Genomic DNA, 115343 nt, shown 5'->3' with positions numbered 1-115343 from the left:
CTACGCCAGCTATAAATTCTTCCTCTACACATTGTTCGGATCGGTCCTGATGCTGATCGCGATGATGTGGATGGTGCATGAGGCCGGGACGACCGAAATCCCCGTGCTGATGGCCTATAATTTCGATCCGCATGTCCAGACTTGGCTGTTCCTGGCCTTCTTCGCCAGCTTCGCGGTGAAGATGCCAATGTGGCCGGTCCACACCTGGCTGCCCGACGCGCACGTTCAGGCACCAACCGCGGGGTCTGTCATATTGGCAGGCGTGCTGCTGAAGATGGGCGGCTATGGCTTCATCCGCTTCTCCCTGCCGATGTTCCCCGAAGCCTCGGCGCAGTTGGCGCCTCTGGTCTGGGGCCTGTCGATGGTCGCGGTGGTCTATACATCGCTGGTCGCGCTGGTGCAGTCGGACATGAAGAAGCTGATCGCCTATTCGTCGGTCGCGCATATGGCGATCGTGACGGTCGGCCTGTTCGCCTTCAACCAGGCGGGCATCGAAGGCGCGATGATGGTGATGCTGGGCCATGGTCTGGTCGCAGGCGCGCTGTTTTTGTGCGTCGGCGTGATCTACGACCGGCTGCATACTCGCGAGATTGCGCGCTATGGTGGCCTGTCGATCAACATGCCGCGCTATGCCGTCCTGTTCCTGTTCTTCACCATGGCGTCCGTCGGCCTGCCCGGCACGTCCAACTTTGTCGGTGAATTTCTGGCGCTGATGGGCATCTATCAGGCATCGACCTGGGTTGCGCTGGTCTGCACCACGGGCATCATCCTGGGTGCGGCCTATATGCTCTACCTCTATCGCCGCATCTGCTATGGCGAGCAGGTCAACGCCGATGCTGCAGCGATGCCCGACCTGTCTGGCCGCGAAATCTGGCTGCTGGCACCTATCGCTGCGGTCGTGCTGTGGATGGGGGTCTATCCCGAAAGCTTCCTTAAGCCGATGCGCCCTGACATTCGGGCGCTGGAAGCCCGCCTCGCGCCTGCCGCTCCGGCCGGCGATTCCAAGATCAAGATGGGTGCGCCCAAGCCTGCGGGCGAAGCGCATGAAGAAGTCCATCACGAAGAAGCCCCTGCGCACGGGGAGGCGCACTGATGATCGACTCCGCTTCCCTTCTGGCCGTTCTGCCGGAACTCATACTGACGGCCGGTGGCCTGATCCTGATGCTGGTCGCTGCCTTTGGTGGTGATGGCACCGCACGGCTGGTCAACGCCCTGTCGGTGCTGACGCTGATCGTCGCGGGCGTGGCCTTGTCCTGCTCGCTGGCGCACGGCCCTGATGCGTTCGACGGACTTGTCCGCGCCGATGCCTTCTCCGTCTATGCCAAGGCGTTAATCTACGCGGCGGCAGCAGCAGCGATCCTGCTCGCACCGCGCTTCTTTTCGACCGACAGCGCGCTGCGGCCCGAATATCCGATCCTGATCCTGTTCACCGCGATTGGCATGGGCATGATGGTGTCGGCGGGCGACATGCTGACGCTCTATGTCGGCCTCGAAATGAACAGCCTCGCCTCCTATGTCCTTGCTAGCTTCATGCGGCAGGACGGGCGTTCGTCCGAAGCGGGCCTTAAATATTTCGTGCTGGGTTCGCTGGCCAGCGGCATCCTGCTTTACGGCATCTCGCTGCTTTATGGCTTCACCGGTAGCACCGCCTTCGACGGTATCGCCGTTGCGCTGGGTGATGGCGTGGGCAAGGGCGAATTGTTCGGGCTGGTGTTCGTGCTGGCGGGCCTTGCCTTCAAGATCAGCGCCGTGCCGTTCCATATGTGGACGCCCGACGTCTATGAAGGCGCGCCGACGCCGGTCACGACCTTCTTCGCCAGCGCGCCCAAGGTCGCGGCGATGGGCCTGACCGTGCGCGTCGCGATCGAGGCGCTGGGTCCGGCGGGCCTCGACTGGCAGCAGATCGTGATCTTCGTCGCGCTTGCCTCCATCCTGTTTGGTGCGGTCGCGGCGATCGGCCAGACCAATATCAAGCGGCTGATGGCCTATTCGTCGATCAACAATGTCGGCTTCGCGCTGATCGGTCTCGCCGCAGGTACGCCTGCCGGTGTCGCCGCGACGATGAGCTATATGGCAATCTATGTCGTCATGACGATTGGCGCCTTCGCCTGCATCCTCCAGATGCGCGATGCCGACGGTAGGCCGGTCGAGACGATCGCCAGCCTCGCTGGCCTGTCGCAATCGCGCAAAGGTCTGGCCGCTGGTTTCGCGATCTTCATGTTCTCGATGGCTGGCATCCCGCCGCTGTTCGGTTTCTGGGCCAAGTTCCTGGTGTTCGATGCGGCGGTGGCGTCCGGCCTGACCGCGCTGGCGGCGTTCGGCATCGCGGCATCGGTGATCGGTGCTTTCTATTATCTCAAGATCATCAAGACGATCTATTTTGACGAGCCGACTGGTGCCTATGAAGCGAAGGGCGGGGCGGTGGAGAATGTCATCCTGACCGCCTGCGCCGTCGTCATCGTGCTGGGCTATCTGCTCAATCCCGTGCTGGATCAGGCAAGCGCCGCCGCTGCGGCGTCCCTGTTCTGACCATCCGCTTCGTTGCCGAAACCGGGTCCACCAATGCCGACATGCTGGCATTGGCGGAGCAGGGCGCGCCCGATGGCAGTTGGCTGCGCGCCGGGCGGCAGACGGGCGGCAAGGGGCGGATGGGCCGCAGTTGGGAAAGTCCGCTCGGCAATCTCTATTGCTCCACGCTGATCCGGCTGCGGGCCGGTGATCCCCTGCCGCACACTCTGGCTCTGGTCGCGGCCAATGCGGTTCATGCGCTGGTCGCGCCGCTTTGTACGGGGCAGGCGCAGATCAAATGGCCCAATGACGTTCTGGTCGATGGCGCGAAGATTGCTGGCATCCTGCTTGAGCGGGCTGGCGACGCTGTCGTCGTCGGCATCGGCATTAACGTGATCGACTATCCCCGCAATCTCGACCGTCCGGTAACCAGCCTTTTAGCGCAGGGCGCGACCGACGCGGAGGCGGGCGCGTTGCTGGACCGGTTGGCGCAACTTTTCGCGCACTGGCTGTCCATCTGGCGGGCGCAGGGGCTGGACCCGGTGCGCACCCACTGGCTGCTCAATGCGCATCCTACCGGCACGCCGATGCGGGTCGTGCAACCCGATGGCGAGACGGTTGAGGGGGCATTTGATATGCTCGACCGCCAGGGTATGTTGATCCTGCGCTTGGCGAACGGGCAGAGCCGTGCCATTCACGCCGGTGACATATTTCTCACCTGAACCAAGGACCAGCCATGCTTCTCGCGATCGACGCGGGCAACACCAATGTGGTTTTCGCGCTGCTCGAAGGGCGGGACATCCGCGCGCGTTGGCGGATTGCGACCGATCCGCGCCGCACGGCGGATGAATATGCGGTATGGCTCAACCAGTTGCTGATGCTCGAAGGCTACAAGATCGCCGACGTCGATGCGGTCATCATCGCGACGGTCGTGCCGCGCGCGCTGCATAATTTGCAGGTGCTGTCGGAAAAATATTTCAGGACGACAGCCTTGGTCGCCGGGCAAGCGCCGGTCGACTGGGGCATAGAATTGGACGTGGCCGAGCCGGGATCGGTGGGGGCCGACCGGGTTGTAAACGCCATCGCCGCGCACCATCTTTATGCAGGCGATCTGATCGTGATCGATTTCGGCACCGCGACCACTTTCGATGTGGTCGATTATAATGGCACCTATAAAGGCGGGATCATCGCGCCGGGCATCAACCTGTCGCTCGATGCGCTGGTCGCGGCGGCGGCGAAGCTGCCCAAGATCGCCATCGCCCCGCCGGAAAATCGATCGGTCATTGGCCGGACAACCGAAGCGCAGATGCACATCGGCGTCTTTTGGGGCTATGTAGCCATGATGGAGGGGCTGGTCGCCCGGATGAGGGCCGAAATTGGCCGCCCGACCAGAGTGATTTCGACGGGGGGCCTTGCGGTTCTCTTCAATGATAACAGCGATATTTTCGATGCGATCGCGCCGGACTTGACGGTTCAGGGCCTCGCGCTGATGCACGAACGGAGTTTACAAGCGTAATGAAACCCAAGGATGAGCTGCTCTTCCTGGCCCTAGGCGGGTCGGGCGAGATTGGCATGAACGTCAATTTATACGGTTGCCAGGGCAAATGGGTGATGGTCGATCTCGGCATGACCTTTGGCGATCCCAATTATCCGGGCATCGAACTCGTGCTGCCCGACCTCAGCTTCATCGAGGAGCGGCGCAAGGATCTGCTCGGCATTGTGCTGACGCACGGGCATGAGGATCATATCGGCGCGATCCCCTATCTGGCCGCCGATCTGGGCGTGCCGCTTTATGCCACGCCCTTTACCGCTGGCCTCATCCGCCTGAAGCTGGAGGAAGAGGGGTTGACCAAGGAGGTCAAGCTCCACGTCATCCCGAACGAAGGCAGCTTTGAGCTTGGCCCGTTCGGTTTCCGCTACATGCCGCTGGCGCACTCGATCCCTGAGGGCAATGCGCTGGTGATCGACACGCCGCATGGCCGGATTTTCCACACCGGCGACTGGAAGCTGGACGATCAGCCGCTGCTCGGTGTGCCATCGACCCCGGCGGAACTGACCGCAGTGGGTGATCAGGGCGTGCTGGCGCTGGTGTGCGACAGCACCAATGTGTTCAACGACAAGGCCAGTGGGTCCGAAGGCGACGTCCGCGAAGGGCTGATGCAGACGATCGAGGGGGCCAAGGGCCGGGTGCTGGTCACCACCTTTGCGTCCAACGCCGCGCGAGTCCAGACGCTGGGCGAAGTGGCGGTGGCGATGGGACGCAAGGTTTGCGTCGCGGGCCGTTCGCTCGACCGGATCATCGGCATGGCCAAGGCGAGTGGTTACCTCAAGGGGTTCCCGCCGACGGTCGACTGGGATGAGGCGATGAAGCTGCCCCGTGACGAGGTGATGATCATCGCCACCGGTGGTCAGGGTGAGGCGCGCGCCGCGCTGGCACGCATTGCGTTCGACAGCCATCCGATCAAGCTGACCGATGGCGATCTGGTCGTCTTTTCGTCCAAGCAGATTCCCGGCAATGAAATCGCCATTGGCCGCATCCAGAATGCGCTGGCGGCGAAGAATGTCGTGATGGTCACGGACCGCCAGGCCGAGGTGCATGTGTCCGGCCATCCGGGGCGTCCTGAACTGGAAGCCATGTATCGCTGGATACGGCCTGAAATCCTGCTGCCCGTTCATGGCGAACGGCGGCACATGGCCGAACAGGCGCGGCTGGGGCTGGCGACTGGCATCCCGAACGCTGTGGTGCAGTCCAATGGCGACCTGCTGCGACTGGCACCGGGCAAGCCGACGATCATCGGGCGTCAGGACGTCGGTCGGCTGGTGCTGGATGGCGACGTCATCCTGCCTGCTGAGGGCGCGACGATGAACGAGCGGCGCAAGCTGGGCCTGCATGGCCAGATCAGCGTTGCCGTGGCGCTCGATGCCAAGGGACGGCTGCTTGGCCGACCGACGCTGCGGACGCAGGGCGTTCCGGTGGAAGAGGATAAGGCGGACTTCCTGGCCGAAGCGGCCGACGATGCGGCCGATGTGATCCCTAAGGGATCGCATGAGGAAGAGGCGGTGCGCGAGCGTATCCGCCTGGCCGTGCGTCGCACCGCGACCCGCTGGACCGGCAAGAAACCGATTGTGGACGTTCTGCTCATTCGGGCGTAAATCCCCGCCATGAACCTTTATGCCATCTTCGCCATCTATGTGCTGTTCTGGGTGATCAGCGCGTTCATCATGCTGCCTTTTGGCATCCGCACGCCCGACGAAACGGGCGAGCGGATGGTGAAGGGACAGGCGGATAGCGCGCCCAGCAATTTCCGGCCCGGCGTCGTGGCGCTTCGGGCGACGCTGCTGTCAGCTTTGCTGTTCGGCCTCTATTACGCCAATTATGTGCAGGGCTGGATCACGCTGGACATGCTGCCGGGCTATTCGCGCTAATTCACCCTTCCCCGTTCGTTTCGAGCGAAGTCGAGAAACTGTGTTCGTGGTTTCTCGACTTCGCTCGAAACGAACGGAAGTGGGGGCGTCACGCCATTACGCGCTCCGCTTACTGCCGCAGCCGCTCGATCGCCTGCGCCAGCGCGACATAGAGCTTGCCCATATCCGATGAGAGGATGGCGACGCCCAGCGCGTTGCCGTCACGCGCGGACAGGATGATCCGCAGCATCCCTTCAAAATCATGGATATAGCGGTTCACATGATCGCGGAATTCCGGGTCATTGTCATAATGGAGCGCGATTTCCCGCGATTCCCCGGCATCCAACAATCTGACAGCGCGGCGGGTGAATACGCCGCGATCGCCCTTCAGATAGGCCGACCAGCTTGAATCGGTGACGTCGTTGGACAGGATCTTGGCGACGTCGATCGCGGTGCTGTTGAGCGATTCGATCAGCAGCGCGGAACGGCGGGCAAAATGGTCGCGGTCGCGATTTTCCGACGCGCGCTCGGCTTCCTCGATCCGCTGTTCGACGCTGGCGCTGGTGTCGGCGATGGTCAGCAACTGACGGGTCAGCCGCTCTGACGCCTGATGCGCAGCCTTGACCGCTTCTTCGGCGACGCGCGCGACCTGTTCGATCTGCGCCGTTACCTTGTCGCCGATAGCGGTCTGCATCGCCTGTTCACTGGCGTCGGCCAGAGCCTGCGCGGCTTCGGGAATGGCGCGGCCCAGCGCCTGGCGCGCGCGCTCGGCGGCCTGATCGGCCGTGTCCTTGACGCGCAGCAGGGCGGTGACGAGCAATGGCCCGGCACCCTCGGTGATGCGGGTCGCGTCCTGATGCGCGCCGTCGAGCGCCACGCGCAACCGTTCGACCAGATTGCGATTGGCCTCCAGCCCGCCCTGCGTGCTTTCCAGCCATTCCGTCAGGCGACTGCCCTGACCGCGCAGCATCGATTCGGCTTCTTCGGTGCGACCGACCAGCGCCTGCGAAATCGCCTCCAGCCGCTCCATTTCGGGCGTGGTGCTGCCCAGCAGGGCACGGCTCTGTTCCAGTCGGGCGTCGAACCGCTCCAGCGCGGCGGGATAGGTTTCGTCCAGTTCACGCACGCTCGAATCGAGCGCCACCAGCAGGGTTTCCGCGCAACCGATCAGCTTTTCGGCGGTCATCCCCCCGGTCGCCAGCGCGCCGTCAATCCGCTGGGTTTCAGCGGTCAGACGCGCAAGCGCTTCAGTCAGCCGTTCGCTGCGGGCGAGAGCGACCTCTTCCAGCGTGGCGAACCGCGCCTGGGTCGTGGCGATCGTATCGTCCAGCCCGGCCTGGATACCAGCCATCAGGCTGTGCTGCCCCGCCATGACGTCATTTATCTGGTGCAGCCGGTTTTCTACGTCACCGATTGTGTTGGCCAGACCCGTGACCGTTTCGCTGCCAATGGCGTCCAGGCTGTCGCGCGACCGGGCGACCAGCGATTCGAGCGCGGCGGACTGGGACGACAGATTGCCGTCGGTCAGCGCCAACGCTTCCTGCGCCCGTGCCAGCGCAGCATCGAGCCGTTCGCGCAGGTCGGTTTCGATGGCATCCATGTCTCGCGTCAGCATCGACAGGGTGGTCTCACTGACATTGCCGATCCCGGCCTGTGCGGCAGCGACGAGCGCTTCGAGATGTTCGGCGCGGCGCGACAAGCCTTCGTCGGTCGTCGCCATGGTGGCGCGCACGTTGCGCAGGGCGGCGTCGAGCCGCGCGGTCAGGTCCGCCTGCGCCGTGTCGAGATCATGGATCAACGTCGTGCGCACGCTTTCGCTGGTACTGGTGATGCCGGTTTCAGCGGTTTCAACCAGCGTTGCCAGAGCTGCTGCCTGGGTTTCTATATCCTGACGGGTGCGATCCATCGCCTGCCGTGCGCTCTGGGCGGTGGCGTCGATCCGTCCGGCGGCGATCTCCGCCATGCCGGTCACTTCTTCGTTGGTGGTGCGGGTCGCTTCCTGAAGCTGGGTGAGCTGGCTCGACAGGCTCTTGGTTGCGGACAAAGTCCGGGCGCGGGCATCGTCAGACAATTCGGCCAGCGCGTGAAGCCGCGCTTCGAGCGTGTCGATCCGTTCGGCCAGCGCATGCCCATTATCCATGATCTGCGCAGCCATACGGCCCGTGCGATCCTCCAGTTCGGGGATCGTCGCGATCAGCGAGTCCATCTTCGCCAACAGCGCGACACTGGCACGTTCGGCAGATTCGGCGCGGTCGGCGGTCGCCTTCGACCGGCTGGCGATCAGTTCGGCAGACGCTTCCATATTGCTGCTGGCCGCTGCGCCATAGCTGTCGAGCAACTCGGCCTGGTCCTGCATCGACTGGCGGGCGGCTTCCAGCTGGGTCGCGATCCGGCCCAGGCGCAGTTCGAGCAGGTCGGCCTCGGTCCGCAAGGCGCGCGCGGTGTCGAGATAGCGGCGCGATTCGGTGCGGCTGTTGCGGACGAGCAGCAGATAGGCGAGGCCGATCAAAATGAGTGGCACGACGAGCGTGGCGACGGCGCTGGCCCAGATTGAGGGGCCACCGGCCAGATCGCCCGATGCGATCATCGCCCAGCCGGCAAAGCCGACCCAGCTCACCGCCAGAACGGTCAATCCTATGCGCACGCGCCTGACCCAGGCATCGCCCGCGCCATCGTCCGAATCATCTTCGTCAATGTCGAGAACTGCCTGTTTCAAAAGCAAAATATCATCGGCCTGCGACGCATCGCCGGTCGTGCGTGGTTCGTCGCGCCAAAACTCGACGATTGTGCTGCCCCCTGTCATGGCGCGCATCCTAGCAGCTTTTCCGCCTGCGCAAATGCCCTGTTACCAAAACTTAACGCAAGCCAGATAGCGTCTGCCTCTATGTCCTATGATCCCGGCGCCCTCCATGCAGCTTTATCCGCAGCCGTCGGCGACGACAGCGCCCTGATCGCGGACCTGCGCGTCGCCTTCATGGAAAGCGCGGCGCGGCAGATCGACCTGCTGGGGCGGGCGCGGTGCGACGCCAATTGGGAACTGGCAGCCTGGCGGCTGAAAGGGCTGGCGGCGAGTTTCGGGCTGACCGCGCTAATGGCCCTGGCGGACGAGGCGGCTGAGGCGGCACCGGGTGATCCCCGGGTGCTGCGCCGATTGCAGGCGGCGCTGGCGGGGTTGCAACAGGGCTGAATCGCGGCATTGGTACGGCTACGCTTGCGCGAAGCCGTCAGCCTTGCGACAAGACCCGCTGCACAACAATCGGGTCGATACCATAACGATATGAGTTTCGCGGCTATTCTCAGCGCCAGCCGGGCTTCGGGCGATTCGTCCGGTGGCCAATCGACCGGGGGTCAGCGCGCGAGTCTGTATTTTGCCGGACAGACCCTGGTGGAATATCAGGCGCGGCAGGCGGCGCAGGCGGGCGCGGATCGCATCATGATCCTGGTGAGTGTCATTACGCCCGCTTTGTCGCAGGCCGTTGATCGGCTGAGCGCTGACGGGATCGCCGTCGCGCTGGTGCGGGACATGGTATCGATGGTGCGGGATGCGCCGCGCGACGCCGACGTGCTGCTGGTCGCCGACGGGGCGATCGTGTCGCAGGCGCATTTCGAGGCGATGGGCAGCGCAGAGGGCAATGCCCTGCTGGTCACGGACGACAGCCGCGCCAGCACGCCGTTCGAGCGGATCGATGCGGGACAGCGCTGGGCCGGGCTGGCGCGGATCAGCCCGACGCTGTTATTTGGCACGCTCGACATGATCGGCGACTGGGACTTGTCCCTCACTCTGGTGCGCGCGGCGGTACAGAAAGGCGCGCGCCGCGTCACCGTGTCGCAGGATGACCTGCTGGAAGGACGGGTCGCGCTTGTCGAGACGCAACAGCAGGCCGATCTGGTGGCGCAGGCGGTGACGGCGGCAGGCGCTTCGTCGGCGCGGGCGCGCGGGGGCGTTGAACATTATCTTCTTTCGCCCCTTGCCCGGATGATCAGTCCGGCACTGATGCGGATGCAGGTGCCCGCGATGCAGGTGCGGATCGCTGCCATCGCGCTGGGGGCCATCGCGCTGGTGCCGGTCGAGCTGCTGTGGACGTTGACCGGATTTGCCCTGTTGCTGGGGGCGTTGTTGCTGGCGGAAATTGCCGACCGGCTGGACGAACTGGCGCTGCGGCCACCGCCCATGGGCTTGTTGGCGTTCGTGACGCCGTTGCTGGCGCTGATTGGCATTGTGCTGGCGGGCAGTAGCACGCTGGCTGCCGATCTGGCGCTGTTGCTGGGGATCATGCTGGTTGCCGACCGCTGGCGACGGACCGGCAATGCCCGGCCATGGATGATCGTTACGCCCGGAACCGTCCTGCTGCTGCTGATCGTGGCGGGGCTGGTCGGGATGCTGGCGCAGGGCATCAGGGTCGCCATGCTGGCGCTGATCGCGTCGGCTGGGGCGATCATTTTGCGTCCGCGCGACTGAGCATATTTCGCCGCCAGGGTTTAGTGCATTTTAAGGACGTCGGGCTATGGTCCCGGTATGAACGCCTATTCGTCCCTTACCGGTGCGGCCATGGCGGACAGCTGGCCGATGGCGCAAGTCATGGCGGGCATGTCCGCCGTGCCGGTTGGCCATGCCATCGATCTGGCCTTCTTCTTCCCGGTCGAGGACCGGGCGCCCCATGATGCGTTGATCGCAGAAACGCGGCGACATCTGGCGGGATGCCTCAATGCAATCGAGATGGCGCTGCGGCTGTCGCTGGATCATGCGCCCGATGTTGCGCACATATTGTCGCGTTCGCCCGAACCGCTGTGCTGGCCGACCGTGCGGGCGCAACCGACGCTGCTGGGTCCGGCGCTGCTGGCGCATATGCAGATGCGTGCCGGGGTCAGCCTGATGCTGCGGCAATTTGGTCAGCCTGACATTGAGCATTTGGACGATGGTGATGGCGACGTTTTGGCGCTGGGTGATGATCCGCTGATCGGCGAGGCGCTGTCTGCGCTGGCGCTGGCGGAAGGACGCTGGATCGCTACGGGCGGCGAAGATCGACCGATGCGACCGGACCTGCCCGCTGAATATTTTGCCGAACTGGTGTGGACGGCGGCGGCCTGTCTGGCTGCTATGGTGCAGCGGAGCACGCCTGATCTGGGCGACGCTGTGCTGGTGGCGTTCGAACGGTCGGGCTGGGCCTTGCTCGCCGACCATGAAGAAAGCGCCAGTCCGATTGCGGAGGCCGATCGGCTGGTGCGGCGGATGGGCGACCTGGCTGATTCGCCTGAACTGATGGGTGTCGCGCTGGGGCAGCGGCGCTTTTTGCTATTTGCCGCATTGGCGGCAAGGCGGTTGCGCATGGCGACGGGGCAAGCGACCGACATATTGGTGATGGGGCCGCTTAGGCAGGTGGCGATGCTATGCCGGGCGCTGGGCGGATCGGACGCTGATTATCGCCATTTGCTGCTGGCGTTGCGGCCGGTACGCCCGTCGCTGTCCGACGCTGCGATCGTGGCAGAGGCAGAGCGCTATCAGGGGCTGACCGAGGCACACGCCGATTCGGCCGTCAGCGCGTTGCGCACGCCGCCCGCTTTCCGATCCAGGCTCGACCATCTGCGCCGGGTGACGGGCGCGTGAATATGCCGTCGCACCCCGCGATCATCCGGGCCTCCGTCTCTGCCGATGGTCTGTTGCTAAGCGCGGACCTGCGCCTGCTGACGCTTCAGCGCGAGGCAGGCGGTGACCTTGGTACGCCGGTCGCGGTGCCGCAATTGGCCGCGATCGCGCGGCTGTCGGCGCGGTTGGCCATTACTGTATCGCGGCCGATCATCGCCGCGACCGAGCGCGGTGACATCGATATGTGGGTCCGGGCGAGGCCCGATGGCGATGGCGTGACCCTCTCGATCATCGACTGGCATGAACGGCCGGCGACCGTGCTGCCAGCGGACGCAGCACGCCGCGAGGCGGATATTGCCGCGCTGGCCGATGGCTGGAACTGGCAGATCGACATGCAGTTGCGGTTTCAGATGGTGCTGGCAGGCAGCGACGCGCATGGCGCGCTGCCGCCCGATCCGCCGGTGCCAGGCAGCCGTTTTTCCGGTTATTTCCAGCTTCAGCCTGACGAGGATGGCGACATGGCGATGCTGCGCGCCTTTGCTCAAAGGCGTGCCTTCCGCGATCAGATGGCAGTTCTGGTCAGCGATCCGGCGCGGTCGTTTCGCCTGTCGGGCTTTCCCATGTTCGATCTGGCCGGGCAACTGACCGGCTATCGCGGCACCGCCTTTCCGCTGGAGCAGATAGTGGTCGTGCCAATGGCGCAGGACGCAGCGGTCGCGCTTTATCCGGGCGAATTTGGCAAACGGCTGGACCGTTCGCTGCGCCAGCCGCTTGGGCGGATCATCGCCAACGCTGATACGATCAGCGCGCAGTTGGAAGGGCCATTGCGCCCCGATTATGCCGATTATGCCACGGACATTGCTGCGGCAGGACGGCATCTGATGGCGCTGGTCGATGATCTGGCCGATTTGCAGGCGATCGACCGGCCCGATTTCAGTGTGATCGCCGAAGAGGTCGATCTGGTCGATCTGGGCCGTCGCGCCGCCGGATTGCTGGCGGTCAAGGCGCTCGACCGGCAGATTCGCATAATTGCGCCGGACCCGGACGCCAGCACGCCCGCCACCGGCGAGTTTCGCCGGGTGTTGCAAATCTTGGTGAACCTGATCGGCAATGCCGTGCGCTATTCGCCCGCAGACAGCGAGGTGCTGATCGTCACTGAAAGCGATCATGGCCAGGCGCGGATCATGGTGATCGATCAGGGGCAGGGTGTCGCGGTCGCGGATCGCGAGCGGATTTTCGAGAAGTTCGAGCGGCTGGGTCGCGACGATGCCGGGGGTAGTGGCCTGGGCCTCTACATTTCCCGCCGCCTGGCGCGTGCGATGGGGGGCGATATTCGCATTGGCGGCGCGCCGGGCGAAGGCGCGCGCTTCATCCTGTCATTGCCGACGGGCCTATGATCCCACGAAAAACGGCGCCCCCAATGGGAGCGCCGTTCTGCATTGTCGGTGTGGTCGGGCGGGTTAGCGCTTGTCGACGGGGACGTAGTCGCGCTGCACCGGGCCAGTGTAGAGCTGGCGCGGACGACCGATCTTCTGCGCTGGGTCCGAAATCATTTCGTTCCACTGCGCAACCCAGCCGACGGTGCGGGCGAGGGCGAAGAGAACGGTGAACATTTCGGTCGGGAAGCCGATGGCCGACAGGATCACGCCCGAATAGAAGTCGACGTTGGGGAAGAGCTTCTTTTCGATGAAATAGGGATCGCTCAGCGCAATCTTTTCCAGTTCACGCGCTACGTCGAACACGGGATCGGTCACGCCCATTGTCTTGAGCACGTCCTCTGCCGTCTTTTGCATGACGGTCGCGCGGGGATCGTAATTTTTATAGACGCGATGGCCAAAGCCCATCAGGCGGAACGGATCGTCCTTATTCTTGGCGCGGGCGATATATTCCGGGATGCGATCGACCGTGCCGATTTCGCGCAGCATGTTGAGCGCGGCTTCGTTCGCACCGCCATGGGCCGGACCCCACAGGCAGGCGATGCCTGCCGCGATGCAGGCGAAGGGATTTGCACCCGACGAACCGGCCAGGCGCACGGTCGACGTCGACGCATTCTGTTCATGGTCGGCATGGAGGATGAAAATCTTGTCCATGGCATCCACGATCACCGGATCGGGGATATATTCCTCCGCCGGGACCGAGAAGGTCATGCGCAGGAAATTGGCGGTGTAGGACAGGTCGTTGCGCGGATAGACGAAGGGCTGGCCCACCGAATATTTATAGGCCATCGCCGCGATCGTCGGCATCTTGGCGATCAGGCGGTGGCTGGCAATCTTGCGCTGCACCGGATCATTAATATCGGTCGAGTCATGATAGAAGGCCGACAGCGCGCCGACGACGCCGCACATGATCGCCATGGGGTGCGCGTCGCGACGGAAGCCGCGATAGAAGGTCGTAAGCTGTTCATTGACCATCGTGTGCCGCGTGATCGTGCGGGTGAAGTCGTCCAGTTCAGCCTTGGACGGCAGTTCGCCGTTCAACAGCAGGTAGCTGACTTCCATGAAGCTGGATTCTTCGGCGAGCTGGCCGATCGGATAGCCGCGATGCAGCAAAACGCCTTCGTCACCGTCGATATAGGTCAGGCCGGATTCGCAGCTGGCCGTCGAGGTAAAGCCCGGATCATAGGTGAACATGCCGGTATTGGCGTACAGCTTGCGCACATCGATGACCTGCGGACCGACTGAGCCGTCCATGACAGCATAGTCTTTCGTCTCTCCCCCGACGGTCAAAGTGGCTTTGTTATCCGACATATTGTTCTCCTTGTATGCCATCAGCCAACCGATGCGTGCCCAACATCGGTCAGCCGTTCCAAGCTCCCCTCTTTCCCCAGAAGGAAGAGGACATCAAAAATACCCGGCGAGACGGTGCGCCCGGTGAGCGCCGCACGGAGCGGCTGCGCCACCTTGCCCAGCCCCAGGCCAGCATCCTCTGCCACGCGACGAATTGCGTCCTCGATCGCCTCGACCGTCCATGATTGGACTGGCCGCAAGGCGTCGGCTGTCTTGCCCAGCAGCGCGCGCGCCGAGTCGTCTAGCAGAGCCAATGCCTTTTCGTCAAAATCCAGCGGGCAATTTTTGAACAGAAATTCTGCGCCCTCGGCAATTTCATTAAGCGTTTTGGCGCGCGGCTTGAGCGATGGCATGGCGGCCGTCAACAAAGCGAGGCCGGTTTCGGGCAGGGCGCGGTCCAGACGTGCCGCGACGCGCGGCGCAACCAGCGCGGCGAGGCGTGCGTCATCCGCTTCGCGCAGATAATGGCCGTTCAGATTTTCCAGCTTCTTGATGTCGAAACGTGACGGCGAACGGCCGACGCCGCTGATGTCGAAAAGCTCGATGGCGCGGGCGATCGGGATAAACTCCTCGTCGCCATGGCCCCAGCCCAGCCGCAGCAGATAGTTCAGCACCGCTTCGGGCAGCATCCCCATATCGTCGCGATAGGCGTCGACGCCCAGAGCGCCATGACGCTTGGACAATTTCGCGCCGTCCGATCCGTGGATCAGCGGGATATGGGCATAGACCGGCTCTTCCCAATTCATCGCTCTTATGATGCACAGCTGGCGGAAGGCGTTGTTGAGATGATCGTCGCCGCGAATGACATGGGTGACGCCCATGTCATTATCGTCAACCACGACGGCCAGCATATAGGTGGGCGTGCCGTCAGACCGCAGCAGGATCATGTCGTCCAGCTCGGCATTCTGCACGACGACGCGGCCCTGCACCGCATCCTCGATCACCGTTTCGCCTTCGCGCGGGGCTTTCAGGCGGATGACAAAGGGTGCGCCTTCGGGCGCTTCGTCGGGCGAGCGGTCGCGCCAGCGGCCGTCATAGCGCATCGGCTGCTTGGCGGCGCGCTGCTGTTCGCGCAGTTCCGCCAGTTCTTCCGGGGTCGCATAGCATTTATAGGCATGGCCGCCCGCCAGCATCGCATTGGCGACCTCGGCATGGCGGGGGGTGCGGGCAAACTGGAACACGGCCGGTTCGTCGCCGCCCAGGCCCAGCCAGTCCAGCCCGTCGAAAATCGCGGCTACGGCTTCCTCGGTCGAACGGGCGCGGTCGGTATCCTCGATCCGCAACAGGAATTTGCCGCCATGGTGACGCGCGAACAGCCAGTTGAACAAAGCCGTGCGGGCACCGCCAATATGCAGGAACCCGGTCGGCGATGGCGCGAAACGGGTCACTACCGGCTTGTTCATTCCCGTTGCACTTGCCGTCATATTCGCTGACATTCGTCCTGCCTGTTCCATGAATGCGTCGCCCCCTAGCATGGCTTTTGAGCCACGACAAACCTCCCTTTGGCGGGGGGCTGCGGCGTGGGCGCGCGGGACGTTTGTGCGGGTCGAAAGCTGGCTGGAGACAGAGCGCGAGCAGGTGCCATTATGGGCGCCGATCGGGTTGGGGATCGGCATCACCGCCTGGTTCCTGCTGCCCGACCGGATGGGGTGGCTGGCCTTTTGTTGTGGGGCGCTGGCGCTGGCGTGCGCGGGGCTGCTGTTGCCAGACGGCGCACGGTTGCGGCGGATGATCGTGGCAGGCGGGATGCTGGCCTGTATCGGTTGCGCGCTGATCTGGGGCAAGGCGGTGCTGTTGGGGCAGCCGCCGCTGGCGCGCGCCGTCTTTACCGTGGTGACGGGCGAGGTGATGGCGGTTCGGCCGGTTCCCGCGCAAAAGATGGTGCGGGCGATGCTGCGTCCGGTTGATGCGCCGGGCCTGCCGCGCGTGATCCGGATCAATATAGCCGAAGCGGATGTTCCGGCGGCGCTGGGCGAGGGGGCGGTGATCCGCTTTCGCGCGCGATTGATGCCGCCAGCGCCGCCCAGCGTGCCAGGGGGCTATGATTTCGCCGCGCGCGCCTATTTTCAGGGGATCGGGGCTACCGGCAAGGCACTGCGTCCGGTGGAGGTTGTCCGCCCATCGACCGCCCCGCCACCGCTGCGGGCGCGCCTGTTCGCGCATATTCGCAAGCAGGTCGATGGCCCGGCGCAGGGCATTGCGGTCGCGCTGGCGACCGGGGATCAGGGCGCGATTGCGGACGCGGACGCGGAGGCGATGCGGCGCAGCGGCCTTGCCCATCTGCTGTCGATCAGCGGGCTGCATGTCACCGCGCTGATCGGTGCGGTGATTTTCCTGCTGATGCGGGTGATGGCGCTTAGTCAGCGGGCGGCACTGGACTGGCCGCTGATGCTGATCGCGGCGGCGGGCGGCGCGCTGGCGGGGATCGGCTATACGCTGCTGACCGGAGCGGAGGTGCCGACGTTGCGTTCCTGTATCGCCGCGCTGCTGGTGCTGGGCGGGCTGGCGCTGGGACGCGACGCGATCACGTTGCGGCTGGTGGCGGTGGGCGCGCTGATCGTGCTGGCTTTCTGGCCCGAAGCGGTGACGGGGCCGAGTTTCCAGATGAGCTTTGCCGCGGTCACGGCGCTGGTTGCGCTGGCCGAGCATCCGCGGTTTCGCGCTTTTGCCAGCGCGCGGGACGAGAATATGGCGCGCAAGGCGGGGCGAATGCTGGGCGCGACGCTGATGACCGGCATTGCGGTCGAACTGGTGCTGATGCCGATCGCGCTGTTCCATTTTCACAAAGCCGGGATGCTGGGCGCGTTTGCCAATCTGGTTGCGATCCCGCTGACCACCTTTGTCGTCATGCCGCTGGAGGCGCTGGCGTTGCTGTTCGATCTGGTCGGGCTGGGCGCACCCTTCTGGTGGATGACGGCGCAGGCGCTGAACCTGCTGCTGCTGATCGCCCATGGCGTGGCGGCCAGTCCGATGGCGACGATGCTGACGCCGGCGGTACCATCCTGGCTGTTCGCATTGATGATCGGCGGGCTGCTCTGGTGCCTGTTATGGCGCAGCGGGTGGCGCTGGCTGGGGCTTGGGCCGGTGGCGATCGGTGTCATGGGCGTGTTGTTGCTGTCACCGCCCGACATTTTGGTGACGGGCGATGGGCGTCATGTCGCGGTGCGGACCGCTGGCGGCGGGATGGCGCTGCTGCGCGCGGGGGCGGGCGACTATGTGCGTGATACGCTGGCGGAGAGTGCGGGCTATGACGGTCCGCTCGAAGCGATGGCGGACCTGCCGCAGGCGCGCTGTTCGAAGGAATTATGTGCTGTCGGGATGCAAGCGGGCGGGCGGCGCTGGCATGTGTTGGCCACTCGCAGCGACATGCTGGTCGAACGGACCTTGTTCAGCCGGGAATGCGCCGCCGCCGATATCGTCATAGCCGATCGCGGGCTGCCCTACTGGTGCCGCCCGCGCTGGTTGAAGATCGACCGGCGACTGCTGGCGCGAACCGGCGGCATTGCCATCGACCTGGATGATGCGCGTGTCAGCACGGTAAGGGCGGCGGGCGACGCCCATCCCTGGATCGTCACGCCGCGCCGCCGCCCTCGTCGTTCTCAATTATAACGGCGCAGCAGTCCCGCCAGCTTGCCCTGGATCCGCACCTGCCGCGAATCATAGAGTTGCGGTTCATAGGCGCTATTGGCCGGGTCGAGCCGGACGCGCTGCCCTTCGCGGCGGAAATATTTGAGCGTGGCTTCTGCGTCATCGATCAGGGCGACGACGATCTGGCCTTCGCGGGCGGTGTCGGTGCGCTGGATCAGCGCGAAGTCGCCGTCGAGAATGCCCGCTTCCATCATCGAATCGCCCGACACTTCCAGCGCATAATGGTCGCCTGCGCCGAGCAAGGCGGCAGGGACGGACAACATATTCTGCCCCTCCATCGCCTCGATCGGGACGCCGGCGGCGATGCGGCCATGCAGCGGGATTTCGATCACGTCATTGGCAGCGACCGGCAGGCTGGGGGCCAGTTGCGGCTTGGCCGGAGCAACCGGCGCGGGCGCACGATGCATGGCGTCCGGCAGCTTCAGCACCTCCAGCGCGCGGGCGCGGTTGGGCAGGCGGCGGATGAAGCCGCGTTCCTCCAGCGCGTTGATCAGCCGGTGGATGCCGGACTTGGATCGCAGGTCGAGCGCATCCTTCATCTCCTCGAAAGAGGGCGAAACACCGCCTTCCTCCAGCCGGGTCTGGATGAAACTCAGCAATTCCTGCTGCTTGAGGGTCAACATGCCTGCGGTCCTCCATGGAACGTATAAGGAACACATAGGAAACGGAAGGAGGCGAGTCAAGCGAGCAACGCGTGGTCGTTCTTGCCGCCAATCCACCGCTTAACCGGCGGCACTACGGAAGCTTCAGTCCATCAGTGGCAGGATGGTGACGGTGTCGCCCGTGGCCGCAGAAGGAGAGTCGGCGGGCCGCAGGATCAGGCAGTCGGCCATAGCCATGGCGGCGGTGGCGGCGCTGTCCTGCGACGTGACCGAGACGATGCCAGCCTCACCCCGATAGGCGCGCAGATAATCGTCGCGATCGGCGGTGGCTGGTAGCAGTGCGGCCAGGCGCGCCTGCGTCGTGCGTGGAAGCGGCGCTGCCGATCCGGCGCGATGGCGCACCAGCGGCAACAGGAACAGGGTCGCGGTGACGAAGGCCGATACCGGATTGCCGGGCAGACCCAGAAACACAGCATCGCCCAGTGTTCCGGCCATGAGCGGCTTGCCGGGCCGCATCCTGATCTTCCAGAAATCGAGCGCGCCGCCTGCCTGGGCAAAGGCGGGGCGGACCATGTCATGATCGCCGACCGATGCGCCGCCGGTGGAGACGATGATGTCCGCCGATGTGGCCTGTTGTAGCGCCGCCGTCATGGCGCCGAGATCGTCGGGGACGATGCCCAGGTCGATGACGTCGCAGGGCAGGGCGGCCAGCATCGCTGCCAGCATTGCTGCGTTGGACGAGGGCAGGCTACCCGCCGGGGTCGGTGCGCCGGGCGGGACGAGTTCGTTGCCGGTGGAGATCAATGCGACCTTGGGCCGCCGCCCCACGGGAAGCGCGCCATGGCCGCCCAGCACGGCCAGCGCGATGCGGGCGGGGGTGAGGGTGGTTCCGGCGGCCAGCAACCGATCGTTCAGGGCGAAGTCCGATGCGGCAAGGCGGACATTGCGGCCTACCGGCAAAGGATCGTCGCTGGCCGTCAGTCGATCGCCATCGCGGGTGGCATTTTCCTGGATCAGGATCGTGTCAGCTCCGGCGGGCAATGGAGCGCCGGTGAAGATGCGGCACGCCTCTCCGGGGGGCAGCGGGGCTGGGACGGAGCCGCCCGCTGCGCTTTCGCCGGTGACCCGCCATGGTCCGGGCCACTCGGTGGCGCGCACGGCATAACCGTCCATCGCGGACAGATCGGCCCAGGGCTGGTTACGCAGCGCCAGCACATCGCTTGCCAGCCAGCGCCCGGTGCAGGCGGCAATGGGCGCTTCCTCCGCAGGCAGCGGCGGCGCAAGCGCAAACAGCCGCGCCTGCGCTTCGGCGACGGGCAGCAGGCTCATGCCGCGCGCCAGTCGCCCGACTTGCCGCCGCTCTTGGCGATCAGGCGGACATTGCCGATGATCATGCCCTTATCGAGCGCCTTGGCCATGTCGTAGATGGTGAGCAGCGCGACCGAGGCAGCGGTCAGCGCCTCCATCTCCACCCCGGTCTGGCCAGCTGTGCGGGCGGTGGCGGTGACGGTGACGCCGCCCTCGTCCAGATCAAAGTCGATATTGACGGCGCTCAAGGCGATCGGGTGGCAGAGCGGGATCAGGTCGGCGGTGCGCTTGGCCGCCATGATGCCCGCGACCCGCGCGACTGCCAGCACATCGCCCTTCTTGACCAGCCCCTGCGCGATCGCGGCGGCGGCGTCCGCAATCATGTCGATCCGGCCGCTGGCAATCGCCTCGCGCGCGGTCACCGCCTTGGCCGAGACATCGACCATGCGGGCCGCGCCGTCGGCGTCGAGATGGGTGAGACCGGTCATGCGCCGGTCAACAGGTTGAGCGTAGCGCCTTCGACATCGGCCTGCCGCATCAGCGTTTCGCCGACCAGGAAGCAGCGCACGCCATGATCGGCCATGGCGGTCAGGTCGGCATGGCTGGTGAGGCCGCTTTCGGCGACGAAAGTGTAGCCCGCCGGTGCCTTGCCCACCAGTTCATAGGTGCGGGCGAAATCGACCGAGAAGTCGCGCAGGTCGCGGTTATTGACGCCGATCAGGCGGGAGCGCAATTTGAGCGCGCGCTCCATTTCCGCCTCGTCATGCACTTCGATCAGCGCATCCATGCCAAGGCCAAGGGCCGCATCCTCAATCTCCGCCATCTGCCCGTCATCCAGTGCGGCGACGATGATCAGGATGGCGTCCGCGCCGAGCGAACGGCTTTCGAGGATCTGCCAGGGATCAACGATGAAATCCTTGCGCAGTACGGGGATGGCGCAGGCTGAGCGGGCGGCCATCAGATAATCGTCATGCCCCTGAAAATAAGGCTCGTCGGTCAGCACCGACAGGCAGGCCGCGCCGCCCGCGGCATAGGCCTGGGCATGGGCGGGCGGATCGAAATCGGCGCGGATCAGGCCTTTGGATGGGCTGGCTTTCTTGATCTCCGCGATCAGGCCGAAACCGGACAGGGCAGCGTCGTCCAGCGCCTTGCGGAAACCGCGCGGGGGCGTCTGTTCGCTGGCTCGGGCGTGGAGCGACGACAGGCTGGTCGCGGCCTTGCGCCGGGCGACATCCTCGCGCTTGAAATCGCAAATTTCGATCAGCTTGTTGGTCATTGATAGGTAATCCAGCAATTGAGCAGGGCGTTGGCAAGGCCACGGTCGATCGTCTCAGCCGCTTCCTCTACGCCTTCCTGAAAATCGGCAACCGCGTCGGCCACGACAAGGGCAGCGGCGGCATTGAGCAGCACCGCGTCGCGATAGGCACCCGGTTCACCTTGCAACAGCGCGCGCAGGGCGGCGGCATTATGGGCCGCATCGCCGCCGCGGATCGCATCGACCGGATGGGTGGCAAGGCCCAAGTCTGTAGCGGACAGGCGGCGCATCGCAACGACGCCATGGCCCGCGACTTCGGCGATGTCGTTGCCGCCCGCCAGCGACAATTCGTCCAGCCCCTCGTCCCCCGACACGATCATTGCGCGATCGACGCCCAGTTCGGCGAGCGCTTGCGCATAGATGGGAACATAGGCAGGGCGGGCGATGCCGACGAGTTGGCGACGCACCCCGGCGGGGTTGGCGAGCGGTCCCATCAGGTTGAAGATGGTGCGTTCGCCAATGGCCTTGCGGATCGGGCCGAGGCGCTTGAGCGCGGGGTGGTAATTTTGCGCGAAGAGGAAACAGATGCCGATCTCGGCCAGCGTCTTTTCAGCGCTGGCGGCTGCGCGGTCGAGGTTGAGGCCGAGCGCTTCGAGCGTGTCGGCGGCGCCTGCCTTGGAGGATGCGGCGCGGTTGCCATGTTTGGCGACGGGAACGCCAGCGGCGGCGACGACCAGCGACACGGCGGTCGAGACGTTGAGGGTGTGGTGGCCATCGCCGCCGGTGCCGCATACGTCGATCGCGCCTGCGGGGGCGGTGACCGGGATCATCCGGGCGCGCATGGCGCGGGCCGCCGCAGCGATCTCGATCGCTGTCTCGCCGCGCCGGGCCATGGTGACGAGGAAAGCGGCGATGTCGGCTTCGGGCAGGTCGGCGTCGAACAGCAGGTCGAAGGCGCAGGCGGCGACATGCGCATCGAGGGGTTGGGAAGGATCGGGCAGGCTGGTCATCGCGCTTGCCTTAATCATCAGCGGGGCGGTGAGTCGAGGGGGCGCTGGCGCTTAACTTCGCACTTTTCCCGGTAAATGAGACATAAGATTTCCTATTGCCGTAACTTTTGCAAAGTCGGCAACGCATCCTAGCCGGGCGTGATGCGATAGGACAGCGCGGTCAGGCTGCCTCGCGCGCCTTCACCTTCATGCCCGCAATCTTCATGAAATTGGCCAGCATGTCATGGCCATGTTCGGTGGCGATGCTTTCGGGGTGGAACTGGACCGAATGGATGGGCAGGGTCGCGTGGCGGAAGCCCATGACCGACCCGTCCTCGCTGGTCGCGTTGACGACCAGGCTGCCCGGAATATCCTCGACGATCAGCGAATGGTAGCGGGTGGCGGTGAAGGGGGAGGGGATACCGGCGAACAGGCCAGTGCCGTCATGGGTGACGGGCGATGTCTTGCCGTGCATCAGGCCGCCGCGCACGACCTTACCGCCGAAATGCTGGCCGATCGCCTGATGGCCAAGGCATACGCCGAGCAAGGGCGCGCCCGCATCGGCGCAGGCGGCGACGAGGTCGAGGCTGACGCCCGCTTCATTGGGGGTGCAGGGACCGGGCGAGAGCAGAAAGGCCTTCGCCCCGCTGGATAGCGCCTGGCCCGCTGAAATGGCGTCGTTGCGGACGACCTCTACCCGTGCGCCCAGTTCCATCAGATAATGGACCAGGTTCCAGGTGAAGCTGTCATAATTGTCGATGACGAGGATCATGGGATCAGGGCTATAGAGAGGCAGGGCGGCAAGGGGAAGCGGGCTGCGCCATAAATGTCGCGACGGCGACACATGCCTCTGCTAGGGCCAGCCCATCGACGCGAACCCTGCCCGCAAGCATTCGCGTGACCGAGAGACGCCCAGCGCTCCCGCTTGCCAGCAAGGCGCTTTCTCTTGGACCATTTTATTCGCATATCTATCAACACTGGCGTGAGCAGCGCCGCATGAGCCGCGCGATCAACATCAATGCGCCGCTGGCCGATGTGCAGGCGCTTTGCACCAAGCACGCGCTGGCCGTATCGACCATCGAAGCGCTGACATCGGGCGGCACCCGCGTGGTGATGCTGAACCCCGATGGGGCCGACCGGATGCGCGACCTGATGAAAACCAAGCTGATCGAGTCGCCGGTCGTGCGATCCTCACTCCATCTGGCGCGTCAGCCGCGTTCGGTGCTGCGTTAAAGCGGCCAGGCGAACTCTATCCAGGTTTCGCCGGTCTGCTGTCCGCCCGCGTCATAGCGGCGTTCGGCGATCATGCCCTGTCCTGCGTAGTCGATCGTGACGATCGTGCTGCATCGCGTGCCGTAGATGGCATCGCGGATGAAGATGGGGGATGGCTCGGCGTCCGGCGCTATGTCGTCGGGCAGGGTTTCGGTGCGTAGCGCCGTGAAGAGCAGCGCCGGATCATCCTGTCCCGTCGCCAGCCAGTCGGCCAGCATCGCGTTCAATTGCTGCGTCTTGGGCCATGGCGTATCGAACGGCCCGTTGGACAGGCTGATAATGCCGGGAGGCAGGTCGATCGCGTCGGGGTGCGGACGGTTGGTCAGCAGTCGGGCGCGGTGACGGTCCACCGCGATCAGGCTGAACGGGTTGAAATCGTCGAGCGTCGCCAGCGTCGGCGCGGCATAAAGTCCCTCGCCCGTCAGCATATCCGTCACCAACGCGCCGCGCGAGGCACGGTCGGGATGGGCCAGGCCATAGCCGCGCTGGTTGGTGACTACCGCCATGTGGCCGGTATCGGACACGCCTGCCCATGTGCCGCCCGATTGCAGGTCGCGCCCCGCGATGATGCCGGGCCTGTCATCCCATTGCGCCAGCGCGGCGGAGGGGCGAACATGATGTTCGTCGCGATTGCCCGCCAGCACCAGATGCCAGCGCGGATGGGCCGCCCATGCCATTGTCACGATACACATGGGCTTTCCCTTATGCGGCGGCTTGAAAAGGCGCAACTTTACGCCCATATGGGTCGGGCCGGGTTCGCCCGGCTATGGTGATAAAGTGTGTCGTATAATAGACGCAGCGGACCCGGGGGCAGTACCCGGCGGTTCCACCACATATCCCGGTTGGCAGAGATGTCGGACGGGATGTCTGACGGGGCCGAACTAGGATCGACGTGTGTTCAAAGGCGATATTTTTACCCGGCCCGTGTAAGCCGTTAAACTGTGCAAAACTCATAAGTGCCAACGATAACGAAGCACTCGCCATTGCAGCGTGAATGAGGGCCTAACGGCCTGACCTCACTCTAAAATAGCGCGGTTGAACCCACCGGGCAACAGAAGGGAATTCAGCGGCCTCCGGGAGGGCCGGGCAACAGAACCTCCCGGACCTTCATCATTTTTGCTATCCTGCATCGCTGGCCTCGCTTGATCGATCGCCTGGCGCGGCGAGCCTGTCTCGACATGCGTGGAAGAGCGCAAGACGATTGCCGGTGCTGATGCACCAGGGGCGCATTTCAGAACAAATCCCTGCTGTGCGAATCGGTATCGACTCCGACTGTCTATTCGATTACACTTTTATGACAGTATGAAGAAAAAATCATAAGTTATTGATTTAAAGCAAATCAAAATCCTTTTTCAGCAACCGAACCGCTATTGCGCTACTGTCATCATAGTGAAATAATCATCGCTATAGTCAGAAGGTTTTGCTGGAGAAAATATGATGCTGAAGGTCGCCCTTGTCGCCGGTTTTGCTTTGGCGTGCGTCACCCCCGCCATGGCGCAGGGCGCGTCGGAGGATGTGATCGTTGTCGGCGTTCCTGATGGCGGTCTGGCTGCGCGCGACCTGACGGCTGGCCAGTTTGAAAAGGCCGCCAAGCGGCTGAAGGCCGTATGGCCAGACAGCGCCAATGACCCCGCGCGCCTCATCAACCTGGGTAATGCCTATGCGGGCATGGGCCGTGTGGCTGACGCGCACTCGGCCTATAAGTCTGCGCGCTTCTCGCCCGAAATGACGCTGGTATTGGCAGACGGCAGTGAACAGTCATCACGCGACGTGGCGCGGCGGGCGATGAGCCGCCTGACGCCGGTTTACGCTTCGCGCTGACAAACGCATCTCATCTCAAGCGATCATGACGGGGCGTCGTTCGACAGAATGACGCCTTTGTCATGAAAGCTTCATGCAAGTCGTCAAACTGTAATTTTAGTGACGCCATTTCGTCACCAAAACAGAACAAGCCTGTCACCACACGTCCCTAACTGCCCCTTCGGAGGGCGACAGGGGGCGTTGTCCGAATCATATCCCCTGCGCTCCGCATAGCAACAAACCCGGTGTCCACCGGAGCGGAGACGACATGGCCAAGATTAACCGTATCCACACGATCCTGATGGCGAGCTGCGCCTGCATAGGCCTGAGCGCCTGCGGCGCTGACGACATCGCTTCGCCGGGCGAGGGCACCATTGTCATCCCCGCGCCGACCCCGACGCCCACCCCCACGCCCACGCCGACCCCCACGCCCACCGGCGTGACCCCCGCAGCTGCCTGCCCGACCATTTCCGGCTCGGCACAGCTGGCGGATCTGGGCACCATTTCGGATGGCGGCAATACTTGGCGCAATTGCGCCTTCCCTGCGCGCTTCACCAGCTCGACCGCGATCGCCAAGGTCGCGGGCGTCATCTATTCGCTGCCCGGCCGCGTCGATGTCGGCACCGACCAGGGTGCAGCCAGCACCAACACCGACGTCACGCTGACGATCGATCCGGGCGTCACCATCTTCGCTGCCACCGGCAACGCCTATCTGGCGGTCAATCGTGGCAACAAGATCAACGCTGTCGGCACCGCGTCGCAGCCGATCGTTTTCACCAGCCGTGAAAATGTGCTGGGCACCGCGACCGACCAGTCGTCGGGCCAGTGGGGCGGTGTCGTGCTGCTTGGCCGTGCGAAGATCACCGACTGTCTGGCCCCGGCCGCAGCACCCGGCACTACCGCGTGCGAGCGTGATACCGAAGGCAGCAGCGGCGCGCTTTATGGTGGCGCGAACGATGCCGACAGTTCGGGTCGCATGTCCTACGTCCAGATCCGCTATTCGGGCTTTGCTCTTGCGGGCGGCAGCGAATTGCAGGGCCTGACCCCTTCGGGCGTCGGCACCGGCACGGTGATCGACCATATCCAGGTCCACAACAGCTCGGACGACGGCATCGAAGCCTTTGGCGGCAGTTCCAACTATCGCTACCTGGTGCTGACCGGCAACGAGGACGATAATTTCGACTCCGACGTCGGTTATCGCGGCACCGTGCAATTTGTCATCAGCGCCCAGCGTGCGAACAATGACATTGGCGACGGCTTCCTCGAAACCGACTCCAATGGTGGTTCGGCGGCCAATAATGGTGAGGACGCGCTGCCCCGCCAGTATCTGAAGGTCGCCAACTTCACCTATATCCAGCGTTCGACCACGGGTAGCAATGGCGCGGCCATGCTGCTGCGCGGTGGTGCGGATCTGGCGCTGGTGAACGGCATCATCGTGTCGCCGACCAACAGCTGCCTGCGTATCGACAGCACGACCACGACCCGCGACGCCGACACGGCGCTGCAGGATGCCGGCAAGCCGCGCTACATCTCGGTGGTGATGCAGTGCAACAGCACCCCGTATAAGGGCAGCCGCGGCGTCGATGCCGCAACCGTCCAGTCGATCTTCGAAGCCGGTGCCAACAGCACGATCAGCTACACCCCGTCGCTGACCAGCCTGTTCATCAACGGTGCGACCGAAACCGCGCGCACCGCGATCGACCCCAAGACGATCGATGCTGCCTTCGCCACCACCAACTATATCGGTGCGGTCAAGGACAGCAGCGACACATGGTATGCCGGCTGGACCTGCAATTCGGTGACCGCCAACTTCGGCACCACCAGCAAGGACTGCACGGCGATCCCGACGACCTGATCGGACCCACGACCTCAACAGGGGCGGGGGAGCGTGTTGTCGCGCTTCCCCGCCTTCTTTTGCACTGCAATTCCCAAAGGGGGACCCCTAGCATGTCGAAGCCGCTCAGCCTGGCGCGCCTGCTCCTGATTTCATCCGCCCTGGTCGCACCTGGTGCCATGGCGCAAACCGACCCGGCCGCCACGACCGGCGCGGACGCTGGCGGCGCCGTTACATCCGGCACGCCGGCCGCCGCCGAACAGGCCGATGCCGATACCGGCAATGTCGACGTGTCGATTCCCGGCGCGGACATCGTCGTCACCGGCCGCCGCACCACAAACGTGTCGCAGGCCGCGCCGCAGGTTGTCAACGTCCTGTCCGCCGCCGACATCAAACGCACGGGTGAGGGCGATATCGCCGGATCGCTCCAGCGCGTCACTGGCCTGTCGGTCGTGTCGGGCGGCTATGTCTATGTTCGCGGTCTGGGCGATCGCTATTCGCTCGCGCTGCTCAACGGTTCGCCGCTGCCAAGCCCCGAACCCTTGAAGCGCGTCGTTCCGCTTGATCTGTTCCCGACCAGCGTGATCGCATCGACGCTGGTGCAAAAGACCTTCTCGGCCAACTTCCCCGGTGAATTTGGCGGCGGCGTCATCAATCTGACGACCAAGGCGATTCCCGCCGAAAGCTATCTGGAAATCGGCTTTGGCAGTTCGGCCAATACCGAAACGTCGGGGCAATTGGGCTATACCCATTATGGCTCCAAGTCCGACTGGACCGGTTTTGACGACAGTTCGCGCGACGTGCCGCCGCTGCTCAAGCAGGCGATCGGCAGCGGTGTTCCGTTCGCCAACATCGGCCGGACCGACCAGCAGGCGATTGCGATGCAGTTCCTGAACGCCGACACGTCGGTCGTGCAGCGGACCAACAGTCTGCCGTTCAACTTCTCCGGCTCGATCAACGCCGGCACGGCGGTCGATGTCGGCAGCGACGGACGGCTGGGCGTGATCGCCACGGCATCCTACAGCAACAAGTGGCGCACCCGCGACAATCTGCAACAGGCATCGCTCGATGTCGGGGCAGGGGCAGGCAAAAGCTATCAGCAGGTCAGCACCGATAATGAGATTACGGTCAACGGCCTGCTGGGCGTCGGGCTGGAACTGGGCGACCAGAAGTTGCGCTGGACCAACCTCTATATCCGCGACACCACCAAGCGCAGCGCGCTGGCGGTGGGCCGCAATGACGGCACCATTCAGGATGCCGATTTTCTGCAACAAAATACCGCCTGGTATGAGCGGCAGTTGATCGACACACAGCTGGTCGGGGAGTTCAAATTTTCCGATGCGCTGAGCCTCGATGTGCGTGGCGGCTTTGCCAATTCGCAGCGCGAAGCCCCCTATGAACGCGAATTTGTCTATGTGCGCACCAATCGCGACCTTGCGACCGATCCGGTTGGCGACCGTTTCGTCAATGCGCTCAATCGCCAGCGCGGCGACGCATCGGCCACGTTTAGCGACCTCAACGAAGATTTGTGGTTCGCCGGCGCCGACTGGAGCTACAAGATCGCGCCGGGCTTTTCGCTGACGGCGGGCTATGCCTTCAACGACACGAAGCGTCGTTCGTCGCGCTATGAGCTGCATTTCGATGCCGTCAACCTGCCGGTGCCGGTGCAGCAACTGCGCCCCGACTATCTGCTGTCGGATGCGACCATCCAGCTCTATGATATCGGCCTGCTCGAATTTTCGGGCAACTATCCGGTCTATGACGCGGCGCTGCGCACCCATGCGGGCTATGCCCAGGCGCAGGCGGACCTGTTTGCGGGTCTTTCCGTCAATGCCGGCGTTCGCTACGAAAAGGGCGAAATGTCGGTGTCGGGCGTCGATGTGTACAGCACCGGGCTGACCCCGTTCAACGAAATCCGCAAGGATTACTGGCTGCCAGCCGTGACCTTCACGCTCGAAGCGGCCAAGGGTCTCCAGCTTCGCGCCAGCGGGTCCAAAACCATCGCCCGCCCGCAATTCCGCGAGCTGATCGCCCAGCCCTATCTCGACACCGAATCCAACCGTTTCTTCCGCGGTAACCCGTTCCTTCAGGACAGCCAGTTGTGGAATGCGGACATCCGGGCCGAATGGTATATGGGCAAGGATGAACGGATCACGGCAGCGGCCTTCTACAAGAAGATCGAAAATCCGATCGAGACTTACACGACCATCACCGACACCTATAATGTCACGACCAGCTTCGCCAATGCGCCCGAAGCGACGCTTTACGGCGCGGAACTGGAAGTGCAGAAATATGTGCCGCTGGACGGATTTTCGGACTCAAGCTTTTTCGTCAGCCGCCGGATCGCACTGATCGGCAACTATACCTATACCCAGTCGAAGCTGAAGGTCGGGGCGGGTGATACCACCATCCCCTATACCTACACTACCGGTGAGCCGCCCGCGGCGTCCGACTTCTTCCTCAATGGCGTGCCGCTGACGGGCCAGTCGGACCATCTGGTGAACCTGCAACTGGGGCTGGAAGATACCGACACGCTGTCGCAGCAGACATTGTTGCTGACCTATGCCAGCGACCGCGTCACCAGCCGTGGCCCGAACCTGCAACCCGATATCAAGGAACGGCCGGGCGTACAGCTCGACTTCGTGGCGCGGCAGGCGGTCAAGCTGCCCGGCGGCATCAACAGCGAAGTCAAGTTCGAGGCGCGCAACATATTGGGTCGCAAGTTCCAGGAATTCCAGGAACAGGACGGCAACCGCGTCTATTATAACCGCTACAAGATCGGCACGACCATCGCCGCGTCGATGACGGTGGCCTTCTGATATGAACGGGGCCGCGTTCGCGCAGCCCCATGCGACGCAGGCGACCGGTCCGTTTCAGGCGGGCCGGTCGTTTTGCGTTTGGATCATCCCCATGGCCTTTCGCGATACCATTTGGTGATGACATGCTTCACCCCGGCGCGGACCTTCATGCCGTGGTGGAGGCTGGCCGGATTGGGCTGACCCGGCGCGATGCGGTTGTTCCAGGCGAGCAGCTTGCCGGTTTCCGGCTGGACGGTCTTGCCGATCTGGGGAAAGCGGGTTGCGCCGCCTGCCTTTGGCGCGTCCAGATAGACCATCAGCGTCCAGGTGCGGTTGCCCGCGACCGCGCAATATTTCGCATAGTCCGCGCCCTTGGGGTCGAAATAGTCGGTATGGGCCTTGAACTCCTGCCCCACATCATAGCGCTGGCCCTGGATCGGTTCGCCATAGGCGGGGTCGATCCCAGCAAAGGCGGCGAGCTTGGCGTCGATCATGGCGACGAACGGGTCGGCATGGTCGAGGTCGCAGGTTTCGCTGGTGCGGAAATAGCCATCGCCATTGGCGTCCGCGATGGTGGAGGGGCGGCGGTCCGCTTCGATCCGTTCGATCAGCGCGGCACATTCGTCCGCGACAAGGAAATCGCGCCGGATGAACAGGGTGAGGTCACGGTTGGGGACTCGCTGGACGCGGGGATGGCTGGCGATCCAGACCGGGTCGGCATCTGCGGCGGCGGGATGATCGGGCATGACACTCATAAACAAGGCCTGAGAGGGCGATTCTGCTACTGGCCAGGCCCGGAAATGCAAGCGTCATGACGGCGGAATTTCGCTTGTCATAAATGCGTCACACCACTGTCATCCAGCCGTAAGAGGAAGTGCTTAGCAGCGGCCCATCACAAAGGGGCAAGCAAGGCAGATGCGGGTGGCGATCGCCAACAGGTTGCGGGGTCGGTCGATTGACGGGCTGGCGCTGCTGGAAAAGGGGCTGATCGCCCTGCTGGCGCTGCAACTGGTGCGGCTGGCCTGGGTGGTCGTGACGCCGGTGGGCAGTTTCGGCCCATGGGAAGGGCGGCAGGCGCAATTGCTGACCCCGGCCGCGCGGCAGGCTTTGTTCGCCAGCTTTGATCCCTTCTTTCGCACTGGAGCGCCTCAGGCAGCGGGCAATGGCGTCGTCACGTCGCTGGCGCTGACGCTGTATGGCATCCGGTTGAATGAAGGCTCCGGCCTCGGCTCCGCGATCATCGCCGCGCCCGACGGGGTGCAGAGCAGCTTTGCCGTGGGGGACGAAATCCTGCCTGGCGTGGTGCTGAAATCGGTGGCGTTCGATCATGTGACGATCGATCGGGGCGGGGCGGAAGAACAGATATTCCTGGACCAGTCGACGCCTGCGCCGACGGCTGCCCCGGAGGGCGGCGAAACACAGGCGCCGCCGCCCGTGTCGCCGCCGCCATCGGCGGGTCCGACCGCCGACAGCCTGAGGCGTGACATTGGTTTTGCGCCCCGGATGCAGAATGGCCGGGTGACCGGGCTGGCGGTCAGCGCGAAGGGACCGGGCTTTGCCAGTGCCGGCTTCCGGCCCGGCGACATCATCAGCCAGATTAACGGCCAGCCGGTGGGCGATCTCCAGTCCGTACAAAATCAGATCGCGCCCGGTGCGCGCCTGTCCCTGACCGTGGAGCGCGGCGCGGCCGTCGCTTCGGTGAACCTTATAGTGCAAGGCCAATGACCAGATATTTCCTCCCCCTTTCTGCCGCGCTTGCGCTGGTTTTGGCCGCGCCGGGCATGGCGCAGCAGACGCTGAACGTCCGCGATGCCGATATTCGCGCCTTCATTCAGGATGCCGCGCGGGTGACGGGGCGCACCTTCATCATCGACAATCGGGTGCAGGGGAAAGTGTCGGTCGTGACCGACCGGCCCTTGTCGCGCTCTGAATATTTCGAGATCGTTTTGTCCACGCTGCGCGCCAATGGCCTCGTCGCCGTGCCAGCGCCCGGCGGGGCCTATCGCATCCAGCCTGCCGATGGCGCGGCGGGGCAGCCCAGCAGCGTGGGTCGCGCGGCCAATCGCAACAGTTTCGTGACCGAAGTATTCCGCCTGCGCTCCATCGACGCCGCAAGCGCGCTGGAAACGCTGCGCCCGCTGGTCAGCAAGGATGGGTCGGTGACCGCCAATCGCGCGGGCAATAGCGTGGTGGTGGCTGACTATGCCGACAATATCGCCCGCATCCGGCAGGTGATCGCACGGGTCGATCGCGATGTGTCGTCGACGCAGATGGTGATGCTCAAAAATGCCGGCGCGCGGGAGATTGCGACATCGCTCCAGGCATTGGTGGCAAGCAGCGGCGGGGGCGAGAATGCTTCGCCGTCGGCGGCGACCGTGGTGCCGATCGACAGCAGCAATGCGGTCGCAATTCGGGGCGACGCCAATACGGTCGCCCGGCTTGTCGCGATGGCGCGGCAACTGGACCAGCAGGCCGCCAGCGGCACGGAAATCCGGGTCTATTGGCTGGAACATGCCGACGCGGAAAAATTGCTGCCGGTGTTGCAGCAACTGGTAGGGCAATCGACCAGCCAGCCGGTGACCGCCTCCACCCCGGCGGCGGCCCCGGCGAATGCGGCAGCGGCACCCGTAGCCGCACCATCCTCCTCGTCCAGTGGCAGCGGCATTTCGACGCGCGGCCCGGCGATCGTGACCCGTTATGAGGGCGCGAACGCTATCATCGTCGCCGCCAATAGCGACGTGCAGCGGATGCTGGGCGAAACCATCCGCCAGATCGACACGCGCCGCGAACAGGTGCTGGTCGAGGCGATCATTGTCGAGATTAGCGACGCAGCGGCCAAGAAGCTGGGCGTGCAATTTCTGCTCGGCAGCACATCGACCGGCTTTGCCGCGACCAATTACAGCAACGCATCGCCCAATCTGCTGACGCTGGCGGGTGCCTATGGCGCGACGCAATTGGGGACGACCACGACCACGGTAGTGGCGGCGGACGGCAGCAAGACAACGACCGAGACACAGACCAACGGCGAACTGGCCAGCACGTTGCAACAGGCGGCGATCAATAGCCTGACCAGTGCGACCGGGGCGATTGCCGGGCTGGGCGGCAGCATCGGCAAGAACGGGATTTTCGGCGCGATCATCAATGCGGTGAAGTCCGATACGGAGAGCAATCTGCTCTCCACCCCGTCGGTGATGACGCTGGACAATCAGAAGGCGTCGATCCTGGTCGGCCAGCAGGTGCCGGTGACCACGGGTGAGGCGCTCTCGCAGAATTTCGACAACCAGTTCCGCACCGTCCAGCGGCAGGATGTCGGTATCAAGCTGGAGGTGAAGCCCCAGATCAACACCGGCGGTGCGATCAAGCTGTTCCTGCGGCAGGAAGTGTCGAGCGTGGCCGGGCCGGTCAGCAACTCCAGCAGTGACCTGATCATCAACAAGCGCGAGATCGAAACGACGGTCACGGTCGATGATGGCGAGATATTGGCGCTGGGCGGACTGCTGGACGATAATGAGCGCAAGACGATTGAGCGCATCCCGTTGCTGAGCGACATTCCGGGCCTTGGCGAGCTGTTCAAGTCGCGCAGCCGCAGCCGGACCAAGACCAACCTGATGGTGTTCATCCGCCCGACCATCCTCCGTTCGAAGGAGGATGCGCAGAAGCTGACCCAGCAGCGCTACGGCTATGTCCGCAACATGCAGTTACAGCGCAATCCCGACATGGAACCGACGATCGACGAACTGGTCCGCGACTATATGGGCGCAACCCCGCCGGTCGCCGCGCAGCCGGGCGACGCGGTGGTGCAGCCTGACGCCCCGCAAGTGATCGAACCGGTGGTGCGCCAGTCGAGCGGCGTGGTGCGCCCGGTCGAGATAGCGCCGAGCGGAGAACGCAAGTGAAGCACACTGCTTTCCACCCGTTCGGGCTGAGCTTGTCGAAGCCCTCGCCTGAGCGGAGCGAAGGCATTGCTTCACTTCGTTCAGCAGGAGGCTTCGACTTCGCTCAGCCCGAACGGAGTTTTGTATGAGCGAACACACATCCGCGTCCGCAGATGTTTCGGCGGCTCCATCTCCGCGCGCCATCGACATCCCCTACAGCTTCGCGCGCAAGCATGGCGTGGTGCTGCTCCCGCAGGAGGGCGATCGTCTGGCCATCGCCGTGCGCGAAGGGAGTGATCCGCGCATCCTGCTCGAAGTCCGCCGCCATCTGGCGCGCAGTTTCGATGTCAGCTTCGTTGATCCCGCCGAATTCGACCGACATCTGTCCAACCATTATGCGATGGATGGCAGCGCGGCGGCCATGGCCGGGTCGATCGACATGGGCGCGGACGAGCTGGACATGCTGGCGGCCGACATACCGACCGCCGACGATCTGCTCGACAGTGCCGATGACGCGCCCGCCATCCGCCTGATCAACGGCATCATCGCCGAAGCCGCGCGGCATGGCGTGTCGGACATTCATATCGAACCCTATGAGACGGGGCTGGTCGTGCGGATGCGGATCGACGGGGTGCTGCGCGAAACGCTGCGTATGCCGCCCCATGTCGCGCCGGTGGTGGTCAGCCGCGTCAAGGTGATGGCGCGGCTCGACATTGCCGAACGGCGCGTGCCGCAGGACGGGCGGATCGGCCTGACGCTGGGCGGCAAGCTGCTCGACGTGCGTGTTTCGACCCTGCCGAGCCGGGCGGGTGAGCGGGTGGTGCTGCGTATCCTCGACAAGGAAAATGCCGGAATCACGCTCGACCTGCTGGGCATGAACGGGGTGCCGGACCGGATTTTCCGCGAGGGGTTGAGCGAACCCAATGGCATCATCCTGGTCACCGGGCCGACCGGTTCGGGCAAGACGACGACGCTCTATGCAGGCCTGCGCCAGCTCAACGATGGCAGCCGCAATATCCTGACCGTCGAGGACCCGGTCGAATATGCGATGGAGGGCGTTGGCCAGACGCAGGTCAATGCCAAGGTCGGACTGACCTTCGCCGCAGGGCTGCGCGCGATTTTGCGGCAGGACCCCGACGTCGTGATGGTCGGCGAAATTCGCGATCGCGAGACGGCGGAAATTGCGGTGCAGGCATCGCTGACCGGGCATCTGGTGCTGTCCACGGTCCACACCAATGACGCGGTCGGCGCGATCACGCGGATGCGCGACATGCGGGTCGAACCCTTCCTGCTCGCCTCCACCCTGCGCGCGGTCATTGCCCAGCGGCTGGTGCGGCGGCTGTGCCAGCATTGCCGCGAACCGGTGCAGGCGGACAAGTCGGCCAGCGCTCTGCTGGGGTTCGACCCCGGCACGATCATTTACCGCGCCAAGGGCTGCGGCGAATGTGGCGGCACGGGGTATAAGGGCCGGATCGGCGTGTTCGAAGCGATCCGGGTGGACGACACGATCCGCCGCCTGATCAATGATGGCGGCGATGAATCGCTGATCGCGCGCCACGCTTTCCTGAACGCCCCCAATCTGGGATCGGCGGCGCGCGCGCTGGTGCGCGACGGGCAGACCACGGCGGAGGAAGCGATCCGCGTGTCGCGGCGCGACAGCGTGGACGCGGAAACCATCGTCGATGGCTGAGTTTGACTATGTCGCGATCGACCCGGCGGGCAAGGAACGCAAAGGCGCGCTGAAGGCCGAAACGCTGGAGGATGCGCGGGCCAAGCTCGACGCGCGCAAGCTGTTCATTGTCGAACTCAGCGCCGGCGCGGTTGAGGTGGCGCGCAAGCGGGCCGGCCTGTCGCTGCGCACGCCGCGCCTCAGCCCCAAGGAACTGACCCTGTTCACCCGCCAACTGGCGACGCTGACCCAGGTCAGTCCGCTGGAAGAATCGCTGCGCACCATCGGGCGGCAGAGCGAGCAGGACCATGTTCGGCTCATTGTCGGCAAGGTGCATGGCGGCGTGATGGAAGGGCGACGGCTGGCCGATGCGCTGGGCGTGGAGCCGAAAAGCTTTCCGCCACTCTATCGCGCGATGATCTCCGCCGGCGAAAGTTCGGGCAGCCTGCCTGCGATCATGGAGCGATTATCCGACCTGATGGAGCGGCAGGCGCTGATGCGGTCCAAGGTGTTGACTGCCATCGCTTATCCGTCGGTGCTGGCCAGTTTCGCGGTGCTGGTGGTCGCGGCGCTGATGATCTTCGTCGTGCCCAAGGTGGTCGAGCAATTCGATACGGTCGGGCAGGAATTGCCGCTGCTGACCCGGATGGTGATGGGGCTGTCAGCCTTTCTGGCGGGCTGGTGGTGGCTGCTGCTGATCCTGATCGGGCTGGCCGCTGTCGGCTTCTGGCGCGCGATGAAGAATGAGCGTTTTCACTATCGCTTCGACGCGATGCTGCTGGGCCTGCCGGTGCTGGGCAAGCTGATCCGTGATCTGCACGCAGCGCGGATGGCGCGGACGCTCTCGACCATGGTCGCGAGCCGCCTGCCCTTGCTGGAGGGGCTGACGCTGACCGCCAACACCGTCCACAACCGGGTGCTGCGGCGCGCGTCGGACGATATTGTCGAGGCTATTCGTGGCGGCGGCAGCCTGTCAGCGGCGCTCCGGCGGGCCGGGGTGTTCCCACCGTTGCTGGTCTATCTGGCCGCCAGCGGCGAAAGCGCCGGGCGGCTCGATACGATGCTGGCGCGGGCAGCAGAATATCTGGAGCGCGAATTCGACGCCTTCACCTCCACTGCGCTGGCCATGCTGGAGCCGATCATCATCATCATCATGGGCGCAATCGTCGCCGTCATCATCCTGTCCATCCTGCTGCCGATCCTGCAGCTGCAAAGCCTGACCGGGGCTTAGGAGTTGAATATGCGTAAGACCCTCACCCTCCGTCATTCCGGCGAAAGCCGGAATCCCGCTTCTTTCTTGGGAGCGCGCAAGGTCATAGAAGAAAAGCGGGATCCCGGCTTTCGCCTGGATGACGAGGTGGGGAAGCGAAGCGAAGCCGGCTTCACCCTCGTGGAACTGATGGTCGTCATCGTCATCATCGGCCTGCTGGCGACGATCGTGGCGATCAACGTCATCCCCGCGACTGACACCGCACGGGTCGAGAAGGCGAAGGCGGACATTGCGACCATCGAACAGGCGCTGGAGCAATATCGGCTCGACAATCTGACCTATCCGGCGGGGTCGGACGGGTTGCAGGCGCTGCTCAATCCGCCCGCATCGCTGGCGCAGCCGCAGCGTTACCGGCGTGGCGGCTATATCAAGAAGCTGCCCGACGATCCGTGGGGCCGCGCCTATGTCTATACCGTGCCGGGGCGCAAGGGCGCGTTCGACATCAGTTCGCTGGGCGCGGACGGCCAGCCGGGCGGCGAGAGTGAAAATGCGGATATCTATTCCAGCGAACTTTGAGAAAGGCTGTTCGTGAACATTTTTCCGTTCGGCCTGAGCTTGTCGAAGGCCTTTGGACGAGTCACGCGCCTCGTCCAAACTGAACGAAGTGAAGCACCTCGCTTCGCTCGGTTGATCCCTTCGACTTCGCTCAGGGCGAACGGTGCAGGCGATGGCGGCTTCACGCTGGTGGAACTGATGGTCGTCCTGACGATCATCGGTTTCATTTCGGCTGCCGTGGTGCTGGCCATCCCCGATCCGCGCGGGTGGGTGATCGAGGATGCCGACCGCTTCGCCGCGCGCGTGGCCGCCGCGCGCGACGAAGCGGTCGTGACGGCTGCGCCGATGGGGCTGTGGGTATCGGCATCCGGCTATGGCTTTCAGCGCCGCGATGGCGGGCAATGGGTGGCGCTGGAGGACAAGCCCTTCGTCACCGCCAACTGGAAAAGCGGCACCCGCGCGCTGGTCGGCAAGGACGGGCGGCAGCAGATTGCATTCGACGGCACCGGCCTGCCGACCGATCCGCTGACCGTGACGCTGGCGCGTGAGGGCGAGCGGGTGTCGGTGACGGTCGACATGGCGGGGAAGGTCATGGTCGGTGGGTAGTCGGCGTATTCTGCGTGTTCCCGCGAAGGCGGGAACCCAGGCCGAACGGAGGGACTGGGCTCCCGCCTTCGCGGGAGCACGTCCGGGTTTGAACGAAAGCGGCTTCACGCCTTTGATGCGTTCCACCCAACAGGGCTTCACGTTGCTGGAAATGCTGGTCGCGCTGGCGGTGTTCAGCCTGGCGGCGCTGGCGCTGGTGCGGTTGCAGGGGGTGACGCTGCGCACGGCGGCTGATCTGGACAGCAAGGCGCTGGGCCAGATCGTCGCGCGCAACCTGATGGTCGATGTGCAGAGCGACCCCGTGCCGCCATCGGTTGGTGACGAAGCGGGCGATGTCGAGAATGGCGGGCGGCGCTGGCACTGGAGCCGGACCGTCAAGCCGACCGACGACCAGCGCCTGTTGCAGGTCGACCTGACCGTCGATGGCCAGCCGGGCGCGTCGCCGGTGGTGTTGAGTTTCGTGCGGGTGGTGGAGTGATGGTGGCGCGCCTCAACCAACATCCGTTCGTTTCGAGCGTGTCGAGAAACGTCTGGCACAGTGCTGGCCGTTTCTCGACCTTGGCCTGTCCTGAGCGCCTGCCTTTGCAGGCAGTCGAAGGGCTCGAAACGAACGGATGTAGAACTGACAAGACCAAGGGTGACGATGGATTCACGCTGATCGAATTGCTCGTCGCCCTCATGATCTTCGCGATGCTGGCGAGCGCCGGTGTCCTCCTGCTCGGCAACAGCGTGTCGGCGCAGGCGCAGGTCAAGGCGCGGCTGGATGATATGGCGGCGGTCCAGCGGGCGGGCGGGGCGCTGGCGGGGGATCTGGGGCAGGCGGTGCCGCGCATCACCCGTACCGAGAGCGGCACGCTGGCACCGGCCTTCTGGGCGCATCACGAAAGCGAGGATCAGCCGGTGATGCAATTTGTGCGGGGTGGCTGGGACAATCTGGGCGACCTGCCCCGGCCTTCGCTGCAAAAGGTGGAATATTGGGTGCGGCAGGGGCGGCTGGAGCGGCGGACCTATGCGCAACTGGATGGCGCGGCGGGCGATGAACCCGCGGCGTTGCTGGAGGATGTCGAGGCGGTCGCGCTGAAATTCCGCGATGCGGCGGGCAAATGGCGTGACGGCTGGACCCCGACCCAACCCGACCTGCTGCCCCGCGCGGTGGAGATGACGCTCACCCGCACCGGCGAGCCGCCCGTCACCCTGCGCTTTCTGGTCGCGCCCGGCCCGGTCGAAAAGCCCATCGTCGAAAGCACCCCCGGTGCCTGATCCGCGCAAACCCGACGAGCGTGGCGCGGCGCTGCTGACCGTGCTGCTGCTGGTGGCGGTGATGGCGGTCGTCGCCGCGACCGCGCTGGAGCGGGTGGCGCTGGCCACGCGGATGACCGGCAATGGCGGCGCGATCGATCAGGCGCGCGCCTATGCCGATGCCGCCACGGCGGTCGCGCGCTTGCGGATCGGCGATCTGGTCGCGGCCAATCCGGCGAAGATCACGCTGGCGGGCGGCTGGCTGGGCGCGCCGCAGAGCATCCCGGTGCCGGGCGGCACGGCGACGGCGCGGGTTACCGATGGCGGCAATTGCTTCAACCTCAACAGTGTGGTGAGCGGCGAGAGTGAGGCGAGCCTGAAGGTGCGCCCCATCGGCGTGTCGCAATTTCAGGCTTTGCTGGTGGCGCTGGGTGTCGATGCGCGGCAGGCGCAGGGCGCGGCGGCGGGGCTGGCCGACTGGATCGACAGTGATGGCGATCCGCAGCCGGGCGGGGCGGAGGATGTGGTTTACGGGCAGATGCAGCGGCCCTATCGCGCAGCCAACCGGCTGATGATCGACGCCAGCGAATTGCGTGCGGTGAACGGGATCACGCCCGCCATCTATGCGACGGTGCGGCCCTGGGTCTGTGCGCTGCCGGTCACGGATCTGTCGCCGATCAACATCAATACGCTGTTGCCGGAACAGGCGCCGCTCTTCGCGATGCTGCTGCCGGGGCAATTGAGCGTCGCGCAGGCGCGGCAATTGCTGGCGCAGCGGCCCGTGGACGGCTACGGCAGCACGGTGCAATTCTGGGCCTTGCCCTCGCTCGCCGGCCTGTCGCCGATGACCGAGGTGGCCGAGCAGGTCAAATTGACGACGGGGTTTTTCGGAGTGGACGTGGCAGTGACTGTCGGGGGAACGCAGCTGGTGGAGCGGTCGCTGATCGACGCGCGGGAAAGCCCGGCGACGGTGGTGCGGCGCAGCTGGGGCGCAGGGGCATGAGTGCGCGCGACGCCCTGATCGTCTTTCTGCCCGAAGCGCAGGACGCGCCGCCGCACTGGATGCGGGTGGTCGATGGCGCGCTGGTGCAGTCGGGCGAGGGCGCGAACTGGTTGGCAGCGTGCGGCATAGCGGCTTTGCCTGAAGAGGCGCGGGTGATGCTGGTGCCGCCTGCGGCTCTGGTGGCACTGCACTGGACGCTGCATCCTGATCTGCCGGTGCGGCAGGCGCGGGCGGCGGCGCGGCTGGCGGCGCTGGCGGAGGGAATCCTGCCTGCCGATCAACTGTTTGCGGTGACCGATGCGCAGGATGACCCGGCGCGGCCCCATATCGTGGCATTGGCGGCGCGGGGTGACATGCAGCATTGGCTGCTCTGGGCGCAGCATCATGGGCTGGACCCCGACACGATCGTGCCTGCGCCTTTATTGCTGCCGGAGCCGGAGAGTGGCTTTGCGCGCGGCGTGATTGGCGGCGTTACGGTGTTGCGGGGCGCGGACATGGCGCTGACCGGGGACATGGCCTTGCCCGCGCTGATCGGCGACGCGCCGGTTGTCGATGTGCCGCAGGGCGTGATCGAGGGACGCGCGATCGCCGCGCTGGATGCCCCGCCCATCGACCTGCGGCAGGGGGATTTTGCCAAGAGGGTGCGGCGGCAGGTCGATCAGCGTGCGCTGAAACGGGTGGCGTTGTGGAGCGGGCTGATCCTGCTCGCGGCGCTGCTGATTGCGCTGGTCGGTATCATCAAAAGCCATCGCGAGGCCAGTCGGCTTGACGCGGAGAGTCTGGCGCTGGCGCAGCAGGTCGTGCCCGACGCGAGCGATGCGCGCCAAGCGCTTGGCGCGATGGAGCAGCAACTGGCCGCGCGGGGTGCTGGCGGACGGGCCTTTACCGCCCCGGTCGCGGCGCTGATGGCAGCGATGCAGGATGCGCCCGGCGTCGCGCTGACCAGCCTGTCGCGCGACCCGGACGGAATGCTGCGCGCGACGCTGGCGGCAGCGAAGGCGGATGACATCAACATCGTGTTGCTCGCGCTTCAGGCGGCGGGCTTCACGATCACGGCGACACCCGCGCAGGAGCCGGGCGGGCGGACGCTGGCAGAGATTACGGTGCGGTCATGATGGAACGGATGCAGGCACTCTGGGCGGAACGATCGCCCCGCGAGCAAGTGATGCTGGGCGTGATGTTCGCCCTGCTGGCAGGCGTGATCCTCTGGTTCGGGGTGGCGATGCCGCTCGACCGGGCGCAGCGGTCGGCGCGCGATACGTTGCTGGAGGCGACCGATCGCAACGCGGCCGTGCGTGCGGCGGTGCGGCAGTTGAAGGCGCTGCCCCGCGCGGTCGAAGGCGGCACGTCCGCGCCGCTCGACCAGCTGGTCGGGCAGGGCGCGGGTGAAGCGGGCCTGACACTGGAACGCGCGCAGGCGCAGGGACCGGACCGGATGGAGATCGCCATCGCCTCGATCCGGCCGGTCGCGCTCTTTTCCTGGATCGCGGCGCTGGAGGCGCAGGGGGTGCGGGTCGATACGATGAGTGCGCGGCCTGCGCCGACCGCTGGCAGCCTGTCGGTGCAGGCGGTGCTGGTGCGGGGAGCGGGGCAATGATGGGCCTCACCCTCTCGCGCCGGATGCGGATCACGCTATTGGTGATCGTGCTGCTTGGGCTGCTGCTCTTCTTGCCGATGCGGGTCGCGTTGGGGCTGGCTGGGCTGGAGCGGCTGGGCGTGGCGGCGCGGGACGTGCGTGGCACGGTGTGGAGCGGGCGGATCGACCAGCTGATGCTGGGCGACATGCCGATGGGCAGCGTGCGCGCGGGGCTTTCTCCGCTGGCGTTGCTCACCGGCCGGGCGCGGTTCGACATTGCCCGGACCAAGGGGCTGGCCGACGACATATCCGGCGCGCTGACCGTCGGGTTCGGGCGGATCGGGGTGGATGATGTGGGTGGCGCGGTGCCGCTGGGCCGCACCTTCGCGCCGCTGCCGATCGCCAGCCTCCAGATGGAGGATGTGTCCGCCTATTTTATCGGCGACCGTTGCGGTCATGCCGAAGGACGGGTGCGGACGCGGATGGCCGGGCAGTTTCCGGGGCTGAACCTGTTACAGGGTTTTTCGGGCGCGGTGGCGTGCGATGGCGACGCGCTGTCGCTCCCGCTCGCCAGCCAGTCGGGCATGGAAACGATCGCGCTGCGCATCTGGCGGTCGGGCCGCTACAGCGCCACCATGCGGGTCGAAACCGCCGATCCCACGCTGGCGGCATCGCTGGGGCAGGCCGGCTTTGCGACGGTCGGCAATGCGCAGGTGCTGAAGGTCGAAGGCACATTGTGATCTTGGCGACGTTGCTGGGCGGGGTGGTCGGCGCGATTTTCGGCAGTTTCCTCGCCACCCTGATCCTGCGCTGGCCGCAGGGGCGGGGGGTGACGCGGGGCCGGTCGGCCTGTGATGGTTGTGGCCGGACGCTGACGCCGCTCGATCTGATCCCGTTGCTCAGCGCCCTGTTGCAGCATGGCCGGTGCCGGACGTGTGGCGCGGCGATCGATCCGCTGCATGGGCGGGTGGAACTGAGCTGCGCGGTCATCGGCGCGCTGGCGATCGGCGCGATGCCGGATCTGGGCGGGATTGGCTGGGCCTTGCTCGGCTGGCTGCTGCTGACGCTGGCGGTGCTGGACTGGCGGCATTATTGGCTGCCCGATGCGCTGACCCTGCCGCTCGCTTTTCTGGGCCTGACGCTCGGCTTGTGGGCGACCGATGTGGTGCTGGTCGACCGGATCATCGGCGCGGCGCTGGGCTATGGCAGTCTGCTGGCGATTGCGCTGGCCTATCGCGCGGTGCGGCGGCGTGAGGGGCTGGGGCTGGGCGATGCGAAGCTGCTCGGCGCGCTCGGCGCCTGGTTCGGCTGGCAGGCCTTGCCCTTCATCCTGCTGATCGCGGCGATGGCGGGGCTGGGCGTCATGCTGGTGACGGGCCGGGCAAAAGAGGCGACGGCGCGGGTGCCGCTCGGCACGTTTCTGGCGCTGGCGGCAGTGCCGGGCTGGTATTGCGTTCGCTTCCTATACTGACGACTGGCGCAAAGGAACTATAGAACATATAGTGAACATATGCGCGATTCGTCCCCTGTTCTTGCCCGGTTGAGGGAGAGCCTGCAACAGCTGGAGCCGCGCCGCGCGACCGCGCCTGCGGCACTGTTTGCGCTGGGGCATGACGGGGTGGACGCGGCGCTGGGCGGTGGGCTGGCGCGCGGGCGGTTGCACGAAATCTTCGCCGATCAGGAGGATGCCAGCAGTGGCGCGGGCGTCGCCGCCCTGTTCAGCCTGCGCGCGGGGGAAGGGCGCCCTTTCCTGTGGCTGCGTACCGAAACGATGCAGAAGCGGGTCGGGCAATTGCACGCCACCGGCCTTGTCGAGCTGGGCATCGACCCCGCCAATATGCTGCTAGTGCTGGCCCCCGATGATGCGGCTTTGCTCCATGCAGCAGCAGAGGCAGCGCGCTGTGCCGGGCTGGGGGCGGTGCTGGTCGAAGGCTGGGGCGCAATGCGCGGGCTGGACCTGACCGCCAGCCGCCGCCTGATGCTGGCCGCCGAAGCATCGGGTGTCACCCTGTTCCTGCTGCGGATCGCCGCCGATGCCGCGCCGAGCACCGCCGACACACGCTGGCGGGTCAGTGCTTCACCCTCGATCGCGCTGGAGGCGGACGCGCCGGGCGCATCCTTGTTTCAAATCGAATTGCTGCGTCGGCGCGCCGGTCTCCCGGCCGGGCCATGGCGCATGGAGTGGGACCGTGACCGACTATGTTTCAGACGTCCTGCCACAGATGGACGAGGCGCTAATGGAAGGGTCTGGGCAGGAGGCGGAGAGCATGACGATCGCGACGCCGGCACCCCGGCACCGCCGCTATCTCGCCCTGTTCTTCCCCTGGCTCCCGGCGGAGCGGTTGCGCCTGACCCGGCCCCATTTGTGCGCCGGGCAGGATGAGCGGCCCCGTGCCTTTGTCGAGAAGGTCCGCGGCGCGCTGCGGCTGGCTGCGGTGGATGAGGCCGCGGCGGCGCTGGGCCTGTCGCCCGGCCTGTCAATGGCCGACGCCCGCGCCCGCGTGCCGGACCTCGACCTGTTCGACCATGTCCCGCATGAAGATCAGGACTGGCTGGAGCGGCTGGCCGATGGCTGCACCCGTTACACCCCGACCGTGGCGCTCGATCCGCCCGACGGGCTGATCCTCGACACCAGCGGGTGCGATCATCTCTTTGGTGGGGAGGCGGGGCTGGCCGTCGATCTGGAACGGCGGCTGGCGCGGCTGGGCGTCGCCGTGCGACTGGCCTTTGCCGGGACGCCGGAGGGCGCGCGGGCGCTGGCCCGCTATGTGGCGGGGGCGGCGTGTGATGAAGATAGCGCGATCCGCCGCCTGCCCGTCGCGGCGCTTGAACTGGATGAGGAGGCAACGCTGGCGCTGCGTCGCGCGGGGCTGAAAACCATTGGCGATGTCGCGCGTCGCCCCATGTCGTCCATCGCTGCTCGCTTCGGCGCGGACGCGGTGATGGCGATCCGCCGGATCGTGGGGGAGGCGGACAGCGCGCTGACCCCGCGCCGGGTCGTCCCGCCGCTGGGTGTCGAGCGGCGCTTTGCCGAACCGGTCGCGCGCACCGAAACCATGATGACGATCCTGGCCGAACTGGCGGGCGAGGCGGCAGAGATATTGGAACAGAGGGGCCATGGCGGACGCCGGTTCGAGGCGCTGTTTTTCCGCAGCGACGGGCTGGTGCGCCGGCTGACCGTGGAAACCGGCGCGCCGATGCGTGATGTCCCGGCGCTGATGCGGTTGATTCGGGAACGGATCGACAGCCTCAACGATCCGATTGACCCCGGTTTCGGCTTCGACCTGCTGCGCCTGAACGTGCCGCTGACCGAGCCCTTGGGTGCGTCGCAATTGCGGCTGGAGGGCGGCGCGACCGGCGAGGCGGCAGTGACCGCTCTGGTCGAGCGATTGAGCACCCGGCTGGGGCGCAACCGCGTCCGCCGCTTTGGCGCGCGCGATAGCCATATGCCCGAACAGGCCGAATTTGCGCTGCCCGCGCTCGATGCGCCGCCGTCCGACCTGTGGGCGACGCCCCAGACGGGCGAGCCGCCGCTGCGCCCCATCCATCTGTTCGATCCGCCCCAGCCGATCGAGGTGCTGGGCGCCGAAGTCCCCGACGGCCCGCCGCGCCGTTTTCGCTGGCGCCGCGCCCTGCACGAAGTCGCCCGGTTCGAGGGGCCGGAGCGGATCGCCGGGGAATGGTGGCGCAGGCGGCCCGTATCGATCGAACTGCCCCGGCCCGGCAGCGATCCGGGCGAGGTCGATATCCGCTATCTGCTGGGCGATGCGCCCGATCATATTCGCGACTATTATCGGGTGGAGGACCGGCGCGGTCGCCGTTTCTGGATCTTCCGGCTGGGCTTCTTCGAGCCGGACAAGCCCATGCCGCGCTGGTACATGCACGGCCTGTTCGCATGAGCCGGGGGCGTGATCCGGGGCCGGAGGAGGAGGGGCGGCGGCCCATCGCTCTGGATGCGGCGTTGCGGGCGCGGCGGACGGAACCGCCATCGCCTGCGCCGGACTTCGCCGAGCTGGTGGCGGCGACCAATTATAGTTTCCTGCGCGGCGCGTCCCACCCGGCCGATATGGTGGGGCAGGCGCTGGCGCTGGGCCATGCGGGCATCGGCATTGCCGATCGCAATACGGTCGCCGGGGTGGTGCGGGCGTGGAGCGCGCTCAAATCGGTGCGCAAGATGCTGGCCGAGGATGCCGAGGATCAGGGCATCCGTACTGGCGAAACCGCGCAGTCGGCTGCGGAGCGCCGCCATTTTGCGGCGCAGGCATTGCGGCTGGCGCAGGCTTTCCGTCTCGTCACCGGGGCGCGGCTTTGCTTTGCCGATGGGACGCCGGACATTATCGCCTACCCCATCAACCGCCATGGCTGGGGGCGGCTGACCCGGCTGCTGAGTGTCGGTAATCTCAAAGAGACGGTACAAAAGGGCGATTGCGACCTGCGCCTGTCCGACCTGATCGACCATGCGCAGGACATGGTCCTGATCGTCATGGCGGGGGAGGCGGACGAAACGCTGCTGGCGACATTGGCGCAGTTGGTGCCGGGCGGGGTGTGGATCGGCGTCACCATGCCGCGCGCCGGGCCGGACCGCCGCCGTCTAGCCCGGCTGGCGGCGATGGCGCAGCGGCTGGGGCTGCCTTTGCTCGCCACCTGCGACGCGCTCTATGCGATGCCAGAAGATCGGCCGCTGCACGATGTCGTCACCTGCATCCGCCATGGCGTCACCCTGCGTGAGGCGGGGCGGCGGCTGGAGGCCAATGCCGAACGGCACCTGAAATCCGCGCGCGAAATGGCCCGACTGTTCCGCGACTGGCCGCAGGCAGTGGGTGCGTGGTGCGACGTGCTGGACCGGATCGCGTTCGATCTGTCGGACCTCAAATATGAATATCCCCATGAGCCGGTGCCGGAGGGGTGGGCGGCGCAGGACTGGCTGGAACATGAAGTGCTGCGGCTGGCGGGCGAAGCCTATCCCGATGGCGTGCCGGACAAGGTCAATGCGATGCTGGCGACGGAGTTCGCGCTGATCCGCAGCCGAAACTATGCCTATTATTTCCTGACCGTCTATGAAGCGGTGCAGTTCGCCCGCAGCCTCGATCCGCCGATCCTGTGTCAGGGGCGGGGATCAGCGGCCAATTCGGCGGTCTGCTATTATCTGGGCATCACATCGGTCGATCCGACCAAACACAACCTGCTCTTCTCCCGCTTCATTTCGGAGGATCGTGACGAACCGCCCGACATCGACGTCGATTTTGAACATGAGCGGCGCGAGGAGGTGATCCAGCATATCTATGCACGCTATAGCCGCGAACGCGCTGCCATCGCCGCGACCGTGATCCATTACCGCCCGCGCAGCACGGTGCGGGAGGTCGGCAAGGTGCTGGGCCTGTCGGAGGATGTGACCGCGCGGATCGGCAGCACCGTATGGGGCAGCCACGCCAGCGGCATGGCGGAACGGCGCTTCCGCGACGCCGGGCTGGACGTGGGCAATCCGCTGATCATGCAGTTGAAGGAACTGGTCGACCGGCTGCTGACCTTCCCGCGCCATCTGTCGCAGCATGTCGGCGGATTCGTGCTGACGCAGGACCGGCTGGATGAAACGGTGCCGATCCACCATGCCGCGATGGCGGACCGCACCTTTCTGGAATGGGACAAGGATGATATCGACGCGCTTGGCCTGATGAAGGTCGATATACTGGCGCTGGGGATGCTCAGCTGCATCCGCAAGGGGTTTGCGCTGATGCGCGACCATGGCCTGGGCGACATGACGCTGGCGTCGGTGCCGGGGGAGGAAGCGCCGGTCTATGACATGCTGTGCCGGGGTGACAGTGTGGGCGTGTTTCAGGTGGAAAGCCGCGCCCAAATCAACATGCTGCCCCGCCTGCGCCCGCGCACTTTCTACGATCTGGCGGTGCAGGTGGCGATCGTGCGGCCCGGCCCGATCGAGGGGGATATGGTCCACCCCTATCTCGCCCGCCGGGCCGAGGCACGCGATGGCAAGCCGCCATCCTGGCGCTTTCCTTCGCCTTCACCGCCCTATCCCGCCGACGAATTGCATCATGTGCTGGGCCACACCTATGGCGTCCCCCTGTTTCAGGAACAGGCGATGAATTTGGCGATCACGGCAGCCGAATTTTCGCCCGCGCGCGCCAATCAGTTGCGCCGGGCGATGGCGACGTTCCGCAATGTTGGCACGATCGGCGAGTTTGAGGAGCAGATGGTCGGCGGCATGGTGCGGCGTGGCTATGAGCGCGCCTTCGCCCAGCGTTGTTATGACCAGATCAAGGGGTTCGGCAGCTATGGCTTCCCCGAAAGCCACGCCATCTCCTTTGCCCGGCTGGTCTATGTGTCAGCCTGGCTCAAATGCTATCAGCCCGCCGTGTTCGCCGCTGCCTTGCTCAATGCGCAGCCGATGGGCTTCTACGCCCCGGCGCAGATCGTGCGCGACGCGATCGAACATGGCGTTATCGTGCGCGGCATCGACGTCAATGCCAGCGGCTGGGACAATGGGCTGGAGCCGATTGCGGCGGACGATCCCGATGCGGGCAAGCATTGGACCCCGGCCAATCGCCGCTGGGGCGACATCGTGCCGCGCCACCGCAAGGACGGGGCGTTCGCGTTGCGGCTGGGCTTTCGCCAGATTGATGGGTTTCGCGAGGCCTGGGGAGAGGCGATTGCGGTAGATCGCGCGGCATCCGGTCCCTTCGCCACGATCGAGGAACTGGGGCGGCGGGTAAGGCTGCCTGCCCGTGCGCTGCATCTGCTGGCCGATGCCGACGCCTGCCGCTCGATCGGGCGCGAACGGCGTGACGCGGCCTGGGACGTGCGGCGGATGCCAGTGGGCGAGTTGCCACTGTTCGCTGCCGCCAGCGCGCGTGAACTGGGAGAGGAAAGCGATGCGGCCCTGCCGCCCATGCCCTTGTCCGAAGCGGTGGCGGCAGATTATCAATTGACCCGCCTGTCGCTCAAACAGCATCCCATGACCTTCCTGCGCCCGGTTTTCGCGGTCGAAGGGCTGTTGACCAGCGAGCAGATGAACAGCGTGAAAAATGGCACACGGGCCAAAGTGGCGGGCGTAGTGCTGGTGCGGCAGCGACCCGGCAAGGGCAATGCGATCTTCGCGACGCTGGAAGATGAGACCGGCATCGTCAATATCCTTCTCTGGGCCAGGATGCTGGACCGCTATCGCCTGCCGGTCATGGCCGCGCGACTGATGGAGGCGCATGGCGTGGTGCAGCGGGTGCGGGAGGGGCCGGTCGATGTATTGCACCTGATGGCGGATCGCATCGTGGATCGCACCGTCGAGTTGGATCGCCTGTCGGAGGATCATGCGACGCTGATCGAGACGGGATCGGGCGAAGCAGGTGTTGAGGGTAAGGCTGTTCACCCAGTCATGTCGCGCGTGCGTACCCATGGCCATCCGCGCAACGTGCGGATATTGCCCGGATCACGCGATTTTCATTAGCGATTTATATGAAGTGGTCGGGGAGACAGGATTCGAACCTGCGACATCCTGCTCCCAAAGCAGGCGCGCTACCAGACTGCGCTACTCCCCGACGCCTCGCGCCTTAGCGGCCTATCGCGCGTCCCGTCAATCGGCGATCAGTGAAAGAAGAGCCAAAGTAGCAGAATGATGGGGATCGGCACGCCGATCAGCCATAATAGCAGTCCCTTGCCCATGATATTTTCTCCTGCTGCGGTTTAGAATCAACCGATGGGCAGACGGAGAGGTTCCCGATCCCTTGGGCACAAACAAAAAGGGCGGGCCGTGGATACGGCCCGCCCTTCGGAAATCTCGCTAATGCGAAGATTACATCGCGTTCGCAGCGTTGTTCGCAGCGTTCGCGGCGTTGTCAGCAGCGTTCGTTGCATTTTCAGCAGCGTTCACGGCGTTTTCAACAACGTTTTCCACGACGGCGTTCGAAGCGTTCGCGGTTTCGTTGGCCGGCTTCTCACCGCAAGCGGCGAGGGCCATCAGGCTGGCCGAAGCGAAAACAGCAGCGATCTTCTTCATTGTGTACGGCTCCCATAGCATTATGCCGCGTCAGGCACGTTACGATGTGACCCTACGCGAGCGACCCGCATTAACGTGTGCGTTGCACAAATCAATGCTTTTCTGCGCCGGTGAAACGAAGGAATCACGCGACAGGGCGTTGTCTACTATAAAAGTTCAGTTAACGCCCAATGTTTCTGATGCATGAGCGATCAGGTTCAGCGTTACCGCCCAGGCAGCGACATTCTGTCGCAACTGCGCCGGATCGACCTTGTCCAGCGTATCGTCGGGCGTGTGGTGCAGGTCGAAATAGCGGGTGCCATCCTGTTGCAGGTCGATCACCGGCACGCCGCCTTTGACCAGCGGCGCGATGTCGGCCCCGCCGCCCGCTTCCTGCTTGCTGGCCCCGATGCCCAGCGGCGCGAGGGCCGCTGCGATACGGGTAGCGAGCGCCTCATGCCCCTGCGGCAATTTGAAATCGACGCGCCAGACGCGGTCTGCACCAAAGTCCGACTCGATCGCCAGCGCATGTTTCTCCGCGCCATGCTCCTTGTAATAGGCCCGTGCGCCGTCGCCGCCGACTTCTTCCGCGCCCGCCATCAGCACGCGAATGGTGCGGCGTGGCTGGCCCGCCTTGGCCACCTGCAACGCCGCTGCCGCCGCGATGCCGCAGCCGGTCGCATCGTCGATCGCGCCGGTGCCCTGGTCCCAACTGTCGAGATGGCAGGCGGCAACGACAATGCCAGCGCCAGGATCAGTGCCGGTTATTTCCGCGATCACATTGCCTGATGGCTGGTCCTTGAGCATTTTCGAGGTCAGCGTCAGGTGGAGCTTCACCGGCTGTCCGCGCCCTATCACCCGCGCCAGTTGCTCTGCATCGGGGACCGAAAGCGCGGCGGCGGGAATCGGCGTCACGCCATCGGCCCACATCTGCACCCCGGTATGGGGCAGGCGGTGATGGTCCGTACCGATCGAGCGGATCAATATGGCGATCGCGCCCTTTTTCGACGCGATGCTGGGGCCCTGCCGCCGCGCCGCGCCGAAATAGCCATAGGAAGAACCGTCCTGCGTCGCTGCCATATCGTGGCTGACGAAGGCGATCTTGCCCTTCACGCTGGCGGCGGGCGCGGCTTCCAGATCGGCAATGGTCGGGAAATAGACGACTTCGCCCTCTATCCCCTTGTCCGGGGTCGATCCGCTATTGCCCAGCGCCGCCAGCACCAGATTTTGCGGGAAGGGGGAGAGGATTTTCGCCTCATCCCGGCCGCGCACCCATACCGGCATCGTATAGGGTTCGGCGCGCACATTGCTGAACCCCATCGCCTTGAGCTTTGCCACCGCCCAGTCGCGCGCGCGCGCTTCCTGCGGCGTGCCGGCCGGACGCGGGCCGACTTCGGTGGTCAGCCCTTCGGTGAAGTCCCATGCGACATCATCCTTGAGCGCAGCGTCGCGAATCGCGGCGCTGTCTGCCGGTGCGGCATAGGACAAAGCGGGGGTGAGGAGGCTGCCAAGGAGGAGGGCGGCAAGCGTGCCCGATCGGATTTTCTGCATGGATGGGAACGTAGCGAGCCATCGCCCATTTGCCAATGCGTCCCGCCTCCGCTAACTCCGCGCCAAATCCTCTTATCCTACCCTCGGAGCTGCCCGAACATGTCCGCCTCCTCGCAATATGCCTATGTCATGAAGAACATGACCAAGAGCTTCCCCGGCGCTGCCAAGCCGGTGCTGAGCAACATCAACCTGCAATTTTATCGCGGGTCCAAGATCGGCATCGTCGGCCCGAACGGTGCGGGTAAATCGACCCTGATCAAGATCATGGCCGGTATCGACACCGACTTCACCGGCGAAGCCTGGCCGGGCGAGAATATCACGGTCGGCTATCTGGCGCAGGAGCCGCAGCTCGACCCGACCAAGACCGTGCTGGAGAACGTCAAGGACGGCGCGCGCGAGACTGCGGACAAGATGGATCGTTTCAACGAGATCAGCAACATCATGGCCGATCCGCCGGAGGACGTCGATTTCGACGCGCTGATGGAGGAAATGGGCACGTTGCAGGAACAGATCGACGCGGTCGATGGCTGGACGCTCGACAATCAGCTGGAAATCGCGATGGAGGCGCTGCGTTGCCCGCCGTCCGACTGGTCGGTGGAAAATCTGTCGGGTGGTGAAAAGCGCCGCATCGCGCTCACCCGCCTGCTGATCCAGAAGCCCGACATCCTCCTGCTCGACGAACCGACCAACCATCTGGATGCCGAAAGCGTCACCTGGCTGGAAAATCATCTGAAGGAATATGCCGGGTCGGTCCTGATGATCACCCATGACCGCTATTTCCTCGACAATGTCGTGGGCTGGATCCTCGAACTCGATCGCGGCAAATATTTCCCGTACGAAGGCAATTACTCCACCTATCTGGAGAAGAAGGCCAAGCGTCTGGAGCAGGAGGACCGTGAAGCGTCCGGCCGCCAGAAGGCGATCAATGACGAGCTGGAATGGATCCGGGCCGGGACCAAGGGCCGCCAGACCAAGTCCAAGGCGCGTATCAAGAAGTTTGAGGAGCTGGTCGCTGGCCAGAACAGCCGCTCACCCGGCAAGGCGCAGATCGTCATCCAGGTGCCGGAACGGCTGGGCGGCAAGGTCATCGAGTTCAAGAACATCAGCAAGGCCTTTGGCGACAAGCTGCTGTTCGAGGATCTGTCCTTCCTGCTGCCACCGGGCGGCATTGTCGGCGTGATCGGCCCCAACGGCGCGGGTAAATCGACCCTGTTCAAGCTGATCACCGGCCAGGAAAAGCCCGATTCGGGCGAGATCGACATCGGCACGACCGTCCGTCTGGGCTTTGTCGACCAGAGTCGCGATCATCTGGACGATAGCAAGAATGTCTGGGAAGAAGTGTCCGACGGCCTCGATTATGTGAAGGTCAACGGCCATGACATGTCGACGCGGGCCTATGTCGGCGCCTTCAACTTCAAAGGGCAGGACCAGCAAAAGAATGTTGGCAAGCTGTCGGGCGGTGAGCGCAACCGCGTCCATATCGCCAAGATGCTGAAAAAGGGCGGCAACGTCCTGCTTCTCGACGAACCGACCAACGATCTTGACGTTGAAACGCTCGGCGCGCTGGAAGAAGCGATCGAAAATTTCGCGGGCTGCGCCGTGGTCATCAGCCATGACCGCTTCTTCCTCGATCGCCTTGCCACCCACATCCTGGCGTTCGAGGGTGACAGCCATGTCGAATGGTTTGAGGGGAATTTCGAGGCATATGAGGAAGATAAGCGCCGCCGCCTGGGCGATGCGGCCGATCGTCCGACGCGGTTGGCCTACAAGAAGCTGACCCGCTGATCTGATGCTTCAGTCGGGTGGTTGCAAAAGTTGCAACTGCCCGACTCCTTTTCGCACTTGCGATATTAGCGCTAATATTTGAAGAGAGCCGTGCCTTTCAGGCATCCTCTCCTAAACTTTACGGGCCGGTCCTTCACAGGATCGGCCCTTTTTTTACGCAAGTTGCGCAGAGAGGCGTGGATCGCAGGAGCATCTATCTCCGCATCTCATTCTTCCGTTCGCCCTGAGCTTGTCGAAGGGTCGCATTTCTTGAAGAAGGACAAGGCTTCGACAGGCTCAGCCCGAACGGTGAACAGAGGCGCGCGCAGTCGCACTCCCTCCAACATTAATTCACCCGTTTGATCCACACCTGACCGCCTTCGCGCGATTCGGTGATGAAGTTGGGGATGGCCTGCACCAGGTCGGATAGCCGCTTATAGCCGTAGTTGCGCACGTCGAAGCTGGAGCGGTTGCCCGCCAGCTGGCCCACCGATCCCAGCCGCACAAAGCCGCGCTCGTCGCGTTTGACCGAATCATAGGCGTCGATCAGCAATTTGATGACTTCGGCATCGACGGCCTTCTTCACGACCGGGGCGGGTGCTGGAGCAGACGCGGGAGGCGCGGCTTTTGCGGGCGCGGCTTTGGTTTCGTCAGCCTTGGGCGTGCGCGCCGGGGCTGGTGCCTTGCTGACGATCGGCTCTTCGGCTGCTGCCAGTGCCACCACGTCAATGAAGCGGGTACAGGCGCGGCGGAAACCCTCCGGCGAATTCATCCGGCCAAAGCCATAGACCGGTATGCCCTGCTGCCGGATGCGGGTGACGAGCGGGGTGAAATCGCTGTCGCTCGACATCAGGCCAAAGCCGCTGACCCGTCCGCTCGCCATCAGGTCCATGGCGTCGATCGTCATCTTCATGTCGGTCGCGTTCTTGCCCTTGGTCAGGTCGAACTGCTGCTGCGGTTCGATTGCCTGCGCAATCGACAGCGCCGCCCAGGTCTTGAGCGTCGCTTTGCTCCAATTGCCATAGGCGCGACGGATATTGACCGTGCCCAGTTCCGCCAGCACTGTCATCACCGGATCGAAATGGGCCGCCGACGCATTGTCGGCATCGATCAGCAGGGCGATATTGCCGCTCGGCCCGTCCAGAGACGTCATGCTATGTCCTTTCAGGCAGGCGTGAAGATGCCGCTCTGCTCATCCATGACATGCAACTGGCCGTCGGAAATGGCAAAGAAAGCGCCGATCAGTTTCAACTCGCCCTTGCGTTCCTTGGACCGGACGCAGGGGAAGGTGCGCAGGTTTGCCAGGCTCACCTTGACGCTTTCCTGCTCCATCGCCCGTTCGACGTCCCGGCTGCGATCCTCGCCATAGCGCGCAATCACCGTGTCGCGCGCCGGGTCCAGCAGCTCGATCCAGCTATGGATAAAACCGCCTTCGCCGGGTTCTGCATCCTTCAGATCATGACTGAGCGCCGCCTTGCAACCCCCGCATTTGCCATGGCCCATGACAATGATTTCGCTGACCTGAAGCACCTGCACGGCAAATTCCAGCGCCGCTGATACGCCATGATGACCGGGCGTCGTCTCGAACGGCGGCACCAGCGCGGCAACATTACGGACGACGAAAATCTCGCCGGGATTGGTGTCGAAAATCTGCGCGGGATCGACCCGGCTGTCGGAACAGGCGATGATCATCACCCTGGGGCTTTGTCCTTCGCTCAGTTCATCCCATCGCTCGCGCTGCTGAGTCCAGCCCGTTTGGCGGAAGCGGCGATAGCCTTCGATCATGTTGGAAAAATCAGCCATGCGCCGGTCTGTGCCGCACAATAAGGATGCTGGCAAGTATGGCCATATGGGGACTGGCAAGTGGTGCGCTGGATCGCTATCTGGGGCAGATGAACGACATCGCCCCGATCCCCATGCCCGGTGACCCTGTCAAGCCGGAGCGCGCGCGCAAACCCGACTGGATTCGCGTCAAGGCGCCGACCAGCCCGGCCTATCATGAGACGCGCAAGCTGATGCGCGACAAGGGGCTGAATACGGTCTGCGAGGAAGCGGCCTGCCCGAATATCGGCGAATGCTGGACCAAGAAGCACGCCACGGTGATGATCCTGGGCGATGTTTGCACGCGGGCCTGCGCCTTTTGCAACGTCAAGACCGGGATGCCGCGCAAGGTCGATGTCAACGAGCCGCAGAATCTGGCCGATGCCTGCGCCGAAATGGGGCTGGAACATATCGTCATCACCTCGGTCGATCGCGACGACCTGCCGGATGGCGGCGCGTCGCAATTCGTCAAGGTGATCGAGGCGCTGCGCCGCACGACGCCGAACACGACGATCGAAATCCTGACGCCGGACTTCCGCAACAAGCATGAGCGTGCGGTCGAGATGATCGTTACGGCGCGACCCGACGTCTATAATCATAATCTGGAGACGGTGCCGCGCCTCTACCCCACCATCCGCCCCGGCGCGCGCTATTATGCCTCGCTGCGGTTGCTGGAGTCGGTCAAGCGGCTCGACCCGTCCATCTTCACCAAGTCCGGAATCATGCTGGGGCTGGGTGAGGAGCGGCTGGAAGTGCATCAGGTGATGGATGATATGCGGTCGGCCGACATCGATTTCCTGACCATGGGCCAATATCTCCAGCCCACGCCCAAACATGCCAAGGTGATCGAGTTCGTCACGCCCGCCGCGTTCAATGCCTATGCCGCGATCGCGCGGGCCAAGGGCTTCCTGCAGGTCGCATCCAGCCCGCTTACCCGGTCGAGCTATCATGCCGGCGCGGATTTCGCCGAAATGCGCGCCGCGCGTGAGGCGAAGCTGGCCAAGGCTGCCCAGTAAATCCATGCCCCGCCATAACGAGACACGGCATCTGCCCTACAGCCCGACCCAGATGTTCGATCTGGTATCGAACGTCCCGGCCTACCCCGAATTTCTCCCCTGGATCAGTGCGATCCGGGTGCGGTCGAGCAGCGACACGGAAATGGTCGCTGACATGATCGTGGGGTTCAAGGGGATCAAGGAAAGCTTCACCTCCCGCGTTCACAAGCATCGGCCCGACCATGTCCGGGTCGATTATCTCGACGGTCCCTTGAAGCATCTGCACAATGAATGGCGCTTCCGCGATGACGGGCAGGGCGGGGTGCTGGTCGATTTCGAGGTCGAGTTCGCCTTCAAGAATCGCCTGTTCGAAATGCTGGCGGGCCAGATGTTCGACAAGGCGCTGCGCAAGATGATCGGCGCGTTCGAAACGCGCGCTGCGCAGCTTTATGCGCCCGGCGAATCGGGCAGCAGCAGTTCAAGCGCACAGAGCGCCGCCTGAAGCCGTACGCCGCCCCGGCCATCATTGTCGAAATGCCGCATGTCCGCGACGATCTTGTCGGGACTTGCCCCGCGTTCCGCGCGGGCGAATACGACGGTGCCGACCGGCTTCTGCTCCGTTCCGCCACCCGGCCCGGCAATTCCGGTTATGGCGACGGCGACATGGGCATGGCTTTTGAGCAGCGCACCCTGCGCCATGGCCCAGGCGGTGGCGATGGACACCGCCCCGAATGTTTCCAGCACATCATGCGAAACCTTCAGAAGTTCCGCCTTCATATCGTTGGAATAGGTAATGAATCCGGCTTCGAACACGTCGGATGAGCCCGCGATTTCGGTGAGGGCGGCGGACACCAGCCCCCCGGTGCAGCTTTCGGCGACGGCAATGGTCCGCCCGGCGCGACGGTTGGCGATGATGACCCGGTCGGCAAGTTCGACCAGGATGGTGGGGAGGATGCTGTCTGGCATCGGATCAGGATAGCGCGGGAAGGAAGAGGGTGGCAACCGCTTGTGCCGCAATACCTTCGCGCCGCCCGGCAAAGCCCAGCCGCTCGGTGGTGGTCGCCTTCACGCTGACACGGTCGATCGGCATGCTCAGTATCTCCGCGATCCGCGTCCGCATGGCGTCGCGATGCGGGCCGATCTTGGGCGCTTCGCAGATGATGGTCAGGTCGATATGGTCGATCGTCCCGCCGCGTGCCGCCACACGGTCGCCCGCATAGGCCAGAAAGCGGTCTGACGAGGCCCCGCGCCATTGCGCGTCGGATGGCGGGAAATGGCTGCCAATGTCGCCCTCTGCCAGTGCCCCCAGCAGCGCATCGACGATCGCGTGCAACGCTACGTCGGCATCGCTATGCCCGGCGAGCCCACGATCGTGGGGGACGAGCACGCCGCCCAGCCATAATTCCTCATCCGGGGCGAGGCGATGGACGTCATAGCCCATGCCGACGCGCACTGTGCGGGCGCTTGCCAGCCTGGCCTCGGCGCGGGCAAAATCCTGTGGGTAGGTCAATTTTTCCAGTCCCTCGTCGCCTGCAACCAAGATGACGTCATGGCCCCAGCCTTTCAAAATCTGTGCATCGTCCGTGGCTTCGCGGCCCTCGTCCCAGCCACGGTGCGCCGCCAGGATCGTGTCGAAGCGGAAAGCCTGCGGCGTCTGCACGCGGAACAGCCCGTCGCGCGCCACGCCTTCGCCCATCACGTCGCCCTCACCACGGACCAGCGTATCAGCGACCGGCAACACCGGTATCGCTCCCTGCGCACCGTCCAGTGCTCCCAGCAACCGGTCCACCACGGCACCCGGCAGGAAGGGCCGCGCCGCATCATGGATCAGCACCCGGTCCGCGCCACCCGCCGCCGCAATCGCCTCCAGCCCCGCGCGTACCGATCCGCGCCGACTGTCCGCGCCCAGCGTCACCCCGGCAATCGCGCGATCTCCCAGCAGCGCGCGCACTTGCGCCTCCTGCCCGGCACCGATGACCAGATGGATCGCGTCAATGCCCTCATGCGCCGCCAGAGCGTCCACCGCATGGGCAATCACCGCCTTGCCGCCAACGGTGCGGAACTGCTTGGGAATATTGCCGCCCGCGCGGCTGCCGGTGCCAGCGGCGACCAGCAGGGCGAGCGTTCTGTGCCTGTTGTCAGTCATGGCGCGGGGCATAGACGCTTGGGGCTGCCCCCGCCAGACCCCTTCGCTTGCCCCGCAGGCCAATAACCGCTATGGGCTGCCTGTTTTTTAGGCAGTATCGTTCGAGTATCATGCGCAGGCTTTCCCCCATTTCCATCGGTCCGCTGACGATCGACATGCCCGTCGTGCTGGCGCCGATGACCGGCGTCACTGACATGCCGTTCCGCACGCTGGTGCGCCGCTATGGCTGCGGCCTCAACGTGACCGAGATGATCGCGACCGCCGCGATGATCCGCGAGACGCGCCAGTCGCTGCAAAAGGCTGCCTGGCATCCGCTGGAGGAACCCGTGTCGATGCAATTGGCAGGCTGCTCGCCCGCCGAAATGGCCGATGCGGCTAAGCTGAACGCGGATCGCGGCGCGGCGATCATCGACATCAATATGGGCTGCCCGGTGAAGAAGGTCGTCAATGGCGACGCGGGCAGCGCGCTGATGCGCGACCTGCCGCTGGCCGCTGCGCTGATCAAGGCGACGGTCGAGGCGGTCGACGTGCCTGTCACCGTCAAGATGCGGATGGGCTGGGATCATAGCAGCCTCAATGCGCCCGAACTGGCGCATATTGCCGAAGATCTGGGCGCGAAGCTGATTACCGTTCATGGCCGCACCCGGTGCCAGATGTATAAGGGGTCAGCGGACTGGGGCTTCATCCGGTCGGTCAAGGATGCGGTCAAGCTGCCGGTCATCGCCAATGGCGACATCTGCTCGATCGAGGACGCCGACATGGCGCTGGAACAGAGCGGCGCGGACGGGGTGATGATCGGGCGCGGTGCCTATGGCCGCCCCTGGCTGATCAGTCAGGTCATGGCCTGGCTGGACCGGGGCGAGCGCGTGCCGGACCCGTTGCTGGAAGAACAATATCACGCTATCATAGAGCATTATAAGGCAATGCTCGATCATTATGATAATTATACCGGGGTCAATATGGCCCGCAAGCATATCGGCTGGTACACCAAGGGGCTGACCGGTTCTGCCGAGTTCCGCCATGCGGTCAATCAGGAGCCGGATGCGGACAAGGTGCTGGACATGCTCGCCCGCTTTTACGAACCGCTGATTGCGGGCGAGGTCGAGGCGGTGGACGCGCGTCAGGCGGCATGAGCGGCACGCTGCCGCTGGTGCCGCCGTTACGGATGCAGCAGGACGGTCCATCGCTGGCCGAACAGATGACCGCGCTGCCGGTGGCGACTTTGGTGATCCGGCCCGACAACAGCATTGCCGAAGCCAATGTCCGGGCCGAAACCCTGCTCAACATGGCCCGGTCCGCCATCGTCGGCAGCGATGTCGCGCGCACCATCCGCATCGCAGAGGCCGGTGCGCGCTTCGACATCTGGCACAGCCAGAAGCCGATCGCGGCCTATGATATCAAGGTCCATGCCGGGCGTACTGCCGAAATGGAGGTCGACCTGATGATCGCGCCGATCGTCGATCATGATGGCTGGCGGGTCGTGTCGCTCCATGCGCAGAGCCAGGCGCGCAAGATCGGTCATCGCGGCACGTCGGGCGGGGCGCGGTCCGCCATGGGCGCGGCGGCGATATTGGCGCATGAGATCAAAAATCCGCTGTCGGGCATACGCGGCGCGGCGCAATTGCTGGAAGGTGGGCAGGGCGGGCGCGACGCGGCGCTGACCCAATTGATCTGTAACGAGGTGGATCGTATCGCCGCGCTGATCGACCGGATGCAGGACTTCACCACCGACCGGACGCTGGAATGCCACCCCGGCAACATCTATCCGCTGATCGACCGCGCGGCCGATATTGCAGCGGCAGGTTTTGCCAAACATGTCCGTATCATAAAGCGTTATGATCCATCCTTGCCATTTGCCAACATCAATGACGATGCGCTGGTGCAGGTGATGATCAACCTGCTCAAAAATGCAGCGGAGGCACTGGAGCATGTCGCCAAGCCCCGCATCCGCGTCGAAACCGCTTTTCGCCATGGCGTGTCCGTCATGGTCGGCGGCGGCAAGGGCAGCGCGGTGCTGCCGATCGAGATCGTCGTGGTCGATAATGGGCCGGGCGTGCCGGAACATATTCTGGACCATCTCTTCAACCCCTTCATCACCGGCAAGCGCGACGGGCAGGGACTGGGGCTGGCGCTGGTGGACAAGCTGGTCCGCGACATGAACGGCTTTGTACAATATGCGCGCGATGCGGAGGCGGGCGAATCCACCTTCCGCATATTGCTGCCGATGGGGATGGGCTGATGGCCGCGACAGGGACGATCCTAGTGGTCGATGACGATCCCGCCATCTGCGTGGTGGTGGGCGAAGCGCTGCGACGGCAGGGGCATAAGGTCAAGACCGCCGGGTCGATCCGCGAGCGTGCCGCGCTGATGGACAGTTTCACGCCCGACGTGTTGATTACCGACGTCATGCTGCCTGATGGTGACGGGCTGGACGGGGTAGCGGACATCATCGCCGCCCGCCCGGCGCTCAGCGTCATCATATTGTCGGCGCAGAACACGCTGAACACCGCGATCCGCGCGACCGAAAAGGGCGCGTTTGAATATCTGCCCAAGCCCTTTGACCTCAACGAATTGACGCGCGCCGTGTCCGATGCGCTCGGCACCCGGCATGAGGCAGGCGGAGCGGCGGAGGAGGGAGGGCTGCCCCATGACGGACTGCCGCTGGTCGGGCGATCGCCCGCGATGCAGGAAGTCTATCGCACTATCGCCCGCGTGTTGTCGAACGATCTGTCGATCCTGGTACTGGGCGAATCGGGCACCGGCAAGGAACTGGTGGCCGAAGCGATTCACAGCCTGGGCCAGCGCCGGACCAAGCCGTTCGTCGCGATCAACATGGCCGCGATTCCGCGCGAACTGATCGAGGCAGAACTGTTCGGTTATGAAAAAGGTGCCTTCACCGGCGCCCACGCTCGCACCGCGGGCAAATTCGAGCAGGCGCAGGGCGGCACGCTGTTCCTTGACGAAATTGGCGACATGCCGATGGAGGCACAGACCCGCCTGCTGCGGGTGCTGCAATCGGGCGAGGTCACGACCGTTGGCGGTTCCAAACCTGTTCGGGTCAATGTCCGCATCATCGCCGCCACCAACAAGCATCTGCCGCAACTGATCGAGGAAAACCGGTTTCGGCAGGATCTCTATTATCGCCTGAACGTCGTGCCGATTGCCCTGCCAGCGCTGCGCGAAAGGCGCGAGGATGTGATCCTGCTCGCCCGCCATTTTCTGGAACGCGCCGCGCAGGAAGGGCTGCCGCGCAAGACGCTGGCGGACGATGCGACCCAGTTGCTGATGGTCTATCACTGGCCCGGCAATGTCCGCGAACTGCAAAATATGATGCAGCGCCTGGCCGTGCTGAGCCGCGAAAATGTCATCACCGGCGAGATATTGCGCAACATGCTGCCGATGGATGCGGTCCCGGCCGACTATGCCGCACCCGCCGATCATCTGGCCCATGCGGTGCGCGACTGGGCGCGGCGGCAATTGGGCGTCGGCATCGGCCAGCCCAATCGCAATCTGCATGACGATCTGCTGGCCGTCATCGAGCCGATCCTGTTGCAAGAGGTGCTGGCCACCGTCGATGGCAACCAGATCCGCGCCGCCGGGCTGCTGGGGATCAACCGCAATACGCTGCGCAAGAAATTGACCGATTACGGGCTGGACCCGCTGCAATTACGCCTGACCGATTGATCGAGATCAGCGCTACGCGGGACGAACCGACGGTCTGGATCGACCAGTAACAGCAGATGCGACAAATACTGTGTTTGATCGGGCACGGGGTTGTTGTAACAAAGCCACTATGAGCGGCGCGACTACAGTTTCCCGGCGGGTGCCGGCTTGGCGGAAACATCTGCCGCCTTTCCTGCGCCGACGGCGTCTGGCCGCACTGGTCGAGGCGGTGACGCTGGCGCTGTTCGTGGGCATGGCAGTGCTGACCTATCGGCTCGTGTCGGGCAGCGGCCAATCCTACGCACTGCTGACCCCGCCGATTGTCGCGCTGCTGCTGGTAGCGAATCTCGTCCCCGCCATCGCGTTGCTGGTGTTGCTGGGGCGTCGGGTTGCCAAGCGCCGCGCAGCGGCGTCGGCCATCGGCAGCGATGGCCAGTTGCACGTCCGGCTGGTCGCGATCTTCTCGATCGTCGCCAGCGTCCCCATGCTGCTGGTGGTGATCTTCGCGTCCCTGCTGTTTCAATATGGCGTGCAATTCTGGTTTTCCGACAGCGCGCGCGGGATGCTCCAAAATGCCAGCGATCTGGCGCGCGGCTATTATGAGCAGAATCTGCGCGAAGTCGGCGACGAGACGGTCACCATGGCCAGCGATCTGCGCGACTATCTGGCCCAGTCGAAGGTCAACAGCCCGCGCTTTGCCGAAGGCTTCATCTATCAGGTCGTGACCCGCAAGCTCAACCGATCGGCCATCATCGAAGTCGGCAAGGATGGGGTCGCCCGCACCGCCGCCACGGTCGATCCGGAAAACCGCCCCGCCGCGCAAATGCTGACCGCCGCCGTGGTCAAGCGGCTGAACGCGGGCGAAAATGTCGTCGTCCAGGCCAAGCCGCAGCAGATCGAGGCGGTGACATTGCTGTATCCGGGGTCGAAAATCTATCTCTATGCCACCCGCGATTCGGGGTCATGGGCGTTCAGCAACGTCGAGCGCGCGCAGAAGGTGATCGCCGATTATGATGTGTTTTCGGCGCAATCGCGGGCGTTGCAGCTGCGCTTCAACATCGCCCTGTTCGTCGGATCGCTGCTGTTGGTCGGCATTGCCGTCTATATCGCGCTGGCCGTCGCCGACTGGATGGTGCGCCCGGTAAACGAACTGGTGACGGCAGCACGGCGGATCACCGCGGGCGACCTGTCGGCGCGGGTGACCAGTCCGCTCGCCCGTGACGAGATCGGCACGCTGGCTTCCGCTTTCAACCGCATGACGCAAAGGCTGGAGGCACAGACCGGTGCGCTGGTCGCCGCCAACAGCCAGCTGGACGAACGCCGCGCCTTTATCGAGGCGATTCTGTCGGGCGTGACGGCTGGCGTGCTGTCTGTGGATCGCAAGGGCGTGATCCAGCTGCTCAATCGCTCCGCCGCCGCCATTTTGGTGGAGGAGGGCGACGATCCGGTCGGCCGTCTGCTGAGCGACGTATCGACCGAACTGGCCGATCTGATCGCATCGGATGAGAGCGCAGGCATCGTGCAGGTCCGCGCCCATGGCGACCTGCGTACGCTGGCGGTGAAAGTGTCGGATGATGCGTCCGGTCATATTCTGACCTTTGATGACATTACCCAGCAATTGTCAGACCAGCGCCGCGCCGCCTGGTCCGACGTCGCTCGCCGGATCGCGCATGAGATCAAGAATCCGCTGACCCCGATCCAGCTGGCCGCTGAGCGGCTTCAGCGCCGCTATGCCGACGAAATCACCAGCGATCGGCCGACCTTCACCCGGCTGACCGGCACGATCGTGCGGCAGGTGGGCGACCTGCGCCGCATCGTCGATGAATTCTCCTCCTTCGCGCGGATGCCCAAGCCCGTGTTCCGGCGCGAGACGGTGGGCGACATTGCCCGTCACGCGCTGTTCCTGCATGAGGTCGCGCATCCCGATATCCGCTTCGACTATCAGGCTGATACGCCTGATCTGGAACTGGTCTGCGACCGGCGGCAATTGGGACAGGCTTTGACGAATATCGTCAAAAATGCGGTCGAAGCCATTGAACCCAAGCCGGAACCGACGGAAGGCGAACCGCGCGGTCATGTGTCCATGCGGGTCGCCCAGATGGGCGAGGATCTGGTCATCACCGTGCGCGATGACGGCATCGGCCTGCCCCCGGAACGCGACCGGATATTGGAACCCTATATGACGACGCGGACCAAGGGGACGGGTCTGGGCCTCGCCATCGTCAAGAAGATTGTCGAGGAGCATCTGGGGGAAATTCGCTTCGATGACGCGCAGGGTGGCGGCGCATCGGTAACATTGCGTTTTGCTGCGGCGGCGCTGGAAAAATTGGAAGAGGGGCAGGTTATTGCCATGCCCAAAGGAAAAGTGACGGCCAATGGCGCTTGATATTCTGATAGTCGACGATGAAGAGGATATTCGCGATTTGGTCGCGGGTGTGCTGGAAGATGAGGGCTTCACCACCCGCACCGCCGCCAATAGCGACAGCGCGATAGAGGCGCTGGATTCGCGCCGTCCTTCGCTCGTCCTGCTCGACGTATGGTTGCAGGGATCGCGCATGGATGGCCTGGAATTGCTGGACGAGATCAAGCGACGCGACCCGACCATTCCTGTGCTGATGATATCCGGCCATGGCAATATCGACACAGCCGTCGCCGCGATCCGCAAGGGGGCCGCCGACTTCATCGAAAAGCCGTTCGAGGCCGACCGGCTCATCCATCTAGTATCGCGCGCGACCGAGACGGAGCGGTTGCGGCGCGAAAATCAGGTGTTGCGCGCCCGGTTCGGGCAGGATGATGAACTGACCGGCACATCGGCGGCGGTCAATGGCGTCCGCGCCACGATCAAGAAGGTCGCCGGCACTGGTAGCCGTGTCCTCATTTCCGGCCCCGCGGGCGTGGGCAAGGAAGTCGCCGCGCGGATGCTGCACAGCTGGAGCGGCCGCGCCGACTCTCCGTTCATCATCGTCGCCGCTGCCCGCATGGACCCGGACCGGGTAGAGGAGGAACTGTTCGGTCTGGAGGATCAGAGCGGTCTGGTGCGTCCCGGCTATCTGGAACAGGCGCATGGCGGCACCCTCTATATCGACGAAGTCGCCGACATGCCGATCACGACGCAGGGCAAGATATTGCGCGTCCTGACCGACCAGAGCTTCACCCGCGTCGGCGGGCAGCGCCAGGTGAAGGTCGATGTCCGCGTCATCTCCTCGACCGCGCGCGACCTGTCGACCGAGATTGAGGAACGCCGTTTCCGCGAGGATCTTTTCTATCGGCTCAACGTCGTGCCGCTGGTCATCCCGCCATTGTCCGAACGGCGCGACGATATTCCCCCGCTGGTCGAACATTATCTCGCCCGTTTCGCGGCCGAACGCCGCGTGCCGCCGCCAGATATGGCGAGTGACGCCATGGCGGCGCTGCAAGCCAATGAATGGCCCGGCAATGTCCGCCAGCTGCGCAATGTCATCGAACGCACGATGATTTTGGCGCCGGGTGATCGCATCGGCCGGATCGAGCTGGACATGCTGCCCGCTGAACTGACGAGCAGCGGCGGCGGCGAAGGCATGGGCCAGTCGGCCATCATGGGCGCGCCGCTGCGGGAGGCGCGGGAGAGTTTCGAGCGGGAATATCTGCGCATCCAGATCCGCCGTTTTTCGGGCAATATTTCGCGCACGGCGACCTTCATCGGCATGGAACGGTCCGCATTGCACCGCAAACTCAAGCTGCTGGGGATCACCGACGGCAAGGAATAGGATGGCGATCAGGGGCGCTCCATTCCCCATGGACGCCCCTTCGCAATTGCGATACGATTATCCCTGCCCCCGACAAGCGGGGGCAGGCAAGACACCCTGCCCAGGGGTGCAAGAGCGGGTAACGTCCCGCCAAGAATAAAGGACCGTCAGAGATATGGCCGATAAAGTGAACAATCTTCAGGATATTTTCCTGAACAGCCTGCGCAAGAGCAAGACCCCGGTGACCATGTTCCTGGTCAAGGGCGTGAAGCTGCAAGGCATCATCACCTGGTTCGATAATTTTTCCGTGCTGCTGCGCCGCGATGGCCAGTCCCAGCTGGTGTATAAGCACGCCATCTCCACCGTGATGCCCGCCCAGTCGATGGACCTGACCGACCTGCGCAAGGCCAGCGACGGCAATGGCAAGGCCAAGCTGTTGCAGGAAATATTCCTGACCGCCGTCCGCAAATCGGGCAGCCCGGTGACGATGTTCCTGGTCAATGGCGTGATGCTTCAAGGCGAAATCGCCGCGTTCGACCTGTTCTGCATGTTGCTGGAACGCGATGGCATGGTCCAGCTGGTCTATAAGCACGCCATTTCCACGGTCCAGCCGCTCCATTCGCTCGACCTGTCGGGCGAGAATGAACAGGACGACTGACCTGCTCGGAGCGTATTTCCGCCTCCTTTGAATTGAGCGTTTGGAAAGGCCGTATCGAGGCGTCATACAGTCTGTATGATCGTTCGATGCGGCCTTTCGGCTTTGCGCAACAGGGTTAGGGCAAAGGCATGAGCCTCGATCTTCCAGCCGTCATAGCCGACATTACTGCCAGCATGGCGTCGATGGAGGATCGCGGGCAGGTCGCGACCTATATCCCCGAACTCGCCACGGTCGACCCGGCGCAATTCGGCATCGCCATCGTCACTGCCGATGGCCGGGTGCTGACCGGGGGCGATGCTGATACCGGCTTTTCGATCCAGTCCGTGTCCAAGGTATTTGCGCTGACCCTGGCGCTCGGCAAGGTTGGCGACCAGCTGTGGGACCGGGTCGGGCGCGAGCCGTCGGGCAATGCGTTCAATTCGATCACCCAGCTGGAACATGAGCAGGGTATCCCGCGCAATCCCTTCATCAATGCGGGCGCGATCGTGGTCGCTGACGTCAATCTGGGCGGTCATGAGCCGCGCGTCGCCATTGGCGAGATGCTGCGCTTCGTGCGCTATCTGGCTGGCGATGACAGCATCACCATCAACGAAGCGGTGGCCGCGTCGGAAACTGCAACGGGCTTCCGCAACATGGCGCTCGCCAACTATATGCGCGCCTTCAACAATGTGCGCCATCCCGCCGAACTGGTGCTGGGCAGCTACTTCCATCAATGCGCGATCGAGATGAGCTGTCGGCAACTGGCGCTTGCCGGGCGCTATCTGATGCTCGACGGGCAGCATCCGGGTGGAGGGCGCGTGATCTCGCCCCGCCGGGCGCGCCGCATCAATGCGCTGATGCTCACCTGTGGTCATTATGACGCATCGGGCGACTTCGCTTTCCGCGTTGGCATCCCCGGCAAGTCGGGCGTGGGCGGGGGGATATTGGCGATCGTGCCGGGCCGCGCTGCCATCGCGGTCTGGTCGCCGGGCCTCAACGCCAGCGGCAATAGCTGCCTTGGCACGCTGGCGCTGGAGGAACTGGCCCGCCGCACCGGCTGGTCGGTGTTCAGTCCGCCGGACGAGGGGGACTGAAGCAGAGTATCGGATAAGTCTGGAGCCTTTCCTGCGGGCGGCAGCATCGCCGCGCTGGCAGGAAAATCTGGCTCCCCCGTTAGTCTACATCGCGAACTTCTTTCGGCTTCCTACGATGGAAGCTAGGAAACTGGTCACGCGTTACCGTGCCGCGTTCAAGAACGCTGCTTGAGATAGATCTATACGACGAATAATACGTCGTTCACTGTCCAAAGTGGCGCATGAAAACTTGCCATTCCCCGTTTTGGGGTGGCTGTTGTCTTGCGCTTGGAGCCAATAAATCAGCGTTCAATTCTGATCGTGGCACGAGGTCCAGCGGTTCATCGCTCCTAAAAGCGTGTAGCTCGGCTCTCTCTCGGTTCGATCTGAAAGTGGTGATGGCCTAGGATTTTGATTGCCGCAAGGGGGAGGGCACTGAAGTGCCGCTTGTGCAGCAACGCGGGCAAATGGGCACGAATCTACCCTTTTTGCACCTAGTCGGCTCATGGCTAGACTAGGATGGTGAACTCGAAGGAACTGCCGATCGGTCTGAGCATCACAGCAGAAGCACCAGATTCTGCGCTCCAGTATCGACATGGCCTTTTGGGGAATGCCGTCTGCGTACTGCGCCGCTCAGGCACTGACCGCAGCAGTTCAAGCGACGGACTGCGACGCTAGATCCTTTACGGCGTCCAGCTTGACGGCCGCCGACTTGCGTTCGGAATAGCGGTCGACGCGATATGGGGACTTCAAATTCTCCAGAGATGTGCCGACCAAGATTGGTGGGCAGCGACGCGACGCGGGTTTCGGCAGGTCCAGAGCATCAGGCCCGCGCCGCCGACAATCATGGGCAGGCATAACCATTGGCCCATATGAAGGCCCGTCTCGGCCGCGAAGCCGATGAGTTGCTGATCAGGCTCACGAACATATTCAACGAGAAAACGGAAAAGACCGTAACCGAGAATGAACGCGCCGCTTAATAGGCCCGGACGCTGACGTGAACTCGTGAAACGAAACAGGCACCAGAGCAGTAGAAACAGGATCGGTCCCTCCAGCATTGCCTCATAAAGCTGGCTTGGATGGCGGGGGAGAGGTCCGCCATGGGGAAAGACGATGCCCCACGGCACGGTGGTTGGGCTTCCCCAAAGCTCGCCATTCACGAAATTGGCGAGGCGTCCGAGGAACAGCCCGATCGGCGCGCACATCGCGACATAGTCGATGATCCTTAGCCATTGCAGGCGATGGTTGCGCGCGAACAGTATGATCGCAATGGCAACACCGAGCGCTCCGCCATGAAAGGACATGCCGCCCGCCCAAAGCTGGAATATCTTCAGCGGCTGCGCGAGATAGGCTTCCGGATCGTAGAAGGCGACATAGGCGAGGCGACCGCCGATGATGATGCCTCCCGTCATCCATGTCACCAGGCCATCGGCCTGTTCGCGCGTCATAGGGGCAGCGTTTTCTGCCAGGAGCCGGACAAGATAGAACCAGCCAAGTAGAATGCCGACTATATAGGCAAGGCTGTACCACCGGAGCGCAAATGGGCCAATCTGGAGCAGCACTGGATTGAGGTGTAGCGATGAAAAATAGATCGCGGTTTGGGCATGACCCGCGAGACTCATGGTGCAGTCCGATCTAAGGGAAAATTGCTCATTCGCATGTTCCAGACTCGCGCTCAAACGGTAATCCTTCCCATGTTTCCAGCCATGTCCTCCGCGCCGCACGGGAAGGCGCCTAGCGATTTGTTCCATGAATGATCGGCTTTTGCGACCTCGCGGATTTGTGTCCGCCGCACGGCGCCTGTTCAGGGCCAGCGAAGCGAGTTTCATTCTGCTCGCGGTCGGCGTTGGCATTGCCGCTGGACTCCTGGCCGCCGTCCTCGGCGCGGCGGCACATTTGCTACAATCCACCCTGTACGGCCTCCAGGTTGCCGACCGCCTCAGCGGCCTTGCTTCAATCTCTCCGATCCGGTTGCTAGCTTTGCCGTTCGGAGGCTTGGTACTCGGCGTGATTCTGGTCTTGGTTCGCAACAACAAGCGGACTGCGATCGACGTGGTGGAGGCCAATGCGCTGCACGGCGGACGGATACCCTTTCGCGATACGGCGCTTGTGTCTGGCCAGACCCTTGTTTCCAACGGTTGTGGAGCATCCGTCGGGCTCGAGGCGGCCTATGCACAAGCGGGAGGAGGGATCGCCTCGCTTGTTGGCCAATGGCTCAACTTGCGCCGCAATGACTTGCGCGTGCTGGTTGGAGCCGGATCCGGGGCAGCAATTGGGGCTGCGTTTGGCGCGCCCCTGACAGGCGCTTTCTATGCCTTCGAAATTGTCATAGGTGCCTACACGCCCGCCAGTATTGCCCCTGTGGTCGCGGCTACGCTGGCAGCGGTGGTTACGGCGCGGACACTGGGCGCGACGCCTTATCTGATTGCCGCGACGAGTAGCCAGAACCTCGCGACTGTGGACTATCTCCTCTATGCGGTTTTGGGTTTGATCGCTGCGGTCATCGGCATCGCGCTGATGCGGCTGGTGTCCTTTGCGGAGGCTGCCGTCCGCCGCACAATGCTGCCCGAGTGGGCGAGACCCGTCGTCGGTGGCCTGATCCTCATTCCGATCGCAATGGGCTCGCCCCACGCGCTCTCGGCCGGACATGGCGCGCTGCACCTAACGATCGGCAGCGAACTGGCGCTCAGCGCGCTGGCGCTCATCTTCGTTCTCAAATGCCTCGCTTCGATCGTTTCGCTGGGCTTCGGCTTCCGGGGTGGGCTGTTCTTTGCCTCGCTTTTTCTGGGCTCGTTGCTTGGGCAGATTCTTGCTGGCTTGTGGATGCTCATCCCGGGCGTCGTCCCATTGTCGATGGTCGATGCAGCGCTTGTGGGAATGGCGGCGTTGGCCGTTGCGGTCGTCGGCGGGCCGATGACCATGTCTCTTCTCGTTCTGGAGGCAACCCATGATTTCGGGATCACGGCGGTCGTCTTGACCGCCGCGCTTTGCTCAAGTGCGCTGGTCCGCGAGCGGTTTGGCTACTCGTTTTCGACCTGGCGCTTGCATCTGCGCGGCGAAGTGATCCGTAGCGCGCGGGACATAGGCTGGATGCGCTTGTTGACGGCGCGCAAGATGATGCGGGCGGCACCTGCCACCGCGTTGCCGACCTTGCCCATGGCTGCCTTCCGACAGCAATTCCCGCTGGGATCAACCAGTCGCGTTTTACTTCAGGATGCGGTGGGCCACTATGCCGGTCTGGTTCCTACGGCGGCCGTTTTCGCCGACACCGGGGAGGGTGAGCGAGCGATCGCTGATCTCTCAATCCTCAAGGGCGTCACCTTGTCTCCAGATTTATCGATCGGATCGATCATGGAGCGTTTCGACGAGAGCGGTGCGGACGATCTTGCCGTTGTCGATGCGGAGGGCCGCATACTGGGTATGCTGACAGAGAAATATGTCCGGAAGCGCTACGCTGATGAGATCGATCGATCGCAGCGCGACCTCTATGGCGAAGATTAACGTGGTTCCCTGAAGCGAATTGACCGCTTCCGACGGTCGTAAAATCCAGGCGATTGAAGTCGGATTCGACTGAACGGTTTTCGTGGACTGGCCAACACTCTGTAGATAGGGTAGGGGGGTAACCTATGGGACATCTGACCGAAGGCAATGATGAACTCCTGAAACGGGTGCGCCGCATCGCCGGTCAGGTCACGGCGATTGAGAAAGCGCTGGCGGCAGGGACGGACTGCACGACGACGCTGCATCTGGTTGCAGCGACACGCGGTGCCATCAACGGCCTCATGGACAAGATTATCGAGGAGCATGTCCGCGCGCATGTGGCGCATCCCGATCTTCCGGCCGAGGAGCGCGCCGCAGGGGCGGAAGAACTGATCGCGGTCATACGCCGCTACGCAAAATGAGGCTGAGAAATTGACGACGTCCCGCGACATTGACGCCTTTACGCACGACCATGTGTATCTGGGGGCCTCTCACGACGAGAACGCCCGCCGGACGTTGTGGGTTGTGGTGCTGACGGCTGTGATGATGATCGGCGAGATCTTCGCCGGCTATGTCACCGGCTCGATGGCGCTCCTGGCCGACGGTTTTCATATGGCGACCCACGCCGGGGCGCTGAGTGTCGCAGCGATTGCCTATGCCTATGCCAAGCGGCATGCATCCAGCGGGCGGTTCAGCTTCGGAACCGGGAAGGTCGGCGATCTGGCGGGCTTCGCTTCGGCGCTTGTGCTGGGCCTTATCGCCTTTGGAATCGGGATCGAATCGATCCTGCGGTTGTTCGAACCCATCAAGGTTGCGTTCGGCGAAGCGACGCTGATTGCGGTCATCGGGTTGGGCGTGAACATCGTCAGCGCATTCCTGCTGTCGGGTAGCCACCATCATCATCACGGTCATGACGATCACGCCCATGATCATGATGCCCATGGTGGGGACAATAACCTCCGCTCAGCCTATGTGCATGTGCTCGCCGATGCTCTCACTTCTGTGTTGGCGATCACGGCTCTTCTGGCAGGGCGCTATCTGGGCTGGATATGGATGGACCCGATCATGGGAATCGTTGGAGCGGTGGTGATCGCCCGCTGGTCCTGGAGCTTGATGCGCGATACCGCCGCGGTTCTCCTCGATACGACTGATAATCATGTGGCCGAGGAAATACTGGATCTCGTCGAAGGCCCCGGAGATGCGCGCATTTCCGATCTCCATGTCTGGCGTGTCGGCCCTGAAGCACATGCCGCGATCGTCGGCGTTGTCGGCGGCGCGGGAATCGATGCGACTATCATCCGTAATCGTCTCGTCCCCGTCCACGAACTGAAGCATCTGACGGTCGAGTGCCATTGAAAGCGCACGCATGAACTCTCCGTGCATAGACTTGTGCGCGTTCGACGGTTCGACCGGCTGGTGCCGGGGGTGCGGCAGGTCCAAACCCGAATGCAGGACATGGAAGAAGGCGCAGCCGCAACAACAACGCAAGATCGCCGCCGACCTTCCGCGCCGGCTCGCGAAGCTGGCAGGATGCGGCCGGGACAAGTGAACCGGCTAGCCTGGCGGCTAGCGTGCCCTGCTGGCGATCTTCCGATCCCGCCAGATAGGCTCAGGAAGCGAGGCGCGTGATTATCGGACATTCAGGTCGCTCGTTGCCGTGGCAGCCGTTCGCCAAGTCAAGCAACGCTTCGCGCATCGCATTGAGCGTGTCCGCCTTCCGGCCGAGGTCTGCCGCGCGCATTTCCGCCAGCGCCTTGACCTCCGCGCTGGCGCGATCGCGGTCGGACCAGAGATCGAGCAGCACGCGAATTTCTTTGATAGGAAAGCCGAGATCGCGGGCGTTGGCGATGAAGCGCAGGCGATGCACGTCGGCTTGCGAATAGTCTCTATACCCGCTGTCCCGTCGCGGCGACGACGGGATAAGCCCGATCTTCTCATAATGGCGGATCATCCGCTGCGACACAGCGCTCGCGTCGGAGGCCGCACCGATGTTCACAGCCTCACCCGATTGAGGCGCAGCGCGTTGGTGACGACGCTGACCGATGACAGGGCCATCGCGGCAGCAGCGATGACAGGTGACAGAAGGATACCAAACACCGGGTAGAGCAGCCCAGCGGCTATGGGGACGCCGGCGGCATTGTAGATGAAAGCAAAGAACAGGTTCTGGCGGATGTTGGCCATCGTCGCCTCGCTCAGCCGTCGCGCTCGCACGATGCCATTAAGATCACCCTTGAGTAGGGTGATACCGGCGCTTTCGATGGCGACATCCGTGCCCGAACCCATCGCGATACCAACGTCCGCTGCTGCGAGAGCGGGCGCGTCGTTCACCCCGTCGCCAGCCATGGCGACGACATGGCCTTCGCGTTGCAGGCGCAGGACGACAGCGCTCTTCTGATCGGGCAGCACTTCGGCTTCGACTGCATCGATGCCGAGTTTCCGGGCCACCGCCTCGGCGGTCGTCCGGTTGTCGCCCGTCAGCATGACGACGCTCACGCCCTCCTTGCGTAGAGTGGCCAGTGCCTCCGCCGTTGTTGCCTTGATCGGATCGGCAATGGCGAGGATCCCGGCAACCTGGCCGTCAACGGCGGCGAAAATCGCTGTCGCTCCGTCCGCCCGCAGCTCATCGGCCCGGGCAGCCGCGGCTGACACGTCGATCCCATTCTCCTCGAGATAGGCCGCGCCGCCCAGAAAGATGCGCCTGCCGTCCACGGTCCCGACCGCACCCTTGCCGGTAGGCGAGTCAAAATCGGAGACTTCGGGAACGTTGACGTCACGGTCCTTTGCGGCTGCGACGATCGCGAGCGCCAGCGGATGCTCTGATGCCCGCTCGACGCCCGCCGCCAGGCGAAGAAGGTCATGCTCCGAAAAGCCGTCCATTGCCACGATGCTCGTCACCGAAGGTCGCCCTTCGGTCAGCGTGCCGGTCTTGTCGACGACGATCGTATCGACCTTCTCCATACGCTCGAGCGCCTCGGCATTCTTGATCAGGACGCCAAGGCCCGCACCCCGTCCGATCCCGACCATGATCGACATCGGCGTCGCCAGGCCGAGCGCGCAGGGACAAGCGATGATCAGCACTGCGACCGCTGCCACGAGGCCGTGCGCCAGTCGCGGTTCCGGACCCCATATCCCCCAGATCGCAAATGAGAGCAGTGCTACGCCAAGCACTGCCGGGACGAACCAGCCCGCGACCTTGTCGGCCGTGCGCTGGATCGGCGCGCGCGAACGCTGCGCATCCGCCACCATCTGGACGATCCGCGCCAGCATCGTATCGCGGCCAACCTTGTCAGCGCGTATGACAAGAGATCCCGTTTGGTTCATCGTGCCGGCTACCACATGGGCATCGATCGTCTTGGTGACCGGCATCGACTCGCCGGTCACCATAGACTCGTCGATCGAAGAGCGGCCATTTTCGACAACTGCGTCCACGGGCACTTTTTCGCCGGGGCGGACCCGCAACCTGTCACCGACGGCGATCAAATCAATATCGACTTCCTCGTCGCTACCATCCGGCAGGATCCGGCGGGCAGTCTTGGGTGCCAGATTGAGCAGGGCCTTGATTGCGCCCGAGGTGCGCTCTCGGGCGCGCAGTTCGAGAACCTGTCCGAGAAGCACGAGGACGGTGATGACGGCGGCGGCCTCGAAATAGATCGCGACAGTGCCATCCATCATGCGGAACGCCGCCGGGAATATGCCTGGAGCCAGCGTGGCCACCACGCTGTAGGCCCAAGCGACGCCAGTACCCATCGCGATCAGCGTGAACATGTTGAGGTTTCGCGACCGGATGGAGGCCCAACCGCGCTCGAAAAACGGCCAGCCCGCCCACAGTACGACCGGGGTCGCCAAGGCGAACTGCACCCACCCCGATATTCGTTCGGAGACGAGTTGATGAAGCGCGGGGAAAAGATGCCCTCCCATTTCAAGGAGGAATATGGGTACTGTCAGTGCCAGGGCGATCCAGAAGCGCCGCGACATATCGACGAGTTCAGGGCTCGGGCCGGATTCCGCCGTCACGAGCTCTGGCTCGAGCGCCATCCCGCAGATCGGGCAAGGACCGGGACGATCCTTCCGAATCTCCGGGTGCATCGGACAGGTCCAAATCGTGCCCGGCTCGGCGACCGGGGCCTCGTTGCTCCCGCTTGCCAGATATCGTTCCGGTTCGGCGATAAATTTCGAACGACATCCGGCGCTGCAGAAGTGAAAATCCTTTCCGCCATGGGAGGCATGGTGCGCGGTCGCGTCGGGATCCACCATCATGCCGCAGACAGGATCCTTCGCTGTCTTCGAGCCTTGCGCCTCGCGGTGCTTTCCAGCGCAACAGCTATGCGCACCAGATTCGCTCGCGGAAATAGGATCGGTCATGGCTCGTCTCCTTATCGACGATAAGCAATTTGGGGTCTGACATTGTGTCAGGGTCAAGACCCCGGTTAAAATAATCTGCCCGCCCGAGGCTGGAGCCGGTTCATTCGAGCAGAAGATTGTGGATCGCGGTGGCTGCCTTGGCCGCCTGACCCGCCGCGACGGCAATTTGGTCGAGCCCTTCGACGACGTCGCCGGCAGCGAACAGACCGCTGATCGACGTTCGCTGGTGATCATCGACAACGATGCAGCCCGATGCACTTAACGCTGCACCTGCCATCCGCGCCAGCTCTGACCGTCCTGAACTTCCGAGCGCGACATAGAGCGTATCGAAGCTGAGCGACTGGCCATCGGACAGGCGCACGAGAATATCATCATCGTTGACCGAAAGTGTTCGAATGGCCGCAGGTTCGACCGCGATTCCGCTTCCGGAAAGCTCTGCTTGATCGGCGCGCGAAAGCTGCGCGGACTCTTCAGTAAGCAGGGTGACGGTCTCGCTGTAGCGCCGCACGAAGAGAGCTTCGGCCGCGCCATGCTCCGAGCAGCCCAGGACGGCCACGCGCTTGCCGCGTACCTCGTAGGCATCGCAAATTGGACAATAGCGGATGAGGCCGCGCAAAACGCCTTTGTCGTGTGCTGCCTGCGCGAGCTTTGGTCGGTGATTGGCCACGCCCGGCGCAAGCAACACCGTTCGAGCCTCGACGGTGCGGGAACTTATGCCGACGACAAAGCCGTTCTCGGACTGCGTGATACTGCGGGCGACGTCACTGACCAATTCTGCACCATAGCGATCAGCGTGCTGACGCATCCGCAACAGCAAATCCTCACCGGATATCCCTTCCGGGAAGCCAACAAGATTATGTGTTCTGGGAATGCTGGCGGCACGTCCTGCTCCGGCGTCGATAACCAGCGTGGTACGCAGAAACCGACCCAGATAGGTGGCAGCTGTCAGGCCCGCGGGTCCTCCGCCAATGACAATGCAGTCGTACATGCGCACCTCGCCGACGGTAATCGTCACTTCTATTACGCGCGCCCGCACCTCTGCCCTCGAATGCCATCGATATTTGAAGAAAATGCGGGTCGGGGCGAGGGGTTCGCGCCGTCGATGCGTAAGTCAGGAGTAGCCTGTCGAAGATTGGACGGGCTGTTCGGGAGCCCACGGGTCGCAGCGTGGAGCGGGGCGAGCGCTCAAGGGAAGGCTGGTCGGAACAACGATCATCTCCTTGGCCGTTCGCCCCGCGATGGGCGGGACTGTCAGCTCCTTGGCCCTTGCGAACGCAAGAGCATGGGGGACGCGCAGATGGAGAGCTACAGCCCTTTTTCCGTGTCGATGGGGCGGGCGCTTTGGGTGATGGCGATGGTGGCGGGACCGCCTCTGATCATCATGGGTGTGGTCGGGCTGATCATTTCGATCATCCAGGCTGCCACCTCGATCAATGAGCAAACGGTCAGCTTTGTGCCCAAATTGCTCGCACTGTTGCTATTCCTCGCCCTCTTTGGCGCCGCAATGGGAGCATTGCTTGTCGATTATACGCGCGATCTCCTTATGCACATTCCAGACGAGATCCAGTGAACAGCGAGGCGACCGATTGTCACGCGGCGCGGCAACGATCGAAAATATGGCTTGCCGTTGACCACAATGTTAGCCTCTCGGGCTGATTGGGTAAGCATCAGGGGGATTGGATTGGCCGATTTTGAATTGCTGGCGCGGCAGCTGATCCAGCGGTGGAGGGAAGATCCTAACGCAACCTATCAGAGCTGGTTTCTGTGGGATGAGCGGATCAAGAATTTCCGCTCGATCCGGCGCGGTCTGGCCCAGGTCGTCGCCGAGATCGAGACCGGGCGATTTGGCGTCGCCTATCGGGGTTCGTCGCTCGAAACCGTGGTCCACTCGGTCGCGGAACAACGGCAGATCTTCAAGGGCGCAGACCATGCCTTTCTGTGGAAACCAAAGCTGCGGATCCCCGACATTTATGAGAACCCGGCAAACCAGCGCGCTTTTGGGCGGCTACTGGATCATTGCGCATGTTGCGATACCGCGGAGGAGATTATCGCAGGCATCCACACGATCGATCGGCTGAACATTAAGGGGCTCGGGCCAGCAGTCGCCAATCTGCTGTATTTTCTCCACCCGACCCTGGTGCCTCCCTTCAATACGGCGATCGTTACCGGCTACAACAAGCTCACGGGCGGAAAGGTCAAGCTGGGTAGCTGGCAGCATTTTCTGGCAATGCGGTCGGGCGTTCTCGACCTCAACGAGCAATTCCGGGACCTGCTGTCCAACGATCTTGGCGCCATTGGCGGCCTGTTGTTCGATATCGGCTCAGGCCGATACCCAGCTCCGCCCCGTGGTGAGGAGGATCAAAGCGCGGGTAGCTGGACGGCCCGGCTGGAGCAGGCCCGGGCCGAAGCGCAAAGCCTCAACAAGGCGGTCCAGAAGCAGGGTGAAAGCGATCGGACCCACTCGGAAGTTCAAGCCTGGCTTCGCGATATCGGGCGGGCGCTTGGTTACGATGTCTGGATCGCGGCCAATGATCGCGGGCGTCTTCACGACGGATTGCGCCTTGGGGAGGGATGCCTGGAAAGTTTGCCGGCATCCATTTCTACTTCGACCGGCGGAGATGCCATCCGCCTGATCGATGTGCTGTGGCTTGAGCGGGGCGGCGATCGTGTCGCAGCGGCATTCGAGGTGGAGCATTCGACGTCGATCTATTCGGGTATCGTACGTATGCTCGACCTCGCCCTGAGCGGCAGCGAATTACACGCGACCGCTGGGCTGTTTCTCGTCGCCCCGGACGCTCGGGAATCCGACGTGCGGGCGCAACTGGCGCGGCCCGCCTTCAGCCGGGTCGCGGATCTCGAGATCGCCTATCTCCCCTATGGCGAACTGGAGCGTCACAAGGACGCAATTTCCAGGTTCGGGTCGGGATTGAAGGCGATCAAGGCCATAGCCCGGGCGCTGCCCTGAAAATCACATCCCCGACGCCGGGGGCGCCAACTGCCCAAGCCAGGCGACCAGCGCAAGGATCGCTATAGCGCAGCCGCTTTCGATCAGGAGACTCTGGCGTAACGCTCCCACTGCGGTTTCGCCATCTCCCCGCTCCAGTGCCGCCGCAAGAGCCGGCGTCAGGAAAAAACGGTTCGCCGCAGCCAAGAGGAGCATCGCACCGAAAAGCAGCAATTTGCCCACAAGCAGCATGCCATACAGCGTGGTGAACAGCGCGCCGACATTTGATGGCCCGATCAATATCCAGCTATTTGCGAGGCCCGAGACAATCAGCAGGCCGACGACGATGGAGCCGATCCTTGCAAATCCGTCCAACGCCCGGTGGGAGAGATGGATATGATCCGCGGCCATACGCGCGGCCGAGCGGAAGATGAGGAGGCAGAGGGCACATAGCGCCCCGATCCAAATTCCCGCCGCCAGGAGATGGGTGATATCCGCGGCCAGGTGAAACCAGCCAAGCAGGCCTTCATCGGCAGCTCCATGCCCGGTCCACGCCAGCGTAGACAGAGCTACGGCAGCCGTGATCGAGAGGGATACCAGCGCGAAGGTCGGCCGCTGCCAACCCACGATCGAGAAATACAATACCAGCAGCAGCGCAGCGATACGCAGCTGCCACGCAGTACCGATTGTCGTTCCTGAAATCACCATGCTGACCGTGGCGCGGTCGATCTCGCCGATCGTGACACCCCCCATCGATGCGGCCAAAACCATCACGCCCAATATCGATAGTCCGATGCCCACAAGGGCGACGGTGGCGAGAACGGGGCGGAAGCGCAGGACCGAGCCGGATTGCCGCTCGGCCCCGCGCAATGTGTAGAGCCCGAACATCGGCAGCCCAAAGAGAAGCATGAGGTCAATATACAGCCCCAGCCTGACGGCAGTCGCCACCGTGTCCGGCACGGTCTTACTTGACCTTGAACGTGTAGCTGCCCTGGACGCGATGCGTGTCGGTCGACACGATGTGATAGTCGACCTTGTACGTTCCGGCAGATAGTGGCTTTGCCAACGTCGCCACGAGCGTCTTGCCATCGGGGGCGAGCGTGGCCTTGACGCCATTCATCTTCATCGGCCCCATCTTCATGCCTGGCATTTCCGTCATGGTCAGGTCGATGCCGGAAAATTGTGCGACCAGCCCTTCGGTGAAGGTGAGTTGAACCTTCGTCGGGGCGGCGACGACGGTGTCTGCGGCTGGCGTAGCACTGCTCAGTTTGGGGTGAGCCTGGACGGCGGTGGCGGCAAAGACAGAAGTCGCCATGGCGACGGCAAAAGCTGTTTTACGAAACATCGATTTCTCCATAGGCGGCGACACTGCCGACACAGCGATTTACGCACCGCAGAGTGCAACCCCTCATCAAACCCGCGAAATTTCTTCGGCGGTTGCATGGAAACCGGCCGGCGCGCGGGATCGGCGTAGGGTTGAGGGGTGAAGGCGCGCCGCGCGTATGATCAATTGGATGGGGTGTGAAATCATCGATCGTCCAAAGACTTTCTGCTGGGGAGGACGCGATGGAAGATTCAAGGAAAGCATGGCTCCGGAGACATTTTCCGAGCGTGGGCTTCGTCGCGGCGGCGGCGCTGGCCGGTGGCGCGCTCGCCGGCATCGTCGTGTATGTCGGCGCTTACGATATTGGCGCTGATGCCCCCCACAGCAAACCAGTCTATTGGCTCGTGGAGCAATTCCGTGATCGCTCGATCGCGGTAAGGTCTCGCGACATCAGCGTCCCGGCAAACCTGATGGATGTGAAACGTCTGCAGAGCGGAGCGGGGCTCTATACCGAGATGTGCAGCGGCTGCCATCTCGCACCGGGCCTCGAGAAGTCCGAGATCAGCCAGGGCCTCTATCCCAGGGCTCCCGAGCTTTTCCATGAGCCCCTGAGATCGGCAAAGGAGCAGTTCTGGATCATAAAGCATGGGGTCAAGCTCACAGCGATGCCGGCCTGGGGCAAAACCCATAGCGACGAGCTGATCTGGGACATGGTGGCTTTCGTGCGGCAGATGCCGAAAATGAGTCCTGCGCAATATCAGGCGGCGATTGCCAGTGCCCCTGAAGATCACGATGCGATGATGAAGGATATGCCTGGCATGACAAAGACGATGCCGTAACTATGTGGCACCGTGCCTTGAAGGTCGTCGTTCAGCCCCCCGAAAACCGAGGGGCGCTTTTGACGAACGGGCCGATAGCGGAGGTGGAAAAGACGGTTCTTGCGCCAGCGAGTCGGACGGAAAGAAAAAATAGGAATTTGAGATGAATATAGACTTGGATGGGCTCTTGAGCCGCTTACGCAACGAACCGGGGCATCCCGGTCTGGCCGGTCTCGAAGAGGCAGTGTTCAGGCGCATTGCCGCCATGCCGCAAGTTTCGGCGGGTTCCCAGTTGAGGCTTGGCGCGGTCGCCGCCTTTGGCGCAGTGCTGCTCGGTGTTGCCAGCAACGGGGTCACGTCGCCAGTTGAGGCCTCGGTTACGCTCTCGCCTTTCGGCCCATCCAATCCGCTTGCTCCCTCCACGTTGCTCGCAGGTCCGCGATGAAGCCGCGGCTGCTCGTTCTGGTCGCGATTGTCGCCTTTGCCGCAGCCGTCGCGGGCGTGTTTCTCGGCCGTCATTTCCTGCCACATCCTGTGGCTGGCGGCGTCGAACTGCATGACGTATTGCACAGCAAGCTCGACCTGGACGATCGTCAGAAGGCTCAGATCGAGTTGCTTGAGCAGCGATTTGCCGTGCGCCGACGGGCGCTGGAACTCGAACTGAGAGCCGACAATGCACGGCTTGCCGATGCCATCGAAACTGAACATGGCAACGGTCCGGGTGTCGCTGCGGCCGTCGATCAGTCGCATCAGGCAATGGGTCAGCTCCAAAAGGAAACGCTCGGCCATATCTTCGCCATGCGCCAGATCTTACGCCCGGATCAGGCCAAGACCTTCGATCAGGCGGTGGTACATGCGCTTACCGACGATGCGCGGTGAGTCTGGAGCTCCAGTCGTGCTCCGATGGTGAACTTGCCGCGCTGACGATCGGTGGCCGGCAAGCGGCATTCGCGGAGATCATGCACCGGCATCAATCCGCGATATTTCGGCTGGTCCGCGGACTCGTAGGCAATGCGGAAGAGGCGCTCGACCTTACCCAGGATTGCTTCGTTTCGGCGTTCAGCCATTTGCGGAAATATGATGGTGCCCGACCGCTGCGCGCCTGGCTGTCGCGGATCGCGATCAACAAATGCCGTGATTGGCGCCGTCGCCAAAGAGTGCGACAGCTCTTCATCTTCAGTGCCGCCACGTCCGACGACGAAATTGAACAGGTCCCAGACGACGCACCTTCGGCTCATGCCAGCGCAGCTTCCAAGATGGAACTCGAACAACTCTCGACTGCGATCGCGGCCTTGCCATCTTCGTTGCGAGAGGTTCTGCTGCTCCGCACCGTCGAAGGGTTGAGCCAATCGGAAGCTGCGTCGGCACTTTCGATCAGCGGGAAGGCTGTCGAGACGCGGCTGTATCGCGCCCGCGTCCGTCTTGCTGAAATCTTGGCCGACATTTGAGGGGTGCGCCGTGCTCGTGCGTAAGGATGAGAGAGATACCGCGCTCGAGCCTCGCTGCGGACAAGAGGGTGCTGAACGATGAACAAGGAGATTATATGCCCCCGGTATTGAACCGCCGCGATCTGTTCCGCGGTGCCGCGCTGACCGGCGGTGGCCTGGCATTGTCGGCCTGGATGCCGGCATGGGCTCAGCCCGTTTCGGCCGGAATCGTGAAGCCGCTCCCGACCGTCACTGGCAACGATATCACTCTCAAAATCGCTCATCAGATGATGATGATCGATGGTCGTGCAAGCCATGCCATTGGCATTAACGGTACTGTGCCGGCGCCTTTGATCCGGTTGCGCCAGGGCCAGACGGCGCGCCTGTCGGTGATCAACGATCTCGACGAAGACAGCTCGATCCACTGGCATGGCTTACTCGTACCATTCCAGTTCGATGGCGTGCCCGGGATCAGCTTTCCCGGCATCAAACCAAAATCGACCTTCGTCTATGAATTTCCGATCGTCCAGGCGGGCACCTATTGGTATCATAGCCATTCGGGTTTGCAGGAACAGATGGGCCATTACGGGCCGATCGTGATCGATCCGGCAGGCGAAGATCCGATCAAGTCGGACCGCGAGCATGTGATCGTGCTGTCCGACCATAGCCAGATGCATCCGCACGCGATTTTCAGAAAGCTCAAGCAGGTGGGCGGGGGCTATTTCAACTATCAGCGCCAGACGCTGGCTGGCCTGATGGCAAAAGAAGATCAACCGCTCAAGGATCGTCTCGACTGGGGCAAGATGCGGATGGACCCCACGGACGTCTCTGATGTCACAGGTTCAACCTACACCTATCTCGTCAATGGCCATGGTCCCCGGGACAATTGGACAGCGCTTTTCCGGCCCGGCGAGCGGGTTCGGCTACGTTTTGTCAACGCCTCGGCGATGACGACGTTCAATGTCCGGATTCCAGGACTCAAGCTCACGGTCGTTCAGGCCGATGGCCTAGACGTACGGCCGGTGGAGGTCGACGAGTTCCAAATTGCGGTGGCGGAAACCTACGACATCATTGTCACCCCGACCGATGACCGTGCCTACACTCTGATCGGCGAATCTGTTGATCGGTCTGGCATGGCGCGCGCAACTCTGGCCCCGCGCGAAGGCATGGCAGCCGAGGTACCCGCGCTTCGCAAACGTCCCCTTGCCGATATGAAGGATATGGGCATGGGCGAGATGGACATGGGCGGCATGCAAGGCATGGACGCTTCCGGCGGTTCTACGATGGCCGGCATGGACCATGCAGCAATGGGTCATGACATGCCGACAGGCGCCGCCGCTGCTGGTGGCATGGCGGGCATGGACATGGGCTCCGGCGCATCCATGCCGACAACCGACAAGACGCCCGGCGGCTCGATGGCGCGCATGCCTGGAATGGGCGCTCCGGCCGGCGACGCTATGGCAGGCATGGCGATGGGCGAGATGGGCGGCATGAATATGCGCGACGGTAGCAAAGCCCCGCAGGTCAAGATGGGGCCTGGCGTCCAGACGATTTCACCTATGCCGATGGATCGCACCGGAGAGCCCGGGCAGGGCCTGGAAGATGTCGGACACCGCGTCCTGGTCTATCGCGACCTCATGGCGGTGGATCGCAACCCCGACGTGCGGGCGCCAGATCGGGCGATGGAAATCCACCTGACCGGCAATATGGAACGCTATATGTGGTCGTTCGACGGCGTTAAGTTGAGCGACAAGCGCGAGCCAATCCCATTCCTCGAAAATGAACGTGTGCGTGTCACGCTGGTGAACGACACGATGATGTCGCACCCGATCCATCTCCACGGGCATTTTTTCGAGTTGGTTACGGGGCATGGCGAATATTCGCCGCGCAAGCACACGGTCAACGTCGCGCCGGGCGGAAAAGTGAGTTTCGACGTCACCGCCAACGCGATCGGAGACTGGGCCTTCCACTGTCACATGCTTTATCACATGCACGCCGGGATGATGCGCGTCGTCTCTGTCCGGCCTCGGGGAGAAGCAGCATGAAGGCATTGCTTCTCCTCATTAGCGTAGCGCCGCTTGCCCTCGCGGCTCCGGCTAACGCGCAATCGATGCAGAATATGCCGGGCATGAACATGCCTGCGGCCAAAGCACCTCCGAAGAAAAAGCCGGCAGCCAAACCCGCCACTCCCGTTAAGCGCAAAACGGCCGCCAAACCGGCTGCTAAACCAACTCCAGCAAAGCGCGGGGCGCCCGTCGCGCAACCTAAAGCGGCCGCCCATGACATGTCGGGAATGGGCGCCATGCCAGGAATGGATATGTCGGGAACGGCAGGAAGCAAGGCATCTCCGAAGCCCGATCCCCATGCAGGACATGACATGTCGAGCATGCCTGGCATGACAATGCCGGACACGGCGGGTGGCACCATGAACCACGATATGCCCGGTATGAATATGCCTGCTGGTGGAACCGGTCAGCCAATGGAGCATGACATGTCGTCCATGCCCGGCATGTCGATGGACGGGCAGATGGCCGGTCATGGCGCAGGGGGCACGAGCCTTGCACCGGGCAATGCACCGGCGCCGGCAGCACCAAGCGATCATTATGCCGATCGGATTTATCAGAACGGTGCGATGGTCGATTCACGGTCCATGCTGCACAACGAGCATGGCGCCAGCACCTCCTCGATGATCCTGTTCAATCTGGCGGAATATCAGGTCCGAAATGGTCGGGACGGTTATCGCTGGGATGGCGAAGCGTGGTTCGGCAAGGATCTCGATCGGTTGACAATCAAGTCAGAAGGCGAGGGCGTCTTGGGCGGTCGTAACGGCACCTTTATGGAAACTGCGGAGATTCAGGCGCTCTACAGCCGCGCGCTCGATCCATACTGGAACCTGCAGGCTGGTGTTCGATATGATTTCAAACCCAATCCCTCCCGCACTTATGCGACGATCGGGATCGAGGGCGTTGCGCCTTACTGGTTCGAAACAGAGGCAGCCTTGTTCCTGTCGAACAAGGGTGAGGTTCTGGGTCGGATCGAGGGCTATTACGATCAGCGTATTACGCAACGTTTGATCCTTCAGCCCCGGGTCGAATTGAATCTATCAGCCCAGGACGTGCCGGAAACCCGCATCGGCGCGGGTATATCGAACGCCGAATTTGGGCTGCGCCTGCGTTACGAAGTCAGACGCGAATTTGCGCCCTATATTGGCGTCTCCTACGATCGCAAGCTGGGCAAGACCGCGGATTATGCGCGAGCTGATGGCGAAGGTGTCAAGGCGACAAGCTTTGTCATTGGCGTGCGGACCTGGTTCTGAGGAGCAACCGGCTTCGCCTCCATGTCGGGGTTAGCCGGGTGCACCGCTGGCTGGCCCTGATCATCGGCGTCCAGTTATTGCTGTGGTTTGCGAGCGGCCTGATCATGAGTGTGTTGCCCATCGATCGGGTTCGCGGTGAACATATCGTAGATCGCGCATCGCTGGCGACGCTCGATCAGGGCCGTGCCCGGGCGCCGCTCGATATCGTTCTGCGCCAGGTGGCCGCACCTGTCCGCGAGGTGCGGTACCGTATGCTCGCTGGGCGCGAGGTCGCCGAGGTGGAGATGGCTGACGGCTCGGTGCAGATACACGACGCAGAAACGGCGTCGGCCATCCCGCCCGTCAACGCCGCGATGGCTCGCGCGGTGGCGGTGCGAGCATATCGTGGGAAGTCGGCGCCGCCGAGCGTCCGTGCCGTTACGTCCGCGAGCACCGAATATAAGGGCGTGCTTCCGGCATGGCGGATCGACTTTCCAGATCAGGATTCGACCCGCGTTTATATTGCGCAAAATAGCGGTCGGATCGTTGCCGTCAGGAACGGCACTTGGCGTCTCTATGACTTCTTCTGGGGCCTTCACATCATGGATTGGAAGAACCACGAAGATTTCAACACGCCCTGGCTGATTGGATTTGCCGGTGGGGGGCTTGCGCTCGCGATCGCGGGTTCTGCTCTTTTGTATTTCCGCTGGCCGCGAAAGCGGCGCCGCAAGAGTTGAACGACTATGGGGAATTCTTGGGCGGGGGCCAAAGGAGACGACCAATGATGAAGAACGCTTATACCAGCCTCGCGCTGCAGACCTTCGTTGGCGGCATCATCATGTATTTGGTGATGTTCGTCATGATCGATAGTCTGGGGAGCTTCTATAATAACCTTAACATGGTCTACATGACGCTTATGATGGTCGCACCCATGGTGGTGTTGATGATACTCGCAATGGGGCATATGTTTCCATCGAAAACCGCGAACGCCGCCCTTTTGATCGGCTCTGTCGCGATATTTGCTGGATCGTTCGCGCTCATCCGGACGCAAACGACGATCGGCGATACCGCGTTCCTGCGGTCGATGATCCCCCACCATTCGGGGGCGATCCTCATGTGTCGTGAGGCATCTCTCAAAGATCCGGAAGTCGTTCGTCTCTGTAGCGGCATCGAGGTATCCCAGCGGCGCGAGATCGACGAGATGAAGGCAATTTTGGCCCGTAAATAGCATCCTGACCCCTAATTCTTGGGGAGTGTCTGCGTTTCGCGGAGGGGAAAAGCACGCTCGCGCGTATTAACAATCCGGGGACGATAAGGAGAATATTATGAAGAAAATAATCGCCGTCATGATCGTCGGATTGTTGGCCACGCCCGGTATCGCGCAAATGCAGGGCATGGACCATTCCAAGATGGACATGGGCCAGATGATGAAGCCGACACGGGCCAACCCGTATCCGCCCGCCGAGATGGAAATGCATCAAAAGATGATGTCCGCGATGGGCGGCGATGCAACTGAAACCTGGGTTCGCAAAATGATTGAGCACCATAGGGGCGCGATCGCGATGTCGCGCATAGTACTGCGAGATACTAAAGACGCGAAGGTTCGGATGATGGCGAATAAGGCGGTCACCGAGCAGACCCGGGAAGTGGGCGAGCTTCAGGACTGGCTGAAGGCCCATGGCAAGCGCGCGCAGTAAAATCCTCCCCCGCCTCAAGGGGCGGGGGAAACACTGAAGGTTGATATGAAAATCAAAATGGCTCTTGCGGTATTATCCGCGTCGCTCTCAATCGCGAGCACTGCGGCCGCGCCTATCGTTGTCCATCGGGATCCGGGATGCGGTTGCTGTGAACAATGGGCCGTGCAGGTGCGTAAGCAATTCGGGCGTCAGGTGACGATCATCGACGATCGTCAGCGCGCTGGCTTCCAGCGGACCCAGGGCGTTCCTGCAGCCTTGTCGTCCTGTCACACGGCGCTCGTGGACGGGATGGTTTTTGAAGGCCATGTTCCGATCGCCGACATGAAACGGGTTCTTGCCCAAAAGCCGCGCGGGGTGCGCGGACTCGCGGTCGCCGGGATGCCTATGGGTTCACCGGGAATGGAAGTCCCTGGACAACGCGCTGAAGCTTATAACGTCATGGCTTTTGGTTCAGGCGGACAACGACTCTTCGCGCGGCATGGCGGCTGATTGTGTCATTGTTCGATCAGCAGGGCTGGTGTAAGAAGTAACGGCTGTGAAACGCTTTACGCATCTCTTTCTCCTGTTGGGAGCGGTCATTGGCCTGATCGGCCAAGCGGCGGCCTATGCATCGGCGCCAGCGGTGGCTGCACCGCCAATGGCGATGGCGGGGATGAGCGCGGATTGCATGAAAGCGATGGCGCAAGAGCAGCAGCCGTCGGGCCAGCCTTGCAAGGGCCTCACGTTCGACTGCATCGCGGCCATGGGATGTGTTGTGCCGATCGTTCTGCGGGATGCGCCGCGGGTCCCGGCAGCGCCAATACCTCATCAGGCCATGGCGTTCTGGACGACCACGACGATCCTGCATGGCAGTGATCTGACTCCCGAGCCTGAACCTCCCACTATCCTTGGCTAATCGACTTCGGCCGTAAGCAGGGTGGCTATGCGCGCGTCGCGTGCGCAAAAAATCGCCACCGGATCTGCGGCTATCCCACGATTATTTGCTCAAGGAATAGTGTCATGAAGACGTTCAAAATTGCCGCGGTCATCATTGCGGCCACTGCCTCTGGCTTCGCCATCGCGCCAGCGTCTGCCCAAGGCAGCGCATCGTCTGGGCAGGGCCATCATGAATGGCGCAGCGCGCCCCAGTACGGCCCTCGTGCCCCATTGCAGGCACCCCGTCGTGTCTGGGTGCCGGATGCCGCGCAGATGGCGAATTGCAGCTGTGACATGATGAAGATGAGCGCTGCGGATTGTATGAAGGAGATGCACGGCATGATGATGCCGTCCGGCTCCGGCGCTGCTGCCAGCTAGGATCAGACCCTGGCTGGTTCAGTTCCCCCTGACGGTCAGGCCTGAGATACCGGCGAAACGGATTTCTGTTTCGCCGGTATCGCTGTGCCGAATCTGCATGGACTCTGACTGGCCTGATCTTCCGATCAGGAGAAATTGATGCGCCTCTTCTATCTCGCGCCGATCATCGCCGCGATCCCCGGCATGGCTCTGGCTGGTCCGCTCACGTTTGATGCAGCGCTTCAGCGCGCCCAGCATCAGGCCCCGTCTCTTCAGGCAAAGGCGCTGGGCGCTGATGCCGCACGGTCCGCGCGTGGCGCCGCCGGCGCATTACCCGATCCGACGCTGGGCGTGAGTGTCGAGAGCTTCCCGATCTCGGGGCCGCTTGCGTTCGAACCTCGGCGGGATGATTTCACCATGGCGCGGGTCGGCGTGTCGCAGGACATTCCCAATCTCGCCAAGCGCCATGCCCAGCAGGCGCGCGCGGAGAGCGATATCAAGGCGGCCGAAGCCGACACCGCCGTCGAGGCCCGAACCGTCGAGGTCGGCACAGCGCTCGCCTGGATCAATCTGGCCTATGCCGAGCGCAGGCTTGCCGCGCTCGATGATGTTCTGTCCCGCCTGGAACATTTGGTGGGAACAACGCCCGCCGCAGTCGCGTCGGGCAATGCACGGCCGGCGCAGACGCTTGCCGGCCAGCAGGCGGTCGCTGCGCTGCAGGATCGCCGCAGCGAGCTGGTGTCGAGTGTGGCGCGGGCACGCGCAACGCTAACTCGCTGGACGGGCGAGACCGGCCCCGAGATCGCCGGGCCAATCCCGGATTTTCCGATCGAGCCGATTACCTTACGCGCCAATCTCGATCGCCATCCAACCATCCGGATGGTCGAGGCCCAGTCCGGCCAGGCGGATGCTGATGTGCGCCTGGCCGATGCCGGCCGGCGCTCCGATTTTGGTGTGAATGTCGCCTATCAGCGCCGCGATCCCCGGTTCGGCGATTATGTCTCGGCCGGCGTGACGGTCAGCCTGCCGTTCTTCACCCGCAATCGCCAAAATGCTGGCATCGCCGCGGCCCAGGCCAATGCCGGGCGGGTCCTGGCCGAACGCGAGGCGACGCGGCGCGCACTCGCCGCCGATCTCGAGTCCGATCTTGCCGATCATGTCATGCACCACGAGCAATGGATGCGAGCGCGCGACACGCTGCAGCCGCTTGCCGACCAACGCGTCAGGCTGGAGACCGCGAGCTATGGTGCCGGACGCGCCAGTCTCGTTGATGTCGCCGATGCCTATGCCGCCCTTGCCGATGCGACCCTCTCGGTCCTCGACCGCGAAGCCCTGGTTGCCGCCGACGGCGCTCGTTTGACCCTTACCTACCGGAGCGACGACCGATGAGCGAAGTTACGATTGCCCGTGGGTGGCTCTTTGGCGCTGCCGCCGTTCTTGCGCTTGCTGCCGGCGGCGTGGGCTTCACCCTGGCCGATATCCAGGGTTCAAAAGATAGTGGGGCCGCAAAGCCTGCAGCGCGCAAGATTCTTTATTGGTACGATCCGATGATACCGGCCGAACATCATGACGGTCCGGGTCTTTCGTCCATGGGAATGCAGACCGTTCCGCGCTATGCTGACGAGGGGGGTGCTGGAAACACCGCGCCGGGCATTTCGATTGATGCCTCCACGTCCCAGGCGCTCGGCCTGCGGATCGTCACGGTGCGCAGGGGCGCACTGGCCAGCAGCCTGACCGCCACCGGCACGATCGATGTCAATCAGCGCGATGTTGCGATCGTCCAGGCGCGCGCAGCGGGGTTCGTCCAACGGGTCTATGCTCGGGCGCCCGGCGACATGATCGGCGCCGGTGCCCCGCTTGCCGATCTGCTCGTCCCCGAGTGGGGCGGCGCCCAGGCGGAATTTCTTGCCGTACGGCGGACTGGCAACGCGGCGCTGATCCAGGCGGCGCGCCAGCGGCTCATGCTGCTTGGCATGCCGTTGGGCACGATCGCAGCGGTCGAACGAACGGGACGGCCGCACAATGTCGTCACGGTCTCCACCCCTACCGGCGGTGTGATCAAGACATTGGATGTGCGCGCGGGGATGACGATGACGGCGGGCCAGACGCTCGCCGAGGTCAACGGCCTCGCCACGGTCTGGCTTAATGCTGCCGTGCCTGAAGCGATCGCCGGTCCGCTCAAACCCGGGCAACCCGTACAAGCCACGCTCGCAGCGTTTCCTGGCGAGACCTTGTCGGGCCGCGTATCGGCGATCCTGCCGCAGACCCAGGCCGATAGCCGGACGCTCACCGTGCGGATCGAGCTGCCCAACCGTGGCGGGCGTTTGCGTCCCGGCATGTTCGCGACGGTGTCGTTCGGTGGCAGCACGCAACCGGCCCTCCTCGTGCCTTCCGAAGCGTTGATACGCACCGGTAAACGCACCCTGGTCATGCTGGCGCTCGACAAGGGCCGTTACCAGCCTGCCGAGGTCCAGACCGGGCGGGAATCGGGGGACCAGACCGAGATCCTGGCGGGCCTGAGCGAAGGCGAAAAAGTCATCGCCTCGGGCCAGTTCCTGATCGATTCCGAAGCGAGCCTGGCGGGTGTCGCGGCGCGGCCGATCGGCGGAATCGCTGCAGGCGCGGCCACCGCCAAGCCTGCAGCCTCTCTCTACGAGACCGTGGGCAAGATCGAACAGATCACCGCAAAGTCGGTGACGCTTAGCCATGAGCCTGTCCCGGCGATCGGGTGGCCAGCGATGACGATGACCTTCGCCCTTGCCGATGCGCGCATCGCGCGCGGTCTGAAGATCGGCGACCGTGTGCGCTTTGGGTTCGACCAGCCACCGGCCGGGCCGACCGTGCGCCGTCTGGCGAAGGTCGCGGGCCAGTGATTGCCCATCTCATCCGCTGGTCGGTCAAGAACCGCTTCTTCGTCCTGATCGGCATGCTGGCGCTGGTCGGGGTCGGGCTATGGGCGGTGCGCTCGACCTCGATCGATGCGCTGCCCGACCTCTCTGACGTCCAGGTCGTGATCCGCACCAACTATCCGGGGCAGGCGCCGCAGATCGTCGAAAACCAGGTCACCTATCCGCTCACGACCACCATGCTGTCGGTGCCGGGCGCCAAGACGGTGCGCGGCTATTCCTTCTTCGGCGACAGCTTCGTCTATGTGATTTTCGAGGACGGCACCGACCTCTATTGGGCACGCAGCCGCGTGCTCGAATATTTGAACCAGGTGCAGGGGCGCTTGCCCGCGAGCGCGCGCAGCGCGCTCGGCCCCGACGCGACCGGGGTCGGCTGGGTCTATGAATATGCGCTGGTCGATCGGACTGGCCAGCATGATCTGTCGCAGCTTCGCGGGCTGCAGGACTGGTTCCTGCGCTACGAATTGAAGACCGTCTCCGGCGTTGCCGAGGTCGCCAGCATCGGCGGCATGGTCAAGCAGTATCAAGTGCTGCTCGATCCGGTGAAGCTGGCTGCCTACGGCGTTACCCACCAGCAGGCCGTCCAGGCAATCCAACAGGCCAATCAGGAAGCGGGCGGGTCGGTGCTGGAGATGGCCGAGGCCGAATATATGGTCCGCGCCTCGGGCTATCTGAAGACGCTCGATGATTTCCGGGCGATCCCGCTCCGAACGGCCGCCGGTGGCGTGCCGGTCCGCCTTGGTGATGTCGCCACCATCCAGATCGGACCCGAGATGCGGCGCGGCATCGCGGAGCTGAACGGGGAGGGCGAGGTCGCGGGCGGGGTCGTGATCCTGCGCTCGGGCAAGAATGCCCGGGAAACGATCGCTGCGGTCAAGGACAAGCTCAATACCCTAAAGGCAAGCCTGCCACCCGGCGTCGAGGTGGTGACGGTGTATGACCGTTCGCAGCTCATCGATCGGGCTGTCGAGAACCTCACCCACAAGCTGGTCGAGGAGTTCATCGTCGTCGCTATCGTCTGCGGGCTGTTCCTGTGGCACGTCCGTTCGGCGCTGGTCGCGATCCTAACCCTGCCCTTGGGCGTGCTCGCCGCGTTCGTCGTCATGCGGTTTCAGGGCGTGAACGCCAACATCATGTCGCTGGGCGGGATCGCCATTGCGATCGGGGCGATGGTCGATGCGGCGGTCGTCATGATCGAGAATGCCCACAAAAAGATCGAGCGTTGGGAGCAGGAGCATCCGAACACGCATCTTGAGGGCGAGATGCGCTGGATCGTCGTCACCGAGGCAGCGGCCGAGGTCGGGCCGGCGCTGTTCTACAGCCTGCTGATCATTACGCTGTCGTTCATTCCCGTGTTCACGCTGGAGGCGCAGGAAGGTCGGCTGTTTGCGCCGCTCGCCTTCACCAAGACCTATGCGATGGCCTCGGCCGCGATCCTGTCGGTGACCCTGGTGCCGATCCTGATGGGCTGGCTGATCCGCGGCCGCATCCCCGCCGAGCAGGCCAATCCGGTCAACCGCTGGCTGACCAACCTCTATCGGCCGGCGATCGACTGGACGATGCGAAAGCCTAAGACCGTGTTGCTGATCGCGCTGCTTGTGTTCGCGACAACCGCATGGCCGCTTGCCCGGCTCGGTGGCGAGTTCATGCCTAACCTCGATGAGGGCGATCTGCTCTACATGCCCTCGGCCCTTCCGGGCCTGTCAGCGTCCAAGGCCTCGCAACTGCTCCAGCAGACCGACCGGCTGATCAAGACGGTGCCCGAGGTCGAGAGCGTGTTTGGGAAGGCCGGCCGCGCCGAGAGCGCAACCGACCCGGCACCGCTCGAAATGTTCGAGACGACCATCCAATTCAAACCCCGTGACCAGTGGCGAGCAGGCATGACGCCCGACAAGCTTGTTGACGAACTTGATCGCACGGTAAAGCTCCCTGGTCTCGCCAATGTCTGGGTGCCGCCAATCCGCAACCGTATCGACATGCTGGCGACCGGCATCAAGAGCCCGATCGGCGTCAAGGTCTCCGGCGCCAACCTCGCCGAGCTCGATCGCATCGCCCATGATGTCGAGACGGTCGCCAAGACGGTGCCCGGCATCAGCTCCGCCCTTGCGGAGCGGCTGACCGGCGGACGCTATGTCGATGTCGATATCGATCGGGCCGCGGCGGCGCGGTTCGGGCTCAACATTACCGACGTGCAGGCAATCGTCTCGGGTGCGATCGGCGGCGAGACCATCGGCGAGACGGTCGAGGGGCTGGCGCGCTACCCGATCAGCGTGCGCTATCCGCGCGAACTGCGCGATAGCCTGGAGGGTCTGCGGACATTGCCTGTCCTGACCCCGTCGGGCCAGCAGATCACGCTCGGCACCGTGGCCAATGTCTCGATCGCCGAAGGGCCGCCGATGCTCAAGACCGAGAATGCCCGGCCTTCGACCTGGGTCTATGTCGATGTGCGCGGGCGCGATCTGGCGTCGGTGGTCGGTGACCTGCAGCGCGCGGTCGCGAAACAGGTCAGGCTCTCGCCGGGCGTCAGCATCGCCTATTCGGGGCAGTTCGAATATCTCCAGCGTGCCATCGACAAGCTGAAACTTGTTGTGCCCGCGACGCTGCTGATCATCTTCGTGCTGCTCTACATGATCTTCGGGCGGTTCGATGAGGCGGCGCTGATTATGGGCACGCTGCCGTTCGCCCTCACCGGCGGCATCTGGACGCTCTATTTGCTCGGCTTCAACCAGTCGGTTGCGACGGGCGTCGGATTCATCGCGCTGGCCGGCGTCTCGGCCGAGTTCGGCGTGGTCATGCTGATCTATCTGAAGAACGCATTGGAGGAGCGCCATGCCGATCCGGATACGGCCGAGGTTCAGGCGGCGGTCCGCGAAGGCGCTTTGCTGCGTGTCCGGCCGAAGGCAATGACGGTGGCTGTGATCCTCGCCGGCCTGCTGCCGATCTTGCTCGGCTCGGGTGCCGGCTCCGAGGTCATGAGTCGGATCGCCGCCCCGATGATCGGCGGAATGCTGACCGCGCCGCTGCTCTCCATGTTCGTTCTGCCGGCCGCCTATCTGCTGCTGCGCAAGCCCAAGCCCAAAACCAACCATCAACCTGCTTAATCTGCAAGGAGAAGACCATGAATTATGCACGACTGACAATTGCCCTCGGCCTTGCCGCCCTGACCGCCGCGTGCGGCAAAAAGGCGGAGACGCCCGTCGCGGCCGAGACCAATCAGGCATCGCCCGACGCGGCCATGAGCGGCGATATGGGGAATATGGCGATGGCGCCCTCCGCGACATCCGCGATCAAGGCCAAGGGCCACGGGACAGTGAAGGAGATCGATAAGGCGGCAGGCACGATCACGCTCGACCATGGCCCGATCCCCGAAGCCAAATGGCCGGCGATGACGATGGCGTTCAAGGCAGCGCCTGCGATCGCCGATGCGGCCAAGGTCGGCGACAAGGTCGATTTCGACGTCACGCTTGTCGGCAGTGCCGGTGAGGTGACGGCGATCCAAAAGCAGCCCTGAACAGTCGATTTCATGAGGGCCATTAAAGCGTAATTAACCTCGTTCCGTCACGCTTCAGCTATGGGAAAAGACAGGGCTGAGCGCGGCACGCAGATCAAGACAGGAACAACCGCGCGGGGGCAGTCGTGATTGCCACCGCGTTCGGTTTCATGGCTCTTTTGTGCGTCATCAGCTGGCCGTTTTTCAGCGACTATAAAAAGGTCGTCAAAATCCAGAGTGCAGGCGCTGCCGCCTTCGCGATGTATTTTCTGATCTTGGGATCTCCGACCGCGGCGATCGCCTGCCTCATTTCCTGCGCGCAACTCATCGTTTCGGCGTCGGTGCGTGATCGCTATGTCGTCGTGCGGCTTTATGGGGCCAGCCTCATTATATTGTCTTTCCTTTCGGTTGTAACATGGCACGGCATACCGTCCGCGTTGGCATTGACGGGGAGCTCGCTGGGTAGTCTGGCGCGCTTGCAGACATCGACAACGCGTATGAAGGGGCTCTTCCTTCTAGGTGCTCCATTTTGGCTTGCCCATAATTTGATCGTTGGAGCCTTGTTCGCGTTGGGCACAGACGCGGTATCACTAGCGTCGAACCTTGCAAATCTAATGAGGTTTGTGGTCCGTCGCCGGCAGACTGTCTCTTTCAGCGCAAAGCCCAGCGCTCCCGCTGCTGCTCTCACTGGTATATTTGCGAAGGCTGGACCGGTTGTGAGACTGGACGTTTAAGCGGCTGCTACGAAATAAGATGCGGCGATATTGGTGCCGGGTTCGCTGTTGGGGTGCGCGGCCCCGCCGGTCGTCGCCTCGGCATCCTAGCGATCGCTGGAGCCTGGCTTGCCTAGTACGGCCTCGACATTTTGGGAGGAGCTTCCCTATATAAGCCTGAAGTCACTATAGGGTCACCAATGATGTTGTTCGGGTCGCTCAGCATCGGCAAACTTGCTGCCGCAACGGGAACGAAGGTCGAGACAATCCGCTATTACGAGAGCGCGGGCCTGCTTTCCGCGCCGGAGCGGACCAAGAACAATTATCGTGCCTATTCCTCGCAGCACCTCGCGCGACTCAGCTTCATCCGGCGAGCGCGGGCGCTGGGTTTTTCGCTCGATCAGGTTCAGGCGCTGCTCGGCCTGTCGGATCAGAAGGACATATCCTGCTCGGCGGTGGATTTGATCGCGCGCGAACATCTTGCGGAGATTGATCGCAAGCTCAAGGATCTGACAACGCTGCGGTCCGAACTCAGCAGCCTCATCGTCCAGTGCGGGCACGGCAAGATCTCCGAATGCCGCATCATCGAGACCCTGGCACCGGAGGCCGAGCGCCAGAAGTAAGGCCCAATCGTCAAGCCACTATTGCAACTAAGTCGCAAAACCGCTTGACCCTCTAGCAGCTGGAGGGTTTATGAGGCCGGGATGCCCCGCCCAGACCTTGGCGAATCTCGCCGTTCCAGCCCTGCCTTCATGCGCGCGCCGATGCCATCGATCCAGCGCGCCATAGCCATCCTGGCAGCATTACTCTGCCTCGCCGGGGTCAGCGGTGTGGCCCACGCCGATACCGCCGACGTGCAGACCGTATGGCGGCTGCTCGACTATATGGCGGTCGACTATGGCGGTGCCGTCAGCGGCGGCCGGATCAAGAGCGCCTCGGAATATGCCGAGATGACCGAATTCGCGGCCTCGGTATCCGCCCGCCTTACGGTCCTGCCACCCACGCCGGCGCGCGGACAACTGATCACGGGAGCAACCCTACTCCAGGGTGTAATCGCCGCGAGGGGCGAACCTAAGGAGGTCGCGCGCATCGCCCATGGCCTCGCCGCCGATCTCCTCAAGGCCTATCCAGTGCCTCTCGCGCCGAGCAAGGCGCCTGACCTTGTTCGCGGCGGCTCGTTGTTCGCGCAGAACTGCGCGAGTTGCCACGGCATGACCGGGGATGGACATGGCCCCGACGCCGTAAAGCTCTCGACGCCGCCAATCGCCTTTCGCGAAATGGCGCGGGCGCGTCAGCGCAGCCCCTTCGCGCTCTATCAGGTCATCGACCAGGGTATCGACGGCACGGCGATGCAGAGTTTCGCAAACCTCCCGAGCGACGATCGCTGGGCGCTGGCCTTCTACGCCGGCCGCTTCGCGTTTTCCGATGCCGCCGCAAAGGAGGGCGAACGATTGTGGAAAGCCGATCCCAGCCTCCGTCAGCGGATTCCCGACCTGACGGCGTTGGCGGGTCTGACTCCGGAAACGCTCGCCAAGAGCATTGGGACCGGGCAGGCCGATGCGATCATTGCTTATTTGCGCCGCCACCCCGAAGCGGTCGTTCAGCAGGCGCCCGGTTCACTCGATGTGGCACGAGCGAAGCTTGGACAGAGCCTCGCGGCCTATCGCGCGGGCAATCGCCACGCCGCGCAGGAGCTGGCGCTGTCGGCCTATCTCGACGGATTCGAGCCGCTCGAGCCCATTCTGACCGCGCGTGATGCAACGCTCATGGGGCATATCGAGGGCGCCATGGGCGAGTTCAGGGCATCGCTCCAGCAAGATCGCCCCGCCGATGAGGTTGCAACGCGCGTCCAGGTGCTCGACGGCCTGTTCGACGACGCCGACGCGGCATTGTCCCCGGACGCGGCGAGCAGTGCATCGACTTTCCTGGGCGCTTTCACCATCCTGCTGCGCGAGGGGCTCGAAGCCCTGCTGATCGTCGTTGCGATGATCGCCTTCCTACGCAAGGCCGAGCGGCCCGAAGTGCTGACCTATGTTCACGGCGGCTGGATCAGTGCGCTGGCGGCGGGCGGCGTGACCTGGGCCATCGCGACCTATGCGATCGGGATCAGCGGCGCGAGCCGGGAGCTTACCGAAGGGTTCGGATCGCTGTTCGCGGCCGTCGTCCTGCTATCCGTCGGGATCTGGATGCACGGCAAGGCGCAGGCAGACCAGTGGCAACGCTACATCAGGGAGAAGATGTCGCGCGCACTGTCACGGCAGTCGGCTTGGTTCCTGTTCGGCCTCGCTTTCATCGTCGTCTATCGCGAGGTGTTCGAGACGATCCTGTTCTACGCCGCGCTCTGGACCCAGGGCAATGGCGGCACGATGTTGGCAGGTGCCGCCTCGGCGGTGCTGCTGCTGGGACTCATCGCCTGGGCCATGCTGCGTTACAGCCGCGACCTGCCGATCGCGAAGTTCTTTGCTTACAGCGCATGGCTGATGGCGATCCTCACTATCGTCCTCGCCGGCAAGGGCGTGTCGGCGCTACAGGAAGCCGGCATCATCGACATCGCGCCGCTTGGCGGCGGCATCCGCGTCTCCATGCTCGGTATCTTCCCGACCTTGCAGTCAATGGGCGCGCAGCTGCTGATGCTCATCGCGGTGCTTGGTGGCTTCCTCTTCAACCGGCGCCGTGCCGCTGCGGCGGTCGGCTGATGCCGCCGGCGACAACGACGACGATTTGCCTTGACCCTCTAGTTGCTAGAGGGTGCATAGGGATTCCATGATGCCTGTTCGAGTACATGATCATGGTCTGTAACAGCTGCCAGTCCGACGCACCGCCGACGCCCGATCCGCGCTGGCGTCGCATGCTCTGGATCGCACTCGCGATCAATCTGACGATGTTTCTCGGCGAGATCGTCGCGGGCATCGCTTCGGGATCGCGATCCCTTCAGGCGGATGCCCTCGATTTTCTTGGCGATTCCGCCAACTATGCGATCAGCCTTGGGGTCGCCGGGATGGCGCTTGGCTGGAGGTCGCGTGCCGCGCTGCTCAAGGGCGGCACGATCCTGGCCTTTGGCTTGTATGTCCTCGTCACGACGGTGCTCGCGGCGCTGGGCCGCGGCGTGCCGCAGGCCGAGACGATGGGGATTGTCGGCGTGATCGCTCTGATCGCGAATGGCAGCGTTGCGCTCATGCTCTATCGCTACCGCGGTGGTGACGCCAACATGCGCTCGGTCTGGATTTGCTCGCGAAACGACGCAATCGGTAATCTGGCGGTCCTGCTGGCCGCCGCTGGTGTCGTCGGTACGGGCACGGCTTGGCCGGATCTCGCTGTTGCCCTAATTATGGCAGGCTTGGGTATTTGGGGCGGCCTGCAGATCATCAGTCAGGCCCGTACAGAGCTACGCCCGACACCGGCAAGTCGAGTCGAGGCACAACATTCGTCGGCGAGTCCGGCAAGACACGACGCGCGTTATATCTTATCGCAGAATGAGCGATGACGAGTTTATTTCTTCGTACGTCGGGCGAGACTAGCTCGCCACCTGCGTTCCTGTTAGGACGTGTGCCGTGCGACGGCTGCTGAACATCCTTGCCTATTTGACGATCGCCCTCTCCTTGGGGACGACGGCGACGGCGCATGTGCTGGAGCGGCCGGATGTAAGCGTTTCATCGCATGAAACTGGCGTCGACGAACTAGCCTTGGGCCATGCGCCCGGCGACGCCGATCAGGTGCCCTCCGATGGTGACAAAGGGTATCCGCATCATCACGGCGGTTGCCACGGCGATCACGTCGCAGCGCCCGTCAAGATCGCTAATAATGCGCTGAAACCCGATCTTCGGCTCGCGCCGATTTTTTCGATTCATTCACTTCGGCCACTCTCCACCGCCGATCCGGCGCTGAGGCCCCCCCAAGCCTGACGATCCGCTGACCTCGCCGGCCATTGCCGCGGGGCCAACCCGGTTTGTCAGGAGTTATCATTTATGCATCGTACAATCGCGGCCGTTATGGTCGCGGCGTCTCTCGCCAGTGCGGCGGGCGCGCAGACAGCATTGCCGCCCGGCTTCCCGGCGGCGACCACATCATCGCAAACGGCAGATACGTTCTCGCTTGAGAACGCTCTCGCTGCGGGTGGCATGCCATCGACGACCACCGGCAACAGCCCGCCATCGGGGCCGGGAGGTAGCGGTTCGGCCCCGCTGCCAGCGGTCGCGGCGGCCACGGCCGGCGTTGATGCCGCAACTGCGGCACGCCGCGTTGCTGGGCTGCGGCCCAACCCCGAAGTGCAGGTGCAAGTCGAGAATCTTGCAGGGACTGGCGTTTACAAGGGTTTGCGAAGTTCCGAGACGACGGTTGGCGTATCCCTCCCGCTAGAGCTGGGTGGCAAACGGCCTGCGCGGGTCGCGCTTGCAACTGCACGCCTCACCCGCGCGCAGGTCCAAGCTGAAATCGCAAAGGCGGATCTCCGCTTGCGAATTACGCAGCTTTATATCGAAGCCGCCGCTTTCGAGCGACGCGCCGAGGTGCTGAGCGAGCAAGCCGGGATCGCCAACAATGCATTCCGCGTGTCTAGCGAGCGTGTCAAAGCCGGCGACGTTGGGCCGATCGAGCAACAGCGGGCCGACGTGCTGCGGATTAATGCGCAGGTCGCGGCCGACAGTGCGGCCCGTCAGGCACAGTCGGCCCGTGCCAACCTTGAGACGCTACTTGCGGCGCCGGTGACAGGGCCGCTTGATCGCGCTTGGTTTGAGCGGATCGATGACTTCGGACCTCCCCGGCCTGTCGATGTTGATGGGACGCTCGCCTTGGTCGCTGCGGAAGCGGATGTTCGCACCGCCGATGCACAGGTGCGCGTCGCAAGGTCGCTTCGCGTGCCCGACCTGACCGTCAGTACGTTCGCTCGCCGGTTAGAAGCAACCAACGACACGGCCGCGGTGGTGGGTATCTCGATCCCGATCCCGTTCTTCAACAATGGTAGCGCCTTTGTGGCGCAATCGCGCTCCGAACAGACGCAGGCGATCGCGCTGCGCAATCTCGCGGTGGTCGACACGCGCCAACAGATTGCCAGCGCGCAGACAGAGGTGGCGAATGCTGCCGCGACGGCGCGGGCGGCGGGTGGTCCTGGCCTCGCTGCGGCACAGGAAGCCGCCCGCATCGCGCGGATCGGTTGGAGCCAAGGCAAGTTCGACCAGATCGCGCTGCTCGATGCCGAGCGCACCCTTTCACAAACTCGCCAGACCTACGTCGATGCGCTCGCTGCGTATCACGACGCCCAGGCTCGGCTCGACCGGCTCACGACGCCGGCCCCCACGAATTCCGGAGATGATCGATGATGATGGATAAGCGCCTGCTAGGCGGCGGCACCGCCGTCGCGATTGTCGCCGCACTTGGCGGTTTCGGGATCGCACGCTGGACTGGGAACGAACCCGCCGCGACGGAAGCGGCAAGCGGCAATGCCGCTGCGCCGGCGGAGGAGGGAAAGGCACCTGATACGGTGGCGATGACCGCGCAGGCGGTCCAGCAAGCCGGCATTGCCACCGAGACAATCAACCCGGGTGGGCTCGGCGCGGAGATCGTCGCGCAGGCGACGGTCAGCGCATCCCCCCAAGGTGAGGCGATCGTGACCGCCCGTGCGGGCGGCGCCGTCACGCGGCTGATGAAGCGGCTCGGCGATCCCGTGCGCGCCGGCGAAACGCTCGCCATTGTTGAAAGCCGGGACGCGGCGCAGTTTGCCGCCGATCGTACCGCTGCCGCTGCCAAGTCGACGCTCGCGCAGAAGGCGCTCGCCCGCGAGCAATATCTGTTCCGTCAGAAAGTGTCGGCGCGTGTCGAGCTGGAACAGGCGGAGGCGGAGGCCGCATCGGCCGCCGCAGAGGCGCGCCGCGCCAGCGTGGCGGCAGGGGCCGCCCGCGTGACGCCGGACGGTCGCGGTGTGCTGGTGTCGAGCCCGATTTCGGGCCGTGTCACCTCGGAGAACGTCACCCTGGGCGCCTTCGTCCAGCCCGAGACCGAGCTGATGCGCGTCGCGGATGCGTCGAAGATCCAAATAGAGGCGTCGGTTGGACCGACCGACGCGCAGCGGCTCTCGCCGGGTGATCGAGCGATCATAGAGTTGCCCGATGGACGGACGGTGGAGGCAAAGGTGCGTGCGGTCACGCCGGGCCTGGCCAATGACACGCGCTCGGCGACGGCGGTGCTTGATGTGCCCGGCAGCCTTCAGCCGGGTCTCGCGGTTCGGGTGCGATTGCTGCCGAGCCGTGGCGGCACGTCAAATGCGATCGTGGTGCCGGAGGATGCGGTGCAGACGCTCGAAGGGCGCGACATCGTGTTCGTGCGGACCGCGCAGGGCTTCAGGGCTCAGACCGTCACGATCGGCGAACGCAGCAACGGCCGCGTCGAGATCCTGAAGGGTCTTGCCGGTGGCAGCCAAGTCGCAACCAAGAACGCATTTTTGCTCAAAGCCGAACTCGGCAAGGGCGCGGGCGAGGAAGAATAGACCATGATCGCAAATCTCATGGCGCTCTCCGTCCGCATGCGTTGGACGGTACTCGCCCTTTTCCTCGTCGTCGGCGGCCTCGGCCTCTGGCAGCTTACGAAGCTGCCAATCGACGCGGTGCCGGATATCACCACCAATCAGGTTCAGATCAACACGATCGACCCCCGTTTGTCGCCGGTCGAAATCGAGAAGCTTGTTACCTATCCCGTCGAAATCGCACTAGCCGGCATTCCAGGTCTTGAAACCACACGTTCGATCTCGCGCAATGGCTTCAGCCAGGTCAGTGCGATCTTCACCGACAGCACCGATCTCTACTTTGCGCGCCAGCAGGTTGGTGAGCGCCTGCGCCAGGCAACCGAAAATTTGCCGGACGGTGTTCAACCGCAGGTTGGACCGGTCTCAACCGGTCTCGGTGAGATCGTCATGTATACGGTGGGCTATGCCAATCCAGACGGCAAGGGCGCGAAAAAAGTCGCAGGCCAACCAGGGTGGCAGCCTGACGGCAGCTACCTGACGCCCGAAGGCGAACGACTAACGGACGCGGTGGCCAAAGCGAGCTATCTGCGAACTGTCCAAGACTGGATTATCGGCCCGCAGCTTCGCTCGGTGAAAGGCGTTGCTGGCGTCGATTCCATTGGCGGCTATGCAAAGACGTTCGTGGTCGAACCAGACCCGACGAAACTCGCCAGTTTCGGTATTTCTTACAGTGAACTCGGCCAAGCGCTCGAGAACGCAAATCTCGCGGTTGGCGCCAATTACTACAACCGCGGTGGTGAAGCGTACCTTGTGCGCGTCGACTCCCGCGTGCGCACGGTCGATGAGATCAGCAATGCTGTCGCGGCGACGCGCGGGGGAACCCCAATCACGATCGGCCAAATCGCCAACGTTCGCGTAGGTGGCGATTTGCGAACGGGTGCAGGTAGCATGAACGGCCAGGAAGCGGTCATCGGCACTGTGCTAATGTTGATCGGTCAAAACAGCCGAGTCGTTGCCACAGAGGCCTCTTCTAAGCTTGATCAAGTTGCGAAGACTCTACCGCCCGGCATCCAGATCAAGGTGGTGCTAAACCGCGCTGAACTGGTCGGCGCGACGGTGGCCACCGTCCAGCGCAATCTGACCGAAGGCGCGATCCTTGTTGCCGTGGCGCTGTTCCTGCTACTCGGCAACTGGCGCGCAGCAGTGATTGCAGTGCTGGTCATCCCGTTCTCGTTCCTGATGATGGCCATGGGCATGAACGCGTTTAACGTGCCTGGTAACCTGATGAGCCTGGGGGCGCTCGACTTCGGTCTGATCGTTGATGGCGCCGTTATCATCATTGAAAACTGCCTCGCCAGACTGGCGCACCGGCAGGAACATGAGGGCCGACTGCTCTCGCTCCGCGAAAGGCTGGAGGAGACGATGCGGGCGTCGCAGGAGATGATCAAGCCGACCGTTTTCGGCCAAGCAATCATCCTGCTCGCGTTCGCACCGCTACTCACATTTACGGGCACCGAGGGCAAAACGTTCTCGCCAATGGCGATCACCATCATGCTCGCGCTGGTGGCGGCGTTCGTCCTGGCGATCACGTTGGTGCCGGCGCTGGTGGCGATCCTGATCCGCGGCAAGGTCGCGGAAAAGGACGTGTGGCTGATCCGGAAGTCCAAGGAGCGCTATCTGCCGTTGCTGGACAAGGCGATCGCGCGACCGTGGCCATTTATTCTCGGTGGATTAGCCTTCTTCCTGGCGGCGATCCCGGCGTTCGGGCTGCTCGGCTCTGAGTTCATCCCGCAGCTCGACGAGAAAAATCTCGCCTTCGCATCAACGCGTGTGCCCTCGGTCAGCCTCGATCAATCGCTCGCGATGGAGCGCAAGGTCGAGGAGGCGGTGCTAAAGGTGCCGGAAGTCGCCTTGATGTTTTCCAAGACAGGCACGGCGGAAGTCGCGAGCGACCCGATGCCGCCAAACGTCTCGGACGGGTTCATCATCTTGAAAGAGAAGGAAGAGTGGGCCGAGGGCACGACCAAAGCCGACGTGGTCGCAAAGATTGAGAAGGCGACCGGCGGTCTCCTCGGCAATCTTTACGAGGTCAGTCAGCCGATCCAGTTACGATTTAACGAACTGATCGCGGGGGTCCGCGGCGATGTTGCGATCAAGCTTTACGGCGATGATCTCGACAAGATGGCGGTGACGGCCAATGAGATGGTGCGAGTACTCCAGACCATTCCCGGAGCGGCCAGCGTCAAGGCCGAACAGGTCGGTGGCGCTCCGGCGCTCGACGTGAGGCTTGATCGCGCCGCGATCGCGCGCCTCGGCCTCACCGTCCGCGACGTTGCGGATACGGTTGCCGCAGGGCTCGGCGGGCGTGAGTCGGGGCTTGTGTATGAGGGCGACCGACGATTTGATGTAACGGTGCGCGTGCCCGAGGCGACGCGTGCGAATCTTGACGACATCCGGACATTGCCGGTGTTGCTGCCCGAGGTCGAGGGGCGACCGCGCGCTCAGGTGCCGCTCGCGCAAGTTGCGCAAATCCGGCTGTCCGAAGGGCTAAACCAGATCAGCCGGGAGAACGGTAAGCGCCGTGTGGTCGTTCAGGTCAATCTCGGCGGACGCGATGCCGGTTCGTTCGTTCAGGAGGCGCAGGCGAAGATTGCACAGGTGAAGCTGCCGGCGGGCTACTACCTCGAATGGGGTGGTCAGTTCGAGAATTTGGCCGCGGCATCGAAGCGGCTGTCGATCGTGGTGCCGTTGTGCTTTCTGGTCATCTTCGGGCTGCTTTACATGGCATTGGGTGGATTCGGCCGGGCGGCGGCAGTGTTCCTGGCGGTTCCTCTAGGGCTCGCGGGCGGCGTCTTCACGCTTTTGCTCACCGGCATCAACTTCTCGGTGTCGGCGGCGGTTGGGTTTATCTGTCTCGCTGGCGTGGCGGTGCTCAATGGGCTCGTCGTCATGACGGCAATCCGAGACCGGAGTGAAGCTGGACTGCCTATCGCGCAGGCGATCCGTGAAGGAATGGCCGAGAAGATGCGCGCGGTCATCATGACGGGGTTCGTGCCGGCGATCGGCTTCGTACCGATGGCGCTTGCGCACGGCACCGGTGCTGAGGTCCAGAAGCCGCTTGCGACGGTCGTGATCGGCGGTCTCGTTGCCGCCACCATCCTGACACTGCTCGTGCTGCCCGCAATCGCGAAGGTGATCCTCGGGCGGACCGATCGTCAAAATGAGCAAGAGGCGAGCACGCCGCATGGCGAGGAACCCGCCCCCCTGAAAGGAGAAGCATGATGGGAGAATCGACCCGGAAACTGCTGCGGATCTACACAGATGAAGCGGCTTACATTGGCGATCGCAAGGTCTTTGAATATGTGGCTTCGCTGGCGCGCGACCGAAAGATGGCGGGCCTGACGGTGCTTGAGGCGCTGATCGGGTTCGGGGCATCAGCGCACGTCCACCGGCGCCATGTCCTTGAGAGCGATCGGGCGGTGGTGATCGAAATCGTCGATTTCGAGGACGCTTTGCGCGCGTTCGTTTCCGCCCTGAGCGATGTGCCAGACATTGGGCTGATGACCCTCGAAGCCGTCGAGGTCATCGGGGGCAAGGCCAGTCAGACGCTGGAAAACCCGCGCCAATGAGGCTCGGCACGACACGCGCCGGGGCTTGCGTCATGCAAGCCCCCAACGCCCCACCAGCTTCCATCAATCCCCCGCTTAATCAGCGAGGAGGTCGCCGTTGCGCGGCCTCCGGTTTCGCGGCGCATTGGCCGGACAGGACAGGCAGCCATGAAGGAAGAGACCACTTTCGAGTTCAATATGTCAGCGCTGCGGGTCTGGTCGCTGATCTCCGACCTGAGAGGCTTCGCACGATGGCACCCCTTCTATCGCATCGCGGGCGATGCCGAACGCGGTGCCGAAATGGATGTTACCTGGCTGCTGTTCAAAGGCGATCGGAAGATGACGACGCAAATGGTCATCAACCGGCTGACGAAGCCGCAGCTCATCGGGTGGCAGATGGGCGTAAAGGGCTTCCTCACTTTCGACGAGCGCTACGAGATCGAGCCGATCGCAAACGGCGTCTGTCTTCACCATTCGGTCGAATGTCGGGGCATCATTGGCGTCTTGGTCGGCCGCATGATGCGCAAAGGTCTGCGGCGGACAATGCGGATACAGGATGCGGCATTTCTGGCGCTTTTGCGCCGTCAGTCGCGACTGCCCGGGCAGTCCCAGCGGCATCGTCGGCGCCCCATCAAGCCACCGCCTCCTCCCGGTGCCGCGAACGACTGACAGGGCAACCTTTCGAGAAAGGAATTTATCATGGTAGATTACCAGCCTTCCCAAGGACTACTGTGCCCGACGTGCCGCGTCGACCTCGTCATGAGCGAGCGTCAAGGCATCGAGATCGACTATTGCCCGCAATGTCGCGGGGTGTGGCTCGATCGCGGCGAACTCGACAAGATCATCGAGCGCAGTGCCGGTGACGACAGCGTGCGGCCGTTGAGCGGCGGTCGTCTCGGAATATCCGACGGTCGCGGCCATGGCGATCATGGCGGACAGCACGGTTACGAGCGGGGCCATAAAGGCCGCCGCAAGAGCTTCCTGAGCGAATTGTTCGACTGACCTGATGTGGATCGGCCGCCGCACAACGAGTCCTTCGGGTGTCCGTGTGAGAACGGCCCGCGCCATGGGCGTGCCCCCTGTAGCGCCCATGGCGATAGATCGTGGAAGGACAGGCAGATGACGGCTCGGCGAGCTAGCAGCGGCCCGGTTCGATTGATCCTCACCGTAACCGGGCTTGCCCTGGCGCCGGGCTTGCTCGGCTGCTCGCCATCTACGAGCGACAACGAGGCCAAAGCATCCCGTGATCGCCAGCTGCCCAACTTCATCGGCGAGCATTTCTACGCCTGTCCTGATGGATCACGCGTCGATGTTGATTTTCTGGGCGATGGCCTGACCCTCGACATAAAGACAAGGCCGCGCGCCGCACCCGTGCGCGTGACGTCGCCGGCAAGCGGGCAGACCTACGTCGGCCCCAATCTGGAAGTGTCGATCTCAGGCGGCGACCGGATCACACTCAAGCGCCCCGGTGCGCGCGCGCTGGCCTGCAAGAGGGTGCTCGCCTATCGAGATGCAGCGGACAGAGTGGCAGGCGGCCAAGCCGAAGGATCGGCCGCATGATGACACTGCCGTTCTGGGGGGAAACTCTTTCCCATATCGTCAGTCTCGCGCTGGCCTATGGTCTGGCGCTTCCGGTTGGCTGGGACCGAGAGAAGGACGAACGCAGCGCCGGCATCCGAACCTTTCCGCTGGTCGCCATCGCCAGTTGCGGGTTCGTGCTCGTCGGTATCGCCATTCTCGGACGCACGTCGCCCGCCCAAGCACGCCTGCTCGAAGGATTGATAACCGGCGTTGGCTTCATCGGCGGCGGCGCCATATTGAAGCATCGCGGAAAAGCGTCCGGGACCGCTACCGCTGCAAGCCTCTGGGCGACCGGGGCGCTGGGTGCCGCAGTCGGATATGGTCTTTACGATATCGCGGTCGTTCTCAGCCTGACGACCTTCCTGACGTTGCACTTCTCTCACCCGCTGAAGCGTGCTTCGCAAGATCAAGTTGAGCCGGCTGACCGGCAATGAGGCACAAGCGTCCCTCAAAAACTCGCGCTAAGTGGCAATTGCCCAAGAATGGCGGGCAATTCAGCCCCGTGTCTCTGGCTTCGAACGACGAGCGTCATTCGCGCTTGGTATGCTGGGCTTCTCTTCTCGAACGCGACCCACATCAGCTTGTTCCGCTTCTACGTCCGTCACGGGCATCGGCCGACGACATCGCACCGATGGCGGGGGAACCAAGTATCATCGACCTGGCTTTTGCCGACCCGGTTTTTCGCGTGACGGGTCTCACGGGACGCTCTCGGGCTGACCTAAAATCATTTTTCCGCCTTTCGGATACCGAGCTCGACCGGATCGCATGCGGGTCTTGGCGCGTCCCTGTGCGCCCGGCCTGGCAGATCGCGGCGCGAATATGAAACGTCGCCGATCCGCGGCAGGAAAAGCTGCTGGTGGTGGGTGTCATGGTCATCATCGCCGGCGTCATTGGAGCGGCTCAATGGCTTTTATGAGTATCAGGATGTTCCCGGAGGCACACATGACGGCATTGCGTATTGGAATCGCCGGCATAAGCCTTTTTCTGGTGTCGTCTGGCTGTTCGGAACAGCCTCGCAAGGCACCGCCAACCGAACAGGAAATCCACGCCGGCGATAGCGGCGATGCCAGCGGCATCGCCGGTCGCCACCCCTATCGGTGCGACGACGATCGCCCGCTGCTCGTCGACTTCAAAAATGAGGGCATGACGCTCGAATTGCGCCGCGACGGGAACGCTGCGCCGGTTGTCCTGACCGCGCCCGCGGCAGGGCTTCAATATGTCGGCGACACGATGAGCGCGACCTTCGCGGGCAACGAAATCAAGATCGAGGAAGGGGACAAGCCCCCTGTCTTGTGCAGGAAGGATACGAGCTTGTGACCAACCCACCCGGCACACAGGGGCGCTGAGGATGGCGGCTCTCAAATTCTCTCTGATCCCGATGATCGCGATCATGATCGGCGCGCTGATCGCCGGATGGCGAACCCCCGGCCAGAAGCTGGTGGCGGCCATGCAGCATCTCGCCGCCGGCGTGGTGTTCGCGGCTGCTGCGACGGAAATCCTGCCGCTGGTGATGCACGGCGGTTCCCCGACCGCGACGCTGATCGGCGGGGCGCTGGGCGTCGCCGTGATGCTAGGGCTCAAGGCGGCGGAAAGCCGTTTCGAAGGGCCGGTGGCGCTGCTCGCCGCGATCGGGCTCGATCTGGCGATAGACGGCCTGGTCCTCGGCCTCGCCTTCATCGCCGGCGAGAAGGCGGGCACGCTGCTGGCCGTCGCATTGACCCTCGAAGTGCTGTTCCTGGCCCTGACCCTCACCAACGATCTGGCGGGGCGGTATCGCAAGGTGAAGGCGATCGGCCTGACCTGCGCGCTGGCGGTGCTGGTGCCGATCGGCGCGCTGATCGCGCAGCCGGTGGCGTTGCTGACGCCAATATGGATTACTGGCTTTCTGAGCTTCGGCCTGATGGCGCTGCTCTACCTCGTCACCGAAGAACTGCTGGTCGAGGCGCACGAGAAGCCGGACTCACCGCTCATCAGCGCGATGTTCTTCGTCGGCTTCCTAGTCCTCCTTCTGATCGAGGAAATTATGGCATGACGGATCAACCGGACGGCAAGGACTCGGCCGAGCGCCGTACGCTCTGGATTGTGCTACTGCTCAACGCGGCGATCGCTGCGGGTTTCTTCGTGACGGGGCTGACAGGCGATTCCAGCGCGCTCATCGCCAATGGCGTCGATAACCTCTCCGACACCGCGGTCTATGCGCTCAGCCTGATCGCGCTCAGCCACGGGCGTACATGGAAGACACGGGCTGCAACCGTGTCCGGCGTAATGCTGCTGATTTTCGCAGGCGGCATCCTGCTCGACGTCGGCCGCCGCTATATCCAGGGCAGTGAACCGATTGGGCCGACAATGATGGTGATGTCGGCGATCGCCGGCGTCGTGAACTATATCTGTCTGCGATTGCTGCAACGGCTCAAGCAGCCTGATGTTAATTTGCGCGCGGCGACCACCTTCAGCTTCAACGACTTCATCTCCAACGGCGGTATCCTGCTCGCTGGGGCGTTGGTGCTTTGGCTGGGGACGAATTGGCCCGATCTACTGGTTGGCCTGGCTACCGCCCTTATCGCGATCAAGGGCGGCATCGAAATCCTGCGCGATGCGCGGGTAGAAACCAAGACAAACGCGGAGACGGCGTGATGACCGAAAAGCTCGAACTCGATATTCCCGTCCTTCTGCCGGAGGTTCCTGATGCAGCCGATGCCTGTGTCGGACGCCTCGTCTCGACGTTGAGCGCAAAGCCCGGCGTCGAGCGCGCGCACGTCTTGGCCGCCGATGGCGATACGCCGGCAAAGCTCTGCATCCATTTCGATGGCGAAGCGCTGCCGCTGTCACGCGTGCGCGACATGGTGCGGGCTGCAGGCGCCGAGATCAGTGGGCGATATGGTCATGCGACATGGCACGTCGAGGGGATCAGCCACGAACGCCGTGCCCGCACCGTGGGCGAAACCTTGTGCCAGGTGCCCGGCGTGCTGCAGGCCGATGCCAGCGCCTCGGGCAGCGTCCGAGTCGAATATGACAAGGAGCGGGTGGACGAAGCGGCGATCCTCGCGGCACTGGGCAAGCTCAAGGTCAAGCCGGGCAAGCGGACGGGCTCCGATCAGGCCGGCGATCATGCTGAGCACGATCACGGGCCGGGCGGTCATGCTGAAGGTGCGGAAAAACATGGACCGGGCGATGGACACGATCACGCCCACGCCAATTTCCTCGGCCCCAACACTGAGCTGATCTTCGCGTTGGCGTGCGGCGCACTGCTGGCGATCGGCTTCGCGATCGAGAAGCTGGTTGCAGGCGCGCCCGACTGGTTGCCGACCGCATTCTATGTAGGCGCCTATGTGTTCGGCGGCTTCTTCACGCTGCGCGAGGCGATAGACAACCTGAAGCTCAAGAAATTCGAGATCGATACGCTGATGCTCGTCGCGGCCGCCGGCGCCGCAGCGCTCGGCGCCTGGGCGGAAGGCGCGCTGTTGCTGTTCCTGTTCAGCCTCGGCCATGCGCTCGAGCATTATGCGATGGGTCGCGCCAAGCGCGCGATCGAGGCGCTGGCCGAACTCGCGCCCGACAAGGCGACGGTGCGCCGCGACGGGCAGACGACGGAGATCCCGGTCGAGGAGCTGGTGGTCGGCGACGTCGTGGTCGTGCGCCCGAACGAGCGACTGCCCGCCGACGGCTTCGTCATTAAGGGGGCGAGCGCGATCAACCAGGCCCCCGTTACCGGCGAGAGCATCCCTGTCGACAAGGAACCCGTCGCCGATGTCGAGGCGGCGCGTGCGAAGCCCGATGCGGTCGAGGCGACGTCGCGGGTGTTCGCCGGCACAATCAATGGCGGCGCCGCGATCGAGATCGAGGTGACGCGGCGCTCCAACGAAAGCGCGCTAGCCAAGGTCGTGAAAATGGTGAGCGAAGCGGAGACCCAAAAGTCGCCTACCCAGCGCTTCACCGATCGGTTCGAGCGCGTCTTCGTGCCGGCGGTGCTGGCCCTCTCATTCATCCTGCTGTTCGCCTGGGTCGTGGTGGACGAACCATTCCGCGACAGCTTCTATCGCGCTATGGCAGTGCTGGTCGCAGCCAGCCCGTGCGCGCTGGCGATCGCCACCCCCAGCGCGGTCCTGTCCGGTGTCGCGCGTGCCGCGCGCGGCGGCGTGCTGGTGAAGGGCGGCGCGCCGCTGGAAAACTTGGGCTCGCTCAAGGCGATCGCGTTCGACAAGACCGGGACACTGACGGAAGGGCGGCCCCGCATCACCGACGTCGTGCCCGTCGACGGCGCGAGCGAAGAGGATCTGTTGGCGCTCGCCGTCGCGGTCGAGGCCTTGAGCGATCATCCGCTGGCACAGGCGATCGTCAAAGATGGACGCAAGCGCCTGGGCGGGCGCGAGCTGCCGACCGCGACCGATCTCAAAAGCCTGACCGGACGCGGTGTTACCGCGACGGTCGGTGGCGAGACAGTCTGGATCGGCAAGGCCGAGATGTTCGGCGTGGAGGGCATCCCCATGCTGAACGCGGCCGCGACCGACGCGATTGCGACCCTGCGCGAGGGCGGGCGCACGACGATGGTGGTCCGCAAGGGCGATAAGGACATCGGCGCGATCGGGCTGATGGACACGCCGCGCGAGGCGGCCAAGATCGCCCTCAAGCGTCTGCGGGACATGGGGATCACCCGCATGATTATGATTTCAGGCGATCATCAAAAGGTCGCCGACGCCATCGCTAAGGATGTGGGGCTCGACGAGGCGTGGGGCGACCTGATGCCGGAGGATAAGGTCGCGGCGATTAAGAAGCTCGCCGGCGAGGATAAGGTCGCGATGGTCGGCGATGGCGTCAACGACGCGCCAGCGATGGCGAGTGCCACGGTCGGCATCGCAATGGGTGCTGCAGGCTCGGATGTGGCGCTGGAGACGGCCGACGTCGCGCTGATGGCCGACGATCTCGCGCATCTGCCGTTTGCGGTGGGCCTGAGCCGCCACACCCGTGGCATCATCCGGCAAAATGTGTTCGTCAGCCTCGGCGTCGTCGCGTTCCTCGTGCCCGCGACGATCCTCGGCCTGGGCATCGGCCCGGCGGTGGCGATGCACGAAGGCTCAACGCTGCTGGTCGTGTTCAATGCCCTTCGCCTTCTTGCTTTTAAGGATCGGACCGGGACAGCATGAAGTGGCCGGTCGTGTTCGATCTCGCCTCTCGATCAACTTGGGTTTCACGACATCAATCAATGTCACCCGCGCGGGCGTGGACAAATACTGTACGTCTCTGTCTAAAGGAGCGCGGTCGTCCTGGATCGCATGTGATTGTGCCACCTAACGGCTTCCCGTCGTGGCGCTGGCACCCGCCTCGGAATTACCGGCCGAAACGGCAGGGGCAGGCTTGGGACGATGCGATGCCCGTCGGCCTTACATGTCGCGTACGGCATGGTGGCTGGCTGTATCGATGTTCAACGAGTTAATCGGCACAGTGCGAGCTTAGCTACGTTTTCGACCATCCTCTCACCGGTCCCCGTGGCGCGCTCGATCCCGAGCTCCTTACACAGGTCCAAAATGGAAGTATCGCGTTGGGCCATGGCTACCTGGGCGAGACGAACCTGCGCCTTGGAGAGGGCGAACTTACGGCCCTTTAGCGGCCCCTCGCGCGGGCGGTGGCGTAAGTAATAAACCGGAAGGCGGTCAAACATCGTTGACGTTAACACAGTGTCAAACCCCACATGCGCTGGCATGCCAGGAGGCTTCCGATGAAGACTGCAGAGCATGATACGCAAGAACATCATCGCTCTCCTCCGTCAGCGTCGTGACCAACGCATTGCGGCTCAATCGGAGGAGCCTGTGAACTTCGGCCACGCCTCCAAAGCGAGCGACGTCTCGCGGCGCATGATCCAGCACTACGAGAAGATCGGCTTGGTACTGCCGGCACCTCGGGGCGATAGCGGGTATCGCGACTATTCGGATGCCGACGTCTACCGGCTCCGCTTCATCGCGAACGCCCGCGATCGGGGCTTTCCTATGGAGAAGATCGGAGATCTGCTCTTACTTTGGGGCGATCGTGAGCGCTCCAGCGCCGAGGTCAAGTCGCTCGCGCTCGCACGGGCCGAACAGCTGGGGGACAAGGCGCGCAAGCTTGAGGCGATGCTCGATCTCGCGGGTCAATGCCGCGGTGACGACCGGCCAGTCTGTCCGATCATCGATCAACTGGCGGCGCGCTGAATGCGCATCCCGCAATACAGGCGCCGCGCGCCATTCACGAGGTAGTCATGACGATGCTGAACCGGCGGACGTTGCTGGCGAGCGGGGGCCTGCTCTTGGGGGCGGCGTGTACGCGAAAATTCGGGTCGCCCGAGCGCGCCGGTACGCTTCCAATCCCGCGCCTGATCGATGCACGCCAACAAGGCCAGATGATCAGCCTGAGAGCACAGGACGGCGAGACCGCGTTCTTCCCGGGACGGCGAAGCGCCACTCTTGGATACAATGGCAGCTATCTCGGCCCGACGCTGCGGGTTCACCGCGGCGACGATGTGACGATGGCCGTCCGCAACAGCCTGTCGGCCGATACGACGGTTCACTGGCACGGGCTGCTGGTGCCGGGAGAACTGGATGGCAGCCCGCACCAGCTGATCGCACCCGGTGCGACCTGGCGTCCTACGCTACCGATCCGCCAGCCGGCGGCGACCCTCTTCTATCATTCGCACGCGCATGGTTTGACGGGCGAGCAAGTCTATTCCGGGCTGGCGGGCATGCTGGTCGTGACGGACGAGGAAGAGCAGGGGCTTGGCCTGCCATCGGACTATGGCGTGGATGATCTCCCGGTACTGATCCAGGATCGGCAATTCGAGGACGGCCGTCTGGTCATGCCGACCGGCATGATGATTGCGTCGCAGGGCCGCCGCGGCAACACCATCCTGGTCAACGGCGCACCCACGCCTCGCGCCGACGTTCCGAACGGTCTGGTGCGGCTGCGGCTCGTGAACGGTTCGAACGCCCGCATCTATGAACTTTCGTTCAGCGATGATCGGACGTTTCATTGGATCGGCACCGAGGGCGGTCTCCTGGCGAGGTCCGTTGAACTGCAGGCCATCACCGTGGCGCCGGGTCAGCGTGCAGAGATACTGGTCAGCTTCGCCGACGGCCAGCCGGTCTCCCTGGTCACCGGCCAAGATGCGAACGCGTCGATGATGGGAATGATGGGAGGCATGGGCATGATGGGCGGCCATCACGACGATGAAGACGACGCTTCAACGACGGAGACGGTGCTGGCCTTCTCGCCGCGCCCAGGCTTGGGCGGGCGGGCCGCAGCCGCTGTCCCAACGCTCCTGGCAGCACGCATCGTGCCAGATCCCGATGCGGCCGTAACGCGCCGGCGCTTCGTGCTCAATATGTCGACGGAAGGGGAGGGGATGATGGGTAGCGATGGCGACGCATACACGATCAACGACAGGCCGTTCGACATTGGCCGCATCGATGAGGAAGTCCGCCTCGGGGACGTCGAGATATGGAAAGTCTCCGGGCGGAAGATGCCACATCCCTTCCATATCCATGGCGTGCATTTCGATGTGCTACGCCGCGATGGCGATGACCCGGACCTTCTCGATCAGGGGCCTCGCGATACGATCGTCGTGAAGGAGGCAGTGGAACTGTTGGTCCGGTTCGACAAGCCGGCGACGAAAGCACCTTTTATGTATCACTGCCATATCCTGGAACATGAGGATGAAGGCATGATGGGGCAATTCACGGTCGCCTGATCCCGTCCGGAAACTCGCAGAAGACCAGCGAACAGCGGGTGCAGCTCATCGCGGCAGCCAACGCCACGTTTTCTTGCCCCTCGATCGACAGCGACCGGCCCTCCCACCCGCATTCAACGCTATCCGCGTGTCATCATGAACGCGCCCGGCTCGTCGATACCGCTTGACCCTGGACTATGGTCCAAGGTCCACAACGGCCATCCGGACGATGTCCGGTCCATCGAAGGACTGGAAACGGAGCGTGAGGGGTAACCGTTGCTCCTGCGTATAGGGTTATGGGGAGCCACGCTTGATGTCTCGTTTCGAAAGCCAACGCCGATTTTCGCTCGCCGGGTGCATGGTGGGAACGATGGCAGAAACCCTGCCTCCGACGGCTGTGGGCGCCTGTCCGCAAATCCATTCCAACCTTGTGTGACTGTGGATGACGAGGAGATGGACGGGGGCATGATTGAGGGCGACAAGGCAAATCGGCATGATGCTGCTTCGGGCACGATCCTCCAGGTTGTGGAGAGCGCACCAAATTACGCCGTTTATGCGCTTGACCTTGGGGGCCTCGTAACAGTCTGGAACAAGGGCTGTGAAGACATTACGGGATGGGCCAGCTCAGACGCGATCGGAAAACACCATTCGTTCCTGTATTGCGCGGAAGATGTCGCGGCGGGCGTTGCGGACAGGCACCTCGCGCAGGTCGAGCAGCTTGGCAGGGTCGAGCAGGAGTCGTGGCGCGTCCGGAAAAACGGGTCAGAGTTTCTCGCACATCTGACGACGACGGCGCTCCGGGATGAAACCGGCCAGCTGAGCGGCTATGGCAAGATCCTGCGCGACACCACCGATGAAGCCGCGACCAAGGAAGCGATCGTTGCGCGCGAGCAGCATCTCCAGTCGATCCTGGACACCGTGCCCGATGCCATGGTCATTATCGATGAGCGCGGGCTGATAACCTCGTTCAGTGCCGCGGCCGAGCGCTTGTTCGGATATTCGGAAGCGGACGTACTCGGCGCCAATGTGAGCAGCCTGATGCCGTCACCTGACCGGGAACGGCACGATTCCTATATCGGCCGATATCTGTCCACCGGCGAACGGCGGATCATCGGTATTGGCAGGATCGTCGTTGGCCAACGGAGGGACGGTACCACCTTTCCGATGGAACTCTCGATCGGAGAGGCCGGTCACCGTGGGTATCGTGTCTTCACGGGCTTCATTCGCGACCTGACAGAAAGCGACCGCAACGAACTGCAGCTCAAGGAGCTGCAGGCCGAATTGATTCACGTCTCGCGCCTCAGCGCGATGGGCACGATGGCGTCGACGCTGGCCCATGAGTTGAACCAGCCGCTTACCGCGATCGCCAATTATCTGGAAACGACGCGCGACCTGCTT

106 protein-coding genes, 1 tRNA gene and 1 other RNA gene (1 of these 108 running past the window's edge) are annotated in these 115343 nt (G+C 63.6%); 84 read left to right on the top strand and 24 right to left on the bottom strand.

Annotated features, from left to right (window positions below; genetic code table 11):
* The 6 genes in view from D0Z70_RS02575 to D0Z70_RS02550 are tightly spaced (at most 14 nt apart) and all read left to right on the top strand, a layout consistent with a single transcriptional unit that may run on beyond the window.
* On the top strand, positions 1–1093 hold the 3' portion of the coding sequence (locus tag D0Z70_RS02575; RefSeq protein ID WP_119743842.1) for an NADH-quinone oxidoreductase subunit M. 473 nt of this gene lie to the left of the window's left edge; 1093 of the gene's 1566 nt are visible here — the last part of the coding sequence; its start codon lies beyond the left edge, outside the window; its stop codon occupies positions 1091–1093.
* Positions 1093–2529 carry an NADH-quinone oxidoreductase subunit NuoN gene (gene nuoN, locus D0Z70_RS02570; RefSeq protein ID WP_119743841.1) on the top strand — a complete coding sequence of 479 codons (1437 nt, stop codon included), beginning with the start codon at positions 1093–1095 and terminating at the stop codon, positions 2527–2529. Before D0Z70_RS02575 ends, nuoN begins: the two co-directional genes overlap by 1 nt.
* Positions 2526–3230 (top strand): biotin--[acetyl-CoA-carboxylase] ligase, encoded by a 705-nt coding sequence (locus tag D0Z70_RS02565; RefSeq protein WP_119743840.1) that lies wholly within the window; start codon positions 2526–2528, stop codon positions 3228–3230. The genes nuoN and D0Z70_RS02565 overlap by 4 nt, the downstream gene beginning before the upstream one ends.
* 14 nt (positions 3231–3244) lie before the next feature.
* Positions 3245–4024: a type III pantothenate kinase gene (locus D0Z70_RS02560; RefSeq protein WP_119743839.1), complete on the top strand. Its 780-nt coding sequence runs from the start codon at positions 3245–3247 to the stop codon at positions 4022–4024.
* Positions 4024–5661 carry a ribonuclease J gene (locus D0Z70_RS02555; RefSeq protein ID WP_119743838.1) on the top strand — a complete coding sequence of 546 codons (1638 nt, stop codon included), beginning with the start codon at positions 4024–4026 and terminating at the stop codon, positions 5659–5661. Before D0Z70_RS02560 ends, D0Z70_RS02555 begins: the two co-directional genes overlap by 1 nt.
* A gap of 9 nt (positions 5662–5670) precedes the next feature.
* Positions 5671–5934: a DUF1467 family protein gene (locus D0Z70_RS02550; protein ID WP_119743837.1), complete on the top strand. Its 264-nt coding sequence runs from the start codon at positions 5671–5673 to the stop codon at positions 5932–5934.
* Between the two features lie 109 nt (positions 5935–6043).
* Here D0Z70_RS02550 and D0Z70_RS02545 read toward each other — a convergent pair whose 3' ends face one another.
* A complete protein-coding gene (locus tag D0Z70_RS02545) occupies positions 6044–8716 on the bottom strand; it encodes a coiled-coil domain-containing protein (RefSeq protein ID WP_119744079.1) in 2673 nt (890 codons plus the stop codon).
* Between the two features lie 81 nt (positions 8717–8797).
* Here D0Z70_RS02545 and D0Z70_RS02540 point away from each other — a divergent pair, with 81 nt between their 5' ends.
* The 4 genes from D0Z70_RS02540 to D0Z70_RS02525 all read left to right on the top strand — a co-directional run bounded on the left by D0Z70_RS02540 (position 8798) and on the right by D0Z70_RS02525 (position 12894).
* Positions 8798–9100: an Hpt domain-containing protein gene (locus D0Z70_RS02540; protein WP_119743836.1), complete on the top strand. Its 303-nt coding sequence runs from the start codon at positions 8798–8800 to the stop codon at positions 9098–9100.
* Between the two features lie 90 nt (positions 9101–9190).
* On the top strand, positions 9191–10372 hold the full coding sequence (locus D0Z70_RS02535) for a hypothetical protein (protein WP_119743835.1): 1182 nt from the start codon (positions 9191–9193) through the stop codon (positions 10370–10372).
* Positions 10373–10429: 57 nt separating this feature from the next.
* Positions 10430–11518: a DUF2336 domain-containing protein gene (locus tag D0Z70_RS02530; RefSeq protein ID WP_119743834.1), complete on the top strand. Its 1089-nt coding sequence runs from the start codon at positions 10430–10432 to the stop codon at positions 11516–11518.
* A complete protein-coding gene (locus D0Z70_RS02525) occupies positions 11515–12894 on the top strand; it encodes a sensor histidine kinase (protein WP_119743833.1) in 1380 nt (459 codons plus the stop codon). The genes D0Z70_RS02530 and D0Z70_RS02525 overlap by 4 nt, the downstream gene beginning before the upstream one ends.
* Before the next feature lie 63 nt (positions 12895–12957).
* On the opposite strand, the gene D0Z70_RS02520 is transcribed toward D0Z70_RS02525, so the two are convergent.
* Both D0Z70_RS02520 and gltX read right to left on the bottom strand, forming a co-directional pair.
* Positions 12958–14244 carry a citrate synthase gene (locus D0Z70_RS02520; protein ID WP_119744078.1) on the bottom strand — a complete coding sequence of 429 codons (1287 nt, stop codon included), beginning with the start codon at positions 14242–14244 and terminating at the stop codon, positions 12958–12960.
* Positions 14245–14264: 20 nt separating this feature from the next.
* Positions 14265–15707 carry a glutamate--tRNA ligase gene (gene gltX / locus D0Z70_RS02515; protein WP_420820351.1) on the bottom strand — a complete coding sequence of 481 codons (1443 nt, stop codon included), beginning with the start codon at positions 15705–15707 and terminating at the stop codon, positions 14265–14267.
* A 49-nt stretch (positions 15708–15756) separates the two neighbouring features.
* Between gltX and D0Z70_RS02510 the strand changes: the two genes are divergently transcribed.
* Positions 15757–17892, top strand: a complete 2136-nt coding sequence (locus tag D0Z70_RS02510; protein WP_119743831.1) for a ComEC/Rec2 family competence protein — start codon at positions 15757–15759, stop codon at positions 17890–17892.
* Here the strand turns inward: D0Z70_RS02510 and lexA are convergent.
* From lexA to D0Z70_RS02480, 6 genes are all read right to left on the bottom strand, one after another.
* Complete coding sequence (gene lexA / locus D0Z70_RS02505) at positions 17883–18554, bottom strand: transcriptional repressor LexA (RefSeq protein ID WP_119743830.1); 672 nt, start codon at positions 18552–18554, stop codon at positions 17883–17885. The two genes, D0Z70_RS02510 and lexA, sit on opposite strands and share 10 nt — an antisense overlap.
* 123 nt (positions 18555–18677) lie before the next feature.
* Positions 18678–19862, bottom strand: coding sequence for a molybdopterin molybdotransferase MoeA (locus tag D0Z70_RS02500; RefSeq protein WP_119743829.1), 1185 nt, complete (start codon positions 19860–19862; stop codon positions 18678–18680).
* A complete protein-coding gene (gene moaC / locus D0Z70_RS02495) occupies positions 19859–20329 on the bottom strand; it encodes a cyclic pyranopterin monophosphate synthase MoaC (protein WP_119743828.1) in 471 nt (156 codons plus the stop codon). Before moaC ends, D0Z70_RS02500 begins: the two co-directional genes overlap by 4 nt.
* On the bottom strand, positions 20326–21117 hold the full coding sequence (gene trpC, locus D0Z70_RS02490) for an indole-3-glycerol phosphate synthase TrpC (RefSeq protein WP_119743827.1): 792 nt from the start codon (positions 21115–21117) through the stop codon (positions 20326–20328). The genes moaC and trpC overlap by 4 nt, the downstream gene beginning before the upstream one ends.
* On the bottom strand, positions 21114–22106 hold the full coding sequence (gene trpD, locus D0Z70_RS02485) for an anthranilate phosphoribosyltransferase (protein ID WP_119743826.1): 993 nt from the start codon (positions 22104–22106) through the stop codon (positions 21114–21116). The genes trpC and trpD overlap by 4 nt, the downstream gene beginning before the upstream one ends.
* Before the next feature lie 160 nt (positions 22107–22266).
* The gene (locus tag D0Z70_RS02480; protein WP_119743825.1) at positions 22267–22857 is read right to left on the bottom strand and encodes an anthranilate synthase component II; all 591 of its coding nucleotides are present in this window, start codon (positions 22855–22857) and stop codon (positions 22267–22269) included.
* A gap of 224 nt (positions 22858–23081) precedes the next feature.
* Between D0Z70_RS02480 and D0Z70_RS02475 the strand changes: the two genes are divergently transcribed.
* Positions 23082–23318 (top strand): hypothetical protein, encoded by a 237-nt coding sequence (locus D0Z70_RS02475; RefSeq protein WP_119743824.1) that lies wholly within the window; start codon positions 23082–23084, stop codon positions 23316–23318.
* Here D0Z70_RS02475 and D0Z70_RS02470 read toward each other — a convergent pair.
* A complete protein-coding gene (locus D0Z70_RS02470; protein WP_119743823.1) occupies positions 23315–24049 on the bottom strand; it encodes an NRDE family protein in 735 nt (244 codons plus the stop codon). The two genes, D0Z70_RS02475 and D0Z70_RS02470, sit on opposite strands and share 4 nt — an antisense overlap.
* 18 nt (positions 24050–24067) lie before the next feature.
* Here D0Z70_RS02470 and ssrA point away from each other — a divergent pair.
* From ssrA to D0Z70_RS02450, 4 genes are all read left to right on the top strand, one after another.
* Positions 24068–24423: a transfer-messenger RNA gene (ssrA, locus tag D0Z70_RS02465) on the top strand.
* 371 nt (positions 24424–24794) lie between these two features.
* The gene (locus D0Z70_RS02460; protein ID WP_420820362.1) at positions 24795–25178 is read left to right on the top strand and encodes a tetratricopeptide repeat protein; all 384 of its coding nucleotides are present in this window, start codon (positions 24795–24797) and stop codon (positions 25176–25178) included.
* A gap of 247 nt (positions 25179–25425) precedes the next feature.
* The gene (locus tag D0Z70_RS02455; RefSeq protein ID WP_119743821.1) at positions 25426–27012 is read left to right on the top strand and encodes a hypothetical protein; all 1587 of its coding nucleotides are present in this window, start codon (positions 25426–25428) and stop codon (positions 27010–27012) included.
* A 92-nt stretch (positions 27013–27104) separates the two neighbouring features.
* On the top strand, positions 27105–29810 hold the full coding sequence (locus tag D0Z70_RS02450) for a TonB-dependent receptor domain-containing protein (RefSeq protein WP_119743820.1): 2706 nt from the start codon (positions 27105–27107) through the stop codon (positions 29808–29810).
* A gap of 83 nt (positions 29811–29893) precedes the next feature.
* Here the strand turns inward: D0Z70_RS02450 and D0Z70_RS02445 are convergent, their stop codons facing one another.
* On the bottom strand, positions 29894–30535 hold the full coding sequence (locus tag D0Z70_RS02445; protein WP_119743819.1) for a prolyl hydroxylase family protein: 642 nt from the start codon (positions 30533–30535) through the stop codon (positions 29894–29896).
* 169 nt (positions 30536–30704) lie between these two features.
* Here D0Z70_RS02445 and D0Z70_RS02440 point away from each other — a divergent pair, with 169 nt between their 5' ends.
* The 16 genes from D0Z70_RS02440 (at position 30705) to D0Z70_RS02360 (ending at position 48978) form a co-directional block, all read left to right on the top strand.
* Positions 30705–31514: a type II secretion system protein N gene (locus tag D0Z70_RS02440; RefSeq protein WP_119743818.1), complete on the top strand. Its 810-nt coding sequence runs from the start codon at positions 30705–30707 to the stop codon at positions 31512–31514.
* Complete coding sequence (gspD, locus tag D0Z70_RS02435; protein ID WP_119743817.1) at positions 31511–33685, top strand: type II secretion system secretin GspD; 2175 nt, start codon at positions 31511–31513, stop codon at positions 33683–33685. Before D0Z70_RS02440 ends, gspD begins: the two co-directional genes overlap by 4 nt.
* A gap of 124 nt (positions 33686–33809) precedes the next feature.
* Entirely contained in the window at positions 33810–35354 is a 1545-nt protein-coding gene (gene gspE / locus D0Z70_RS02430) for a type II secretion system ATPase GspE (RefSeq protein ID WP_119743816.1), read from the top strand.
* Positions 35347–36564, top strand: coding sequence for a type II secretion system inner membrane protein GspF (gene gspF, locus D0Z70_RS02425; RefSeq protein WP_119743815.1), 1218 nt, complete (start codon positions 35347–35349; stop codon positions 36562–36564). The genes gspE and gspF overlap by 8 nt, the downstream gene beginning before the upstream one ends.
* A 9-nt stretch (positions 36565–36573) precedes the next feature.
* Positions 36574–37119: a type II secretion system major pseudopilin GspG gene (gspG, locus tag D0Z70_RS02420; RefSeq protein ID WP_239018785.1), complete on the top strand. Its 546-nt coding sequence runs from the start codon at positions 36574–36576 to the stop codon at positions 37117–37119.
* 111 nt (positions 37120–37230) lie between these two features.
* Complete coding sequence (locus tag D0Z70_RS02415) at positions 37231–37704, top strand: GspH/FimT family pseudopilin (RefSeq protein WP_275402204.1); 474 nt, start codon at positions 37231–37233, stop codon at positions 37702–37704.
* Between the two features lie 115 nt (positions 37705–37819).
* Complete coding sequence (gspI, locus tag D0Z70_RS02410; protein ID WP_119744075.1) at positions 37820–38182, top strand: type II secretion system minor pseudopilin GspI; 363 nt, start codon at positions 37820–37822, stop codon at positions 38180–38182.
* A gap of 104 nt (positions 38183–38286) precedes the next feature.
* A complete protein-coding gene (gspJ, locus tag D0Z70_RS02400; RefSeq protein ID WP_420820361.1) occupies positions 38287–38964 on the top strand; it encodes a type II secretion system minor pseudopilin GspJ in 678 nt (225 codons plus the stop codon).
* A complete protein-coding gene (gene gspK / locus D0Z70_RS02395) occupies positions 38957–39946 on the top strand; it encodes a type II secretion system minor pseudopilin GspK (protein ID WP_119743813.1) in 990 nt (329 codons plus the stop codon). Before gspJ ends, gspK begins: the two co-directional genes overlap by 8 nt.
* On the top strand, positions 39943–41061 hold the full coding sequence (gene gspL, locus D0Z70_RS02390; RefSeq protein WP_119743812.1) for a type II secretion system protein GspL: 1119 nt from the start codon (positions 39943–39945) through the stop codon (positions 41059–41061). The genes gspK and gspL overlap by 4 nt, the downstream gene beginning before the upstream one ends.
* The gene (gspM, locus tag D0Z70_RS02385) at positions 41058–41543 is read left to right on the top strand and encodes a type II secretion system protein GspM (RefSeq protein ID WP_119743811.1); all 486 of its coding nucleotides are present in this window, start codon (positions 41058–41060) and stop codon (positions 41541–41543) included. The genes gspL and gspM overlap by 4 nt, the downstream gene beginning before the upstream one ends.
* Positions 41540–42262 (top strand): type II secretion system protein N, encoded by a 723-nt coding sequence (gspN, locus tag D0Z70_RS02380; RefSeq protein ID WP_119743810.1) that lies wholly within the window; start codon positions 41540–41542, stop codon positions 42260–42262. The genes gspM and gspN overlap by 4 nt, the downstream gene beginning before the upstream one ends.
* Entirely contained in the window at positions 42256–42993 is a 738-nt protein-coding gene (locus D0Z70_RS02375; protein ID WP_119744073.1) for a prepilin peptidase, read from the top strand. The genes gspN and D0Z70_RS02375 overlap by 7 nt, the downstream gene beginning before the upstream one ends.
* Before the next feature lie 39 nt (positions 42994–43032).
* Positions 43033–43905, top strand: a complete 873-nt coding sequence (locus tag D0Z70_RS02370) for an ImuA family protein (RefSeq protein WP_119743809.1) — start codon at positions 43033–43035, stop codon at positions 43903–43905.
* A complete protein-coding gene (locus D0Z70_RS02365) occupies positions 43790–45421 on the top strand; it encodes a Y-family DNA polymerase (protein ID WP_239018784.1) in 1632 nt (543 codons plus the stop codon). The genes D0Z70_RS02370 and D0Z70_RS02365 overlap by 116 nt, the downstream gene beginning before the upstream one ends.
* Entirely contained in the window at positions 45418–48978 is a 3561-nt protein-coding gene (locus D0Z70_RS02360; protein ID WP_119743807.1) for an error-prone DNA polymerase, read from the top strand. Before D0Z70_RS02365 ends, D0Z70_RS02360 begins: the two co-directional genes overlap by 4 nt.
* A gap of 14 nt (positions 48979–48992) precedes the next feature.
* Here the strand turns inward: D0Z70_RS02360 and D0Z70_RS02355 are convergent.
* The 3 genes from D0Z70_RS02355 to D0Z70_RS02345 form a co-directional block, all read right to left on the bottom strand.
* Positions 48993–49069 (bottom strand) — tRNA-Pro (locus D0Z70_RS02355).
* A 254-nt stretch (positions 49070–49323) separates the two neighbouring features.
* Positions 49324–49527 carry a hypothetical protein gene (locus tag D0Z70_RS02350; protein WP_119743806.1) on the bottom strand — a complete coding sequence of 68 codons (204 nt, stop codon included), beginning with the start codon at positions 49525–49527 and terminating at the stop codon, positions 49324–49326.
* Positions 49528–49683: 156 nt separating this feature from the next.
* Positions 49684–51057: a M20/M25/M40 family metallo-hydrolase gene (locus D0Z70_RS02345; protein ID WP_119743805.1), complete on the bottom strand. Its 1374-nt coding sequence runs from the start codon at positions 51055–51057 to the stop codon at positions 49684–49686.
* Between the two features lie 99 nt (positions 51058–51156).
* Here D0Z70_RS02345 and ettA point away from each other — a divergent pair, with 99 nt between their 5' ends.
* The gene (gene ettA / locus D0Z70_RS02340) at positions 51157–52842 is read left to right on the top strand and encodes an energy-dependent translational throttle protein EttA (RefSeq protein WP_119743804.1); all 1686 of its coding nucleotides are present in this window, start codon (positions 51157–51159) and stop codon (positions 52840–52842) included.
* A gap of 325 nt (positions 52843–53167) precedes the next feature.
* Here the strand turns inward: ettA and D0Z70_RS02335 are convergent, their stop codons facing one another.
* Positions 53168–53974 (bottom strand): NYN domain-containing protein, encoded by an 807-nt coding sequence (locus D0Z70_RS02335; protein WP_119743803.1) that lies wholly within the window; start codon positions 53972–53974, stop codon positions 53168–53170.
* An 11-nt stretch (positions 53975–53985) separates the two neighbouring features.
* Positions 53986–54624 carry a carbonic anhydrase gene (locus tag D0Z70_RS02330; RefSeq protein WP_119743802.1) on the bottom strand — a complete coding sequence of 213 codons (639 nt, stop codon included), beginning with the start codon at positions 54622–54624 and terminating at the stop codon, positions 53986–53988.
* A gap of 38 nt (positions 54625–54662) precedes the next feature.
* Here D0Z70_RS02330 and lipA point away from each other — a divergent pair, with 38 nt between their 5' ends.
* Positions 54663–55658 (top strand): lipoyl synthase, encoded by a 996-nt coding sequence (gene lipA / locus D0Z70_RS02325; RefSeq protein WP_119744072.1) that lies wholly within the window; start codon positions 54663–54665, stop codon positions 55656–55658.
* Between the two features lie 4 nt (positions 55659–55662).
* Positions 55663–56139, top strand: coding sequence for a type II toxin-antitoxin system RatA family toxin (locus D0Z70_RS02320; protein ID WP_119743801.1), 477 nt, complete (start codon positions 55663–55665; stop codon positions 56137–56139).
* Here the strand turns inward: D0Z70_RS02320 and D0Z70_RS02315 are convergent.
* Together D0Z70_RS02315 and D0Z70_RS02310 are read right to left on the bottom strand one after the other, a co-directional pair.
* Entirely contained in the window at positions 56085–56603 is a 519-nt protein-coding gene (locus D0Z70_RS02315) for a CinA family protein (RefSeq protein ID WP_119743800.1), read from the bottom strand. The two genes, D0Z70_RS02320 and D0Z70_RS02315, sit on opposite strands and share 55 nt — an antisense overlap.
* Before the next feature lie 4 nt (positions 56604–56607).
* Positions 56608–57795: a bifunctional 2-C-methyl-D-erythritol 4-phosphate cytidylyltransferase/2-C-methyl-D-erythritol 2,4-cyclodiphosphate synthase gene (locus D0Z70_RS02310; RefSeq protein ID WP_119743799.1), complete on the bottom strand. Its 1188-nt coding sequence runs from the start codon at positions 57793–57795 to the stop codon at positions 56608–56610.
* A gap of 98 nt (positions 57796–57893) precedes the next feature.
* On the opposite strand from D0Z70_RS02310, the gene dusB reads away from it, so the two are divergent.
* The 7 genes from dusB to D0Z70_RS02275 all read left to right on the top strand — a co-directional run bounded on the left by dusB (position 57894) and on the right by D0Z70_RS02275 (position 66902).
* Positions 57894–58916, top strand: a complete 1023-nt coding sequence (dusB, locus tag D0Z70_RS02305) for a tRNA dihydrouridine synthase DusB (RefSeq protein ID WP_119743798.1) — start codon at positions 57894–57896, stop codon at positions 58914–58916.
* Positions 58913–60022, top strand: coding sequence for a two-component system sensor histidine kinase NtrB (locus D0Z70_RS02300; protein ID WP_119743797.1), 1110 nt, complete (start codon positions 58913–58915; stop codon positions 60020–60022). The genes dusB and D0Z70_RS02300 overlap by 4 nt, the downstream gene beginning before the upstream one ends.
* A complete protein-coding gene (gene ntrC / locus D0Z70_RS02295; RefSeq protein WP_119743796.1) occupies positions 60022–61467 on the top strand; it encodes a nitrogen regulation protein NR(I) in 1446 nt (481 codons plus the stop codon). Before D0Z70_RS02300 ends, ntrC begins: the two co-directional genes overlap by 1 nt.
* Before the next feature lie 109 nt (positions 61468–61576).
* On the top strand, positions 61577–63832 hold the full coding sequence (locus tag D0Z70_RS02290; protein ID WP_119743795.1) for a sensor histidine kinase: 2256 nt from the start codon (positions 61577–61579) through the stop codon (positions 63830–63832).
* The gene (gene ntrX / locus D0Z70_RS02285; protein ID WP_006960543.1) at positions 63822–65192 is read left to right on the top strand and encodes a nitrogen assimilation response regulator NtrX; all 1371 of its coding nucleotides are present in this window, start codon (positions 63822–63824) and stop codon (positions 65190–65192) included. Before D0Z70_RS02290 ends, ntrX begins: the two co-directional genes overlap by 11 nt.
* A 154-nt stretch (positions 65193–65346) precedes the next feature.
* Positions 65347–65829: an RNA chaperone Hfq gene (hfq, locus tag D0Z70_RS02280; protein ID WP_006960545.1), complete on the top strand. Its 483-nt coding sequence runs from the start codon at positions 65347–65349 to the stop codon at positions 65827–65829.
* A gap of 128 nt (positions 65830–65957) precedes the next feature.
* Positions 65958–66902 (top strand): glutaminase, encoded by a 945-nt coding sequence (locus tag D0Z70_RS02275; protein ID WP_119743794.1) that lies wholly within the window; start codon positions 65958–65960, stop codon positions 66900–66902.
* 728 nt (positions 66903–67630) lie between these two features.
* Here the strand turns inward: D0Z70_RS02275 and lgt are convergent.
* Positions 67631–68503 carry a prolipoprotein diacylglyceryl transferase gene (lgt, locus tag D0Z70_RS02265; protein WP_119743793.1) on the bottom strand — a complete coding sequence of 291 codons (873 nt, stop codon included), beginning with the start codon at positions 68501–68503 and terminating at the stop codon, positions 67631–67633.
* Positions 68504–68630: 127 nt separating this feature from the next.
* Between lgt and D0Z70_RS02260 the strand changes: the two genes are divergently transcribed.
* The 4 genes from D0Z70_RS02260 to D0Z70_RS02245 all read left to right on the top strand — a co-directional run bounded on the left by D0Z70_RS02260 (position 68631) and on the right by D0Z70_RS02245 (position 71910).
* Positions 68631–70382 (top strand): chloride channel protein, encoded by a 1752-nt coding sequence (locus D0Z70_RS02260; RefSeq protein WP_119743792.1) that lies wholly within the window; start codon positions 68631–68633, stop codon positions 70380–70382.
* 125 nt (positions 70383–70507) lie between these two features.
* Complete coding sequence (locus tag D0Z70_RS02255; protein ID WP_119743791.1) at positions 70508–70783, top strand: metal/formaldehyde-sensitive transcriptional repressor; 276 nt, start codon at positions 70508–70510, stop codon at positions 70781–70783.
* A 10-nt stretch (positions 70784–70793) separates the two neighbouring features.
* Positions 70794–71717 carry a CDF family Co(II)/Ni(II) efflux transporter DmeF gene (gene dmeF, locus D0Z70_RS02250; RefSeq protein WP_119743790.1) on the top strand — a complete coding sequence of 308 codons (924 nt, stop codon included), beginning with the start codon at positions 70794–70796 and terminating at the stop codon, positions 71715–71717.
* Positions 71718–71727: 10 nt separating this feature from the next.
* A complete protein-coding gene (locus D0Z70_RS02245; protein WP_119743789.1) occupies positions 71728–71910 on the top strand; it encodes a DUF1289 domain-containing protein in 183 nt (60 codons plus the stop codon).
* 60 nt (positions 71911–71970) lie between these two features.
* On the opposite strand, the gene D0Z70_RS02240 is transcribed toward D0Z70_RS02245, so the two are convergent.
* The 3 genes from D0Z70_RS02240 to D0Z70_RS02230 form a co-directional block, all read right to left on the bottom strand.
* Entirely contained in the window at positions 71971–72357 is a 387-nt protein-coding gene (locus tag D0Z70_RS02240) for a MerR family DNA-binding protein (RefSeq protein WP_119743788.1), read from the bottom strand.
* The gene (locus tag D0Z70_RS02235; protein WP_119743787.1) at positions 72354–74723 is read right to left on the bottom strand and encodes a heavy metal translocating P-type ATPase; all 2370 of its coding nucleotides are present in this window, start codon (positions 74721–74723) and stop codon (positions 72354–72356) included. The genes D0Z70_RS02240 and D0Z70_RS02235 overlap by 4 nt, the downstream gene beginning before the upstream one ends.
* 100 nt (positions 74724–74823) lie before the next feature.
* A complete protein-coding gene (locus tag D0Z70_RS02230) occupies positions 74824–75738 on the bottom strand; it encodes an NAD(P)/FAD-dependent oxidoreductase (RefSeq protein WP_338054898.1) in 915 nt (304 codons plus the stop codon).
* 267 nt (positions 75739–76005) lie between these two features.
* Between D0Z70_RS02230 and D0Z70_RS02225 the strand changes: the two genes are divergently transcribed.
* Complete coding sequence (locus tag D0Z70_RS02225; RefSeq protein ID WP_239018783.1) at positions 76006–76293, top strand: flagellar biosynthetic protein FliQ; 288 nt, start codon at positions 76006–76008, stop codon at positions 76291–76293.
* A 111-nt stretch (positions 76294–76404) separates the two neighbouring features.
* Positions 76405–77688 carry a type II restriction endonuclease gene (locus tag D0Z70_RS02220; RefSeq protein WP_119743785.1) on the top strand — a complete coding sequence of 428 codons (1284 nt, stop codon included), beginning with the start codon at positions 76405–76407 and terminating at the stop codon, positions 77686–77688.
* Positions 77689–77691: 3 nt separating this feature from the next.
* On the opposite strand, the gene copD is transcribed toward D0Z70_RS02220, so the two are convergent.
* Together copD and copC are read right to left on the bottom strand one after the other, a co-directional pair.
* Positions 77692–78615 (bottom strand): copper homeostasis membrane protein CopD, encoded by a 924-nt coding sequence (gene copD, locus D0Z70_RS02215; RefSeq protein ID WP_420820350.1) that lies wholly within the window; start codon positions 78613–78615, stop codon positions 77692–77694.
* A gap of 16 nt (positions 78616–78631) precedes the next feature.
* On the bottom strand, positions 78632–79012 hold the full coding sequence (gene copC / locus D0Z70_RS02210) for a copper homeostasis periplasmic binding protein CopC (protein ID WP_119744070.1): 381 nt from the start codon (positions 79010–79012) through the stop codon (positions 78632–78634).
* Between the two features lie 221 nt (positions 79013–79233).
* Here copC and D0Z70_RS02205 point away from each other — a divergent pair, with 221 nt between their 5' ends.
* The 36 genes from D0Z70_RS02205 to D0Z70_RS02020 all read left to right on the top strand — a co-directional run.
* Positions 79234–79830: a c-type cytochrome gene (locus tag D0Z70_RS02205; protein WP_119743783.1), complete on the top strand. Its 597-nt coding sequence runs from the start codon at positions 79234–79236 to the stop codon at positions 79828–79830.
* Between the two features lie 166 nt (positions 79831–79996).
* Positions 79997–80254, top strand: a complete 258-nt coding sequence (locus D0Z70_RS02200; RefSeq protein WP_239018782.1) for a hypothetical protein — start codon at positions 79997–79999, stop codon at positions 80252–80254.
* A complete protein-coding gene (locus D0Z70_RS02195) occupies positions 80251–80688 on the top strand; it encodes a periplasmic heavy metal sensor (RefSeq protein WP_119743781.1) in 438 nt (145 codons plus the stop codon). The genes D0Z70_RS02200 and D0Z70_RS02195 overlap by 4 nt, the downstream gene beginning before the upstream one ends.
* Positions 80685–81257, top strand: coding sequence for an RNA polymerase sigma factor (locus D0Z70_RS02190; RefSeq protein ID WP_119743780.1), 573 nt, complete (start codon positions 80685–80687; stop codon positions 81255–81257). Before D0Z70_RS02195 ends, D0Z70_RS02190 begins: the two co-directional genes overlap by 4 nt.
* Before the next feature lie 95 nt (positions 81258–81352).
* Complete coding sequence (locus tag D0Z70_RS02185) at positions 81353–83281, top strand: copper resistance system multicopper oxidase (protein WP_119743779.1); 1929 nt, start codon at positions 81353–81355, stop codon at positions 83279–83281.
* Positions 83278–84552: a copper resistance protein B gene (locus D0Z70_RS02180; RefSeq protein WP_119743778.1), complete on the top strand. Its 1275-nt coding sequence runs from the start codon at positions 83278–83280 to the stop codon at positions 84550–84552. Before D0Z70_RS02185 ends, D0Z70_RS02180 begins: the two co-directional genes overlap by 4 nt.
* 38 nt (positions 84553–84590) lie before the next feature.
* Positions 84591–85268, top strand: coding sequence for a PepSY domain-containing protein (locus tag D0Z70_RS02175; RefSeq protein ID WP_182913812.1), 678 nt, complete (start codon positions 84591–84593; stop codon positions 85266–85268).
* Positions 85269–85312: 44 nt separating this feature from the next.
* Positions 85313–85759, top strand: coding sequence for a DUF305 domain-containing protein (locus tag D0Z70_RS02170; RefSeq protein ID WP_119743776.1), 447 nt, complete (start codon positions 85313–85315; stop codon positions 85757–85759).
* A 97-nt stretch (positions 85760–85856) separates the two neighbouring features.
* Entirely contained in the window at positions 85857–86228 is a 372-nt protein-coding gene (locus tag D0Z70_RS02165) for a DUF305 domain-containing protein (RefSeq protein ID WP_119743775.1), read from the top strand.
* Positions 86229–86273: 45 nt separating this feature from the next.
* On the top strand, positions 86274–86717 hold the full coding sequence (locus D0Z70_RS02160; protein ID WP_119743774.1) for a DUF411 domain-containing protein: 444 nt from the start codon (positions 86274–86276) through the stop codon (positions 86715–86717).
* A gap of 46 nt (positions 86718–86763) precedes the next feature.
* Positions 86764–87123, top strand: a complete 360-nt coding sequence (locus D0Z70_RS02155) for a hypothetical protein (RefSeq protein WP_119743773.1) — start codon at positions 86764–86766, stop codon at positions 87121–87123.
* 104 nt (positions 87124–87227) lie between these two features.
* Positions 87228–87521 carry a hypothetical protein gene (locus D0Z70_RS02150; protein WP_119743772.1) on the top strand — a complete coding sequence of 98 codons (294 nt, stop codon included), beginning with the start codon at positions 87228–87230 and terminating at the stop codon, positions 87519–87521.
* A gap of 138 nt (positions 87522–87659) precedes the next feature.
* Complete coding sequence (locus tag D0Z70_RS02145) at positions 87660–88889, top strand: TolC family protein (RefSeq protein WP_119743771.1); 1230 nt, start codon at positions 87660–87662, stop codon at positions 88887–88889.
* A complete protein-coding gene (locus tag D0Z70_RS02140) occupies positions 88886–90373 on the top strand; it encodes an efflux RND transporter periplasmic adaptor subunit (RefSeq protein ID WP_119743770.1) in 1488 nt (495 codons plus the stop codon). The genes D0Z70_RS02145 and D0Z70_RS02140 overlap by 4 nt, the downstream gene beginning before the upstream one ends.
* Positions 90370–93507, top strand: a complete 3138-nt coding sequence (locus D0Z70_RS02135; RefSeq protein ID WP_119743769.1) for an efflux RND transporter permease subunit — start codon at positions 90370–90372, stop codon at positions 93505–93507. Before D0Z70_RS02140 ends, D0Z70_RS02135 begins: the two co-directional genes overlap by 4 nt.
* Before the next feature lie 17 nt (positions 93508–93524).
* A complete protein-coding gene (locus D0Z70_RS02130; RefSeq protein WP_119743768.1) occupies positions 93525–93917 on the top strand; it encodes a copper-binding protein in 393 nt (130 codons plus the stop codon).
* Between the two features lie 125 nt (positions 93918–94042).
* A complete protein-coding gene (locus tag D0Z70_RS02125; protein WP_239018781.1) occupies positions 94043–94630 on the top strand; it encodes a YgjV family protein in 588 nt (195 codons plus the stop codon).
* Positions 94631–94809: 179 nt separating this feature from the next.
* Positions 94810–95232 carry a MerR family transcriptional regulator gene (locus tag D0Z70_RS02120; protein ID WP_476712802.1) on the top strand — a complete coding sequence of 141 codons (423 nt, stop codon included), beginning with the start codon at positions 94810–94812 and terminating at the stop codon, positions 95230–95232.
* A 129-nt stretch (positions 95233–95361) separates the two neighbouring features.
* The gene (locus D0Z70_RS02115; protein WP_420820360.1) at positions 95362–97305 is read left to right on the top strand and encodes an FTR1 family protein; all 1944 of its coding nucleotides are present in this window, start codon (positions 95362–95364) and stop codon (positions 97303–97305) included.
* A gap of 92 nt (positions 97306–97397) precedes the next feature.
* A complete protein-coding gene (locus tag D0Z70_RS02110; RefSeq protein WP_119744067.1) occupies positions 97398–98093 on the top strand; it encodes a cation efflux transmembrane domain-containing protein in 696 nt (231 codons plus the stop codon).
* Between the two features lie 67 nt (positions 98094–98160).
* Positions 98161–98511: a hypothetical protein gene (locus D0Z70_RS02105; RefSeq protein ID WP_119743766.1), complete on the top strand. Its 351-nt coding sequence runs from the start codon at positions 98161–98163 to the stop codon at positions 98509–98511.
* A gap of 63 nt (positions 98512–98574) precedes the next feature.
* The gene (locus D0Z70_RS02100; protein WP_119743765.1) at positions 98575–99924 is read left to right on the top strand and encodes a TolC family protein; all 1350 of its coding nucleotides are present in this window, start codon (positions 98575–98577) and stop codon (positions 99922–99924) included.
* On the top strand, positions 99924–101087 hold the full coding sequence (locus D0Z70_RS02095) for an efflux RND transporter periplasmic adaptor subunit (RefSeq protein ID WP_119744066.1): 1164 nt from the start codon (positions 99924–99926) through the stop codon (positions 101085–101087). The genes D0Z70_RS02100 and D0Z70_RS02095 overlap by 1 nt, the downstream gene beginning before the upstream one ends.
* A 3-nt stretch (positions 101088–101090) precedes the next feature.
* Positions 101091–104345, top strand: coding sequence for an efflux RND transporter permease subunit (locus D0Z70_RS02090; protein WP_119743764.1), 3255 nt, complete (start codon positions 101091–101093; stop codon positions 104343–104345).
* A complete protein-coding gene (locus D0Z70_RS02085) occupies positions 104345–104692 on the top strand; it encodes a DUF190 domain-containing protein (protein ID WP_119743763.1) in 348 nt (115 codons plus the stop codon). Before D0Z70_RS02090 ends, D0Z70_RS02085 begins: the two co-directional genes overlap by 1 nt.
* Before the next feature lie 147 nt (positions 104693–104839).
* The gene (locus tag D0Z70_RS02080; protein WP_119743762.1) at positions 104840–105340 is read left to right on the top strand and encodes an SRPBCC family protein; all 501 of its coding nucleotides are present in this window, start codon (positions 104840–104842) and stop codon (positions 105338–105340) included.
* A 90-nt stretch (positions 105341–105430) separates the two neighbouring features.
* Complete coding sequence (locus tag D0Z70_RS02075; RefSeq protein WP_239018780.1) at positions 105431–105673, top strand: TFIIB-type zinc ribbon-containing protein; 243 nt, start codon at positions 105431–105433, stop codon at positions 105671–105673.
* A 117-nt stretch (positions 105674–105790) separates the two neighbouring features.
* Positions 105791–106231 carry a hypothetical protein gene (locus D0Z70_RS02070; RefSeq protein ID WP_147418728.1) on the top strand — a complete coding sequence of 147 codons (441 nt, stop codon included), beginning with the start codon at positions 105791–105793 and terminating at the stop codon, positions 106229–106231.
* The gene (locus tag D0Z70_RS02065) at positions 106231–106686 is read left to right on the top strand and encodes an MgtC/SapB family protein (protein ID WP_119744065.1); all 456 of its coding nucleotides are present in this window, start codon (positions 106231–106233) and stop codon (positions 106684–106686) included. The genes D0Z70_RS02070 and D0Z70_RS02065 overlap by 1 nt, the downstream gene beginning before the upstream one ends.
* A gap of 385 nt (positions 106687–107071) precedes the next feature.
* Complete coding sequence (locus D0Z70_RS02055; RefSeq protein WP_239018779.1) at positions 107072–107569, top strand: MliC family protein; 498 nt, start codon at positions 107072–107074, stop codon at positions 107567–107569.
* A 31-nt stretch (positions 107570–107600) separates the two neighbouring features.
* Positions 107601–108284, top strand: coding sequence for a ZIP family metal transporter (locus D0Z70_RS02050; RefSeq protein WP_119743759.1), 684 nt, complete (start codon positions 107601–107603; stop codon positions 108282–108284).
* Complete coding sequence (locus D0Z70_RS02045) at positions 108281–108886, top strand: cation diffusion facilitator family transporter (RefSeq protein ID WP_119743758.1); 606 nt, start codon at positions 108281–108283, stop codon at positions 108884–108886. The genes D0Z70_RS02050 and D0Z70_RS02045 overlap by 4 nt, the downstream gene beginning before the upstream one ends.
* A complete protein-coding gene (locus D0Z70_RS02040) occupies positions 108886–111393 on the top strand; it encodes a heavy metal translocating P-type ATPase (protein WP_119743757.1) in 2508 nt (835 codons plus the stop codon). The genes D0Z70_RS02045 and D0Z70_RS02040 overlap by 1 nt, the downstream gene beginning before the upstream one ends.
* Before the next feature lie 663 nt (positions 111394–112056).
* A complete protein-coding gene (locus D0Z70_RS02030) occupies positions 112057–112434 on the top strand; it encodes a MerR family transcriptional regulator (protein ID WP_119744063.1) in 378 nt (125 codons plus the stop codon).
* 47 nt (positions 112435–112481) lie between these two features.
* Positions 112482–113966 carry a multicopper oxidase family protein gene (locus D0Z70_RS02025; RefSeq protein ID WP_182913811.1) on the top strand — a complete coding sequence of 495 codons (1485 nt, stop codon included), beginning with the start codon at positions 112482–112484 and terminating at the stop codon, positions 113964–113966.
* Positions 113967–114410: 444 nt separating this feature from the next.
* Positions 114411–115343, top strand: a 933-nt coding sequence (locus tag D0Z70_RS02020) for a PAS domain-containing protein (RefSeq protein ID WP_119744061.1), incomplete at its 3' end; no start/stop codon positions are given.

The organism is Sphingobium terrigena (assembly GCF_003591655.1).
Classification (GTDB): Bacteria; Pseudomonadota; Alphaproteobacteria; order Sphingomonadales; family Sphingomonadaceae; genus Sphingobium; species Sphingobium terrigena.
This window is presented reverse-complemented; position numbering and strand designations above follow the sequence as displayed.

Coding starts and splice junctions, on each gene's coding strand:
- D0Z70_RS02335 (WP_119743803.1), bottom strand. CDS start 53,974: ATGACGTCTCTGGACGGGCCGAGCGGCAATATCGCCCTGCTGATCGAT.
- D0Z70_RS02530 (WP_119743834.1), top strand. CDS start 10,430: ATGAACGCCTATTCGTCCCTTACCGGTGCGGCCATGGCGGACAGCTGG.
- D0Z70_RS02025 (WP_182913811.1), top strand. CDS start 112,482: ATGACGATGCTGAACCGGCGGACGTTGCTGGCGAGCGGGGGCCTGCTC.
- D0Z70_RS02075 (WP_239018780.1), top strand. CDS start 105,431: ATGAGCGAGCGTCAAGGCATCGAGATCGACTATTGCCCGCAATGTCGC.
- D0Z70_RS02120 (WP_476712802.1), top strand. CDS start 94,810: ATGATGTTGTTCGGGTCGCTCAGCATCGGCAAACTTGCTGCCGCAACG.
- lipA (WP_119744072.1), top strand. CDS start 54,663: ATGGCCATATGGGGACTGGCAAGTGGTGCGCTGGATCGCTATCTGGGG.
- D0Z70_RS02150 (WP_119743772.1), top strand. CDS start 87,228: ATGAAGACGTTCAAAATTGCCGCGGTCATCATTGCGGCCACTGCCTCT.
- D0Z70_RS02560 (WP_119743839.1), top strand. CDS start 3,245: ATGCTTCTCGCGATCGACGCGGGCAACACCAATGTGGTTTTCGCGCTG.
- D0Z70_RS02365 (WP_239018784.1), top strand. CDS start 43,790: ATGACGATCGCGACGCCGGCACCCCGGCACCGCCGCTATCTCGCCCTG.
- D0Z70_RS02275 (WP_119743794.1), top strand. CDS start 65,958: ATGAGCCTCGATCTTCCAGCCGTCATAGCCGACATTACTGCCAGCATG.
- gltX (WP_420820351.1), bottom strand. CDS start 15,707: ATGACGGCAAGTGCAACGGGAATGAACAAGCCGGTAGTGACCCGTTTC.
- D0Z70_RS02145 (WP_119743771.1), top strand. CDS start 87,660: ATGCGCCTCTTCTATCTCGCGCCGATCATCGCCGCGATCCCCGGCATG.
- gspF (WP_119743815.1), top strand. CDS start 35,347: ATGGCTGAGTTTGACTATGTCGCGATCGACCCGGCGGGCAAGGAACGC.
- D0Z70_RS02330 (WP_119743802.1), bottom strand. CDS start 54,624: ATGGCTGATTTTTCCAACATGATCGAAGGCTATCGCCGCTTCCGCCAA.
- ettA (WP_119743804.1), top strand. CDS start 51,157: ATGTCCGCCTCCTCGCAATATGCCTATGTCATGAAGAACATGACCAAG.
- ntrX (WP_006960543.1), top strand. CDS start 63,822: ATGGCGCTTGATATTCTGATAGTCGACGATGAAGAGGATATTCGCGAT.
- D0Z70_RS02310 (WP_119743799.1), bottom strand. CDS start 57,795: ATGCCCCGCGCCATGACTGACAACAGGCACAGAACGCTCGCCCTGCTG.
- D0Z70_RS02260 (WP_119743792.1), top strand. CDS start 68,631: ATGAATGATCGGCTTTTGCGACCTCGCGGATTTGTGTCCGCCGCACGG.
- gspE (WP_119743816.1), top strand. CDS start 33,810: ATGAGCGAACACACATCCGCGTCCGCAGATGTTTCGGCGGCTCCATCT.
- D0Z70_RS02455 (WP_119743821.1), top strand. CDS start 25,426: ATGGCCAAGATTAACCGTATCCACACGATCCTGATGGCGAGCTGCGCC.
- D0Z70_RS02345 (WP_119743805.1), bottom strand. CDS start 51,057: ATGCAGAAAATCCGATCGGGCACGCTTGCCGCCCTCCTCCTTGGCAGC.
- dusB (WP_119743798.1), top strand. CDS start 57,894: ATGCGCAGGCTTTCCCCCATTTCCATCGGTCCGCTGACGATCGACATG.
- D0Z70_RS02110 (WP_119744067.1), top strand. CDS start 97,398: ATGGTCTGTAACAGCTGCCAGTCCGACGCACCGCCGACGCCCGATCCG.
- D0Z70_RS02095 (WP_119744066.1), top strand. CDS start 99,924: ATGATGGATAAGCGCCTGCTAGGCGGCGGCACCGCCGTCGCGATTGTC.
- D0Z70_RS02460 (WP_420820362.1), top strand. CDS start 24,795: ATGCTGAAGGTCGCCCTTGTCGCCGGTTTTGCTTTGGCGTGCGTCACC.
- gspI (WP_119744075.1), top strand. CDS start 37,820: ATGCGTTCCACCCAACAGGGCTTCACGTTGCTGGAAATGCTGGTCGCG.
- D0Z70_RS02080 (WP_119743762.1), top strand. CDS start 104,840: ATGAAGGAAGAGACCACTTTCGAGTTCAATATGTCAGCGCTGCGGGTC.
- D0Z70_RS02235 (WP_119743787.1), bottom strand. CDS start 74,723: ATGACCGATCCTATTTCCGCGAGCGAATCTGGTGCGCATAGCTGTTGC.
- gspL (WP_119743812.1), top strand. CDS start 39,943: ATGAGTGCGCGCGACGCCCTGATCGTCTTTCTGCCCGAAGCGCAGGAC.
- D0Z70_RS02245 (WP_119743789.1), top strand. CDS start 71,728: ATGAACTCTCCGTGCATAGACTTGTGCGCGTTCGACGGTTCGACCGGC.
- D0Z70_RS02195 (WP_119743781.1), top strand. CDS start 80,251: ATGAAGCCGCGGCTGCTCGTTCTGGTCGCGATTGTCGCCTTTGCCGCA.
- D0Z70_RS02090 (WP_119743764.1), top strand. CDS start 101,091: ATGATCGCAAATCTCATGGCGCTCTCCGTCCGCATGCGTTGGACGGTA.
- D0Z70_RS02320 (WP_119743801.1), top strand. CDS start 55,663: ATGCCCCGCCATAACGAGACACGGCATCTGCCCTACAGCCCGACCCAG.
- gspM (WP_119743811.1), top strand. CDS start 41,058: ATGATGGAACGGATGCAGGCACTCTGGGCGGAACGATCGCCCCGCGAG.
- D0Z70_RS02475 (WP_119743824.1), top strand. CDS start 23,082: ATGAGCCGCGCGATCAACATCAATGCGCCGCTGGCCGATGTGCAGGCG.
- trpC (WP_119743827.1), bottom strand. CDS start 21,117: ATGACCAACAAGCTGATCGAAATTTGCGATTTCAAGCGCGAGGATGTC.
- D0Z70_RS02500 (WP_119743829.1), bottom strand. CDS start 19,862: ATGAGCCTGCTGCCCGTCGCCGAAGCGCAGGCGCGGCTGTTTGCGCTT.
- trpD (WP_119743826.1), bottom strand. CDS start 22,106: ATGACCAGCCTGCCCGATCCTTCCCAACCCCTCGATGCGCATGTCGCC.
- D0Z70_RS02535 (WP_119743835.1), top strand. CDS start 9,191: ATGAGTTTCGCGGCTATTCTCAGCGCCAGCCGGGCTTCGGGCGATTCG.
- D0Z70_RS02480 (WP_119743825.1), bottom strand. CDS start 22,857: ATGATCCTCGTCATCGACAATTATGACAGCTTCACCTGGAACCTGGTC.
- D0Z70_RS02300 (WP_119743797.1), top strand. CDS start 58,913: ATGAGCGGCACGCTGCCGCTGGTGCCGCCGTTACGGATGCAGCAGGAC.
- D0Z70_RS02520 (WP_119744078.1), bottom strand. CDS start 14,244: ATGTCGGATAACAAAGCCACTTTGACCGTCGGGGGAGAGACGAAAGAC.
- D0Z70_RS02540 (WP_119743836.1), top strand. CDS start 8,798: ATGTCCTATGATCCCGGCGCCCTCCATGCAGCTTTATCCGCAGCCGTC.
- D0Z70_RS02205 (WP_119743783.1), top strand. CDS start 79,234: ATGGAAGATTCAAGGAAAGCATGGCTCCGGAGACATTTTCCGAGCGTG.
- D0Z70_RS02370 (WP_119743809.1), top strand. CDS start 43,033: ATGCGCGATTCGTCCCCTGTTCTTGCCCGGTTGAGGGAGAGCCTGCAA.
- D0Z70_RS02550 (WP_119743837.1), top strand. CDS start 5,671: ATGAACCTTTATGCCATCTTCGCCATCTATGTGCTGTTCTGGGTGATC.
- lgt (WP_119743793.1), bottom strand. CDS start 68,503: ATGAGTCTCGCGGGTCATGCCCAAACCGCGATCTATTTTTCATCGCTA.
- D0Z70_RS02545 (WP_119744079.1), bottom strand. CDS start 8,716: ATGACAGGGGGCAGCACAATCGTCGAGTTTTGGCGCGACGAACCACGC.
- D0Z70_RS02180 (WP_119743778.1), top strand. CDS start 83,278: ATGAAGGCATTGCTTCTCCTCATTAGCGTAGCGCCGCTTGCCCTCGCG.
- D0Z70_RS02185 (WP_119743779.1), top strand. CDS start 81,353: ATGCCCCCGGTATTGAACCGCCGCGATCTGTTCCGCGGTGCCGCGCTG.
- D0Z70_RS02070 (WP_147418728.1), top strand. CDS start 105,791: ATGACGGCTCGGCGAGCTAGCAGCGGCCCGGTTCGATTGATCCTCACC.
- D0Z70_RS02100 (WP_119743765.1), top strand. CDS start 98,575: ATGCATCGTACAATCGCGGCCGTTATGGTCGCGGCGTCTCTCGCCAGT.
- D0Z70_RS02360 (WP_119743807.1), top strand. CDS start 45,418: ATGAGCCGGGGGCGTGATCCGGGGCCGGAGGAGGAGGGGCGGCGGCCC.
- hfq (WP_006960545.1), top strand. CDS start 65,347: ATGGCCGATAAAGTGAACAATCTTCAGGATATTTTCCTGAACAGCCTG.
- gspG (WP_239018785.1), top strand. CDS start 36,574: ATGCGTAAGACCCTCACCCTCCGTCATTCCGGCGAAAGCCGGAATCCC.
- D0Z70_RS02445 (WP_119743819.1), bottom strand. CDS start 30,535: ATGCCCGATCATCCCGCCGCCGCAGATGCCGACCCGGTCTGGATCGCC.
- D0Z70_RS02555 (WP_119743838.1), top strand. CDS start 4,024: ATGAAACCCAAGGATGAGCTGCTCTTCCTGGCCCTAGGCGGGTCGGGC.
- D0Z70_RS02450 (WP_119743820.1), top strand. CDS start 27,105: ATGTCGAAGCCGCTCAGCCTGGCGCGCCTGCTCCTGATTTCATCCGCC.
- nuoN (WP_119743841.1), top strand. CDS start 1,093: ATGATCGACTCCGCTTCCCTTCTGGCCGTTCTGCCGGAACTCATACTG.
- gspD (WP_119743817.1), top strand. CDS start 31,511: ATGACCAGATATTTCCTCCCCCTTTCTGCCGCGCTTGCGCTGGTTTTG.
- D0Z70_RS02045 (WP_119743758.1), top strand. CDS start 108,281: ATGACGGATCAACCGGACGGCAAGGACTCGGCCGAGCGCCGTACGCTC.
- D0Z70_RS02055 (WP_239018779.1), top strand. CDS start 107,072: ATGAAACGTCGCCGATCCGCGGCAGGAAAAGCTGCTGGTGGTGGGTGT.
- lexA (WP_119743830.1), bottom strand. CDS start 18,554: ATGTTGACCCTCAAGCAGCAGGAATTGCTGAGTTTCATCCAGACCCGG.
- D0Z70_RS02170 (WP_119743776.1), top strand. CDS start 85,313: ATGATGAAGAACGCTTATACCAGCCTCGCGCTGCAGACCTTCGTTGGC.
- moaC (WP_119743828.1), bottom strand. CDS start 20,329: ATGACCGGTCTCACCCATCTCGACGCCGACGGCGCGGCCCGCATGGTC.
- copC (WP_119744070.1), bottom strand. CDS start 79,012: ATGTTTCGTAAAACAGCTTTTGCCGTCGCCATGGCGACTTCTGTCTTT.
- D0Z70_RS02510 (WP_119743831.1), top strand. CDS start 15,757: ATGGCTTTTGAGCCACGACAAACCTCCCTTTGGCGGGGGGCTGCGGCG.
- gspN (WP_119743810.1), top strand. CDS start 41,540: ATGATGGGCCTCACCCTCTCGCGCCGGATGCGGATCACGCTATTGGTG.
- D0Z70_RS02085 (WP_119743763.1), top strand. CDS start 104,345: ATGGGAGAATCGACCCGGAAACTGCTGCGGATCTACACAGATGAAGCG.
- D0Z70_RS02050 (WP_119743759.1), top strand. CDS start 107,601: ATGGCGGCTCTCAAATTCTCTCTGATCCCGATGATCGCGATCATGATC.
- D0Z70_RS02140 (WP_119743770.1), top strand. CDS start 88,886: ATGAGCGAAGTTACGATTGCCCGTGGGTGGCTCTTTGGCGCTGCCGCC.
- D0Z70_RS02115 (WP_420820360.1), top strand. CDS start 95,362: ATGCGCGCGCCGATGCCATCGATCCAGCGCGCCATAGCCATCCTGGCA.
- D0Z70_RS02160 (WP_119743774.1), top strand. CDS start 86,274: ATGAAAATCAAAATGGCTCTTGCGGTATTATCCGCGTCGCTCTCAATC.
- D0Z70_RS02350 (WP_119743806.1), bottom strand. CDS start 49,527: ATGAAGAAGATCGCTGCTGTTTTCGCTTCGGCCAGCCTGATGGCCCTC.
- D0Z70_RS02065 (WP_119744065.1), top strand. CDS start 106,231: ATGACACTGCCGTTCTGGGGGGAAACTCTTTCCCATATCGTCAGTCTC.
- D0Z70_RS02130 (WP_119743768.1), top strand. CDS start 93,525: ATGAATTATGCACGACTGACAATTGCCCTCGGCCTTGCCGCCCTGACC.
- D0Z70_RS02470 (WP_119743823.1), bottom strand. CDS start 24,049: ATGTGTATCGTGACAATGGCATGGGCGGCCCATCCGCGCTGGCATCTG.
- D0Z70_RS02440 (WP_119743818.1), top strand. CDS start 30,705: ATGCGGGTGGCGATCGCCAACAGGTTGCGGGGTCGGTCGATTGACGGG.
- D0Z70_RS02255 (WP_119743791.1), top strand. CDS start 70,508: ATGGGACATCTGACCGAAGGCAATGATGAACTCCTGAAACGGGTGCGC.
- D0Z70_RS02165 (WP_119743775.1), top strand. CDS start 85,857: ATGAAGAAAATAATCGCCGTCATGATCGTCGGATTGTTGGCCACGCCC.
- D0Z70_RS02040 (WP_119743757.1), top strand. CDS start 108,886: ATGACCGAAAAGCTCGAACTCGATATTCCCGTCCTTCTGCCGGAGGTT.
- ntrC (WP_119743796.1), top strand. CDS start 60,022: ATGGCCGCGACAGGGACGATCCTAGTGGTCGATGACGATCCCGCCATC.
- D0Z70_RS02290 (WP_119743795.1), top strand. CDS start 61,577: ATGAGCGGCGCGACTACAGTTTCCCGGCGGGTGCCGGCTTGGCGGAAA.
- D0Z70_RS02225 (WP_239018783.1), top strand. CDS start 76,006: ATGGGGGACGCGCAGATGGAGAGCTACAGCCCTTTTTCCGTGTCGATG.
- D0Z70_RS02315 (WP_119743800.1), bottom strand. CDS start 56,603: ATGCCAGACAGCATCCTCCCCACCATCCTGGTCGAACTTGCCGACCGG.